We start from the raw sequence: 112,672 nt of genomic DNA, 5'->3' as shown, positions 1-112,672 counted from the left end.
CGTGATCGCACCCATGCCGCCGATGGCGTGGCCCCAGACGCCCTTCTTGCCGTTCACCTCGCCGAAGGCGTGATGCAGCATCACATAGGCCGAACCCGCCGCGTAGGGGCTGGCATAATTGCCGACGATGGCATCGAAGCCGAACAGCGCTTTTACGAGATCGTGCTCGAAACGCTCGTCCAGCATCTCGCCGGCGGAGCGGGTGAAGAGGTCGAGCAGGCTGCGGCTCTGCTCCAGCGTGAGACCGCGCAGGATGTTGGCTGTCTTTAACGCATTCATGGCCTCACGGATCGCGCGGGTGCCAAAGCCGTCAACCAGGTTCGGCGGCGCGCGCAGCACGAATTGCCTGAGCACGTCGGCGATCTCTTCCAGCTCGCGCGTGAAACCGTCGAGCGCATCGGCGTCATGCGCGCTCAGCCGCGCGACGGAATCTTTCGTCCGCCCCTCGCCGGTGAGGAGATAGCTGCCGTCGGGCGCGGGCAGAAAATTCTGCGCGCGCCGTTCGACGATGCGCAGGCCTTGTTCCGCAAGATTCAAGTCGCGGATCACCTGCGGATTGAGCAGGCTCACGGTGTAGGCTGCGACCGAATTCCGGAATCCGGGGTGAAACTCCTCTGTGACCGCCGCACCGCCGACCACCTTGCGGCGCTCGACCACGCGCACGCGCAGGCCCGCCATCGCGAGATAGGCAGCGCAGGTGAGGCCGTTATGGCCAGCGCCGATGATGACGACGTCGGTTTCGCTCATGAAGGGTTCAAATGTTCCACGGTCGTTTTGGGAAGGCCCGAAGGACCGGTCCCAGAAATGACATCTGTATATTAAGCATTCCTCGCTGCAACATCACGCGCCTCTTTATTGCCCGTTCAGGCGCCTTGTGCTCCATTGCGCCCGTCCGTCGTCCGCCGGGGGCAATGTCCGACGCGTTTTCTCGCGCGAACCGGTGCCCACTTCGCTGGAAAACGCTTTTGCCGGAGCTCCCATGGATTCGATCGTGCAACCCGCCGCCACGGAGCAATCGTCTGCCTCGCGCAACCGGCTGCTGCTGACGGTCTACACCGCCGCGATCTTCGTCAGCGCGCTCTTGCTGTTCTCGGTGCAGCCGCTGTTTACCAAGATGGTGCTGCCGCGGCTCGGCGGCTCGCCGGCGGTGTGGTCGGTGGCGATGGTCTTCTTCCAGTCGCTGCTGCTGGCGGGTTACGCCTATGCGCATCTGTTGATGCAGGTCAAAAACCGCATCGTTCCGGTCGCAGTGCATCTGGTGCTGCTGATCGCGGCCTTCGCGACGCTGCCGCTCGGAATCGCCTCCGCCTACGGCGAGCCGCCCGCTTCGGGCTATGCGGTCTGGCTGCTCGGGCTGTTCGTGGTCTCGATCGGATTGCCGTTCTTCGCGCTCGCCGCCAATAATCCGCTGCTGCAGGCCTGGTTCGTCCGCACCGGCCATCCCGCCGGGCACGATCCGTATTTCCTTTATGCCTCCTCCAACATCGGCAGCTTCCTCGCGCTGCTGTCCTATCCGTTCCTGCTGGAGCCGATGTTCACGCTGCACGCGCAGAACCGGTTCTGGACCGCCGGCTATGGCCTCTTGATCCTGCTGATCGCGGCCTGCGGCACGCTGCTGTTGCGCTCGCCGCAGCTGACGGTGGCGGATGCGCGAACGGAGGAGGTGAATGCGCCGGCGCCTAGTCTGGTGACGCGGCTGCGCTGGATCTTCCTGGCCGCGGTGCCGTCGGGCCTGCTCATCGCGGTGACCGCGCACATCTCCACCGACGTCGCGGCGGCGCCGCTTTTGTGGGTGCTGCCGCTGTCGCTGTATCTGCTCACCTGGGTCGTCGTGTTCCAGTCGCGTCCGCTGCTGCCGCACAAATGGATGCTGATGCTCCAGCCGGTTGCGATCGCAGGCGTGGTTGTCCTGCTGGCTTTCGGCGGGGAGCAGAATCTGCTGCTCACACTCGGCGGTCATCAATTGTGTTTCTTCGTCATCGCCATGGCCTGCCACGGCGAACTGGCGCGGACGCGGCCGGCGGCCAAATATCTCACCGGCTTTTATGTCGCGCTGTCGTTCGGCGGCATGGTTGGCGGCCTGTTCGCAGGGCTCGTCGCGCCGTTCACCTTTTCGTGGATCGCCGAATATCCGATCCTGATTGCGCTCGCCGCGCTGTGCCGACCGCCTGCTAACGAGCGCCTCGCCGGCCTCGTTCGATGGTATTGGCTGGCGCTCGCCGCGCTCGCGGCGGCGCTCGTTGTGCCGTCCTATGCGACAGGCGGGCTCTCGATCTGGTTCGAGGACCACCGCGTCTGGGTGGCCGGCGCCGTCGGCGTGCTCGCCGCGCTGCTGGCGTTGACGTTCAATGCCGACCGCTGGAAGATATTTGCGACCGTTGTACTCGCGCTGGCGTTGATCCGGGTTTATCCCGCGGACGAGGGGCGCGTCACCACGGTGCGCAGCTTCTTCGGGGTGCACAAGATCGTGGAGACGCCCGGCGGCTATTTCCACGTACTGATGCACGGCACCACGATCCACGGCGCGGAGCGCTTCCGCAACAATGACGGCACGCCGGTCACCAGCCGGCCCGAGCCGATCACTTACTATCACAAGGACGGCGGCATCGGTCAGGCGGTCAGCGCGATCCGCGAGCGTAAGGGCGCGCCGCTGAAGGTCGCCGCGATCGGTGTCGGCTCGGGCACGCTTGCCTGTGCTGCCGAGCGAGGGGAGAGTTGGAAATTCTTCGAGATCGACCAGTCCATGGTCGACGCGGCGCGTGACCCCAAAAATTTCCGCTACATCTCGAGCTGCCTGCCGGATCTGAAGCCGGTGATCGGTGATGCGCGGCTCACCTTTGCCAAGGAGCCCGACGGCGCCTACGACCTCATCATCGTCGATGCCTATTCGTCCGATGCGATCCCGATTCATCTTGCGACCAAGGAGGCGATGAAGATCTACAAGGACAAGCTCGCCCCGCACGGCGCCGTGGTGATGCACGTCTCCAATCGGCATCTCGATCTGGAGACCGTCGTGGTCGGCATTGCGGATGCCAACGATCTCACGAGCTGGGTCTTCAACGAGGATTCCGGGCGCGATTCCGATTACATCTTCTCGACCGACGTCGTCATCTCCGCGCGGGAGGAGGCCGACATCGGCAAGCTCGCCTCCTCGAAGTCATGGGAGCAGACCGAAGCTGACGACAGGGTGCGGGTCTGGAGCGACGACTATTCCAATATTCTGGGCGCGCTGTATCGGCGCTTAAGGGATGGGGAATAGGGACCTTTTCGTAGCCCGGATTGCGCTTCGCTCCATCCGGGCTACAAGGCGGGTCGGTTCTAAGGCTCCACTGGCGTGCCCGCCGGCAACGCAATTCCTTTCTCGCCGGCGATCTGCCGCAACAGGTCCGGCCTATCGGAGATGATGCCGTCGACGCCAAGCTCGATCATGCGCGCCATGTCGTCGGGCTTGTTGACCGTCCACACCACGACACCCAATCCAAGTCCGCGGGCCTCCGAGATGAGCGCCGCGGTCACATCGCCAAAATAAGGCGACCAGACCGCGCCGCCCGCGGCCTTGATCGTCCGCGGCAGCGAGCCGCTGTGATCGGCCGGATTGAAGCCCGCGGTCCAGTTGGTGGCTTTGTCGAGCGCCACGGTCTGGCCTGAGCCGCGCTGGAGCGTGAGGTATACCGTCGGTATCTTCGGTGCTTGCTGTTGCACGAGCTGCAACGTTCTCCAATCGAACGACTGGATCATGACACGGTCGGAAAATTTTTCGGCCTCGATCAGGCGGAGGAGCCTGGTGACGAAAGCTTGCGGGTCGAGAGATTGGTCCGGATGGTTCGGATCGATCTTGGTCTCGATGTTGAAGCCAACGCGGGTGTTGCCGGACTTGCGTACCAGTGCGAACAGTTCGCTCAAGGTGGGAATGCGTGTTCCCGGCACAGCGCGCTGATCGGGAAATTGTCTCGCGTAGGCGCTGTCCGGTCGGATCTGGCCGACGTCATAGGTCCTGACCTCGTCGAGCCGCAGTTTCACGAACGGGGTGCCGGGCGCAGTGATGTAGGCCCCGTCGGGGCCGCGCGCGAGATCCGGATTGAGCCCGCGTTCATGCGAGACGACGACTTCGCCGTCCGCGGTCACACCGACGTCGAGCTCCAGCGTGTCCACGCCCATCGACAGCGCATTGGCGAAGGCCGGCAGGGTGTTTTCCGGCAGCAGCGCCCGCCCGCCGCGATGTGCCTCGAGGTCGAATCCCATGGCCTCTCCCGCCATCAAAACCCAGAGCGCAGCTAGTGCGGTCGTGGCACGTGTTGGCATGGCGCCTCGAATAGCAATCTATTGTTCGTGCCGACCGCCGAAGGCGGTGACGAAGACGGCTGCCTCAGTTCTGGTAGTAATAGCCGCGCGGCTGATAAACCTGCCGGGGCTGTGGCTGATAGTAGGAGCCCTGCTGGCCATAGCCCTGGTCGTAATAGGGGCGCTGCTGCTGCTGATAGACCTGAGCGTCATACAGCGGGCGGCCGGCTGAGCGCGGCGCCGGATAGCGCGCGCCGGTGTCGCTGCCGTCAGCCGGATAGATGTAATTGTCGTCCTGCGGCATGTAGCGGCGGGCGGGCTGCGCCGGCGGCGCCAGGTTCACGGGATCGCCGGCAGTGCTGTACTGTTCCTCGGCCGGCTGCGGCGCGCGGGCAACCGCATTGGCGTTGCGGCCGCGGGGATTGCGCGCCAGCGCCACCTGCGCCGAGCCGGTCAGCGTCACCGTGGTGTTGAGCACGCCCTGCTGCTGCACCAGTGCATAGAGCGTCGAGGCATTCTGGCGCGACAGCCGCACGCAGCCATGCGAGGCCGGCGAGCCGAGCCGGCCGACGAAGTCGGTGCCGTGGATGGCATGCCCGATCTTGGTGAAGAAGATCGCGTGCGGCATCGGCGCGTCGTCGAATTCCTTGGAGTAGTGATCCTCTTCCATGCGGAAGGCGCGAAACGCGCCGTTCGGCGTCTCGCGGGAGGGGATGCCGGTCGACACCGGCCAGTGATAGCGCGTGACGCCATCGACCGCGACGGTCATCTGCTGATTGTCCTTGTCGATGGTGATGTCGACCTTGGCCTGCGCGGCGCCCGCGCTCAAAAACATCAGGGAGGTGAAAGCAATCAAAAACGAACGCATCGGACTTCTGGCCTCCGGCCTGTTCATGCTAGGCGCCGCGGCTCTCCGTCCCCCGTCGTGCACTATGCCTGCAATCCGGCTTTCGTTCCAGCGGCCTAGCCGTCCATCGTTAACGCGATGCAGGGCGTAAGCAAGGCCGCTTTGTGCCGCGTGGCTCGCGGCGGCGCTGACATTTTCGCGAGCCGGATTTGCGTTCACAACGCCGACAATTCGTCACAAAGGCGCAACCATTTGGCCGCTCGGTGCGTTGGTGATGGCCACCCTTCACAGGGCAGCACTCGCTGCCATTCATCCTTTGGGACCGAAGATGAACAAAGCCCGTATCGCCGCCGCGCAATTGCCGGCCGCTCGACCCGTCCGCCTGCTGTTCGCAGCCGCCGCCATCCTGCTCGCGCTGTTGTCGCTACCGCAAGCCGGCCACGCCCAAGGCATCGTGCGCGGCGCGCAGGAAGGCTCTTATGAAGGTAACCGGATTGCCGGCCCCGTAGGCGGTGCGGTCGGCGGTGTCGTTGGTGCCGGTGTTGGCGGCGCCGTTGGCGCGGTCGAGGGCGTGCTCGGCATTCCCCACCGTCACTACCGCCACCGGTGCCACGGCTACTATGACGGCTATCACCACTTCCATTGCTATCGGTGATGTCGTCGTAGCCCGGATGGAGCGCAGCGCAATCCGGGGCTGCTGTCGCATGAGGCTACGACGGTCCCGGATTATGCCGACGCTCCATCCGGGCTACGTATCTCCGTCAATTCTTCAGCCGATACCCCGTGCGGAAAATCCACCAGATCACGACCAGGCAGGCCACCAGGAACGCCAGCGTCATGCCGATGCTGACGGACACACTGACATCCGCGATCTCATAGAAGCTCCAGCGGAAGCCCGAGATCAGATAGACGACCGGGTTGAGCAGCGCCACCGTGCGCCAGCCGGCCGGCAGCATGTCGATGGAATAGAAGCTGCCGCCGAGGAAGGTCAGCGGCGTCACCACCAGCATCGGGATCATCTGCAGCTTCTCGAAGCCGTCGGCCCAGATACCGATGATGAAGCCGAACAGGCTGAAGGTCACCGCCGTCAGCACCAGGAAGGCCAGCATCCAGACCGGATGATGGATGTGCAGCGGCACGAACAGCCCGGCGGTGGCGAGGATGATCAGGCCGAGAATGATCGACTTGGTCGCGGCCGCGCCGACATAGCCGAGCACGATCTCGAAATAGGAGATCGGCGCCGACAGGATCTCGTAGATCGTGCCGGTGAATTTCGGGAAGTAGATGCCGAACGAGGCATTCGCGATGCTCTGCGTCAGCACCGAGAGCATGATCAGGCCTGGCACGATGAAGGTGCCATAGCTGACGCCCTCGACCTGGCTGATGCGCGAGCCGATCGCGGCGCCGAACACCACGAAATAGAGCGAGGTCGAGACCACAGGCGAGACGATGCTTTGCAGCAGCGTGCGCCAGGTGCGTGCCATTTCGAACAGATAGATGGCGCGGATGGCGCGGTGATTCATGACGTCCTCACGAGGTCGACGAAGATGTCCTCGAGCGACGATTGCGTCGTGTCGAGATCGTTGAAGCGGATGCCGGCGGTGCGGAGATCGCCGAGCAGGCTGGTGATGCCGGTGCGCTCGCCCTTGGTATCGTAGTCGTAGACCAGCGTCGCGCCGCTGTCGCAGAGGTCGAGCTTGTGGTGCTTCAGGCTGTCCGGCAGCGCATCGAGCTTGCCCTGCAGATGCAGCGTCAGCCGCTTCTTGCCGAGCTTCTGCATCAAGGTCGTCTTGTCCTCGACCAGCACGATCTCGCCCTTGTTGATGACGCCGATGCGATCGGCCATCTCCTCGGCTTCCTCGATGTAGTGCGTGGTCAGGATGATGGTGACGCCGGACTGCCGGAGGGTGCGCACCACCTCCCACATGCCCTTGCGCAGCTCGACATCGACGCCGGCGGTGGGCTCGTCCAGGAACAGGATCTGCGGCTCGTGCGACAGTGCTTTTGCGATCATCACGCGGCGCTTCATGCCGCCGGACAGCGTGATGATCTTGTTGTCCTTCTTGTCCCAGAGCGAGAGGTCCTTCAGGACCTTCTCGATATGATCAGGATTCTTCGGCTTGCCGAACAGGCCGCGGGAGAAGCTCACCGTCGCCCACACGCTCTCGAAGGCGTCGGTATGCAATTCCTGTGGCACGAGGCCGATCAGCGAGCGCGCCTTGCGGTAGGAGGTCTGGATGTCTTCGCCGCCGACGAGGACGCGGCCCTCGCTCGGATTGGCGATGCCGCAGATGATGGAGATCAGTGTGGTCTTGCCCGCGCCGTTCGGCCCGAGCAGCGCAAAAATCTCGCCGCGCTTGATGTCGAGATTGACGTTCTTGAGCGCCTTGAAGCCGGACCCATAGGTCTTCGACAGATTGGCGACGGAAATGATGAAGGACATGATGGCCGCAAGGCTAAGAGCAAAGGCTGGGGGAGGGAGGCTGGAACCTGCCGGGAAGGGCGGGTCAGCGGAGCCCTGAGATAGGAACGCCCTTACCGGGCCGCAATTCCCCGGAGAAAAATGATCTCAAAACCGGCCATTCGGTGGCTGGTTTCAGGCAAGTGTTGCGCGATGGTCACGGCGTGCGGCTAAGATTGTCGCTCACGCGGCTCTTTGTTGCGTCTGCGAGCAGGCCGTGGCTACGATTCCGGCCAATCGCGAAGCGTATTGTCCCCAGGGAAAACACCGATGAGACCGAACGGCCGTCACACCGCTGGCGCGAGCCAGTTGTCCGCCCTCCGTGTGTGGGCGATGGCCCTGCTCCTGCTGTCAGTTGTTGCCATCAGCCCGACCGGCGCCAAGGCCGCGCCGAGCCAGGCCGCGACAGCAACCACGCATGTCTACCTGCTCCGGGGCGTGCTCAACATCTTCTCGCTCGGGCTCGACACGATCGGCGCCCGGCTCCAGGCGCAGGGCATCCCGGTGACCGTCGCCAATTTCGTCTCCTGGTCCTCGCTCGCCGATGAAGCCGCGACCGCCTACAAGGCCGGTCGCCTCAAGACCATCATCCTGGTCGGCCATTCCTCGGGCGCGACCGCGCTACCGGACATGATCGCCAAGCTCAATCAGCTCGGCGTTCCCGTAAAGCTCGCGATCGGCCTCGACTCCGTGTTCAAGACCAAGCTGTCGACCGGCGCCGAGCGTTACATCAACATCTATATCGGCGACGGTCCCGGCGAGCCGGTGCGGGCTGCCGCTGGCCTGCGCGGCAAGCTCGACAATGTCGACGTGCGCGGTACCGGCGTCGGCCATATCTCGATCGACAAGAACGAGGCGATCCAGCGTCGCGTCATCGCCGAGATCGACGCCGCGATCATGCGCTCGCGCGCCCCGGCAGCTCCAGTCGCCCAACCCGGCACAGCCAGGCCGGCGCGCTCGGCGGCCGCAGCGGCTCCGGCGCGGAATTAGCGACTTCTGCCGCGGTGCTGGTTCACCGAGAGTCGACCGGGCGGCCGTCCTCGGCACCCGGCGCCTCCGGCCTCAGATAGACGATCAGGCAGCAGCAACACATCGCAAGCCCGGCGACGGGGAAGCGCAGGGCGACCGCGGCCGCGAGCGCGAAGACGCCGAGGGTCACGATCGAGCGGACGCGCATAATCTTGCGCTCCCGCGGCGCGACCTCGCTGTCCGGCGCTCGTCCGACAAGATCCCAGATCAGCGCGACATAGGTCGCGTTCACCAGGAAGAACACCGCGGCGTAGAACGCGACCGGCTGCGGTGCGAGCTCGCTCACCGCCATCCAGGCGGTGGAGAGCGGCAGCAGCGACACCGAGAACAGATGCGCGAAGTTGAACCACATCAGTCGCGGCGTCGCTTCGCTCGCATAGCGCATCAGATGGTGATGGTTGGCCCAGACGATCGCGATGAACACGTAGCTCACGGCATAAGAGAGCCACGTCGGCCATAACGCCAGCAATGCCGCAAAGGTCGGGATTTCCGGCGGACGAAGCTCCAGCACGAGCACCGTAATCAGGACCGCGAACACGCCGTCCGAAAATGCGCTGAGCCGTTCCGGAGATCGTCTCGCATGGGCCATGGCGACAGCTTCCGTTATTTCAAGAACGCGCGAATGCTTTCGGCGATCTCCTTCGCATGGGTTTCCAGCGCAAAGTGACCGGTGTCGAAGAATTGCACCACCGCATTGGGATTGTCGCGCATGAATGCCTCGGCGCCGGGCGGGATGAAGAAGGGATCGTTCTTGCCCCAGGCCGCGAGGAACGGCGGCTTGTGGGTACGGAAATAGCTTTGGAGTGACGGATAGAGCGCGACGTTGCTCTTGTAGTCGCCGAATAGATCGAGCTGCACGTCGTCGGCGCCGGGGCGCGCGAGATAGAAATTGTCGAGGTTCTGGCCGTCCGGCGACACCACGGCCGGATCGGGAACGCCATGTGTGTACTGCCAGCGCGTGGCCTCCGGCGTGAGCAAGGTGCGCAGCGCCTCGCGATTAGCCGGTGAAGGGTCTTGCCAATAGGCCTTGATCGGAGTCCAGCCTTCGCTGAGGCCCTCCTCATAGGCATTGCCGTTCTGCGAAATGATGGCCGTGATCCGCTCGGGATGGCTGAGTGCCAGCCGAAAGCCCGTCGGCGCGCCATAGTCGAACACATAGATTGCGAAGCGATCGAAGCCGATCACTTCGGTGAAGCGCTCGATCACGCGCGCGACGTTGTCGAAGGTGTAGCGGAAGGTGTCGCGTGCGGGCATGTCGGACTGGCCGAAACCGGGAAGGTCCGGCGCCACGATGTGAAACCGGTCTGCAAGCTGCGGGATGAGGTCGCGGAACATGTGTCCCGCGCTCGGGAAGCCGTGCAGCAGGAGGAGCTTCGGCGCGCCGGGCGTGCCGGCCTCGCGATAGAACACCTTGAAGCCGTCGACGTCTGCGGTGCGGTAGGTGGTCGGGGGCATGGCCGATCTCCATTGCTGTTCGTAACCAGTCAAAGCGATTTTTAGAGGTTATTAATCTGCGACGTAACTTGTCAATAGCCTTTTTAGAGGTTACGTAAATCACAGCTTTCGGACCGGACAGGGACCGCTCATGGACAGACCGCCCGCCATGTTCATCGCCGACTCGCTCGGCCTTGATTTCCTCAACTCGGTGGCGACACCGGTCGATACGCCGGTCGATTGGCTCGACGATGGCGAAGGTCTGGTCGACTGGCTGGCACAGGCGAAGCTGGTGCCGGCGGATGAGCTGGGTGCGCTGAAGGCGCGCGCGATGCCGGGCGAGCTAGACAAGGTCGCCGGTCAGGCCCGTGCCTTGCGCGAGTGGTTTCGCGGTTTCGTTCAGGCACATGCCGGCCGGCCGCTCACTGCGAAGGCGTTGCATGAGCTTGGCCCGCTGAACGGCGTCCTGGAGCGCGATGAGGCGTTCAGGCAGATCGTGCCGCGCAACGGTGAGCAGGGTGACGGTCTTGCGCTGCTGAGGATGCGGCGCTGGCGATCACCCGAATCCCTGCTGCTGCCGGTCGGGGAAGCCTTGGCGAAATTCGTCTGCGAGGAGGATTTTTCCGACGTGAAGGCATGCGAGGGTCATAACTGCACGATGCTGTTCGCCGACCATACCCGGAGGCGCACGCGGCGATGGTGCACAATGGCGATCTGCGGCAATCGCGCCAAGCAGGCCGCACACCGCAGCCGGCTCAAGAGCCGGCAGTGATCGACCGCGGCGCTACATGCGACGCAGTCAGGCCGCCGCGACGCGAACCGGCATACTCGCAAGGCCGCGCAGGGAATTGTTGAGCCTGCGCTTCGGCTCCGCCGTGAGCTCGATGGTCTTCACTCGCCTTGCGAACTCGCTGAAGATCAATTCGCCTTCCAGACGCGCAATCATCTGGCCGACGCAGGCGTGAATGCCGGCGCCGAAGCCGACGTGGCCGGTCGCGACCCGTTCGACGTCGAACCTATCGGGTCTGTCCCAGCGCGCGGGATCGCGGTTGGCGGAGGCCATGAACAGCAGCACCTTGCGCTGCGCCGGGATCACGCTGCCGCCGATCTCGACGTCGCGCGAGGTGGTGCGAAAGAACGTCTGCACCGGTGAATCGTAACGCAGGCCTTCCTCGAAAGCGTTGCGCGCCAGCTCCGGCCTGTGGTGGAGCTTGCGGTATTCATCCGGATGCGTGGCGAGCGCGAGCAGGGTGTTGCCGATGCCGTTAACGGTGGTGTCGATCCCCGCGGTGAGGAACGGCCGCACCAGATGCGTCGCCTCATGCTCGGTGATCTCACCCTCGTCGGCCGCCTGGTAGATCATCATGCCGAGCCCGTCGTGCCGTAGCGCATCTCGCGCACAACATTCCATGATCCAGCTCTGGGCCGCGAGACCTGCCTTGCGCGATGCGGCCAGCATCTCGTTCTCAGGGCCAAAGCTGTCGAACACGAACGTGCTCCAGGCCAGCAGCTTCTCACGGCCGTCCGGCCGGATGCCGATCGCATCCGGAAAGACCTTCATGGGATATGCTTCGGCGAGATCGGTAACGGCATCGAATGAGCCTCTGTTGATCAGCTCCGACACCTTCTTCTCCGCTTCCCGCTGAAACGTCTCGCGCAGCTTCCTTGCGACGCCCGGAGACAGGGTGCGGCCGAGAACCCGCCGGCCTTTGTCGTGGTCGGGCGGATCGATCTGGAGCGTCAGCGGCCTTGGCAGTGCCGGGTTCATGCCGTGGAGCCCGACGCCCTCGCCACTGATGAACGTCTTCCAGTCCTTCAGGGCCGGCTCGACCTCGGCATAGCCTGCCATGGCCCATACGCCGTAACGTTCCAGCGCGAACGCAGGCCCGAGCGCGCGCAGCGCCTCATAGGCAGGATAGGGGTCGATCAGGAAGTCAGGCGCAAACGGGTCAACCGGACTCGATGCAATGCCGCTCATGGTCAGCTCCCAACGGCTATTGTTTCGTCAGCGGGCACTGGCCTTCGCTCTCGGAGCGGAACGCGTCCTCACCCTTCACCGTGGCGACCACCTTCAACAGATCCCAGGCGGAGGTCGACTCGTCGGGAGCCTTGACCTGCAAGAGGTAGAGCGGATGGATCTTGCGTCCGTCCTTGCGGATGTAGCCCTTGCCGAACAGCGGATCGTCGGTCGGCATCTGCTTCATCGCCGCTACCACCGCCTTGCCGTCCTTGGCGCCGCCGGCCTTGTCGACCGCCTTGAGATAGTGAATGACCGAGGCATAGACGCCGGCCTGCATGTCATTCGGATAGGCCTTCGAGGGAATGCGTTCGGCGAAACGTTTCGCGAAAGCACGCGTGCCGTCGTTCAGATCCCAGTAGAACGGGTTCATGATCTGCGCGCCCTGCGCAAATTTCAGTCCGAGCGCGGGCAGGCCGTTCATGCCGAGGATCAGTCCGGCCAGCTTGTGGTCCTTGGTCAGCCCGAATTCGGCAGCTTGCTTCATCGACGTGATGGTGTCGTCCCCGGCATTGGCAAAGCCGATGACGTTCGCGCCCGACGCCTGGGCCTGGAGCAGGAAGGAGGCGTAGTCGGCCGTTCCGAGCGGATGCCGCACGCTGCCGAGCACCTCGCCACCGGATGCTTTCACGGCCTCCGCAGCCTGCTTCTCCAGATCATGGCCGAAGGCATAGTCGGCGGTGATGAAGAACCACTTCTTGCCGCCCTGCTGCACGATCGCCTTGCCGAGGCCGCGCCCATAGGCATAGGTGTCGTAGGTCCAGTGCACGGTGTTCGGTGTGCATTTCTCGCCGGTCAGGAGCACCGTTCCGGCCCCCGATCCGACGAAGACCTTGTTCTTTTCGGCGCTCATGCCGGCGACAGCGAGAGCGATCGACGAGTTCGGAATGTCGAAGATCGCATCGACGCCTTCGTTCTCGTACCAGCGCCTGGCGATGCCGATGCCGATGTCGGTCTTGTTCTGATGGTCGGCCGCGACGACCTCGATAGGCTTGCCGCCGGCCTTTCCGCCATAGTCCTCGACCGCCATCTTGGCGGCGATGACCGAGCCGATGCCCTGATAGCTCGCGAACGGACCCGATTGGTCGTTCAGGATGCCGATCTTCACGACGTCCTGGGCGAATGCCGGTGCGGCCGTCAGCATCGCGGCCAACATGCATAATTTATGCAGGAATTTGCTGTTCATTGTCTCCCTCCCATGTGCGGTCTTGGTGCCGCTGAATAATAGTTATATTTTATAGCTATTTTTGAGAGTGTCAATTCGGCTGGCTTATGGCCGGCCGCGGCGGATTGAGGATCATGAGCTCGAAAGCGTTACGACTAGGAGCGAAGTCCGCTCAGCAATCGGAGACATCGCTGGATCTGCGCGCGCTTCAGCTGACGCCGGGCTTCATGCTGCGCCTTGCCCAGCTGAAGTTCTTCGAAGGCTTCTACGAGGAGTTTGCCGCATTGGGCTTGACGCCCGCGACCTATGCGATTTTCGTCGTCATTCGCGACAATCCGGGGGTTCCCCCCAGCAGCCTTGCCAGCGTGCTCCGCCTGCGCCTGCCGAACCTGATCAAGATTCTGAACGAGGTCGAATCGTCCGGCTTCATCAAGCGCAACCGCTCGAAGTCCGATCGCCGTGCCGTCGAACTGATGCTCACGCCAAAGGGCGCAAAGCTCATTGCCGAGGGGGCAAGGCTGACGCAGCCCTACAATGAAAGGATGCTGGCGCCGCTCAGCGAGGCCGAGCAGCGTACGCTGCTCGACCTCTTGAATCGGATTCTGCCGCTCTAGCCCCTCGCTGGGACAACCTGAGGCCGATCGCCGCAAAGCTGTCATCTCCCGCCAAGGCGCGGCAGCTCGACGGGTTTCGGAGGGCTGCAGCCGGTTCCGTGCCCCAAAATCCACCCAATCGGTGGTCACTAAGCCCGCGGGGGAGGCCACTGCCTCCCCGTGGCGGGACTGCTGGACGGATGATTCATGTGAGGCGACTAGTCGTGCTGGCAGCGGTTGCGCTGCTCGCCTTGAGCAGCGGCATAGCCGCGGCCTCACCGGCCAAGTCCAAGACCACTGCGGCCGTCCCCGCCGCGCCGCCGCCTCCGCCGTTCGAGCCATTGCCGCCGCCGAAGGTTTATCTGTTCCGCGGCGCCATGGGGCCGATCTTCTCGACCGGCATGGATCGGCTCGGCGAGAAGCTGACGCAGGCCGGCTTCTCCGCCGACGTCTACGAATTCACCCTGTGCCGGCTGATCGGCAACCGCGTCATCGCCAGCTACAAGGAGAAGGCGGCACCGATCGTGCTGATCGGGCACTCCATGGGCGGGCTGTGCTCGATCGTCATCTCCGAGATGGCAGCCAAGGAGAACATCCCGATCAGCCTCGTCATCGCCATCGATCCCGCGCATGCGACCGGCGACGTGCCGCTCAATGTCGAGCGCTTCATCAACATCTTCCTGTCCGACAGCGTGCTCGGCGGCGGCGACGTCGTGGCCGTGCCCGGTTTTCGCGGCCATTATGCCAGCTATGATCTGAAGGAAAATGCGCGCGTCTCGCACATCAACATCGAGAAGTCCGACGACATCCATCGCCAGATCGTCGAGATGGTCACGAAGTTGCCGCGCATCCCATCGCAGACCCAGGCCGATGCCGTGCCGCTGCGCTATCTCGTGCCCGCCGATACGCTGGTCGAATTATGGGACAGCGGCGTTCGGCTGCCGGTACGTCGCGGCGACACCATGGAGAGCATCGCCGCCGCCAACCGTGTGCCGCTGTGGTCGCTCGCGCAGAGCAATTCGCTTGCAGAGGACGCTCAGCTCACCCCCGGCCAGACCATCATCGTCCCGCGCCATCTGACACCGCCGGAGCCGGCCGCAGCGATGGCGATGCCGCCGCCGGCCGGGCGGAGGTAGGGATTCTAATCGTAGTCGGTGCGCTCCCTCCGCCGCTTGCGGGGGAGGGTTGGGGAGAGGGTGTCTCCGCAAGCGAGAACCCCCGAGAGGAGAGAGCCCTCACCCGCGCCTTCGGCGCGACCTCTCCCGCAAGCGGGAGAGGTGCAGGGAGCCAGCGGCAAGACTAGTCTCAATAGCGGCAACGACCTCACACATTCGACCCGTGAATCGCGTCGATCACGGCGTCGGTCACGTCCTTCGTCGTCGCCTTGCCGCCGACATCGGGCGTCAGAACGCCGGCCGCGCAGACGCGCTCGACGGCGGCCATCAGCCGCGAGGCAGCGTCCTTCTCGCCGAGATGCTCGAGCATCTGCGCGCCGGTCCAGAACGTCGCGACCGGGTTGGCGATGCCTTTGCCGGTGATGTCGAAAGCCGAGCCGTGGATCGGCTCGAACATCGAGGGGAAGCGGCGCTGCGGATCGATGTTGCCGGTCGGCGCGACGCCGAGGCTCCCGGCGAGCGCGCCGGCGAGATCGGAGAGGATGTCGGCGTGCAGATTGGTCGCCACGATGGTGTCGAGGCTCTTCGGATGCAGCGTCATGCGCACCGTCATGGCGTCGACCAGCATCTTGTCCCAGCTGACGTCGGGAAAATCAGCAGCGATCTCGGCGGCGATCTCGTCCCACATCACCATGCCGTGGCGCTGCGCGTTCGACTTGGTCACGACCGTGAGCAGCTTGCGCGGACGCGACTGCGCGAGCTGGAACGCATAGCGCATGATGCGGCTGACGCCGACGCGGGTGAAGACCGCGACTTCCGTGCCGACTTCTTCCGGCAGGCCCCTGTGGGCGCGGCCGCCCATGCCGGCATATTCGCCTTCCGAATTCTCGCGCACGATCACCCAGTCGAGATCGCCGACGCCGACATTGCGCAGCGGCGAGGCGACGCCCGGCAGGATTTTTGTCGGCCGCACGTTGGCGTATTGGTCGAAGCCCTGGCAGATCGGCAGGCGCAGTCCCCACAGCGTGATGTGGTCGGGCACGTCGGGCGCGCCGACCGCGCCGAAATAGATCGCGTCGAATTTCTTCAGCTCGGTGAGCCCATCGGCCGGCATCATCACGCCGTGCTTCTTGTAATAGTCCGAGCCCCAGTCGAACGTTTTGACGTTGAAGGCGATATCGCCGCTGCGTTTTGCCAGCGCCTCCAGCACGCGGATTCCGGCCGAGATGACCTCGGGACCGATCCCGTCGGCGGGAATGGCTGCGATCGAATGGGTGCGCATGAGAATGCTCCGTTGAGAGATCAGTGGGATTGCGGGACGGGTTCGACGGGCGCGGGTTGCGCGCGCGACAATAGCAGGGTGAGGACCGCAGAGAGAACGAGCAGGCCGGCGACGAAGTAAAGCCCACCGACAAAACTGCCGGTCTGATCCTTGATCCAGCCGATCATGGCGGGACCGACGAAGCCGCCGAGATTGCCGATCGAGTTGATGGTGGCGATGCCGGCCGCGGCCGCGGGTCCGGACAGGAACAGCGTCGGCATGCTCCAGAGCGGCGGTTTTGCCGAGGAGATGCCGATATTGACCAGCGTCAGCGCGACCAGCACGGCGACGACGCCGGTCGCAAGGCCGGCATAGGCAAGTCCCACAGCGGCGATCAGGCAGGCCCACACGACGTGCCAGGTGCGCTCGCCGGTGCGGTCCGAATGCCGCGCCCACAGGATCATGGCGATGACGGCGGCCGTTGCCGGCAGCGCATTGAGAAAGCCGACCTGAAGCGAGGATAGGCCAAACTGCTTGATGATCTGCGGCGCCCAGACGCCGAGCGTATAGAGGCCGGCCGAAGTGCCGAAATAGATCAGCGACAACGCCAGCACACGGGGATCGGCGAGCCCGCGCCAGATGCTGTGGCTCGCAGTCGCGACCTTGCTGGTGGTCTCGACGTTCATGGTCTCGACCAGCCAGCGCCGCTCGTCCTCGGCAAGCCATTTCGCCTTCTCGGGGCGGTCGGTCAGAAAGCCCAGCACGACGAAGCCGAGCAGCACGGCCGGCAGCGCCTCCAGCACGAACAGCCATTGCCAGCCCTTGAAGCCGAGCATTCCGTCCATCTCCAGCAGTGCACCTGAGATCGGCGAGCCCAGCACGGTCGAGAGCGGCGCGGCCGCCATGAACAGAGCCGTCACCGCGGCGCGCTGGCGCGCGGGGAACCAGTAGGACAGATAAAGGATGATGCCGGGAAAGAAGCCGGCTTCGGCAACGCCAAGCAGGAAGCGCAGCACGTAGAAACTGGTCGGTCCTTGCACGAACGCCATCGCGGCCGAGACCAGGCCCCAGGTGATCATCACCCGCGCGATCCAGATCCGCGCGCCGATCTTGTGCAGGATGATGTTGGAGGGCACCTCGAACAGGAAATAGCCCCAGAAGAAGATGCCGGCACCGAAGCCATAGACCGCCGGCGACAAGCCGATGTCCTTGTTCATCGTCAGCGACGCGAAGCCGATATTGACGCGGTCGATGAAGGCCACGAAGTACAGCAACATGATGAAGGGAACGATGCGCAAGGTGATCTTGCGCAGCACGCGCGTCTGAATCTCGCTCGCCACCCTGGCCTCCTGCAATCCCGGTTTATCGTTGTGTCGGCGGGCCGGAGTGCCCATGCCGGCGACGAGCCTAGGCGGGGGCAAGCAGCAGACTCAATTGGCGCTGGTTTATACAAAAAAATGATATAATCCTCGGGAGGATCAGAGGACCGGCGAATGGAATTGCATCAGCTTCGCTGCTTCGTGGCGGCGGCCGAACAGCTGCATTTCGGCCGCGCGGCGCAGCAGCTCCAGATGCTGCCCTCCGCGCTCGGCCGCCAGATCAGGCTGCTCGAGGAGGATCTGGGCACGCGGCTGTTCGCGCGGACGACGCGCGCGGTGTCGCTCACCGAGGATGGCGCGACGCTGCTGCGCGATGCTCGCGCCATCCTGGCCCGCGTCGAGGCGGTTGAGAGCAATTTGCGCAACCGCTCACGCGCAGGCGCGCGGCGGCTCCGCGTCGGCGCCATCGACAGCGCGGCCGCTGGATTGCTGCCGCCGCTGTTGCGCGATTTCCGCGACAAGCATCCTGACATCGCGGTGCAGCTCCTTGAAGACAAGACGATCCGGCTGCTGCCGAAGATCCTGACCGGCGCGCTCGATCTCGCCTTCGTGCGTCCGCCCGACCGGGCCGACAAACGGCTCGAATTCCGCGATCTGCTCCAGGAGACGGCGATCGTGGCGTTCCCGCAGCGGCATCTGCTGGCCAAAAGGACGTCGATCAGGCTGGCTGACATCGCCGACGAGGCGATGCTGGTGCCGGACCGCCGCTCGCGGCCGCACAGCCACGACCTCACGATGAAGCTGTTCGAGCAGGCCGGCCTGACACCACGCATCGTGCAGGTCGCCGATGAGAAGCAGACCATCATCAACTTGGTCGCAACTCGGCTCGGCGTTGCGATCGTGCCGCGCTGGACCGCGCGGATGGCGGTGACGGGCGTACGCTTCGTGCCGCTCCGGCCGAAGCAGGTCGGCCCGGTCGGTCGGCTGCCGCTCGCCGCCGCATGGCTGCGCGGCTCGCGCGATCCGGCCCGCGACGCCATGCTGGCGGTGCTGGAAGCGCGCCTGCGCAGCTATGCGCGGGAGGCCTGAGACGCTATGACGGAAGCTCGGATCAAAGGTGAGTGCGATGTCTGAACAGAGAGTGTCGAGCGAGTTGCGGGTTGCCATTGCGGGGCTGGGCTCGATCGGCACCAAGATCGCAGCTGCGTTGGATCAAGGCATCGAAGGCCTGACGCTGTCTGCGGTGGCCGTGCGCGATCCGGCCAAGCATCAGGCGTTTCTCGGCGGCCTGCGCCGCCCGCCGCGGGTCTTGCCGATCGACCAACTCGGCGAAGTCGCTGACATCGTGGTGGAATGCGCGCCAAGCCGGCATCTGCGCGAGATCGTCGAGCCCGCGGTCAGGCGTGGCAAGACCGCGGTCGTGGTCAGCGTCGGCGGGCTGCTCGACAATTTCGATCTCGTCGATCTCGCCCGCGCCAATGGCGGCCGCATCATCGTGCCGACCGGCGCGCTGATCGGGCTCGACGCCGTCAACGCTGCCGCAATCGGCACCATTCATTCGGTGAAGATGGTGACGCGCAAGCCGATCGACGGCTTGAAGGGCGCGCCGTTCATCGTCGAGAATAATATCGACATCGACAAGCTGCGCGAACCGCTCAAGCTATTCGAAGGCACCGCGCGCGAGGCCGCAAAGGGGTTTCCGGCCAATCTCAACGTCGCGGTGGCGCTGTCGCTTGCGGGCGTCGGGCCCGACCGCACCCAGGTCCAGATCTGGGCCGACCCGACCGTGACGCGCAACGTTCATCGCATCGAGGTCGAGGCGGATTCCGCCCGCTTCTCGATGTCCATCGAGAACATCCCGTCCGAAAATCCCAAGACCGGATTGATTACAGCATTGTCCGTGATCGCGCTGCTGCGCAAGCAGCGCGCCACACTCTGCGTCGGAACCTAACGCTTAGGCCCCCGTCACGCGCCAGATCACGTTGCCTACGTCGTCGGCCATCAGCAGCGACTTCTTGTCGGGGCCAATCACGACGCCAACCGGACGGCCGTAGGATTCCTTCTCGTCGGGGGACAGGAAGCCCGACAGGATGTCGCGACCGGGGCCGGACGGCTTGCCGTTCTCGAACGGAATGAACACCAGCTTGTAGCCCGACAGCTTGCTGCGATTCCACGAGCCGTGCTGGCCGATCACCATGCCGTCGGGGAAGCCGGGCAGCGTGCCGGCGGGCATCCAGCACAGGCCGAGCGAGGCGGTGTGGCCGCCCAGCGCGTAGTCCGGTTGAAGCGCCTTGGCGACCATCGCCGGATCCTGCGGCACGCGGTCGTCCACCGTCTTGCCCCAGTAGCAATAGGGCCAGCCATAGAAGCCGCCATCGCGCACCGAGGTGAGATAGTCCGGCGGCGTCTCGTCGCCGAGGCCGTCGCGCTCGTTGACGACGGTCCAGAGCACGCCCGTGTTCGGCTCCCAGGCAAGGCCCACGGGATTGCGCAGGCCGGCGCCGAAAATGCGATGCGTGCCGGCGACGAGGTCGAGCTCGTAGACCGCGGCGCGGCCCTCCTCGACCTCCATGCCCATCTCGGCGATGTTGCTGAGGGAGCCGACGCCGGCATAGAGCTTCTTGCCGTCGGGGCTCGCGAGCAGGCTGCGGGTCCAGTGGCCGCCCGGCTTGAACGTCGTGAGCCGCTTGCCCGGCGCGGTGATGCGGTCGGCATTGGCGACGTAAGGAAACGCCATCACGCCGTCGGTGTTGCCGACATAGAAGGTGTCGCCGACCAGCGCCATGCCGAATGGCTGGCTGAGGTTTTCCATGAAGGCACCGCGAACCTCCGCAACGCCGTCACCGTCCTTGTCGCGCAACAGCGTGATGCGGTTGGCGGAAACGCCGAGCGCGGCGGCGCGCCGCATCGTCGCCTGCATCGCGTAGTGGAACACGGTGCGCGGGGGGCCTGCGATCTGCGTCGCTTCCGCGATCAGCACGTCGCCATTGGGCAGCACCTCGATCCAGCGCGGATGATCGAGCCCGGTCGCGAACGCATTGACCTTGAGCCCGGGCGCGACGGTCGGCTTTTGGCCCTCGCTCCAGCCACGCGCGGTTGGCATCTTCAGCGTCGGGATCGCGCCTTGCGGCTTCGCCTCGGGGATCGCAGGCGTCTCTCCCCAGGCGGGTGCGGGCTCGGTGCCCGACAGCTTCCGCCATTGCAGCGCGATGCCGCCGAGGAGCGCAACGAACTGCGCGAAGATGCTTGAAAACGTCATGAGAAGCCCCTGTGTGCGCGCGCATCCAACTGGTTGACGGGGCAGACGTCAACCTGTCCGGCATGCCGCCGGGGTCTATTCCCTTGGAATGGCGGCCGATCGAATTTGCATGGGGCGAGCACCGACGGGCTATGCGCTGAGATCAGCGGCCGATTTGCCGCTCGAGCCGCCGTGCCGCGCGAACATCATCGAGGTGACGGATGTTCGGTCTGAGCGCGGCCTCCTTGGACAGGAGGTGATAGACCCGCGCCACCGTGCGCTGCTTCCGCTTCGGCCACCCGGGCGGCAACACCCGCGCCTTGCGGACGGCGGCAGTCGCGTGCTCGCGAAAATAATCGTAGGCGTCCGCCATGGCTCGATGCTCTGCGGGTGGTTGCATGCGTCGAGAGCTAACGGGGGGCAGGGAGCGGCGGTTCCCGGCGAGGCGTACTGCCTCCACAGCGTCGTCCTGGCGAAAGCCAGGACCCATACCGCGGAATCTATCGGTTGTGGCGCGGTGGGAGTACCGGACGGCGACTCTCCGCCAAACTCCTCCCTGGGGTAATGGGTCATGGCTTTCGCCAGGACGACGTCGGAGAGTGTGGCGGCCTCTTCGTCACCGCGGCGACAGGAACGGAATGATCATCGGGACGCGACGGCAATAGGCGCCGTAGGCGTCCTCGCCGAGCTCCTTCGAGAGGAACACCTCTTCCATCCGGCCCTTCTGCCACATGCCGAGCGAGATCAGGATGGCACCGAGGATCGCGGTCACCGTGCCGACCGCGATGCCGGTCGCCAGCATGCCCGCGATCAGGCCGGTGTAGATCGGGTGTCGCACGATGCCGTACGGGCCGGTGTCGATGACGCGATGGTCTTCCTTGTGGGTGATGGTGTTGGACCAGAACTTGCCGAGATGCAGCCGTCCCCACCAGGTGAAGGAGATGCCGGCGAGCACGATCAGGGCCGTGATGTAGACGCCGGTATTGCTGAACACCCAGAGCGGCTTCTCGTTCAGCACTTCGGCCGTCCACGGCGTGAACAGGATGCCGCCGACCAGGATCGGGATCCGATAGCGGCCGGACTCCAGCGTCATCACCTGCTTCTGGGTGCGGCCCTGCCAGAACGAGGCGCCGACCCAGCTGGCGAGCCAGGCGAGCCAGATCAGGGCGAGCAGTTGCGTCGGCCAGGTCGTGGTCCAACCACCCCAGGCGACAGAGAGAAGCTTGCTGAAATCGAAGGACATGAAGGTTCTTTGCGTTGGGCGGAGCGCTCAGCTCGCGCGCGAGGAGAGCGCGTGATGCTCGATGGCGCCGGAGGCGGGCAGGCCGCCGCGGGCGAGAAGGTGGGTGATGGTTTCGCGCAGGACGGGCTCGATCGGACGCGGCGAATAGCCGAGCTCGGTGCGGGCCTTGCCGATCGAGAGATCGCTCGCGGCGAGTGCAATGCGCACGCCCTCGGCGGTGCCGTTCGGCGGCCGGCGCGTGATGTGATCAGCGATGGATTCGAGCATGATCGCGGAGAGCTCGGCGATCCTGCCGGGCACGACGACCGGAAACTGCCGCCGGCCGCTCATCGCCGACATCATGCGCAGGATGTTGCCGAGCGGGACGCAGTCGCCGCCGAGAATGTAGCGGTGGCCGAGGCGGCCACGCTCCATGGTCAGCACGAGGCCCATGGCGACGTCGCGGACATCGACGAGGTTGACGAGGAAGTTGAGATGCGGCTGCACCTTCTTCTGGAGGAAGTACCACAGCATCGCGGTCGGCGGCGTCAGATTGTGATCGGCGGCGCCGATCGGCATGGTCGGCGTGCCGATCACGAGCGGAAACCCAGCGGCGGCAGCCTTCGCGGCGCAATGCTCGGCGAGCGCCTTCGAGCGCGTATAGGCACCGGGCATCGCATTGGCCGGCTGCAGCGCCTCTTCGGCGGGAACGCCGTTGAGGTCGGAATAGGGGAACAGGATCGATTCGGTCGAGCAGTGCAGGAAGCGCGACACGCCGCGCTTCATCGCGGCCGCGAGCACGATCTCGGTGCCGCGGCAATTGACCTCGTGAAAGTCCTGCTTGTTGGCGGCCCACATGCCGGGCAGGCCGGCGAGGTGATAGACCTGATCGACGCCGGCCAGCGCGGCATCGACCGCATCGCGGTCCAGCACCGAGCCATGGGCATATTCGACATCCGCGTTCGCCGCGGCCGGGGCGCGGACATCGAGAACACGCACCCGCTGCCCACGGGCGCGGAGCGCTTCTACGAGATGATGTCCGATGAAGCCGCTGCCACCGGTAACCAGTACGAGAGCCATGAAGACGGTTTGCTGTTTCGCTTCTGGAAGTTATCGAGTCGAAAGGGAATTGGTCGGAAGAGGCCCCAGAATCGCGGCAAGGTCGCGACGGAAGCCCAGTGCAATGAATAATTTTGCCATCACGAACATCGGTCCAAGCAAAAGATGCGAGGGAAAAGTGAACAACGAGGCCTCGCGCCCCTCAAAAACCTTGTGGCCGATGGTCTGCGCGGCGAGGCCGAGCACGACCAGCGTGGCGAAAATCGCCCACATCGCCACCGTGCCGACTTGCGCCGCGATGGCGGTCGCAATCGAAAACAGCACAATGGAGACGGCCAGAATGCCGAGCCCGAGCCCCAGATCGAGCAGCAGCCAGTAAATCAGAACCGGCAGCGCCAGGATCACCGCGAGGCTGACATCGAATCCGAACAGCGGCAGCCTGACCAGTGTCAACGGCATGACGGCGCCGGTGAACAGCAGTAGGATGCCGACCACATGCATCGCCGTGTTCCGGGGATCGCGATGGTACTCGACGTAGACGGCAAGTTGGCGCTGAAAAAAGCCACCCATTTCGGTCTCATGCAGCACGGGGTCGGGGGAAGGGGCGAACAGAGGCTATAGCACCTGATAGGGCGGTGCACAAACCGGCGCTATTGTCGCGCGAGACCGTGCTGTTGCGCTGTGAGACAGATCACAAAATGGCCAGAACTTCAAAGGGTTCCGTCAGCGCGAAGCCGCGTTCGCTCAGTGTTTCTTGGCGGGCTTTTTCGCCGCAGGCGCAGGTGCCGCAGCCGGACGCGCAGGCTCCTCCGGCAGCTTGGCATAGGTCAGGATCTGCAACTGGCCGTTGACGGCCGAGGTCGGCTTGGCCCGGTCGAGAAACTGCTCCTCGCCGAGGCCGATCGGATGCAGCCGCTTGGTCGAGATCTTGAACGTGTTCACCAGCACGTCGCGGATCGCATCAGCCCGGCGCTGACTCAGGATCGCATTGGCCTCGCGCGTCTTCGAGTTGGACTCGACATGGCCGACGATCAGGAAGGTGTAGGGCAGCAGCGAGGAATGCACCAGCGCATCCGCAATGCGACCCACGGTCTGGTAGGATGCCGGCTGGATGATCGGCGTGTCGGCGTCGAACTGGATCTGTGCGTTGAAGGCGGGCAGCTTGGCGAGGTCAGGCGCGATCAGCGGCCGATTCACCGGACCGGGATCGTTCTTGATCCTGGCCTTGGCGCGCTCCATCACCTGCTGCTTCAGCGCGGGAAGGTCGACCTCGGCGGCTTCCTCGAAATGGTTGAGCTTGCCGACGATGTCGTCGCGGGTCGGCGCCGCCGTCTGCGCGCGGGCGGCGCCCGCGAGCAGGGCGAAGCCCAGCGCGATGCCTAGTCCGGCGGTGGAGAGCCCCTTCGCGCGCATCAGCGATACCCCGCGTCGTCGACGGCCTTCAGGCAGTTGTTGCTGATGCCCTTGGGCGTCGAGACCAGGCAGGGGATCGATTTGCTGGTCTCCTTGGTCGAGCCGCCGCAGACCTTGACGATTTCGCGCTGGCAGGCGTTCGCCACCGTGACGCGCGCGGCGACGCGCTTCTGGATGGCGTCGAAGACGCCGAGATAGTCGCTCTGGCATTGCGGGGACAGCACGTCGCGGTTGCGCGACAAGCACTCCTTCAGCCGGGTCGAATCCGGATTGACGCCGCGGCAATTGGCGACGATTTCCGCACCGCAGCTTGCCGCCAGCTTTCCGATCGAATCGCCAAAGCTCATCGTCTCCGCCGCCGCAAGCGACGGCATCCCCAATACAAGCACGATCAGTGTGATGGAGCCCCGGACCATGGGTTGCATCTGATACGGGGAAGTTCGCGATGGTCAAGAGCTGTTCGGACCAGAACTGTCGAGAGTCCGGCCAGTGCGGCGAACAGTCCTCACTCGGTGGCGTCGGCGCGGGGTGGCCATTCGATCTGGGCGACCATGTGGTTCCTGAGATCGTCGGCAAATTCCGGATCGGCTTCGAGCTCGGCCAGCGTCCGCGGCGGAGGAAGCTGCCGGCCGTCCGCGATCAGGTCCTGCGCATAGAGCGCGAGCGCCTCGGGCGCATTCTCAAGGGCCTCGTCGACGTCGTCGCCGCCGGAGATGCAGCCGGGCAGGTCCGGAAACCAGACGCCGACGGCATCGTCCGGGCCGGCATCCTCGATGATGGCGATGTAGTGAGGCATGGCCTCACGCCCGCTGCACAAAGCTGTCCACGACCTTCTTCTCGCCGGCCTTGTCGAAGGCGATGGTGAGCTTGTTGCCGTCGATCTTGGTGACGCGGCCGTAGCCGAATTTCTGGTGGAAGACGCGGTCTTCCAGCGAGAATTCCGAGGACGTGCCGGTCGATTTGGCGACCAGCTCGCCCTCGATGGTGAGGGGACCGCGGCGGCGCGACGAGAAGCTGCCGAAATCGGGTGAGGACGATGCGGAGGAGAACGAGGTGGCCTCTTCCTCGAAACCGCCGCGGCCGCCTTGGCCGCCGCGGTTGCGGTTGGCCTGGGCGCGCTGCCAGCCCGGCGTCGAATAGCTGGAGCCGAACGCCTCCATGTCGTCGAAGCGGGAGGCGCCGTAGCCGCCGGTGCCGCCCCAGGCCGAGCCGCCCTTGGATTCCGTGATCTCGACATTGGCCGCCGGCAATTCGTCGAGAAAGCGCGACGGGATCGTGGTCGACCAGGTGCCATGGATCCGGCGGTTGGTCGCAAAATAGATTTTCGCGCGGCGTCGGGCGCGCGTGAGACCGACATGGCCGAGCCGGCGCTCTTCTTCCAGCCCGGCGCGGCCTTGCTCATCCAGCGTGCGCTGGCTCGGGAACAGGCCTTCCTCCCAGCCCGGCAAGAACACGTTGTCGAATTCGAGTCCCTTGGCCGAATGCAGCGTCATCAGCGACACCGCGTCGTCCTCAGCGCCGCCGTCGCGGTCCATCACCAGCGAGATGTGCTCGAGGAATCCCTGCAGGTTCTCGAACTCCTCCATCGAGCGCACGAGTTCTTTCAGGTTCTCCAGCCGGCCCGCGGCGTCGGCCGAACGGTCCTTCTGCCACATCTCGGTGTAGCCGCTCTCGTCGAGCACGATCTGGGCGAGGTCGGTATGCGCGGTGACCTCGCGCTGGGCACGCCAGCGGTCGAACTGCGTGATGAGATCGCGAAGCGAGCCGCGCGCCTTCGGCTTCAGCTCGTCGGTCTCGACCACCGCGCGTGCCGCTTCGAACAGCGGGATGCGGCGCTTGCGCGCGTGGTCGTGCAGCATCTGCACGGTGGCGTCGCCAAGCCCGCGCTTGGGCGTATTGACGATGCGCTCGAAGGCGAGATCGTCGGCCGGCGAGTTGATGACGCGCAGATAGGCGAGCGCGTCGCGGATCTCGGCGCGCTCATAGAAGCGCGGGCCGCCGATGACGCGATAGGGCAGGCCAAGCGTGACGAAGCGGTCTTCGAACTCGCGCATCTGGTAGGAGGCGCGCACCAGGATCGCGATCTCATCGAGCTTCTCGCCCTGGCGCTGGAGTTGCTCGATCTCCTCGCCAATGCCGCGCGCTTCCTCTTCGGAATCCCACGAGCCCGTCACCGTGACCTTCTCGCCGTCCTGGTCCTCGGTGCGCAGCGTCTTGCCGAGCCGACCTTCGTTATGTGCGATCAAATGCGAGGCGGCGGCGAGGATGTGGCCGGTCGAGCGGTAATTGCGCTCGAGGCGGATCACCTTGGCGCCCGGAAAATCGTGCTCGAAGCGCAGGATGTTGTCGACCTCGGCGCCGCGCCAGCCATAGATCGACTGGTCGTCGTCGCCGACGCAGCAGATGTTTTTGGTCTTCTCCCTCTCCCCGTCCTTCACGGGGAGAGGGCTGGGGTGAGGGGCTGTCTCCAAGAGCGCGGTGCTCGGAGAATCCCCCTCACCCGCATCGCTTCGCGATGCGACCTCTCCCCGCACGCGGGGAGAGGTGGAAGACGGCGCCTGCGACAGCAGCCGCAGCCACAGATATTGCGCGACGTTGGTGTCTTGGTACTCGTCGACCAGGATGAATTTGAAGCGCTGCTGGTATTGCCTGAGGATGTCCGGATGCTCGCGGAAGATGCGAATGTTCTCCAGCAGCAGATCGCCGAAATCGGCGGCGTTCAATATCTTCAGCCGCTCCTGGTAGCTCGCATAGAGCTTGCCGCCTTTGCCGTTGGCGAACATCGCGGCCTCGCCCGACGGCACCTGCGACGGCATCAGGCCGCGGTTCTTCCAGCCGTCGATCAGCCCGGCCAGCATGCGTGCCGGCCAGCGCTTGTCGTCGATGTTCTCGGCCTGCAGCAGCTGCTTGAGCAGCCGGACCTGGTCGTCGACGTCGAGCACGGTGAAGTTCGACTTGAGCTGCGCCAGCTCGGCATGGACGCGCAGGATGCGGCCACCGATGGAGTGGAAGGTGCCGAGCCACGGCATGCCCTCGACGGCATGGCCGAGCATCTGGCCGAGCCGGTGCTTCATCTCGCGCGCAGCCTTGTTGGTGAAGGTCACCGACAGGATCTCGGCGGGGCGGGCGCGGCCTTGGCTCAGGATGTGGGCGATGCGCGTGGTCAGGACACGGGTCTTGCCGGTGCCGGCGCCGGCCAGCACCAGGACCGGACCGTCCAGCGTCTCCACCGCCTCGCGCTGCTCCGGATTGAGCCCGGAGAGATATTTCGGGCCCACTGAGGCGCGCGCACGCGCGGCGATGCCGCCGGCTGCGGGCTGGTGGTCGGGAACGCCTGTGATCTTGCTCGGCTCGGTCATGCGAATCATTGGCCCCACGATGGCACCGCGGGGTGACGGAAGGGAGCCTTCTTAACAGGGATTGGGCCCTATATGGGGCGCCGGGACAGGGTTTTCCACGTGCGCGGCCGCCCGATTTGTTCCTGCGAAGGCTGCGAATTTCGCTCCTGCGTGGGCCGGAACCATCATTCTCGCGTCGAGATTGTCTGGGCAGGTGGCGCGGCAGCCGCGCTGGACGCAGACAGACATCAAGACGAGGGTTTGACCATGCTTGGCTGGGTTGTGACGTTTCTGGTTATCGCACTGATCGCCGGTATCCTGGGCTTCGGCGGCATCGCCGGCGCCTCGATCGAGATCGCCAAGATCATCTTCTTCATCGCGGTCGTCCTGTTCCTGGTCTCGGCCGTGGTCGGCTTGGCGCGCGGCCGCAACAGGGTATAGCGCGGCTACCGCTTCGAGGGCATCGCCACGTTCCGGCCGATGCCCTCGGGTCGGGCTACCGCGCCGTGGGCCTTTGTGACCTCAGCGATGCGCTCGCGGATATCAGGCGGAAACGGCGCAACGCGCCGCGCATTCATGTCCATGTGCAGCGACATGTTCTCGGACGTGGCCGACAGCCAGCCCTCGGTCGCGTGACGCATCTCCTCGAAGGTGTGCAGCCGCTTGTCGTCGGCCTCCAGCAGCCAGACGAAGATCTGCACGGGATCGCCGAGATGGATCTCGCGCAAATAGCGCACATGGCATTCGGCGGTGAAGCTCGAGCCGCCTCGCTCCTTCATGTAGGCCGGCCCCATCCCGAGCTCGAGCCAGAGCTGGTCGATCGCCCGGTCGAACATCACGTTGTAATAGGCCATGTTGAGATGGCCGTTGTAGTCGATCCATTGCGGCTCGATCTGCATGATCGAGGCGCGGAATGGCTGCGCTTGGGGCGCTGAGGCGGTAGTCTCCGGCATATGTCCTTCCCTAGCCATGCGTCCGGTCCCTTGACTTGACCGGTTTTATGTCCTTTGCCACGGTTCTTCTCTCGGGAGGAATGTCCGTGGGCACGACCATCACCAATAATCCGCCGCGGCCGGAGCCGAAAGCCCTCGCAAGTGCGCTGGAACAGCTTGCCGCACGCTTCGGCAACCGCCTCATCACCTCGCAGGCCGTTCGCGAACAGCACGGCCATACCACGACATGGATCGTCAACCAGCCGCCCGACGGCGTGGTGATGGCGCAGGAGACCGCCGACATCCAGGACGTGGTGCGGATCTGCGCCAACAATCGCGTGCCCGTCATTCCCTTCGGCACCGGCACCTCGCTCGAGGGCCAGGTCAACGCGCCCGCGGGCGGCATCTCGGTCGACCTGCGCGACATGAACAAGGTGCTCGCGGTGCATGCCGAGGACCTCGACTGCGTGATCGAGCCCGGCGTCACCCGCAAGGCGCTCAACGAGCATCTGCGCGACCAGGGCCTGTTCTTCCCGATCGATCCCGGCGCGGACGCTTCGCTCGGCGGCATGGCCTCGACCCGCGCCTCCGGCACCAATGCGGTGCGCTACGGCACCATGCGCGAGAGCGTGCTGGCGCTGAAGGTGGTACGCGGCGACGGCGAGATCATCACCACAGGCACGCGCGCCAAGAAATCATCCGCCGGCTACGACCTCACCCATCTGTTCGTCGGCGCCGAAGGCACGCTCGGCATCATCTCGGAATTGACCATTCGCCTGCGCGGCATCCCCGAGACCATCGCGGCCGGCGCGGTGTCATTCGAAACCGTGCACGGCGCCTGTCAGGCGGTGATCCTGGCGATCCAGACCGGCATTCCTGTGGCGCGCATCGAGCTACTCAATGCTGCGCAGGTCAAGGCCTGCAACGCCTATTCCAAGCTGACGCTGCCGGAGACGCCGCTGCTGCTGATGGAATTCCACGGCAGCGAGATCGAGGTTGGCGAGCAGTCCAAGGCTTTCGGCGAGATCGCGAGAGAATGCGGCGGCGGCGAGTTCTCCTGGACCACCAAGCCGGAGGATCGCACCAAACTGTGGCAGGCCCGGCACGACGCCTATTGGTCGGTGAAGGCGCTACGCCCCGGCGACAGCATCGGAGTGGTCGCAACCGACGTCTGCGTGCCGATCTCGCGTCTCGCCGACTGCGTCAGCGAGACCGAGGAGGATCTCAAGCGTCTCAACCTGCTGTCGCCGATCGTCGGCCATGTCGGCGACGGCAATTTCCACTGCTCGCTGGTCTGCGACGTCAATGATCCCGGCGAGATGGCGCGCGGCGAGGAGTTCATGCATCGCCTGGTCGAGCGTGCACAGGCAATGGACGGTACCTGCACCGGCGAGCACGGCATCGGCCAGGGCAAGCAGAAATATCTCAAGGCCGAGCTCGGCCCCGAAGCGCTGGATGCGATGCGGGCGCTGAAAAAGGCGCTCGATCCGCTCAATATCTTCAACCCCGGCAAGATCGTGCCGGAGGCCTAGGGCCTGCGTGGCCAGCGACCGGGAACTTTCGGCAGCGTTGCCGGTTCCAATTCCCGCCAAGTTCCGATGCCTCAATGGCAGGGCTTTGCGCGGGAGGGTGTAATGATGCGACCGGTCGTCGGAATTGCCGCGGTGGCGTTTGCCTGCATGCTGGCAGGCGCGGCGCTGGCCAAGGGTGGACATGGCGGCGGACACGGCGGCGGCCATGGAGGCGGGCACGGCGGTGGTCATCACGGCGGCGGCCATTTCCGCGGCCACGGCGGTGCGCACGCGCACGGCGGCGGGCATCATCGCGGGATGCGGTTTGTAACCGGCGCCCGGCATGGCGGCCCGAATTTCGGTCAGATTCGCAATGCGGCGATACGGCCGGCGAACTTCCGCAATGCCCTGAACTCCAGCGCATTCCGGAGCGGCCGGGTGATCAGCAATCCGGCGGCGCGTGCGCAGCTCGCCGCCGCAGCCGCACTCGCGGGCTGGAGCGGCGCAAGCAGCGGATGGTGGCAACATGCGGGTGGCGGCTATGGCTGGGTCGGACCGCTGTTCTGGCCGTTCGCCTACAATGATCTCTACGACTACACGATCTGGGGCGACGGCCTCGGCTTCTGGGGCTACGGCTATCCGGACATCTATGCCGGCATTTTTGGTCCCTACGGTTATGATCGGTTGTCCGCCTATCTGCCGCAGCAACCGCAAGGGCGACGGCGAGCGCGCGGCGCGCCGCTCGATCAGCTCTGCGGCAGCGACCGCCGTGCAATCGTCGGTCTGCCGATCGATCAGATTGCAGCCGCGGTGCAGCCGAGCGATGCGCAAGGCGCCGAACTTGATGCGCTCGGCAATGCCTCGATTGACGCTGCGGCGCTGATCCGCACGTCCTGTCCGACGCAAGCCGCAGCGACGGCGCCCGGCCGGCTCGCGGCGATGCAGCAGCGTGTCGAGGCCATGCAGAAGGCCGTCGATCTGGTCCAGCCTGCGCTCGACAAGTTCTATGGTTCGCTGACCGACGAGCAGAAGGCACGCTTCAATGCGCTGGCTGACGACCAGCGGCGCGCGACCGCATCGAACAATGCGAGCGGATCGTCGCTGCAGAGTTGCAGCGCGTCCGCCGCGTTCGATTGGCCCGGCGCCACGATCGAGGAGAGGATTCATCCGAACGATACCCAGCGTGCGGCGCTCCAGGTGCTCCAGGATACCAGCGCCAAAGTCAGTGCATCGCTCAAGGCAGCCTGCGAGCCCAATGACGTGATGACACCGCCGACACGCATGGCCGCAATCCGCAAGCGCCTCGACGTGATGCTGGATGGCATCAAGTCGGTGCGCGCGGCGCTCGATGATTTCTACGCGACGCTGAATGACGAGCAGAAGGCGCAGTTCGAGGCGATCGGCCCGCGCCGCATGTCGTGAACGGGCCGCAAGCAATCGAAGACCAGGGGTGGGGCAATGAAGTGGTTCGCAAGGCCGGCACCGGCCGACATCTGGGACGAGCCGATCCAGGGACCGATCGGCGACATCGAAGCAGCCGACCGCATTCGCAATATCTGCCAGGCTGCGCGGGCGATCGCTGAAGCCGCCGGAACTTCAGCGCAGACCGGCACGCGCGGGCGCTATGAACGCGCGGCCCGCGTCGCGATGGAAATCGCGATGAAGATCTCCGACGATCTGATGCGCGACGACGCCGTCCGCCGCATTGTCGATCTCTGCATGAAAGCCGACGACATCAAGACTGCGCAGATACTCTCGCGCGCGATCCAGGCTGGCTGGATCCGGGAGGCCGTACAGCAGGATTATCCGGTGCTGTCGCAGTAGATCCGGCTCGCGCCATTGGCGAGCCGGATTTCTGTTTGTACCGGACCGGCTTAATATCTGCGGTCGTCGCCGCGATAGTGATCTCCGCCGCGGCCGCCCAGTCCCATGCCGATCCCGATTCCGATGCCGATGCCCTGCATCACGGCGCCGGGCGGCGGCCCCGGGGGCGGCGCGCGCTCGTAGACCACTTCCTCGGGCGGAGGGGCGGGCCGGCGCTTCGGCGGCGTCTCGACCACCTTGCGCTTCGGCGGCGTGTCGTCGACGCGCTTCTTGATGATGGGCGCGACGCTCGGATTGACCGGCGTTGCCGGTGCCGAGGGCGTCGAGCACGGGCAGGTCGGCGCCATCGCGACGGCGACCGGGGCTGGCGTCGCTGCGGCGGCAACGGGCAGGCCATAGTTGCGGTTCTGGACGCGGAGCAGCAGCCTGCGCGCGGTCGCGGCGAGATCGCTGTTGTCCCAGTTCACAAGATAAGCTTCGAACGAGGCGCGGGTGTTGATCGAGACCGCGCGCTCCCAGGCCAGCATCTGCCGTCGCCGCTCCAGCACGGTGCGCAGGCGCGGCGTGCGGGCGTCCTGTGCGTAGAGCTCGATATAGGCCTGATAGGCCGGCACCGTGTCCTCGGTGATCACGAGCTCATAGGCGACCTTGGCAGGCTTGCCCTGCAATTCCTTGCGCCAATCCTCGACGCTGCGCGTGGCACTGGCGAGCGCCATCGAATCTGCGCCTGGAAGGGGAGACGGCTGGCCGCTGCTCTCGCCGAAGAACTTGAAGTCGGTGGTGAGCGACGAGCTTTCCCAGGGGATCTGCCGCCCGTCGGTCGATTGCGCCACCGCGACGCGGATGCGCTTGAACACCTCCTCGATCGGCAGATTGGGCTGCTTGGCGATGGTCAGCGCGGCCGTGGTGTAGGGGCTGTCGATGCCATTGCCGTCCTCGGCTTCGGCACCGGGCGAGGTCGAATAGGAGATGAAGGAGCCGGGCGCGCCGGCCTTGGTATCGACGATCGCAAGCCCATGGCCGGCGCCGCTGAGCGCGGGGAATGGATTGTTGCGGCAGGCATCGAGCATGAAGATGCGCGCCCGCGTCGGCAGCGCGCCGAGCGTGTTGAGCAGATCGTTCAGCCGCACGCCCTGGAGCGGAATGTCGGCCTCGCGCTTGGGATCGAGATCGACGGGCACGAGATAGTTCTCGCCGTCGATCTGCAGGCCGTGGCCGGCATAGAACACCAAAGCGACGGTATCGGCACCGCTGGCGCCGACCTTGCCGGCGAAATCCGAGATCGCCGCGCGCATCTCGTTCTGCGCCAGATTGGCCGCCGTGGTGACGGTGAAGCCGGCATTGCCGAGCAGCTCCGTCATGCCCTTGGCGTCGTTGGCGGCGTTGGGCAGTTCCGGCACTGTGCGATAGGCGGATTGGCCGATCACGAGCGCGAGCCGCGCTTCGGCGGCGGCGTCGCTCGGCGTCATCACCTGTGCGAGCGCAAGAAAACCGGATGCAAGCAGCAAATTGGAAAAGGCTGGACGGCGCATGGTGTCACCTCCATCGGCAATGCGCACGATGATGGCACCTTTTCTAAGTCCCTGCCATGACACTGTATGTGCGCTGGCTCACGTTGGGCGTGCGACAAATCGGGCAGTGGGTCTGCCGGAGCTGGCGCGTCCGGCCGTGCGCCGTCATGGCAGTCCGCGATCCCAGGGTGTCACAGGCGCAAAGCGCGCGGCGAGAAAGTCGATGAAGGCGCGCACCTTGGCCGGCGGGCGGCGGTCGGGCAGGTAGACCGCATGCACTGCGGAAGTCTGGATCTCCGGCTGGTCGAGCGCGAGTGCGACGAGCGCGCCGCTGCGAAGATCGTCGGCGATGATGAAGGTGGGTTGTCGCGCGAGGCCAAGGCCGGCCAGCGTCGCCGCGCGCAGCGCATCGCCATTGTTGGCACGCAAGGTGCCGCTGACCTGGACGCGGATCTCGCCCTCGACGCCGAACAGCCATTCCGCCGCGCTCGCCTGCTGCGAGAGCGTGTAGCCGAGGCAATTATGTCCGGCGAGGTCGGCGACGGTGCGCGGCGTGCCGTGCTTGGCAAGATAGGAAGGTGCGGCACAGACCACGAGGCGGTTCGGCGCGAGCTTTCGGGCCACCATGCTGGAGTCGCGCAAGCTGCCGATGCGGATCGCGAGGTCCCAACCTTCCTCGGCGAGGTCGACGAGGCGGTCGTTGAGACCGAGCTCGACGGTGACCTCGGTATGGGCTGCCGAAAACTCCGCGATCAGCGGCGCAATCTGCCTTGTGCCGAACACGACGGGGACGTTGACGCGCAGCAGCCCGCGCGGCTCGACGCGTTCGCGTGCGATCGCGGCGTCGGCGGCCTCCATGTCGGCGAGAATGCGCTCGGCAGATTCAAGATAGCTCCGTCCGGCCTCGGTGATGGAGAGCCGCCGCGTGGTGCGGTGGAACAGTTTTGTGCCGAGCCGCGCCTCCAGCGAGGCGACATGCTTGGTCACCATGGTCTGCGACAGGCCCATGGCCCGGGCCGCGCCGGAGAGGCTGCCGACTGCGGCGACCTTGGCGAAGACTTCCAGGCTGGCCAGGCGGTCGAGCAAAACCTATCTCACTCTGTCGGTGTGAAGTATATTCCGAAAATAGCAGATTATCATCGACATGAGAATAGATCATGTTGCCCCGCAAAGGAGACCTAACATGATCGATTCCCGTACCGCCCCTTACGCCGCGCTGGTGCTGCGCGTGACCCTGGGCGCCCTGTTCCTCGCCCACGCCAGCCTGAAGCTCTTTGTCTTCACCCCGGCTGGCACCGCAAAGTTCTTCGGCAGCCTCGGCTTCCCGCCCGAGCTCGCCTATCTCATCATGACCGTGGAAGTCCTCAGCGGCGTCGCGTTGATCCTCGGCGTCCGGACCCGCTATGCGGCGCTGGCCGGAATCCCGATCCTGCTCGGCGCGATCTTCTCGGTGCACGGCGCGGCCGGCTTCTTCTTCACCAATCCGAAGGGCGGCTGGGAATTCCCCGCCTTCTGGGCGATCGCGCTCGCGGCGCAGGCCCTGCTCGGCGACGGCGCCTACGCGCTGCGTCCCTCGCGTGACGTCGAAGCGGCCGGCGGCCAACTCAGCGGCGCGCATTCGCGCTGATATCGGCCATCGTTGAAACGCGGGAGCTGCGGGATCACGATCCCGCGGCTCTTTTTGTTGCGCGGGTTATCTGGGCCGGTTGATGCTATGTCTGCTCGTCATTGCCTTCGTGCCGTGGCTCTCGACCGTGCTGCCGCGCGCGTTCGGCTATTGAAGGAGTCTTGCCCTTGAAAGTCCTGCTGGCCCACACGCCGGAGATGCGGCGGAACTATTATGGCGATCGCAGCCTGAACGGCCTGCGCGCCGCCGCCGAGGTGATCCTGCACGAGGGCGACGAGCCGCTGGACGCAGCCGGCCTCGTGCGTGCGGCCAAGGATGCCGACATCATCGTCGCCGACCGCATGACCGAGGGGCGCGGCGAGATCTTTGCGCAGCTGCCGCGCCTGCGTGCCTTCGTCCGCTGCGCCGTCGACATTCGTAACGTCAATGTCGAAGCGGCCTCAGAGGCCGGCGTGCTGGTGACTCGTGCCGGCCCCGGCTTCGTGCAGGCGGTGGCCGAGCTCGCGCTCGGCTTCATGGTCGATCTCTCCCGCGGCGTGTCGCGCACCACAGCCGACTATCAGGCCGGCCGCAAGCCGGAGGCGCGGATGGGCCGCCAGCTCGCCGGCAGCCGCATTGGCATCATCGGCTATGGCAGCATCGGGCGCTATCTCGCCGAGGTGGCAAAGGTGCTGCGCATGGAGGTGCTGGTCGCCGATCCCTTCGCGACCGCCAGCGACGGCGCGATCCGGCAGGTCTCTCTCGACGAGCTCCTCGCCGCATCGGACTACGTCGTCTGCCTCGCCATCGCCAACGAGCAGACCGAGAACCTGATTGGGGAAGCGGCACTGGCGCGGATGCAGAAGCACGCCGTCTTCATCAATCTCTCGCGCGGCAATCTCGTTGACGAGGCGGCACTCGCGCGGGCATTGCTCGAGCATCGTATCGCCGGCGCGGCCATGGATGTCGGTCGCGCGCCCGACCAGATGCCGACACCGGAGCTCGCAAAGCTGCCGAACGTGATAGCCACGCCGCATGTCGGCGGCTTGACCCCGCAGGCGATCGAATATCAGTCGCTGGAAACGGTGCGTCAGGTCGAGGCGGTCGTCAAAGGCGAGATCCCGCAAGGCGCCGTCAACGCCGACCGCTGGACGCGGCGGCCTTGATCCGCGCTAAAGCCGATCCACGGCCTTGAACGACCCGTCCTTCTGAATCACCGTCAAATATACCTTCGGCGGCGCGTCGATCATGCGCGTGCCGACGGTGACGATGCTGCCGCTGATGTCGAAGCGGCCGACGTCGTTGATGGCGCGCAAGAGGCTCGCGCGCGTCGGGTTCGGTCCGGCCGCTTCCAGCGCGGCGGCCGCGAGGCGGCCGGAGAGATAGCCTTCGAGCGACACGAAATCGGGCGTCAGCGCGGGGTCGAATGCTGTCTGGGCCGCCTGGTAGTCGCCGACGAGCCGCAAGGAGCGATCCCAGGGAGACGGCACGACCTGCGAGACGATGACGCCTTCGCCCTCGGGGCCGAGCTCCTTCGCGAGCGCATTGGCGCCGACGAAGGAGATGTTGACGAAGGTCGGACGAGCGCCGCTGCGGTGCGCGAGCTTGATGAACTCGGCACAGGGACCATAGGTCCCGACCATGACGATGGCTTCGGGGTCGGCACGCTTGATCATGCGCCAGGCCTGAGCAACCGCGCGGGTGTTGCGCTCGAAGGTGCCTTCGGCGGCGAGCTCGAGGCCGCGCCTGGCGAGCGCGCGCTTCACGCCGGTCAGACCGTCACGGCCGAAGGAATCATCCTGATAGAAGATGCCAATGCGGGTGAACTTGCGATCCTCGGTGAGGTGCTTGATCCAGGCTTCGGCTTCCGCGCCGTAGCTCGCGCGGATGTTGACGACGTTTGCAAGTTCGAAATCGCGCAGGAATTCGGCGCCGGTGAACGGGCCGATGAAGGGTACGTTCCTGACGCTGGTGATGGGAATCGTCGCCATTGCAGTCGGCGTGCCCACCGCGCCGATCAGCGCGAACACCTTGTCGTCCTCGATCAGCCGCAGCGTCTGCGCCACAGAGCGGTCGGGGTCGTAGCCGTCGTCGCGGCTGATCAATTGCAGCTTGCGGCCGTGCACGCCGCCTTTGGCGTTGATCTCGGTGAACGCCGCGACGATGCCTTGCCGCATGCGCTGTCCGAGCGCGGAAGAGGGACCCTCGAGCGCGGCGGCCTGGCCGAACAGGATCGCATCCGCGCTGACGCCGGCCTCGTCGGCTTTGGCCGCGAGCATGGTTGCGGCCAAAAGCGCGATGGTCAGGACGACGCATGGCGCCGATCGAAATCGATACATCGGGGAGGTCTTGCCGGATGAACGGAGAAGCTCGGCGAAGCATATCCCGGCAGCCTGAATAGCTCGCTAATTGGGCGATGTACCGGCGGACCGTACTACTCCGGGTAAAACCGGCAAGTTACTTCCACAATGCCGCGCCATTGGCGCACTTCATTAACTAAGCCACGCAATGCACAACGGCCCGGTTCCGAAATTGTGCAGTTCTTAACCGCGTCCTTGTTCCGATAGTGGTTCCGGCACCTCAACCAGAGGTTCGGTGCGTCGCGAAGAGGGGACGGGGGCGGTTTCAGGATGGGCGACCGCGATCAGAACGATCAGGATCGAAAACGCATGACCGGACGGTGGCGTGCCGCGGCGCTGCTCGGGCTGTATCGTCCTGCGCTCGTCGCGGTCGGCGTCGGTGTCTTGTTCTCGCTGGTCGGCGCGGCCGCCGTGGCGCGATGGGAGGACCGCGTCAACAAGATCGAGTTCGAGAACGCGGCCGAAACCGAAGTGATCGTCATGCAGAACGGCATGAACGAGTATATCTCCAGGCTCGTCGCGCTGCGCACGCTGTTCGAGTCCACCAACGAGGAAATCACCCGCAGCGAGTTCGAGACCTTCAGCGCCCGGCTGTTCGAGCGCCATCCCGGCATCCTGCGCATCGCCTGGCTGCCGCGCGTCAACCGCAAGGAGCGCGCCGACTACGAGGCCGCTGCGATCACCGACGGCGTGTCCGGCTATCGCATCAAGTCGCTCCAGGGCAAAGGCTTTGCGACCGCACCGCAGAGCGACGAGTATTTTCCGGTGTTCTACTCGACCCAGCCGAAGACGTCCTCGGTCTACGGCATGGATTATTCGACGGTGCCGGAGCGCCGCGCAGTCCTGGAACGCGCGCGCGACAACGATCGGTTGGCTGCCATTCGCACCCGCCTCTACGAGCCGAAGGAGGGCGGCCAGCTGCCCGACGTCCTCGTCGCCATTCCCGTCTACGCCAAGGGAACCTCGCGCGAGACGGTCGCGGACCGCCGCCGCAATCTCGCCGGCTTCGTCGTCGGCATCTTCGATCTGCCGCTGCTGATCCAGACCATTCGCGTGACGACCGGAGCAAGCCCCGCCATCAGCGTGAATGTCTATCCGCCCTTCACGGGGCAGATCGTCAGCCTGGAGCAAACGCAGCCAGATTATTCGTCGGCTGCAAAGGCGCCGCAGTCGATGCGCGATGTCGCACGCACCCTGCACTGGTCGGGCACTCTCAAGATCGGGGATACCGATTGGCAGGTGCGCGCCATGCCGTCAGCGGGCGGTTCACTGGAGACGTCCTACGATCGCGCCGCCGCAGTCCTCATCGTCGGCATGCTGCTGACGTTGTCGCTGTCGACCTATCTCATGCTCGCCAGCCGCAATTCACGCCGGCTGTCGGTTGCGAACCGGCGGGTGCTCGAGCTCGCCCAGACCGACATTCTGACCGGCCTGCCGAACCGCGCCTTCTTCCTCGCCCGGCTCGACGAGCTCAATGGCCGATTGAAGGACGATGGCCCGACCTTCTCCATTCTGATGCTCGACCTCGACCGCTTCAAGAACGTCAACGATTCCCTCGGTCACGGTGCCGGCGATGCACTGCTGCGCCAGGTGGCGCAGCGGCTGAAATCCGCGGTGCGGGCGAGCGACGTGCTGGCGCGGCTCGGCGGCGACGAATTCGCCATCATCCAGGAGCGGTGTCAGGATCAGCGCGCCTGCTCGACCGAATTGGCGGGACGGATCGCCAAGCTGGTGGCCGAACCCTTCCTGCTGCCCGGGCATCGCGTCGAGATCGGCACCAGCATCGGCATCGCGATCGCGCCCGATCACGGTAGCGATCAGGAACAGCTGTTGAAGAAAGCGGACCTCGCGCTCTATCGCTCGAAATCGGCGGGCCGCAACTGCTTTACCATCTATGACGAGGCGATGTCGGCCGAGCTCGAGGCGCGCAACACGCTGGAAGGCGACTTGCGCGACGCCATCGCGCAGTGTCAGCTCGAGGTGCACTACCAGCCGTTCGTCGATGCTCTCAGCGGCGCGCGGCGCGGCTTCGAGGCGCTGGTGCGCTGGCGGCATCCGACGCGCGGACTGATCCCGCCGGACCAGTTCATTTCGCTCGCCGAGGAGACCGGACTGATCGTGCCGCTCGGCGAATTCGTGCTGCGCCGCGCCTGCGCTGACGCCGCCAACTGGCCGCCCGATCTGATGGTTGCCGTGAACCTGTCGCCGATCCAGTTCAAGGAGGCGGAGCTGTTCGAGATGATCTCGGCGGCGCTCGCAGATTCCGGTCTGCCGCCGCAGCGGCTGGAGATCGAGATCACGGAATCCGTGCTGCTGGAGCGCGGCACCGAGAACCACGCCTTCATGGAGCGGCTGAAGCATCTCGGCATCGAGCTCGCGCTCGACGATTTCGGCACCGGCTATTCCTCGCTCAGCTATCTGACTGCGTTCCCGTTCGACAAGATCAAGATCGACAAGTCGTTCATTCGCAACCTCACGCATCAGCCGCGCAGCTCCGCCATCATCTCCTCGATCGTCACGCTGGCGCGCGGGCTGGACATGTCGGTCACCGCGGAAGGCGTCGAGACCCGCGAGGAGTTCGAGCGGCTGAAGGCGCTCGGCATCAATTTTGCGCAAGGCTATCTGTTCGGCCGTCCGCAGCCGATCGAGCGGATCCTGTTCGACGCGCCCGCCAAGCGCTCACGGCGCGACGCCGCCTGAGCGCGCGCCTCGAAGGATGGACGCAGGGCCGCTCTCAAATGCGACCGCGCTGTCGCTCAGCGGGCATGCATGAAAAGCGCTTGACCCGGATTTCCCGAGATGGTCCCAAGGACCGTCCAGGGATGAAATAAAAATAACATGCGGCTTCCATTCTTCTACGGCTGGGTCGTGGTCGCCGTGACCTTCGTCACCATGGCCATTGGCGTCAACGCACGCACCGCCTTTTCATTGTTCTTTCCGCCCATCATCTCCGAATTCGGCTGGGAGCGCGGCATCACCGCGGGCGCCTTCTCGTTCGGCTTCGTGGCGTCGGGCGTGGTCAGCCCGCTGATCGGCCGCCTGATGGACCGCGCCGGCCCGCGCGCGGTGATGGAGCTCGGTGTGGTGCTGATGGGTGGAGGCCTGCTGCTCGCACCGCTCACGAGCTCGCCCTGGCATCTCTATGTCACCATCGGCGTCATGGTCGGCGCCGGCTCGGTGTGTCTCGGCTATTCCGGCCAGTCGCTGTTTTTGCCGAACTGGTTCATCCGCAAACGCGGCTTCGCCATCGGCATCGCGTTTGCCGGCGTCGGCATCGGCTCGGTGACGTTGCTGCCATGGGTGCAGCACATGATCGAGCAGACCGGCTGGCGCACCGCCTGCACCGCGATGGGACTGCTCGTCGTGATCGTGCTGGCGCCGATCAATCTGCTGCTGCGCAAGCGCCCCGAGGACGTCGGCCTTCAGCCGGACGGCGATGCTGCTCCGGCCGCGGGAGCGGCAAAGCCCGTCTCCAACGTCGTCGATCCCGTCTGGGCCCATACCGAGTGGACGCTGAAGCGCGCCGTCGCAACTGCACGATTCTGGTGGATCGCGCTCGGCTATTTCTGCGGCCTGTACATCTGGTACGCGGTGCAGGTGCACCAGACCAAATTCCTGCTCGACATCGGTTTCAGCCCTGGCGTCGCCGTGTGGGCGCTCGGCATCGTCAGCCTGCTCGGCATTCCCGGCCAGATTCTGCTCGGCCATGTCTCCGACCGGATCGGGCGGGAATGGGTGTGGGCGATCAGCTGTGCGGGTTTTGCAATCTGCTTCGCGGCGCTGATGGCGCTGAAGTTCCAGCCGTCATTGTGGCTGGTCTACATCATGGTGTTCACGCAAGGCGCGCTCGGCTACGGCCTCACCTCGATCATGGGCGCCGTGGTGTTCGAGATTTTTCAGGGAAGGCACCAGGGCAGCATTTTTGGCACGATCATGCTGGCCGCGCTGGCGGGCGGTGCCGCCGGTCCGTGGGTGACCGGCTTTCTCTACGATCGCGCCGGCGACTACACGCTCGCCTTCGGAATCGCCATGATCGTGAGCGGATTGTCGGCGCTTTCGATCTGGCAGGCCGCGCCGCGCAAGGTGCGGGCCGTGGCCGGCCGGCTGCACGAGCTTCAGAGCGAAACAGGTGCGTGACAGGTTCCTCATGCACCGCATTGCCGTCGTCTCCTTGGCGGAACGTTAAGCACGTCGCGTCTTGGTGGGACGCGACCGGATGCAAAAAAGATATTGCACACCACCGGAGCGTTAGCGTCGGTTGATTGCCGCTCCTTCCGATACCCTCCGGTTCCAACGATGTCTGCCTCCGATTGCCTAGTGACCAAAATGCCGGACGTACTATTGGCTGCGCTCGAACGCGCCGACGATGCCATCATCATCGTCGACAGCGCGCGTCGCATCACGCATTTCAACGCCGGTGCGGAGCGGATCTGGAAGCTTGCGCGCGCTGAGGTGCTCGGCCGCGACGCCGAACTCCTCACTCTCAAATGCCTGCACGCCGACCCGATCGCGGAGTTCCGCGACGAGATCAGCCTCACGCGGCATGACGGCAGCCGGATCAGGACCGCCATCTCGCTTTCGTCCGTTGCAAACGGCGGCGTGACTCATCACGTCGTGTTCGCGCGCGACGTCACCACTGAAGCGGAACGCCGCGCGCGCATCGCGCTGCTCGACACCGTCTCGGACCAGACCAACCGCGCCGTGCTCATTACCGACACCGAGCTCGACATCCGCTACACCAATGCGGCGTTCACGTCGTTGTTCGGCTATTCAGCCGCGGAAGCTGAGGGGCGGCGCGCAACCGACCTGCTGGCCGGCCGTCACACCAACCGCAAGGCGCTGACGAGGATCGGACGGCGCCTCATCAGGGGCGGTCCGGGCGGTGAAGCCGAGGTCCTGATCTACACCAAGGACGGCGAGGAGATCTGGGTCGCCGCCCGGATTGACGCCTTTCGCGACAGGAAGGGCCGGGTCAAGCACATCTTCGCGCTGCTTGAGGACATCACCGAGACCAAGCAGCTGCGCTCGCTCCAGCAACTCATCATGGGCGCGCTCGCCGACGAGGTGCCGATCGGCGAGATCGCCGACCGGCTCTGCCGCCGCGTCGAGCAGATTGCGCCCGACGTCGTCTGTTCGCTGCTTCACGTCGATGCCGCCGGCCTGATCCATCCGCTCGGCGGCCCAAGCCTGCCCGACGATTATTCCCGCGCGCTAGACGGCGTGGCCATCGGCCCCGACGTCGGCTCCTGCGGAAGCGCCGCCTTTCACGGCGAGCCGGTGCTGGCGACCGACCTCGACACCGATCCGCGCTGGCAGCGCTACAAGGCGATGCCGCTCGCGATCGGGCTGCGTGCCTGCTGGTCGACGCCGGTCAAGGCCAAGGACGGCCGCGTCATTGCGACCTTGGCCTTCTACTATCGGGAGCCGCGCGCGCCGAGCAACTGGCACCGGCGCATCGTCGAGGCCTGCGTCAATCTCGGCGCCTTCGCGATCGAGCGCAAGGAGGCGCGCGCCGAGATCGCGCGGCTCGCCTATCACGACATCCTCACCGGGCTGCCGAACCGCGCGCAGCTGCGGCACCTGATCACCACCGCGATCGACGCCTGCCCGACCGGCAGCCATGTCGCGCTCGCCTTCCTCGACGTCGATCATTTCAAGGATGTCAACGACACGCTGGGTCATGCCGCCGGCGACGAGCTTCTGGTCCAGCTCGCGCAGCGGCTGCGCGAGCAGATCGGGCCCGAAGATATGTTGGGGCGGCTCGGCGGCGACGAATTTGTCATCCTGCTGCCGCAACGCAATGCCGAGAGCGCCGAGCGCGTCGCGGCCGGCATCACCGAAGCGCTCGCCGCGCCCTTAAAGCTTGGATCGAAGCTGATGCCGATGTCGGCCAGCATCGGCATCAGCCTCTATCCCGATCTTGCCACCGACATCGATACTTTGATGCAGCAGGCTGATGCCGCCATGTACATGGCCAAGCAGGCCGGGCGCTCGACCCATCGCCTGTTCAGCGCCGAGATGAACCTACTTGCCGAGCAGCGGCTGGCGCTGATCGCAGCGTTGCGCCGCGCCATCGCCGAGGGCGCGCTGAGCCTCAGCTACCAGCCGCAGATCCGCAGCTCTGACGGCGCCATCCACGGCGTCGAGGCGCTGGCGCGCTGGCACGATGCCGTGCTCGGCGACATCTCGCCGGCGAAGTTCATTCCGCTTGCCGAGGAGTGCGGCCTGATCGAGCGGATCGGCCTGTGGTCGGTGGGCGAGGCCTGCCGGCAGCTGGCGAGCTGGCGCCGCGCCGGACTCAGCGTTCCCAGTGTGTCGGTGAACCTGTCGCCGATCAATTTCCGCAACGTCACGCTGGCTGCGCGGCTCAAGGACATCCTCGCCGAATACGAGTTGCCGCCGAATGCCTTGATGCTCGAGATCACCGAAGGCGCGTTCATGCAGGACGGCGCTGCCGCGCTGGAGACCATGAACGCAATCCGCGAGCTCGGCGTCGGGCTCGCGGTCGATGATTTCGGCACCGGCCATTCCAGCCTCAGCCGGCTCGTGCATCTGCCGATCCGCGAATTGAAGATCGACCGCAGTTTCATGCGCGACATCGAGAACGACGCTGGCGCGCTCGCCATCGCCACCGCGGTGGTGCGCGTAGGCCAAGGCCTCGGCATGACCGTTGTCGCCGAGGGCGTCGAGACCGAGGGCCAGCGCAGGACGCTGGCCGAACTCGGCTGCGACGTCGTGCAAGGCTTCCTCTATGCCCCCGCGCTTCCCCCCGCCGCCTTCGAGCGCTGGGTTGTCGAGCACAGCGCCGAGCAGGCGAGGGCGATGCTCGGTCGATTCGACATCGCGTCAGTGGACCGCGGCGCGGCGAAGCGGTCGGCATAGAGCGTTGCTTTGGGCCGGTAATGTCCGGGCTCAGGCATTCGGTTGCAGGAACGTGCCGTATTGCCTGTTCGCGGCAACCGAGGCCGCGGCCTGTCCAATGATGCGCATCGCCGCCATCATGGGCCACGGCCCGAGGCTCACCCGCCGAACGCCGACTCGAGCAAGATCCCGGATTTCGGGAACACCTTGCGTCACCATGATGTTGACCGGCAAGGGCGTGAGTTGGACGAGCTTCTCGATGTAGGCGAGGTCGTTGAGGCCGGGTACAAAAATCCCGTCAGCGCCGGCCTCGGCATAGACCTTCGCGCGCCTGGCCGCTTCATTCAGGCATTCATCCGGCGATCCAATTTTCAGCAGGAACGGGTCGGTTCTCGCGTTGATGAAGAGATGAACTCCCAATTCTTGCGCAGTATCCCGCACCGCCTTGATCTTCGCTGCATGCTGTTCGGGACCGACGAGTTGCCGCTTTCCGCCCGATAGCCCGTCTTCGATGTTGATGCCGACGGCGCCGGCTTTCAACACCTCGCTCGCCGACTTCGCAGCGGCCTCCGGGGTGTCGCCATATCCTGCCTCCAGATCGATCGAGACCGGAACCGACACGGACGCGGTGATCCGCGACACCAGACCTGTGACCATGTCGAGCGGGACATTTTCTCCGTCCGCATACCCGAGCGCAGACGCGACCGCCCCGCTGCTGGTCGCTATCGCCGGAGAGGTCTTTGCAATCGTTTTGGCGGTGGCGGCGTCCCAGGCGTTGAACAGAACGAGCGGATCCCCCTTCCTGTGAAGCCCGCGAAACGTCTCGGCGTATTGCTGCTGTGTCTTGGCGTCCATCGTGCTCACTCCAATGAAAATGTGCATTCAGTCGGGTGCGTGCGTCCTGAACCAGTCCATGATCAGACCGGTGACTTCGGCCTCACGCTCGAGGTGCGGGAAGTGGCCGACATCGGGCAGGACAATCCGCTGGTGCGGCCCCTTGAAGAGCGGCTCCTCCTTCAAGGAGTACCTCGCTGTCGGATCGTTGCTGCCATAGATCGTCAGCGTCGGCGTATGCATCTCGTTGATGGGCAGCCGGCCGGCATGTCCTGCATCGGTCAGGCCCCCGTAGTATTTGAGCGCCGCCGCCATGGTGCCGGGAGAGCTGAGCGTCTGCTTGATCGAACGGAGATGCTCGACATCGTCGAATGTCGGTGACCACAGCTTCCAGAGGTAGTCGACGAAGGGGAGTCCTTCGATGTTCACCGCCGACTCGGCGCCGGGCATCTGGAAAAAATAGACATGGAAGATGGATCGGACGAGGTCCGGATCCCTCCTGATGCTTGAAAATGTGATCGGGTGTGCGGTGTTCATGACCACGGCGGCTTTGATCGCCGACGGCGCCGTGGCCAGTGCCTGAAAGGTCGAAGTGCCGCCCCAATCCATGCCGACGACCCGTGCTTGTCCGTCGTCGCTCAGCGCCGCGATGAGCGCTTCGAGATCCTGGCCGAGTGCGATGGGATCGAACACTCCGTCGGCAGGGATCTCGGTCGGCGCATAGCCCCGCAAGAACGGCGAGACGGCCCGATAGCCCGCATCCGCGAAGACCTGCAATTGCTTCCGATAGGACCAGGCGTTGTCGGGAAAGCCATGCATGAACATGACGAGCGGTCCGCTCCCCTGTTCGAGATAGGCGAACCGCAAGCCATTGGCGTGCACGTGTTTCAGGACGGGTTCACTGCCGGTGTTCGGCTTTGCAGCTGCGGTGGCTCGGGCATTCATCGCCATTCTCCATGTCATCGTCTGCGCTTGACCAAATATGTGCGTAGCGCACATGTTTGGTCAAGTTGTTTTTTGTGCGCAGCGCACATATTGTTCGACTCATGGAAACCGGAATCGCGAATTTACTGGGAGCGCTTTCGCTCGCCGTCATGGATCGTATCGAGCAGGGCGCGCGCGAGGTCATAGGCCGCGGCGGTGAGACGCCCGCGGCACTCGTCGTGATCGGCTACGGCCAGGGCATGACCAACGACAAGCTCCGGCGGATCCTTGGCCTGTCGCATTCCGGAACCGTCCGTCTGGTCGACCGTCTGGTTTCGGATCGGCTGGTCGAACGCAGGCCGGGAAAGGACGGCCGCGAGATCGCCTTGTACCTGACGGCCACGGGCGCGGCGGCACGGAATGATCTGATGGCGTCCCGGATTTCGGCCGTTGCGTCACTCCTGGATGTGTTGTCGCCGGCTGAAACCAAACGGCTGGGAACGCTGATCCATGACCTGCTGGCAAGGCAGGACACCTCCGAGATGGACCGCTTCACGATCTGCCGCAGGTGCGACGACAGGGTGTGCACCAATTGCCCGTTGCCAACGAACAAGAGCAAGCGCGACCGCTAGCGCAAGGCGGCGCACGCGGCGGCCGCGAGCTGAAGCCTACTTCGCGGGCACCTCGCTGGTGGCGAAGATCGTAAATAGTATGATGTATGCAAGATGCTATTTCGCGGCGAGGAATGCCGTCAGCTCTCCGCAATTATCCGCGCTTGATCTCGCCTGATGGCTCTGTTTGGATGAGTTTGTCGGGGCAATCGTATTTCGGATAATCATGGTGGATGAAATCAACGGATACCGTCGGTCAATGGATGCTCGTTCGCGGGAAAGCATCGCGACCGTCCACCGCACTGGCATCGGCAATCGGCTGCTGGCGGCGTTGCCGCCTGCGGATCTCGCTCTGCTGACGCCCTACTTCCAGAAGGTCTCATTCGAAGCCGATGCCGTCCTGGTGCGGTCGGGCGATGAACTCGACCCGGTTTATTTTCCCCATAGCGGCGCAATCGCCTTCATGCTCGACATGCCGGACGGGCAATCGGTCGCAACCACCTTGATGGGACGGGAAGGGGCTTTGGCATCGTTTTCCGTGCTCGGCCCGTCGCTTTCATCCGTGACCGCGATTGCTCGCATGGCCGGCACGGCGTCGCTGATCTCCGCCGCCAAATTCAGGGCTGCCTATGCACAAAGCGCGGCCATCAGGAATGTCGTGCAGGTCCACGCCCGCGCGCTGTTATTGCAGCTCCAGCACGTCGCCGCTTGCAACGCGCTGCACCGGGTGGATGGCCGCCTGGCACGGTGGCTGCTGCAGCTTCACGACCGCGTTCCCGACGACCCTCTTCCGGTGACGCAGGAGGCGCTCGCGCAATTGCTCGGGGTGCGGCGCACGACCGTGACTCTGACGATGAACAAGCTACGCGAGGCCGGCGCCGTCCCATACGACCGGCGCGGGCTCATCAAGATCGATCGCGCTCGGCTCGAGAAGGTCGCATGCGATTGTTATGCGCTCATGCAGCACAACATCGATCGAATGTATTGCCAGGAATTGTCGGTGCCGCAGCCTGCCCATCCGCCGTTCCGGCAAAGCGCCTTCGTCGCCTCCGACGGAGCGAGTGGTGAATCCAGAGCCGTTTCGCGGGCGGGAAAATAGAGAGCAGAGCCTGGAATCGCGCTTGGCAGTGCTCGACTGCACGCCAGCGACGAAAATGGCACTACAACTCTCCAGCCGCTTTCAGCCCGACGCCAACCCCGTCCTCCGCCGCAAATCCGTGATCGCGCGCAGAAAGCTGTCGGCCGGCGTGGTCTCGGGATCGATCAGCCGGTGCAGGCGAAAACCGTCTTCGAGCGCGAGCACGACGGAGGCCATCCAGGGCGGGTTCAGACTGTCATTGCGGCCGTTGCTCTTCAACGTCGCCTCGACGATGTCGGCGATCAGCTTGCGCCGCGCGCGCAGGCGCTTGGCAAGCTCCGGGCGGCGCTTCTCGGCGCGCGCGACGAACAGGATCATCTCCATGTGCAGCAGCGGCGAGCGGCCGAGCGGATCCTGCTTGCTGCGATCCATCGTCTTCAGTGCCGCGATGAAATCGTCGAGATTGTCGTGCTGCGCGAGGATGTCCAGGTTGCGGCGGATCGACTGCTCGACATGGTCCTCGAGCATGGCGATGATCAATTCGTCCTTGCTCTTGAAGTTGGAATAGAACGCCCCGCGGGTGAAGCCCGCCGCGGCCGCGATCGCCTCGATGCTGGCGCCGCCGATGCCGTCTTCCTCGAACACGCGCGCGGCCGCCTCGAACAGCCTGTCGCGCGTATCGTCCCTGGTCGGCCTGGTTCTCACCCTTGACATCCCGGCAGCTTAGGGCAGAATGCAACTCGATACAACAATGTATCGAGTTGATAATTCCAAGGGATGGTTACGCCGGGCTGTCGGGCAGCCTTGCGTATTCGTGTCATGCGGCAACCGATTGAGGTCACCATGAACGAGCAAGTGCAAGGCGCGAACGGCGATCCGTTGTTCAATCCTCTGTCGCCGGACTTCATCCGCGATCCCTATCCGCACTACGACCGGCTGCGCACGATGGATCCGATCCATGTGACGCCGTTCGGCCAGTTCGTCACCAGCCGCCACGCCGATGTCAGCCTCGTGCTGCGCGACAGGCGTTTCGGCAAGGATTTCGTCGAGCGCTCCAAGCGCCGCTATAGCGAAAAGATCATGGACGAGCCGGTGTTCCGCAGCATGAGCCACTGGATGCTGCAGGCCGATCCGCCCGATCACACCCGCCTGCGCGGCCTGGTCGTGAAGGCCTTCACCGCCCGCCGCGTCGAGGACATGCGCCCGCGCATCCAGGAAATCGTCGACCAGACCATCGACGCCGTGATCGATCGCGGCCGCATGGACCTGATCGAGGATTTCGCCTTCCGCCTGCCCGTCACCATCATCTGCGACATGCTCGGCATCCCCGAGGAGCACCGCGAAACCTTCTACAAGAGCTCGCGCGACGGCGGGCGGCTGCTCGACCCGGTGCCGCTCTCGCCGGAGGAGATCAGCCAAGGCAATGCCGGCAACCTGATGGCGCAGATGTATTTCCAGCAGCTGTTCGAGCTGCGCCGCCGCAATCCCGGTGACGATCTCATCACCCAGCTCGTGCAGGCCGAGGAGGACGGCAACAAGCTCACCAACGAGGAGCTGACCGCCAACATCATCCTCTTGTTCGGTGCCGGCCACGAGACCACCGTCAATTTGATTGGCAACGGCCTCTTGGCACTCCATCGCAATCCCGACCAGCTCGCGCTGCTGAAGGCGCGGCCCGAGCTGATGGTGGGTGCGATCGAGGAATTTTTGCGCTACGATTCCTCGGTGCAGATGACCGGGCGCGTCGCGCTGGAGGACATCGACGATCTCGGCGGCGTGAAGATCCCCAAGGGCGAGACCGTGCTCTGCCTGCTCGGCTCGGCCAACCGCGATCCGGCGGTCTATCCTGACCGGCCCGACCGGCTGGACGTCACCCGCCAGAATGTGAAGCCACTGTCGTTCGGCGGCGGCATCCATTTCTGCCTGGGGGCCCAATTGGCGCGCATCGAGGCCGAGATCGCCATCGCGACGCTGCTCCGCCGGCTGCCGGATTTGCGCATCGACGACGTCGTAAACCCGCAGTGGCGGCCGACCTTCGTGCTGCGCGGCCTGACGCGGCTGCCGGCGAGCTGGTGAGGGCGCTCAGCGTTAACCTCCGCGCGCAACAGTCGCTGTGACTTCGCCACACTTGCCCCTATATAAGGGGCTGTTCCGGCCCGCCTGAAGCCTTCCCAGGGCAAGGTCTGGTCCGGGCGCCGTTTTGGCCGAGGGGAGACCCGTGCAGACGACGCTGCTCGGATTGGCGATTGCCTTCATCATTGCGCTTTTGGCCGCGCTGATCGGGCCTTACTTCATCGACTGGAACCAGTTCAGGCCCCAGTTCGAGGCGGAGGCCAGCCGGATCATCGGGGTGCCGGTGCGGGTGGCGGGCGCGCTCGATGCACGGCTGTTGCCGGCGCCGACGTTGCGGCTGCGTTCGGTCACCTTCGGCGGCCACAACGATCTCGGCCGGCTGCGCGCCGACAAGCTCGACGTCGAGTTCAGCCTGGGCCCGCTCATGCGCGGTGAATGGCGTGCCACCGAGCTTTCGGTCGGCGGCATGGCGGTCGATCTCGGCCTGGACGCGCGCGGGCGGGTCGATCTGCCGTCCACTGCGAGCGGCGCCTTCAATCTCGGCTCACTCGCCATCGAGCGGCTCAATCTCACCGGCCGCATCGCCCTGCACGATGCCGCCAGCCGCTCGACGCTGGAGCTGAGCGATATCGCCTTTTCCGGCGACGTGCGCTCGCTCGCGGGCTCGGTGCGCGGCGACGGCCGCTTCACCGCCAATGGGGTGCGCTACCCGTTCCGCATCTCCTCCGGCCCGACCGCCGACGGCAACGCCACCCGTCTCCACCTCAACATCGATCCGGGCGAGCGTGCCATCCTCGCCGATCTCGAAGGCGTGCTCGCCTTCGACAACCGCTTGCCGAAATTCGACGGCGCGCTGACGCTCGCCGTGCCCGCGACAAAGAAAGCAGGCGAGGCGGGGCCGACGCCCTGGAAGCTCGCGACCAAGCTCAAGGCCGATCCGGCCGGCGCCAAATTCGACCAGATCGAGGCCAGCTACGGCGTTGAGGACGCCGCGCTGAAGCTCGGCGGCGTCGGCGACCTCAAATTCGGTGCCTCGCCGCTGCTGCGCGCGGTGCTCTCGGCGCGGCAGGTCGATGCCGACAAGCTGACGGCCAAGGATGCTGCCAAGGATGCTGCCAAGGACGATGCCGATCCGCAGCGCGTCCTGCCGGCGCTGCGCGCAGGGCTGGCCGCGATCCCGCAGGCGCCGATCCCGGCGCAGATCGAATTCAACTCCGACCAGATCATGCTCGGTGGCCGTCCGCTCCAGAACATCAGCGCCGAGCTTCAGACTGACGGACGGTCCTGGACCTTCCAGCGGCTTGAGCTGCGTGCGCCGGGCATGACGCAGCTCTCGCTCAACGGCGCAGCTCCCGGCGCCAACCGCTTTAGCGGCCGCCTCAACGTCGAGTCGTCCGATCCTGACACGCTGGTGGCCTGGCTTCAGGGCCGCAGCGAGGTCAACCGCCGCAGCACGCGGCCGCTGCGCCTTGCGGGCGACGTGACGATTGCCGCCAACCATCTCGCCATCGACAGGCTGAAGGCCGAGATCGAGGGCGGCGCGGTCGAAGGCCGTATCGCCTTCGTCCAGACCGGCGCCAGCAAGGGCTCGCGGATCGATGCCGAACTCAAGGCCGACCGTCTCGACCTCGACGCCGCCGCAAGTTTTGTGCGCGCGCTCGCCGGGCCGCAGGGCGAATGGCCGGAGGAGGCAAAGCTCTCGCTCAATATCGGCCGCGCCATCTCCGCAGGACAGGAGCTGCGGCCCTTCATGGCAAAGCTCGGCTACGGCCCGGCGTCGCTGTCGCTGGAACAGTTGCGGTTCGGCCAGGCCAGCGGCGTGACCACGGAGGCGAACGGCAGTTTTGATCGCAAGAATGCCACCGGCAAGCTCGCCTTGAAGTCGTCAGCGAATTCGCTGGGCGAGCTGACCGCGCTGATCGAGCCGTTTGCGCCCGCGGTGCATGCGCGCTTCGATGCCATGCCGGCATTGCCAGGTGCGACGCGCCTGAAGCTCGACCTCAGCCTCGACAAGAACGCCGAGCATGCCGATCGCAGCAACGCCCGCGTTGTGTTCGATCTCGACGCGCCGCAGCTCAAGGCGACCGCGACGCTGGCCGCGCAGACGCCGGTGGCCGCCGTCAGCGGCATCGACATCGACCGCCTGCGCAACAGCGACTTCACGCTCGATTCGAAAGTATCGACGCCGCAGGCCGGCGCACTGGTGGCGCTGCTCGGTCTGGATCGCATCGTGGCCGCAGGTGAGGGCGCTTCGCAGTTCGAAGGCAAGCTGACCGGCACCTGGCAGAAGCCGCTGCAATTGAGCGGAAAGCTCAGCGGCGGCGGGCTGGACGCGGATGCGCAAGGCAATTTTGACTGGTCGGCATCCAAGGGCAGTGCGAACCTGCGCGTCCGCAACGCCAATCTGGCGCCGCTGTTCGGAACCAGCTCCGCCGGCAAACCAGCGCAGAGCGTCAACCTGTCCGCGCGCGTTGGCCTGTCCGGCAATCGGCTGATCTTCGACGATCTCGACAGCACCGTTTCAGGCTCGCATCTGCGCGGTCATCTTGCGGTGACGCTGGATCAGGAACGGAGTGTCGATGGCGAGGTGGGCCTCGATTCGCTCGATGTTGCGCCGACGCTCGCGATGGCGATCGGCGCGGCCGGACATGATGCCGGCGAGCCGCTGAATGCGGGGCTCATCGGTGGCTGGCGCGGCCGCATCGCCTTCCAGGCGCTGCGCGGAACGCTGCCCGGCGGCATCGAGCTGCGCCCCTTCGCGGGCACGATCCGCGGCGACGGCCAGTCGCTCGCGCTCGATGCGCTCAAGGGCGGCATCGGCGGCGGCGAGATGTCGGCCAGTCTCGATGCGCGCAATGGTGCCAATGGCCTGGCGTTGAATGCGCGCATCGATCTCAGCAATGTCGATGCAGCGACGCTGCGCTACCGCGACCTCGCGCTGCCCAAGGGACGCGCCTCGGTGCAGATGGCGCTGACCAGCCAGGGCCGCAGCGTCGCGGCGCTGACCGGTGCGCTCGCCGGCAACGGCACGGTGACGCTCGACTCCGCCGAGATTGCCGGCCTCAATCCCCGCGCGTTCGAGATCGCCATCCGCGCCAGCGACGGCGGCCAGGTCAGCGATGACAACAGGCTGCGGCAGCTGGTCGAGCCCGCGCTGTCGGCAGGCCCGATCGCGGTGGCCTCGGCGCAGATCCCGTTCACGATCCGCGATGGGCGCCTGCGCGTCGGCGCGACGCCGCTGGAAGCGAAGAACGCCCGCGCCATCGTCTCCGGCGGCTACGACATTCCCGCCGACCAGGCCGACATCCGCGCCAGCCTGACGCCGATCATGACCGGGCTCTCCGGAGCCCCGCCGGAGATCCAGCTGTTCGCGGCAGGCCCGCCCGACAAGCTGAGCCGCACCGTCGATCTCGCGCCGCTGTCCTCGTGGCTCGCGGTGCGCACGATCGATCGCGAGACCCGCCGGCTCGATGCGATTGAGCGCGGCGAGCCGCCGCCCGCCACCGCCGCGCTGCCGACGCTGGTCTCTCCCGATGCCGCGCCCGAGCAGGCGCCGGCCAATGTGCCGCTGCCGGGGCCGGATCCGCGCCGCGCGCCGGCAAAGTCAAAGGGACCACCGATGCCGAAAGCCCCGCACGCCGCCCCCGCCACGCCGAGCCCACCGCTCGCAAGCCAGCAGCTTGCGCCGCTGCCGCCGCCGATCGACGTGAAGCCCGCTCCGGGTCCGCCGCCCGCCAAGCCCAAGCCAAAACCGCCGCTGGTGCTAACGCCGCAGAATCCGTAGCCAGATTAGTTTGCGCGGATTGGGCCGCGAGCTCGCCCACCTCTCCCGCTTGCGGGAGAGGTCGACGCGCTCAAAGAGCGCGGCGGGTGAGGGCTCTTTCCTACGGGGAATATCCCGGTGCGGAAGCACCCTCTCCCAGCCCTCTCCCGCAAGCGGGAGAGGGAGCGCACCTGCCTTGTTGCCTGCCGGTAAACCCATTCCCTCGCATTTGAATGAATTTTGGTCGGCAAAACTGATTTGCCGATTTTACTGAATTCTCGCGTTTGATCTCTAGCGTCGGTTCCTGAGGAATTCGGTGTCCTGCCACGAGCGGCGGGACAGCTCCCGAAGCGCTACCAAGAACTGGGGTTATCGAGATGAACGGGGCGAAGACGCTTCTACAGGATCTGGACGACGCGATCGCGCGCGGCACCGACGAAAGCCGGGCGAAGGCGTTGTGGCATGCGACCGACATCCTGATCACCGGCCGCTACAGCGATGACGAGATCAGCACGTTCGGCGAGGTCATCGGGCGGCTCGCCGACGAAATCGAGGTTGCTGCGCGGGTGCAGCTCTCGGAAGTGATGTCGGCGTGCGACCACGCCCCGTTCAACGTCATCGCAAAGCTCGCGCTCGACGACGAGATCGAGGTCGCCGGCCCCATTCTGCGCGACTCCACGCGTATCGACGAGAAGATGCTGGTCGAGAGTGCCATGACCAAGGGCCAGGCGCATCTGCTCGCGATCGCCCAGCGCCAGTCGATCGGCGAGGCCGTGACCGACGTGCTGGTCAAGCGCGGCAACCAGGAGGTCGTGACGTCGGTTGCGAAAAACGAGGGCGCGCGCTTCTCCGGCTCGGGCCTGTTGCACATGGTGCGCCGCGCCGAGGGCGACTCGATCCTCGCCGAGCAGCTCGGCCTGCGCAAGGACGTGCCGCGCCACATCTTCCAGCAGCTGATCGCAAAGGCGTCGGAAGACGTCCGCCGCCGCCTCGAGACCGAGCGGCCCGAGATGATGGCGCAGATCCAGAGCTCGGTGACCGAGGTCACCGGCGACCTTCAGTCCAAGTTCGGTCCGTCCTCACGCAGCTATTTCGTCGCCAAGCGCGTGGTGACGACGCAGTACCGTCAGGGCAACCTCAACCAGGATTCGATCTCGAACTATGCGCGCCAGCACCGCTTCGACGAGGTGCAGATCGGCCTGTCGCTGCTGTCGGCGCTGCCGGTGGACGTGATCGAGCGCGCGCTGATGGACCGCAACCGCGAGATGATCCTGGTGCTGTGCAAGGCGCTCGATTTCTCCTGGGACACGACCATGTCGCTGCTGTTCCTCGGCGCCAAGGATCATCTGATCACGGCGCGCGAGCTCCAGGACAATGAGCGTGAGTACGGCCGCCTCAAGATCGAGACCTCGCGCAGCATCTTGAAGTTCTACCAGTCGCGCAAGAACAGCGCGGCTGCCGATGCGGGCCGTCAGCCCGAGCTCCAAGTTCACTGACAGGTACACTGAGGATAAGGGAGTATCTGCAATGTTGCCTCAATTCGGCACCGCGGTTCGCAAGAAGATCAACAAGGCGCCGGCCGCCGATCTCGGCGGCGGTGCGCCGGACAAGGCGTCGGTCGACGTCGCCTGGCTCGTGCTGGAAGCCGCCAACGACCTCGGCGACCACGCCGCGATCGAAGCCTGCCGCCGCGTCATCGACGCTGAGCTGAACGGCACGGTGGCACGCAGCGCGGATGTCGATCTCGTGCTGGGCTATTTCAGGTAAGGCTCGACCGTCGCGTCCGTAGCGGCTGCTTCCGCGCCGTCATTGCGAGCGCAGCGAAGCAATCCAGACTGCTGCTGCGGAAAGATCCTGGATTGCTTCGCTGCGCTCGCAATGACGGTGGTTGTCCCTGCTCGCCGCCGGATGCGGTAGATCACGACGTCCTCGCCGTGACGGTTCGTGTTCCGCTCCAGCAGATAGTGCGACTTCTCCAACACGCGGCGCGATGCGCCATTCCCGACATCGACGACGCCGATGAGGGATGACAGTGCGAGCTGTGACAGCCCGATGTCCGTCAACGCGCTCGCGATCTCGCTCGCAAATCCCTGGCCCCAGAATTCCCGCTTGAACGCGTAGGCAATCTCGATCTCGTCGACGTCGTCGACGAGGATATGCCGGATTCCCGCCCGCCCGGCGAATGCCCCGTCTTTCGATCGCAGCGTCCACAGCCCGAACCCGTGCTCGTCCCAATGCGCCATGTTGGTGGCGAGATAGGTCTTCGTGACCTCGGGCGCCCGCACCCCGCCGAGATAGCGGGACACCTCGGCATCGAGATGCAGCGCGACGAGGTCGGCGAGGTGATCTTCGTTCAACCTCTCGGCGGTCAGTCTGTCGGTGCTGAAGTGATCCATTGAAGACAGATAGCTGCATTTTGCACCGGATGTCACCACGCCAGCGGGGCACGAAAACTCCCGGAGCGTGTGAAGTGCTTCACACACACGTAGGCGCGCCGGATTTACTGTGTGCTCCAATTCCGCTCGCCAGGGGGCGACGATGGCGTCCTACACTCCGTTGCCAGGCTGTTTCCGCGGAGATGGTCTTCATTGCTTCGTTGCAAGGACTCCTCGCAATGATGGGTGGAAGCGGCAGTATCCTAGACCGGGCCGTGCGAGCCGGGTGGGACCATGTAGAGCGTCATCGCGAAGATCGCGTAGATGCAGAGCAGGAGCGCTCCGACGAACCAGGCCGATTGTCCGCCGTTGGTGATGAAGCTCGTCACCACGGCGGCGATCATGACCATGGTCACGGCTCCCGGCCAGAATTGAAGGTCCATGGGCTGCGGGCCGACGAAATAGCTCAGCAACACGAGAACGGGTGCGACGAACAAGGCGATCTGGGATGCGCTTCCGAGCGCGATGCTCACGCTCATGTCGAGCCGGTTCCGGCGTGCCGCGGAAAACGCCACGGCCATTTCGGCCGCAGCGCCGACCAGGGCAACCACGATGAATCCGACGAATGCGGGGGTCATGCCGAGCGTTTCCGCAGCCTTCTGCACCGACTCGACGAAAATCTCGCTCACGAGCGCAACCAGCACCGTGACAATTCCCAGTGTCGGAACGGCGACCGCAACCGGTAGCGCCGGTCCGCCGCTCTCGCCATGGTCGCTGCTCGCAAACAGCTCCTTGTGCGTCTTCAGCGAGAACACCAGGCTGAGACCGTAGGCCGCAATCAGCAGGACCGCCAAGGCGACGCTCAAGCGCTGCACCGTCGCCTCGTGTCCGGGAAAGTTGAGGTCGGCCACGGCCGAAGGGGATAGCAGGGCGATCGTGGCCATCAGCAGCAGCGCGGAATGGAGCCTGCCGCCCGCCCGGTTGTACTCCTGCACGCGATGCCTCAGTCCGCCCAGAAACAGCGATGCGCCCAGCATGAAGAGCGAGTTGGTCACGATCGCACCCGCGATCGAGGCTTTGACCAGCATGTATTGCCCGGCCTGCAACGCCGTGACGGCGATGATGAGCTCCGTGAGATTGCCAAGCGTGGCATTCAACAATCCGCCGACTGCATCACCGGTCTTCTCGGCCACGGCCTCCGTTGCGTGGCTGAGCAGGCTCGCGAGCGGCACGATGGCGATCACGGCCAGCACGAACAGCAGCGTATGCGCGTCCGGCATGATGTGCTCGAGCGCGATCACCACCGGCACGACGACCAGCATCCACAGAAGCGGGCTGTGCCGGATTTCCTTGAGCAGCGAATGCATGGTCCGTCCTTCGCGGTCAGGCCTCGACGCTGCCGCCGCAGATGGGTCCGGTATTGATCTGGCTCAACGACCTGCGGGCCCTCGAACCGGCGCGAGGTTCGTCGATCCGACGAGCCTCGCACGCGTCTCAATAGCAGGGCGGATAGGGGTAATATCCACAAGCCCGGCGATAGCCATAGGCACCATAGGCTGCAGCTCCGGCCGCTGCTGCACCATAGTAGGCGCGCCGATGGACCCTGCGATTGACGCCAGCAACGCTTCCGGGCGTGAGCGGGCGTCCGACGCGGGCCTCGGCGGTGTCAACGGACACGGCGAGCGCATCCACCGGCGAGGTGCGGAACGACAGAGGCGCTGCCGTGAACAGCGCGGCGGTGACGAACAGTCCGATCAGCTTGGCATGTCCAGTCATGTGCTCTCTCCCTTTGCAGGACGAGGAGAAAGCGTGACAGGCCGGTGAGGTGGACCATTGACCGAAATCAATGCGGTCGTAGTTCGAGGGGATCGCAAGCATCGCGCCGAGGGCGCATCTTGCCTTTCTTTCCACGATGCTATCATGCCGGTGTTTTGCCCGACGGGTCAACTGATTTTCCGAATTTCGGCCCAGTTGCCCCATCGACGGTGGGATGACGTTCGCACACGCGTAAGCCATTGATTTCACGACCCCCGTCTACTGTGCATGGGGTTGTTTTCGCAGTTTTTGTTTTGGAACGGGCTTTAGCCCGCGCCTAGCGCGACCGCGGCATTGTAGGTGACGAGGCTCGCCGCATAGGCCAGCACCAGCATGTAGGTGAAGGTCACGGCCATCCAGGCCCAGCTTCCGGTCTCGCGCCGGATCACGGCGAGGGTGGAGGCGCATTGCGGGGCGAAGATGTACCAGGCCAGCATCGACAAGGCGGTCGCGAGCGACCATTTCGTCGCCAGCACCTGGCCGATCTGCTCGGCCGCCTCCTTGCCGCCCTCGATCGCATAGACGGTGCCGAGCGCTGCGACCGCGACCTCGCGCGCCGCCATGCCGGGGATCAGGGCGACCGCGATCTGCCAGTTGAAGCCGACGGGCGCGAGCAGTGGCGCGAGCGCCTTGCCGATCATCGCAGCCAGGCTGAAGTCGATCGCCGGCTCGGTGGCGCCCACCGGCGGCTGCGGAAACGAGGCCAGGAACCAGATCAGCACCATCATCGAGAAGATCGTGGTGCCCGCACGCTGCAAGAACATCTTGGCGCGGGTGTAGATGCCGATCGCGATCGATTTCAGCCGCGGCATCTTGTAGTCCGGCAGCTCCAGCATGAACGGCGCCGGCGCATAGTCGCGCAGCATGAAGAATTTGATCAGGAACGAGACCACAAGCGCGCTGGTGATGCCGGCCGCATAGAGGCCGAACATCACGAGGCCTTGCAGGTTGATGAAGCCCCAGACGTCCCTGGCCGGGATGAAGGCGGAAATGATCAGCGTGTAGACCGGAATACGCGCCGAGCAGGTCATCAGCGGCGCGATCAGGATCGTGGTCAGTCGGTCGCGCTTGTTGTCGATGACGCGCGTCGCCATGATGCCGGGAATGGCGCAGGCAAAGCTCGACAAGAGCGGAATGAAGGCACGGCCGTGCAGGCCGGCGCCGCCCATGATGCGGTCCATCAGGAACGCGGCGCGCGCCATGTAGCCGAAATCTTCCAGGAGCAGGATGAACAGGAAGATGATGATGATCTGCGGCAGGAACACGATGACGCTGCCGACGCCCGCGATCACGCCGTTCTGAAGGAAGCTCTGCAACAGACCGTCGGGGAGGGTGGCGTGGACGAACCCGCCGAGTACATCGAAGCCGGACTGCAGCAGCTCCATCAGCGGCTTCGCCCAGGCGAACACCGCCTGGAACATCACGAACAGGATCAGCGCGAGCATGATGAGGCCGGCGACCGGATGCAGCACGACGGCGTCGATCCGCGCGGTCCAGGTGTCGGGGCTAGCAGGCAGGCTAACGCAGTCGGCGATGATGCGGTCGGCCTCGCGCTGGGTCGCGCGCAATTCGCTGACGCTGAGCGCGCGCCAGCTGTTCTCCTGGGGCTCGGCGGCAAGCTTGGCCGAGATCTCGTCGGTCAGAGCCAGCAGATCGGCCGTGCCGCCCTTGCGCACCGCGATCGAGGTGACCACGGGCACGCCGAGCTCCTTGGCGAGCCGCTCCACGTCCACATCGATGCCGCGACGCGTCGCGATGTCGAACATGTTGAGCACGAGGATCATCGGCCGTCCCGTGCGCTTGAGCTCGAGCAGCAGGCGGATGGTCAGGCGCAGATTGGTCGAGTCGGCCACGCACAGCACGAGATCGGGCACTGTCTCGCCGGAGGCCTTGCCGAGCACGAAGTCGCGGGTGATCTCCTCGTCCGGGCTGCGGCCGCGCAGCGAATAGGTGCCGGGCAGGTCGACCACGGAGACCTGGCGGCCGAGCGGGGAGACGAAGAAGCCTTCCTTGCGCTCGACCGTGACGCCCGGATAGTTCGCGACCTTCTGCCGGCTGCCGGTCAGGGCATTGAACAGCGAGGTCTTGCCGCTGTTTGGCGTGCCCACCAAGGCGAGATGCAGCAGGGGTAATTCCATGGGAGAAAATATCCGGCCGCTACCTAAGCGACGATGATGGCCATGGCTTCGCGACGACGGACCGCGATGGTGATGTTGTCGACCCGCACGGCGATCGGGTCGCGTCCGACCAGCCCCTCATGCAGGACCTCGACCTGGGCGCCCTCGACGAAGCCGAGCTCGATCAGCCGGCTCTCGAGCTCGATGTCCGAGAGCGCCGAGCCCGCCTCGCGGGCGGACAGATGCTGGATGACGCCGGTATAGCCACGCTGGGCCAGACCCAGCGGCATGTGCGGGCGCATGTCATTGGTGTCGGTCATGCCCTGTATTTTCAATGCAGGGCATTGAGGTCAAGCGCGCTCGCCCGCCGAAGCTGCACCTTAGAGTGATTTTAAAGTGCAGATCGCGGGGCGCTCCGGGAAAGCGCTCCGGCGGCTACTGGGCCGGGACCTTTTCCGGCTGGACGGCCATGGCGCGGCTCTTGAAGTAGTCCAGGACGAACAGGCGGATCGCCGAGGACAAATTGCCCTGCTGGCGGGCGCCGTCGATCTCGCCGACGAGCTCGGACAGCGTCATGTTGCGCAGGCCCGAGATCTCCTTCATGCCGTTCCAGAACGCCTCTTCCAGGCTGACGCTGGTCTTGTGGCCGGCGACGACGATCGATCGTTTCACGACGGGCGACTTCATGGCTGCTCCTCGCGATCGATCCGGTGCTGGTCCAGATGCTCCTTCGCCTGGTCCGCCCGCTTCTCCGCCGCCGACCGCTCCGCCTTCGTGCGACCGAACTTCGCCCGGTTGGCGTCCGCCTGCTTCGCCGAGGCTTCCCGCTCGGCGCGCTTCCTGAAACGATTCAGGTTGATGACGTTCCCCATGCCGTGTCTCCATCACCCGATCCTCTCTGCGCCGGATGAAACATTCAGAAACAGGGCGCCGCATTGCGCCCCAAAAGACTTGATCGCCATTAGCTCGTCCTCGTCAATCGGCCCCTCGGGCCATCAAACGATGAATTAGCCCCGTCAAGGGCAGAGGGGCTGCGTAACACGCCGCCCCGCCGCAACATTGACGGTAATCAAATCCCGCGCTCAAAGCCCTATATTTCTGCGGGTCCGGCGTCCGTATCACTACGGATGGCTATCGGAATTCGGAATTTTATCCCGGGCTGGTCATCTTCTCGGGGCGTACCAGGCGGTCGAATTCATCCGCCGAGACGAAGCCGAGTCGCAGCGCCTCTTCCTTCAGCGTGGTTCCGTTGGCATGCGCCGTCTTGGCCACCTTGGCCGCATTGTCGTAGCCGATTTTGGGCGCGAGCGCCGTCACCAGCATCAGCGAGCGCTGCATCAGCTCCTTGATGCGCTTCTCGTCGGCGCGGATGCCGCTGACGCAATGTTCGGTGAAAGAGCGCGCAGCGTCCGCCATCAGGCGGACCGAGTGCAGCATGTTGTAGGCCAGCACGGGCTTGAAGACGTTGAGCTCGAAATGGCCCTGGCTGCCGGCGACGGTGATCGCGGTGTGATTGCCGAACACCTGGCAGCAGACCATGGTCATCGCCTCGCACTGGGTCGGATTGACCTTGCCCGGCATGATCGAGGAGCCCGGCTCGTTCTCCGGCAGGATCAGTTCGCCTAGCCCTGAGCGCGGGCCGGATCCGAGCAGGCGGATGTCGTTGGCGATCTTGAACAGGCCCGTCGCGACCGAATTGATGGCGCCGTGCGCCAGCACATAGGCATCGTTCGAGGCCAGCGCCTCGAATTTGTTGGCGGCGCTGGTGAAGGGGAGCTTCGTGATCCCGGCAACGTGCTTAGCGAACAGTTTCGCAAAGCGCGGCTTCGAGTTGAGGCCGGTGCCAACGGCGGTGCCGCCCTGCGCCAGCGGATAAAGCTCCTTCACCGCGCCCTTGAGGCGGGTGATGCCGCTCTCGACCTGCGCGGCATAGCCGGAAAACTCCTGGCCGAGCGTCAGCGGCGTCGCGTCCTGGGTGTGGGTCCGGCCGATCTTCACGATTCTGGCGAACTCCTTCTCTTTCTTGCGCAGCGCGCGGAGCAACTCACCGAGCGCAGGAACGAGATCCGCAGTGATGCGGCTTGCCGCCGCGATATGCATCGCGGTGGGAAAAGAGTCGTTCGACGACTGGCTCATGTTGACGTGGTCGTTGGGATGCACCGGCTTCTTGGCGCCGAGCTCGCCGCCGAGCAGCTCGTTGGCACGGTTGGCGATGACCTCGTTGAGGTTCATGTTGGTCTGGGTGCCCGAGCCGGTCTGCCACACCACCAGCGGGAAATGATCGTCGAGGCTGCCGTCGATCACCTCGCGCGCGGCACGGATGATGGCATTGGCGCGGCGCTGGTCGAGCAGGCCGAGCTCGCGGTTGGACTGTGCCGCGGCGAGCTTGACGATGCCGAGGGCATGCACGAGCGAGATCGGCATGCGATCCGTCCCGATGCGGAAATTCTGCCGCGAGCGCTCGGTCTGCGCCCCCCAATAGCGGTCGGCGGCGACCTCGATCGGACCAAAACTGTCGGTCTCGGTGCGGGTGGCGGGGCGAGCAGTCTTTGAGCGGGCAGTTTTGGCCATGAGCACATCCATTCCGCCGCGCGAAATGCCGCGCGGGCCTCTTGATATGCTCTTCTATATAGGGAGTCTGGCCGTGTGCGACGGGGGCGGGCCCAACCTAGATCATTTCTTGCGGAAACGATCGAGCCGCACGACTTCGGCGCCGCCCTGGTTTGGGGCCGCCGGCTCCTCCGCGCTTTCCGCCGGCTCAGCGGCAGACGCGGGGGCCGCGACGGCCGACGGTGCGGGTGCTGCCGGCAAACTCTCGGGCGCCACCTCAGCGACGTCGGACGTGTCGAATTGGAGACCGAATTTCACGGACGGATCGAGGAAGCTCTTGATAGCGCTGAACGGCACCACCAGTCGCTCCGGAATGCCGCCGAAGGACAGGCCGACCTCGAAACGGTCCTCGAGCACGGTCAGATCCCAGAATTGGTGCTGTAGGATGATCGTCATCTCTTCCGGATATTGCGCGAGCAACCGCGACGACAGCTTCACGCCCTCGGCCTTCGACACGAAGGTGATGAAGAAATGGTGCTCACCCGGCAGGCCATGGGCCGCGGCATCGGTCAGCACCTTGCGCAGCACACCGCGCAGCGCGTCGCGGGCCAGCACATCGTATCGGATATGATCGGTCGCCATGGTGGTCCTGTTGCATCCCCGAAGCCGGACCCTGCCGGTCCGACTCGCCAAGCCGCAATAGTATCGCGCCTGACGGGTCAGCAGGAGTCCCCGCCGTGGAAGAAATCAAAAAGCAAAGTGGAGGCTTCTGTTGCCAGGTGCCTCCGAACCCCGCCTAGCGGAGCTTAACCCGCTAGGACTTTAGAGTGGTCTTTCAAACTGCGTTACGCAGCCTGAGCAACCGGAGCAAAGTTGTCGTTGGCAACTATTGCAGTAGCCCGATAACGGCGGAACAATACCGGGAAAAAGTACGCCCTTTACGCCCTCGTCGATCCTATTTCGCCCCCGCCAAAACCCGCTTCTAGGCCTGCCCCGTGGGTGGGCTTTGGTGGAGGCGCCGGGTACCGCCCCCGGGTCCGAATGGTTTATTGCGACGACCGTTTATTTCCATAGCCGGCGAACCGGCATCCCCAATATAGGGCGCAAAGCTTTCGAAAAACAGGGGTTTCGAGCGAATTGGCTGCGGTTCCTTTGGATAGGTTCCGGCCCGTCTTGGCCGTGGCGCGACCCTCGTTCCTAAGCGTCTGACATGTCCCCGGATTCAGCACCGGCCGTCCAAGACCGCGACGGTGGTGCCCGAGATGCACCGTATCGCGGTCGAGGTGCATCACTGGATGAGCGACAAGCAGTTCACTGACGCCTATGCGATCGTGCACCTCTCGCCCGGTCCGAACGTCTTATCGTGACGTTAATAGGCTACGGCGGCGAGTGCCCTGCGACCGATCGCGCAATTGCTGCACTGCTCCTAACCGCGATGGTTGCGGTGATCGCATCGGTTTCGCGCATCAATCCACTCTGGTTCCTGCATGCTGGGGGTTGTTGGGTTTTGCTGGCATTGTGTGATGAAAATCGCTAGGCAGTGATCCGGGCGGGGGATCCAGTTCCAGCCGATTTAGAACAACAGTGCTCGTGACTTACGGGTCGCGGAGGAGACAGGCATGGCCGACACGATGGGCCACTCAGCGACAGCCACTCGAAACACAAAGCTGGCGCTCGGTTTTTGTCTGCTGGCGATTGCGCCGCAGATTTTCGAATTGATCTGGTCGATCGGGACGATCTTCGGCTGGGGCACCGGCCGCGGCCCGGCAACGGTCGTCACCAGCCACGCGACGGCGCTGCTCGCCGGAGCGCCCAGCGCGATCTTCGGGTCGCTCGGTGGCGGTGCCAAGAAGGTGTCGTCCGAGGTGCTGCTGGCACTGATCTATTCCTATCCGCTATTTGTGGTGGCGATCCTCACGCTGTTCATGACGATCCGGTCGGCGCAGGACTATGTCGGCGGCATCGTCCTGATGGCGGTCGCCCTGTTCGCGCTATGGGCGTCGAGTGATTTGCAGGGCATGCGCGGCTTCTCCTTCGGCGCGGGGACCGCGCCGCGCATGTTCGGCGGCCTGCTGGTCGCCTTGTCCGCCGGCATCGCCTTGACGGGCCTCCTGACGGAGGGAGCCCCGCTTTCCCATTACTCCTGGCGGGGACCGCTGTTTGTGGTGGCGGCGATCCTCTTCTTTGCGCTGGCGATCCGGCCCCTCGGCCTCGTGGTCACGGCCTTCCTAAGCTTCATGATCGCGGCGACCGGATCGAATGAGACGCGCTGGCTTGAAGCGGCGATCGTCGGCGCCTGCCTGACGGTTGGTTGCGCGATCCTGTTTCCATACGTGCTCGGGCTGCCGATGCCGATGTTTCCGCGTTTCCTGATCCAGTGAGGGCGTGATGGATATCTTTGCCAACCTCGCTCACGGCTTCGCCGTCGCGTTCTCCCCGATCAACCTTCTGATGTGCCTGATCGGCGCCCTGGTCGGGACGCTGGTCGGCGTGCTCCCGGGCATCGGCACCATCGCAACGGTCGCGATGCTGCTGCCGATCACCTTTGGATTGCCGCCAGTCGGCGCGCTGATCATGCTCGCCGGCATCTATTACGGCGCCCAGTACGGCGGCTCGACCACGTCGATCCTGGTCAACATACCCGGTGAGGCGACATCGGTCGTCACCGCCATCGACGGCCACCAGATGGCGAGGCAAGGCCGCGCCGGCCCGGCGCTGGCGATCGCCGCGATCGGCTCGTTCTTCGCCGGCTGCGTCGCGACCGTCTTGATTGCCGTCCTCGGCGCGCCGCTCACGAAACTCGCGCTGGCGTTCGGCCCGGCCGAATATTTCTCGCTGATGGTACTCGGCCTGATCTTCGCGGTGGTGCTGGCCAAGGGCTCGGTGCTGAAGGCGATCGCCATGATCGTATTCGGTCTGTTGCTCTCGATGGTCGGCTCGGACATCGAGACCGGCGCCTCGCGCATGGCCTTCAACATTCCGGAACTCGCCGACGGCCTCGGCTTTGCGACGGTGGCGATGGGCGTATTCGGTTTTGCCGAGATCATCCGCAATCTCGACGCTGGCGCCGAGATGAGCCGCGATCTCGTGCAGCAGAAGATTACAGGTCTGATGCCGACCAGAAGGGATCTGGTCGACTCGACGCCCGCCATCCTGCGCGGCACCGTGCTCGGCTCGATCCTCGGCATCTTGCCCGGCGGCGGTGCGACCATCGCATCATTCGGGGCCTATACGCTCGAGAAGAAGCTCGCCAAGAACCCGTCGCGGTTCGGCCGCGGCGCGATTGAAGGCGTGGCCGGGCCGGAGAGTGCCAACAACGCCGCGGCGCAGACCTCCTTCATCCCGTTGCTTACCCTCGGCATCCCGCCGAACGCGGTGATGGCGCTGATGGTGGGCGCGATGACCATTCACGGCATCGTGCCGGGTCCGCAGGTGATGCAGAAGCAGCCGGATCTCGTCTGGGGCATGATCGCCTCGATGTGGATCGGCAATCTGATGCTGATCATCATCAACCTGCCGCTGGTCGGAATCTGGGTGCGGCTGCTGCGCGTGCCGTACCGGCTGATGTTCCCCTCGATCGTGATCTTCTGCGCGATCGGCATCTATTCCGTGAACAACGCGCCGGTCGACGTCATCCTCGCAGGTGTATTCGGCCTCGTCGGTTACTGGCTGATCAAGCACGATTTCGAGCCGGCGCCGCTGCTGCTCGGCATGGTGCTGGGACCGCTGATGGAAGAGAACCTGCGCCGTGCGCTGCTGATCTCGCGCGGCGACTGGAGCGTGTTCCTGACGCGTCCGTTGTCGGCAGTGCTGCTCGCGGTCGCGGCGACCCTTCTTGTCCTTACGGTGCTGCCGGTCTTGCGCGCCAAGCGCGACGAGGTGTTCACCGAGTCCGAGAACTGAGGCGCCGCCCTGCGTCGGCGCCGCGCCCTGCGTCGGCGCGCCGCATTCGGAAGTCGAATCGACTTGCGTGACGGCTTCGTGAAATGAAAATGCCGGCCTTGTGGCCGGCATTTTTGTTTGTTTCCCGGAGATCGAGATGACTGTCATTCGCGCGCTTGCGGGCGCATGTGCCGCGGCGTTCGCATCGTTGTGCGCCCTTGCCGCACCGGCTGAGGCGCAGACCTATCCGACGCGCAGCATCACCATGATCGTGCCGTTCGCGGCCGGCGGACCGACCGACGTCGTCGCGCGAATCGTCACCGCACACATGGCGCAGACGCTGGGGCAGAGCATCATCATCGAGAACGTGGTCGGCGCCGGCGGCACCACCGCCACAACGCGCGCCGCGCGTGCGGCCAATGACGGCTATACGCTCATCACCGGACATATGGGCACGCATGCCGCCTCCGTGCCGCTCTATCCGAAACTCGCCTATCATCCCGAGAAGGACTTCGAGCCGGTCGCGCTGCTCGCGGGCACGCCGATCCTGATCCTGGCGCGCAAGGATTTTCCGCCGAAGGACCTCAAGGAGTTCGTCACCTATGTGAAGGCGAATGCCGAGAAGGTGAATGCCGCGCATGCCGGCGTCGGCTCGGTCTCGCACGCCTCATGCGAGCTTCTGCACTCCATCGTCGACATCAAACCGGTCGGTGTGCCCTTCAATGGCACGGGTCCCGCGATGAACGCGCTGGTGGCGGGACAGGTCGACTACATGTGCGACCAGATCGTCAACGCCGTCCCGCAGATCAATGCCGGCACCATCAAGGCCTATGCGATCGCAACGGCGGAGCGCAATCCGTCGCTGCCGAGCGTGCCGACGACGGCGGAAGCCGGCCTGCCGGCATTCCAGGCCCAGGCCTGGAATGCGATGTTCGCACCGAAGGGAACCTCGCCGGCGATCGTGGCGAGCCTGAACGCCGCCGCCATCAAGGCGCTCGACGACGAGACCGTGCGCAAGCGCCTGCTCGAGCTCGGCAGCGTCATTCCGGGGCCTAAGGACCGTACGCCGGAGGCGCTGGCGACCCTCGTCAAGAACGAGATCGCGAAGTGGAGCCCGGTTCTCAAGCCGGCAACTTAGCCAGCAGGATCAAGCTGATAGGGGAGGGGCGGAATGCCGAGTTCCGCCCCTTGTCGTTTGCGCCGGGAACACTCACTTTTCCGGGTATAATCGGTGCGGGCAGCGAATCGCCGCTGTCGCAGCGCAGAGGCGGCCGTTAAGTTTCCCGCCTCCCAAAGGCTCACGACACATGCACCAGTATCAGGACCTGCTCGAGCGGATTCTTTCAGACGGCGCCGAGAAGACGGACCGGACCGGCACCGGCACGCTGTCGGTGTTCGGCCACCAGATGCGCTTCAATCTGTCCGCCGGCTTCCCGATGCTGACCACCAAGCGGCTGCCGCTGAAGGCGATCGTGCATGAGCTGCTCTGGTTCCTAAAGGGCGACACCAACATCAAATATCTGCGCGACAACGGCGTCACCATCTGGGACGAATGGGCCGATGCCAATGGCGATCTTGGCCCGGTCTACGGCCATCAGTGGCGCTCCTGGCCCGCGCCTGATGGCCGCAGCATCGACCAGATCGCGAACGTTATCGACATGATCAAGCGCAATCCGGACTCGCGCCGCCTGATCGTCTCGGCCTGGAATCCGGCCGAGGTCGACAAGATGGCGCTGCCGCCGTGCCACTGCCTGTTCCAGTTCTACGTCGCCAATGGCAGGCTGTCGTGCCAGCTTTATCAGCGCTCGGCCGACGTGTTCCTCGGCGTGCCCTTCAACATCGCCTCCTATTCACTGCTGACGATGATGGTCGCGCAGGTCACCGGCCTCAAGCCGGGCGACTTCGTGCATTCGTTCGGCGATACGCATCTCTATTCCAACCATCTGGAGCAGGCGAAGCTCCAGCTCACCCGCGCGCCGCGCGTGTTGCCGGTGATGCGGATCAACCCCGAGGTGAAGGACATCTTCTCCTTCCGCTTCGAGGATTTCGAGCTCGTCGGCTACGATCCGCATCCGCACATCAAGGCGGAAGTCGCGGTCTAGCGTCCTATGTCGCTCAACATCCGTCGTGCACAGCCCGGAGAAGCCGGGCTCGTTCTTTCCTTCATCCGTGAACTCGCCGAATACGAGAAGCTTTCACACGAGGTCGAGGCGACCGAGGCTGACATCGCGGACGCGCTGTTCGGCGACAGGCCGCAACTCTATTGCGCGATCGCCGAATGGAACGGCGAGGCGGTCGGTTTTGCGGTGTGGTTTGCGAATTTCTCCACCTTCAGCGGCCGGCACGGCATCTATCTCGAAGATCTCTATGTGCGGCCGTCGCATCGGGGCAGGGGCCTCGGCAAGGCGCTGCTGGTCTATCTCGCGAAGGAATGCGTCGATAACGGCTGGTCGCGCCTGCAATGGGCGGTGCTCGACTGGAACGCGCCGTCGATCGCGTTCTACAAATCGCTCGGTGCCGTCATGATGGACGACTGGACGCTGTGTCGCGTCACCGGGCCGGCGCTGACACGGCTTGCCGGGAGCGCGACCTGATGGAGATCGTTTTCGTCGTCGCGATCGCCGAGAACGGAGTCATCGGCGCAGGCAACGCGATCCCGTGGCGCTTGAAATCCGACATGGCGCGCTTCAAGGCGCTCACGATTGGCAAGCCCGTGATCATGGGTCGCAAGACCTTCGAATCCCTGCGCCGTCCGCTGCCGGGCCGCACCAACATCGTGATCACGCGCGATGCGGGGTATCGCGCCATCGGGGCCATCGTCACAACATCGGCGGGGGATGCAAACGACGTTGCGCGGGGCGACGCCCTGCGGCGTTCGGTCGCCGAGATCGCGGTGATCGGCGGCGCCGAGATCTATCGGCAGTTGCTCGATCGCGCCGATCGCCTCGAAATCACTGAAGTGCATGCGCGGCCCGAAGGCGACACGCATTTCGACATCGACAAGGCGGAGTGGGATGAGGTGGCACGCATCCGGCATCCTGCCGGCCCCGACGACAGCGCCGACTTCTCCTATGTGACATATCGTCGGCGGGCAGCCCATTAACCGCATTCGCCAATGTTTACATTGACTTTTTCGTGCCCGAGCATAGCTCGGAAGACAGTCAGGGCTGCGTTGTAAGGGACCTGCCCGTCCCCTATAAAGCCGGACCGGACAAGCGGGCGGGGGGCATTTCCACCCTGCCGAGGAGAGCGTCGTATGCCGTGGAAGAATCAGGGCGGTGGCCCGTGGGGCTCGGGTCCAAAGGGACCATGGGGCTCAGGCCCGCAACCGGTCGGGCCGAGGCCGCCGGATCTGGAAGACCTTCTGCGACGCGGCCAGGACCGCCTCCAGCAGATCATGCCCGGCGGCTATTTCTCCGGCGTCGGCATCACGCTGATCATCCTGCTCATCGTCGCGTTCTGGCTGCTGTCGGGCTTCTTCCGCGTGCAGTCCGAAGAGCTCGGCGTCGTGCTGCGCTTCGGCAAGCATGTCCGTACGGTGCAGCCGGGCCTGAATTACCATCTGCCCTATCCGATCGAGACAGTACTGCTGCCCAAGGCGCTACGCGTCAACACCATCTCCATCGGCATGACGCTGATCGACGATCCGGCGCGGCGCGGCCGCTCCATACGTGACGTCCCGGAAGAGAGCCTGATGCTGACCGGCGACGAAAACATCGTCGACGTCGACTTCACCGTGCTCTGGCGCATCAAGCCGGATGGCGTCGGCGACTTCCTCTTCAACATCCAGAATCCCGAAGGCACCGTGAAGGCAGTCGCCGAGAGCGCGATGCGCGAGGTGATTGGCCGCTCGCAGATCCAGCCGATCCTGACCGGCGCGCGCAATGTCACCGAACAGGGCGTGCAGGAGCTGATCCAGAAGACCCTCGACAGCTATGGCGCGGGCATTCTCATCACCCAGGTGCAGATGCAGAAGGTCGATCCGCCGGCGCAGGTGATCGACGCCTTCCGCGACGTGCAGGCTGCGCGCGCCAATCTCGAGCAGCTGCAAAACGAGGCGCAGACCTACGCCAACCAGGTGGTCCCGCAGGCGCGCGGACGGGCGGCCAAGATCCTCCAGGACGCCGAAGGCTACAAGGAGCAGGCGGTCGCCGAGGCCAAGGGCCAGAGCGCGCGCTTCCTGAAAGTGTACGACGAATACAAGAAGGCGCCCGACGTGACGCGAGAACGGATTTATCTGGAGACGATGGAGCGCGTGCTCGGCGGCGCCGATAAGCTCGTCTATGACGGTGGCCCCTCGGGCCAAGGCGTCGTGCCCTATCTGCCGCTTCCCGAACTGGCGCCCAAGCGGGCACCTATGACCGGTCCGCAGTCGAGCGGAGGCAGCCGATGAGGTCTCCGGTTACAGGTTTCGTCTCGCTGCTCGGGCTGCTCCTGATCCTGATCGTGGCCTACATGTCGCTGTTCACGGTGCAGCAGACTGAGCAAACCATCGTGCTCCAGTTCGGCAAGCCTGTCGACGTCGTCACCGTGCCCGGCCTGCATTTCAAGGCGCCGTGGAATTCGGTGATCAACATCGACAAGCGGATCCTCGACCTGGAGAACCCGTCGCAGGAAGCGATCGCCTCCGACCAGAAGCGGCTGGTGGTCGACGCCTTCGCGCGCTACCGCATCAAGGACGCGCTGCGCTTCTATCAGAGTGTCGGCTCGATCCAGGCTGCCAACATTCAGCTGACCACGCTCTTGAACGCGGCGCTGCGCCGCGTGCTCGGCGAAGTCACCTTCATCAACGTGGTGCGCGACGACCGCGAAAAGCTGATGCTGCGCATCCGCGACCAGCTCGACCGCGAGGCCGATGGCTACGGCATTCAGGTCGTCGACGTCCGGATCCGCCGCGCCGACCTGCCGGAGCAGAACAGCCAGGCGGTCTACCAGCGCATGAAGACCGAGCGTGAGCGCGAGGCCGCCGAGTTCCGTGCACAGGGTGGCCAGAAGGCTCAGGAGATCAAGTCCAAGGCCGACCGCGAGGCGACCGTCATCGTCGCAGAAGCCAATTCGCAGGCTGAGCAGACCCGCGGTGCGGGCGATGCCGAGCGCAACCGCCTGTTTGCGGAAGCCTACAGCAAGGACGCCGACTTCTTCGCCTTCTACCGGTCGATGACGGCCTATGAGAACGGGTTGCGTTCGAACGACACTCGCTTCCTGTTGCGGCCGGACTCGGATTTCTTCCGGTACTTCGGTAGCCCGTCCGGCAAGACGGCGACCGAGACGCGGGCGAAGCCGTAAGCTAGACAAGGGCGGCCGGTCTGGCCGCCCTTTGTCCAGACAAGAACAGCATAACGGGAGGTTCCATTCCGATGAGGTCCATTGCGTTCGCCGACTTCCTCATCGGCCTAGGCATCCTGTTCGTGCTCGAAGGCTTGATGTTCGCGGCAAGTCCCAACTGGATGCGCAAGGCCATGAAGAGCGCCATCGCCACGCCGGACAACATCCTGCGGGCGGTCGGGATCGGTTCGGCCGTGGCCGGCCTGATCCTGATCTGGGTGATGCGGCGTCCGGTTTAGGCGTCATGCCAACGCCAAAGTGAAGGCGAACGACTGGTTTTCGCCGTATTATCGGGGTGTTGAGACCCGTTAAGCTCTGCGCTTGCGCCGTCCCCCCGTTCGAGCGCAGTCTGGCGCCGAACCCCCTATTCTCTGGAGATTACAATGACCGCTGCCACCATTGCCCCGTCCCGCTTGCGCCATTGGGTGCGAACTGGGCTGGCCGCGCTCGCCATCGGTGCTTTCGGCGCGTTCGGCACGCCGGCTCATGCGCGTGGACCGGACGGCATCGCCGACGTCGCCGAGAAGGTGATCGACGCGGTCGTCAACATCTCCACGTCGCAGACCGTCGATGCCAAGGGCGGCGGCAGCAACACCATGCCGCAACTGCCGCCCGGCTCGCCCTTCGAGGAGTTCTTCGACGACTTCTTCAAGAACCGCAGGGGTCCCGGCGGTGGCAGCAAAGGCGGTGACAACAACCCGCCGCGCAAGACCAATTCGCTCGGCTCCGGTTTCATCATCGACACATCAGGCGTGGTCGTCACCAACAACCACGTCATTGCTGATGCCGACGAGATCCACGTCATTCTCAACGATGGAACCAAGATCAAGGCCGAACTGGTCGGCGTCGACAAGAAGACCGACCTCGCCGTGCTCAAGATCAAGCCGCCGAAGCCGTTGGTCGCGGTGAAGTTCGGCGACTCCGACAAGCTGCGCCTCGGCGACTGGGTGGTCGCGATCGGCAACCCCTTCAGTCTCGGTGGCACGGTCACGGCCGGTATCGTCTCGGCCAAGAACCGCGACATCTCCTCAGGGCCATATGACAGCTACATCCAGACCGACGCCTCCATCAACCGCGGCAATTCCGGCGGCCCGCTGTTCAACCTCGACGGTGACGTCATCGGCGTCAACACGCTGATCATCTCGCCCTCCGGCGGCTCCATCGGCATCGGCTTCGCTGTGCCGTCGAAGACCGTCGTGGGCGTCGTCGACCAGCTCCGGCAGTTCGGCGAGCTGCGCCGCGGCTGGTTAGGGGTGCGCATCCAGAGCGTCACCGACGAGATCGCCGAGAGCCTCAGCATCAAGCCCGCGCGTGGCGCGCTGATCGCCGGCGTCGACGACAAGGGCCCGGCCAAGCCCGCCGGCATCGAGCCCGGCGACGTCGTCGTTAAGTTCGACGGCAAGGACGTCAAGGACCCGAAGGACCTGTCCCGCGTCGTCGCCGACACGGCGGTCGGCAAGGAAGTCGACGTGATCATCATCCGCAAGGGCCAGGAGCAGACCAAGAAGGTCACGCTCGGCCGCCTCCAGGATCCCGAGAAGGTTCAGGCCGCGGTGAAGACCGACGAACCCGCGCCCGAGAAGCCGGTGACGCAGAAGGCGCTTGGTCTCGATCTGGCAACGCTGAGCAAGGATCTGCGCACGCGCTACAAGATCAAGGACACCGTCAAGGGCGTGGTCGTCACCAGCGTCGACGCCAATTCCGACGCTGCCGAGAAGCGGCTGTCCGCCGGCGACGTCATCGTCGAGGTGGCGCAGGAGGCGGTGTCTAGCGGCGCCGAGATCCAGAAGCGGGTCGACCAGCTCAAGAAGGACGGCAAGAAGTCGGTGCTGCTGCTCGTCTCCAACGCCGATGGCGAGCTGCGCTTCGTGGCGCTGAGCGTGCAGTAGGAGACGCTTAGCACTCACTGTCATGCCCCGCGAAGGCGGGGCATCCAGTACGCCACGGCCTCTCCGTATCCTCCTCGCATGGTCTCTGGAATACTGGATCACCCGCTTTCGCGTGTGATGACAGCGGAGAGGAGGCTCTAAGCCTCCACGAACTCCTCGCGCCGATATCCCTGCGCATAGAGCAGCGCGGTGAGATCGCCGTGATCGATCCGCGCCGCCGCCGCCGCAGCCACCGCCGGCTTGGCATGATACGCCACGCCCAGCCCGGCCGCCTGGATCATCCCAAGGTCATTGGCGCCGTCGCCGACCACGACCGACTCGAGGTCGTCGAGATCGAACGATTCCATCAGATCCACCAACGTCGCGAGTTTCGCGGCGCGGCCCAAGATCGGTTGCTTCACCTCGCCGGTGAACTTGCCGTCGCGCACCACGAGCTCGTTGGCGCGGTTTTCCTGAAAGCCGAGCTTGGCGGCGACCGCGGTCGTGAACAGCGTGAAACCGCCCGAGACGAGGCAAGTGTAGGCGCCGTGCGCGCGCATGGTCGCGACCAGCTCACGGCCGCCGGGGGTCATCGTGATGCGCTTGGCCAGCACCTCGTCGACCGCGCTGGCGGGCAGATCCTTGAGCAGCGCAACGCGCTCGCGCAGCGCCGGCTCGAACTCGATCTCGCCGCGCATCGCGCGTTCGGTGATGGCGGCCACATGCGCCTTCACCCCGACGAAGTCGGCGAGCTCGTCGATGCATTCCTGGCCGATCATCGTGGAATCCATGTCGGCGAGAAAAAGCTTCTTGCGCCGGAAGCCGACTGGCTGCACGACGATGTCGATGGGCAGGTCGCCGCGAAGCTCGCGGAGCCGCTGCTCGATGGCGTGGCGGTCGCCTTCGAGGTTACTGTCGGCGCCGAAGGGAATGTCGACCGCAACCCCGTCGAACAGCCAATGCGCGGGAGCTGCCTTTGGCAGCACGGCGCGGGCGCCGTCGACGATGGTAGAGTCGAGCGCAGGATTGTCAGGATTGCAGATCAGCGTGGCGACGAGGGACATTTGAGGTTTTCGTGAGCGAGGGGCAAGTCAGCAGAGGGCATGTTGGCAAGGCCGTGCTTATCGCAGGCCCGACCGCCAGCGGCAAGTCGGCGCTGGCGCTCGAGCTTGCGCTCGCCACCGGCGGTGTCGTCATCAACGCCGATTCCATGCAGGTCTACCGCGACCTGCGCATCATCACGGCACGGCCGACAGGGGCGGATGAGGCGCTCGTGCCGCATCGTCTCTATGGCCACGTCGATGCGGCCGTGAATTTCTCGGCCGGTGCCTGGGTGCGCGACGCGGCGAGGGTGCTGGAAGCGGCGACGGCCGAAGGCCGCCTGCCGATCTTCATCGGCGGCACCGGGCTCTATTTCAAGGCACTGACGGCGGGCCTTTCCGTGGTGCCGCCAATTCCCCCCGAGGTGCGCGGGGACGTGCGCGCGCGGCTGGAACGGAACGGCGTCGAGGCGCTCCACGCGGAACTCGCACACCGCGATCCGCGCGCGGCCGAACGATTGAATCTGCGCGACCGCACCCGGATCGCGCGCGCGCTCGAAGTGGTCGAGGCGACCGGCCGTTCGCTGCTCGACTGGCACGGCGAGGGCCAGCCGCCGTTGCTGTCGAAGGGTAGTTTTCGCGCGGTGTTTCTCGCCCCCGAGCGCGACGAGCTCTATGCCCGCATCGATGCCCGCTTCGATGCCATGCTAGGCGCTGGCGCGCTGGGGGAGGTCGAGCGGCTCGCCGCCCGACATCTCGATCCACTGCTGCCGGCCATGAAGGCCCATGGCGTGCCGGCGCTGATCCGGCATCTGCGCGGTGAGCTCAGCCTGGACGAAGCAGCCACAATCGGCCGTGCCGACACCCGCCATTACGCCAAGCGCCAGTTCACCTGGTTCCGGCACCAATTGCCGGAGTTCGAATGGGTCAAGCCGGAGGAGGCGAGGGGATGGCTCGCGGCGGCGACTGCGGACTCGGACTGACGTGCTTTTGTGCCCGGTTCCCGAATTTACCTCTCGCCGAACCCCGGGAACACCGCTACACTGCCAAAATCGCGCGGGAACGGCCGCATTGCCTTGACATCCGGGCTTTGGCCGCTATGTTTCGCGCAACCTTTGGGAAGCCGAGCGCCTGCCATGCGTAACATTATTACCAACCTCCTTATCGCCGTCGTACCCAGGCACACCGCCGGGGGTGGCTAGCTGCCATCCACAAGACAGGCGGTGTGCGTGGGCCCTCTTCGGGGCCTTTTTTATTTCCCGAACCCGACACGAACGAAGCCGCTGACAACAGCGCATCCGGAGCAAGCCTATGAGCGACAAGAGCCACGATCCGAACCAGATGACCGGCGCCGCGATGATCGTCCGCGCGCTCATCGATCACGGCGTGACCGACATTTTCGGCTATCCCGGCGGCGCGGTGCTTCCGATCTATGACGAGATCTTCCAGCAGAGCGAGGTCCAGCACATCCTGGTCCGCCATGAGCAGGGCGCGGGCCACGCCGCCGAGGGTTATGCGCGCTCGACCGGCAAGCCGGGCGTCGCTCTGGTGACTTCCGGCCCCGGCGCCACCAACATGGTGACGCCGCTGACCGACGCATTGATGGACTCGATCCCGCTGGTCTGCATCTCCGGCCAGGTGCCGACGCATCTGATCGGCAACGACGCCTTCCAGGAATGCGACACCGTCGGCATCACGCGCCCCTGCACCAAGCACAACTGGCTGGTCCGTGACGTCAACGATCTCGCCAAGGTGCTGCACGAGGCGTTCTACGTCGCGACCTCCGGCCGGCCGGGCCCGGTGCTGGTCGACGTTCCCAAGGACGTGCAATTCGCGACTGGCACCTATCATCCGCCGCGCAAGTCCGACGTGCACCGCTCCTATGCGCCGCGCGTGAAGGGCGATGCGACGCAGATCCGCAAGGCCGTCGCGCTGCTCGCGAACGCCAAGCGCCCGGTGATCTACAGCGGCGGCGGTGTCATCAATTCCGGCCCCGAGGCGACCAAGCTGTTGCGCGAGCTGGTCGAGGTCACCGGCTTCCCGATCACCTCCACGCTGATGGGCCTCGGAGCCTATCCGGCGTCGGGCAAGAACTGGCTCGGCATGCTCGGCATGCACGGCACTTACGAAGCCAACATGACCATGCATGATTGCGACGTCATGCTGTGCGTCGGCGCGCGCTTCGACGACCGCATCACCGGCCGCGTCGATGCGTTCTCCCCTAGCTCGAAGAAGATCCACATCGATATCGACCCGTCCTCGATCAACAAGAACATCCGCGTCGACGTGCCGATCATCGGCGATTGCGGCAACATCCTCGGCGACATCCTCCAGGTGTTCAAGGCAGAGGCGAAGAAGCCCGACATCAAGTCGTGGTGGCAGCAGATCGCGCAGTGGCGTGCCCGCAACTCGCTCTACTACAAGAAGAGCAACGACGTCATCCTGCCGCAGCACGCGATCCAGAGCCTGTTCGAGCTGACGCGTGGCAAGGATACCTACATCACGACCGAGGTCGGCCAGCATCAGATGTGGGCGGCGCAGTTCTACGGCTTCGAGGAGCCGCATCGCTGGATGACGTCGGGCGGTCTCGGCACCATGGGCTACGGCCTGCCGGCGGCCATCGGTGTGCAGGTGGCCCACCCGGACAGCCTCGTCATCGACATCGCGGGTGATGCCTCGGTGCAGATGACGATGCAGGAGATGTCGACGGCAGTGCAGTACGAGCTGCCGATCAAGATCTTCATCCTGAACAACCAGTACATGGGCATGGTGCGGCAGTGGCAGCAGCTGCTGCACGGTAACCGCCTGTCGCATTCCTATTCGGAGGCGCTGCCGGATTTCGTCAAGCTCGCCGAAGCCTATGGCGGCGTCGGCCTCCAGGTGCACAAGCCCGCCGATCTCGAGGGCGCCATCAAGGAGATGATCGCGGTCAAGCGCCCGGTGCTGTTCGACTGCCGCGTCGCGGCGCTGGAAAACTGCTTCCCGATGATCCCCTCCGGCAAGGCGCATAACGAGATGCTGTTGCCTGAGCAGGCCAACGACGAGGCCACCGCGAAGGCATTCGCTGCCGGTAAGGCGCTGGTGTGAGCGCGATATACACAAACTCGCTGTCATCGCCCGGCTTGATCGGGCGATCCAGTACGCCGCGGCCTGTGTGAAGATCTCGCAGGTCATGACGAGAGACATTTGAGGGGACGACAATGAACCAGCCGGCATCTGCCTACTTCATCGAGGACCGCCACGATCCCAACGAGACGCACACGCTCGCGGTGCTCGTGCAGAACGAGCCGGGCGTGCTCGCACGCGTCATCGGCTTGTTCTCGGGCCGCGGCTACAACATCGAGAGTCTCACGGTCTCGGAGACCGAGGCCCAGAAGCATCTGTCGCGCATCACCATCGTCACCACCGGCACGCCGATGGTGATCGAGCAGATCAAGCATCAGCTCGATCGCATGATCCCGGTCTACCGCGTCGTCGACATGACCCAGACCAAGCGCTCGATCGAGCGCGAGCTCGCCATGGTGAAGGTGCGCGGGCAGGGCGAGCACCGGGTCGAGGCGCTCAGGCTGGCGGACGCGTTCCGCGCCCGCGTGATCGACGCCACCACCGAGAGCTTTGTGTTCGAGATCACAGGCAATACGGACAAAATCAACCAGTTTATCGACCTGATGCGTCCGCTCGGCCTCGTCGAGGTGTCGCGCACCGGCGTTGCCGCGATTGGTCGCGGGCCTGAAGGGATGTGAACCATGCTGGCGCGCGACTGGTACTATAACGAGCGGAACCGGATGGGGATCGAGCCTGCGGTGGCCTCGATCTACGACAGCCATGACGATGCCGATCTGCGAGCGCGCGCCGCGCTGAAAATGCTCGGAGTCCAGCGCGGCTGGCGCATCGCCGACATCGGCTGCGGCAACGGTGTGCTCGCGACCGAAGCTGCGCTGATGGGCGCCGAGGTCGATGCCATCGACATCTCGCCCGCGATGCTGGCGCTCGCCGAAATCTATGCGCGTGACCGCAAGGCGCCTGTCCGCATCCAATCGGCGGGCCTGCTGAGCTTCTCCTACCGGCCGGAATCCTACGATTTGATCGTCAGCGAGTTCACGCTGCATCATCTGCCCGACTTCTGGAAGGCAGTGGCGATATCGCGGATCTATCGCGCGCTGAAGCCGGGCGCGAGCTTCTACCTGCGCGACATCGTCTACGCCTCGATGCCGGATGCGATCGAGCGCGATGTCGAGCAATGGGCGGACTTCCAGATCAAGAACCACGACTTTTCGCGCGAAGGCGTCGTCACGCACATGCGCGACGAATATTCCACCTTCGGCTGGGTGATGGAGCGGATGCTAACCGACGTCGGCTTCACGCTGATCTCGGCCGATTATCACGCCCCCATGCACGGCACTTATCTGCTGCGGAAACCGAAAGCCGGCGAGCAAGGCTAGACAGAAAAAGTAACAGGGCTGCACGATAGTGCAGAACCGGGAACAACAATGAAGCCGGCTGACATCCTCATCGCCATCCTGGTGGCGATCATCTGGGGGCTTGCCTTCGTGGCGAGCCGGATCGCGCTCGACGAACTGTCGCCGGAGTTGATGACGGCGCTACGCTTCACCATCGCTGCGGTCCCATGCCTGTTCATTCGCAAGCCGAAGATTGCCTGGTCGCTCCTGATCGCGATCAGCTTCACGCTGTTCCTCGGCCAGTTCCTGTCCCAGGCCTATGGCATCGCCCAAGGCGTGCCGGTGGGGCTGACCAGTGTCGTCGTGCAGAGCCAGGCGCTGTTCACCATCGGCTTTGCCGCGGTCGCATTCGGCGAGCGGCCGACGCCGATGCAGGCACTCGGCACCGGCATTGCTGCGATCGGTCTTCTGATGATCTGCGGCACTGTCGGCTATGATTTCAGCGCTGCTGCGTTTGCGGTGCTGATGATCTCGCCAGTCAGCTTTGCCGTCGGCAATCTCTTGCTGCGTGGTGCCCGCGGCGTGCCCATGTTCGACCTGTTCGCGTGGTTGTGTCTCGCCTCGGCGATACCGCTGTTCGCGCTGGCGCTTATCGCCAACGGCCCGGCGTCGACCTGGACATCGCTGACCCACATCTCGCTGACGTCGGCTCTCTGCATGCTGGCGCTTGGCGGCGTCTCGACAAGCATCGCCTATTGGCTGTGGGGTCGGCTGCTGCGCGACTATCCAGCCGCCCAGGTGGTGCCGTTCGCGCTGCTGGTGCCATTCGTGGGATCGGCGGCCTCCAGCGTCGTGTTCGGCGAGCGGTTCGGACCCCTAAGGCTCGCCGGCATGCTGACCGTGATCGGCGGTATCGCGGTGATGGTGCTCGCGAAGCGACCCAAGGCGCTGCCTGAAGAGCCGCTGCCCAAAGTCGCGTGAGGTGAGCATGTCCCAATCGCTGTTCTATGCCTTTCTCATCTTCATGGTCGTGATGTACTTCACGCCTGGGCCGAACAACATCATGCTGCTGTCCTCGGGCCTGACCTACGGCTTCCGGCGCACCATTCCCCACATCATCGGGATCGTCATCGGCTTTGCCTTCATGGTGGCCGCGGTCGGCCTCGGGCTCGGCACCGTGTTCCTGGCCTATCCGATCCTCCAGACCATCTTGAAATATGCCGGTGCGGCCTACCTGATCTATCTCGCCGCCGCGATCGCCATGTCCGGCCCGACCAAGCCGGGCGAGGGGGGCGGCCGCGGTCCGATGACCTTCTGGGGCGCGGCGATGTTCCAATGGATCAACGCCAAAGGCTGGGTGATCGTGATCGGCACCATCACCGCCTACGCGGCGATCGCCCGATTCCCGCTCAACATCGCAATTCAGACCCTGATCAGCCTGCTCGTCGGCACGGTTTCGACCGTGGCCTGGGCTCTGTTCGGCTCCGCATTGCGGCCGGTCCTGACCTCAGAGCGGCTGGTCCGCGCCTTCAATGTCCTGATGGCGGTGCTGCTGCTCGCTTCCCTCTACCCCGTCTTCATGGATGCATGATGCCGCAGATTTCCATGCAGAAACGGGTTTCCCAGGGGCCCTAAAATGCTCTAGACAGCCCCCGAAATCCGTCAATTCACCTTCGAAAGACCTGACCATCGGCCGATTCCGGCCCCGAACGAGGAAACGAACTATGCGTGTTTATTACGATCGCGACGCCGACCTGAACCTGATCAAGGGCAAGAAGGTCGCCATCGTCGGCTATGGCAGCCAGGGCCACGCCCATGCGCTCAACCTGAAGGACTCCGGCGTCAAGGAAGTCGCCATTGCGCTGCGCAAGGGATCGGCCTCGGCCAAGAAGGCGGAAGCTGCCGGCTTCAAGGTCATGGAAGTCGCCGAAGCCGCCAAATGGGCCGACCTCGTCATGATGCTGACCCCGGACGAGCTCCAGGGCGACATCTACCGCGAGCACCTGCACGACAACATGAAGAAGGGCGCCGCCCTCGTGTTCGCGCATGGCCTCAACGTCCACTTCAACCTGCTCGACCCGCGCGCCGACCTCGACGTGCTGATGATCGCGCCGAAGGGCCCCGGCCACACCGTGCGCTCGGAGTATCAGCGCGGCGGCGGCGTGCCCTGCCTGATCGCGATCGCCAAGGACGTCTCGGGCAATGCCCACGACCTCGGCCTGTCCTATGCGTCCGCCATCGGCGGCGGCCGTGCCGGCATCATCGAGACCACCTTCAAGGAAGAGTGCGAGACCGACCTGTTCGGCGAGCAGGTGGTGCTCTGCGGCGGCCTGGTCGAGTTGATCAAGGGCGGCTACGAGACCCTGGTCGAAGCCGGCTACGCCCCGGAGATGGCCTATTTCGAGTGCCTGCACGAAGTGAAGCTGATCGTCGACCTGATCTATGAAGGCGGCATCGCCAACATGAACTACTCCATCTCCAACACCGCCGAGTACGGCGAGTATGTCACCGGTCCGCGCATCATCACCGACGAGACCAAGAAGGAGATGCGGAAGGTTCTCGCCGACATCCAGGGCGGCAAGTTCGCCCGCGACTGGATGCTCGAGAACAAGGTCAACCAGACCTCGTTCAAGGCGACCCGCGCCAAGCTCGCGGCACACCCGATCGAGGAAGTCGGCGCGAAGCTGCGCGACATGATGCCCTGGATCAAGAAGGGCGCGCTGGTCGATAAGAGCAAGAACTAAGCCGTTCTGCCCCGGACGCAGCGCAGCACTCTGGTGATGCGCTGCTGATCCGGGGTCCAATGCGGCCTCTGGGTCCCGGCTCTGGGCTCCGCTTCGCTGCGCTTGTCCGGGATACGAGCGAACACGAGCTTCGCTCGTCACACCAAATCTTAAACCTTCGCGAATAGGCTCGAGCAAGATCGCAGACAGCGGTCTCGCTCGTTCCTTCTCGCGCGAAGCATAGTTGCTTCATTCAAATTCTTCGCGAGTTGACGGGCTGCTTGAGCGCCAAGAACTGACGCTTAAACCACATTCTTGGTCTCGCGTCGTTTTTCAAGGGCTTCTTAGAACTTCCTGATCGTCAAAAGTGCTGCGTCGTGAAAGCCAAGGATTCGGCTCTTCATCCGCCTTTTTAACGCGCCTTTCGACGTCATGTCGCAACGCTCGCGCGCCGCTTCATCTCAAGAACCGACATCTGCTGCGCGGACTTGCGGGCTGGGCGGCATTGCGCACGGGCACCTTCCTCCTACATGATCGCGGGAACTCGAGGGGAGGGGGACCATGCGATCTGTCGTCGTTACCGGTGCGTCCACCGGCATCGGCTGGGCCGTTGCGAAATATCTGATCGGGCGTGGCTATCGCGTGTTCGGCAGTGTCCGCAAGCAGGCCGACGCCGACCGGCTCAAGAGTGAGTTCGGCACCAATTTCACGCCATTGCTGTTCGACGTCACCGACGAGGCAGCAGTCCTCGCTGCTGCGCGAAAAGTTCGCGATGCGCTGGGCGGCGAGACGCTGGCGGGGCTCGTCAACAATGCAGGCATCGCGGTCGCCGGCCCCGTGCTCGAATTGTCGGTCGAGGATTTCCGCCGCCAGATGGACGTCAACGTCATCGGTCCCGTCATCGCGACGCAGGCGTTCGGGCCGCTGCTGGGCGCAGACCCCGCGCTGAAGGGGCCGAAGGGCCGGATCGTGATGATCAGCTCGGTCGCCGGCAAGAACGGCAATCCGCTGTCGGCACCTTACAGCACCTCCAAGCACGCCATCGAGGGCCTGTCGGAGAGCCTGCGCCGCGAGCTGATGCTGTTCGGCATCGACGTCATCATCGTCGCCCCCGGCGCGGTGAAGACCCCGATCTGGAGCAAGGCCGAAGAGATCGACCTCTCCGTCTACCAGAACTCGCCCTATCTGCCGGCACTAAACAAGGCGATGGCGTTCATGATGGACATCGGCGCCAAGGGCCTGCCTGCCGAGCGTATCGCCGAAGTGGTGTTCGAGGCGCTGACGGCGGCAAGCCCAAAGGTGCGCTACCAGATCACGCCGGATCCGCTCCGCCATCTGATCGGCGCCGTGCTGCCGAAACGGACGCTGGACCGCATCATCGCCAAGCGCCTCGGGCTGCTGCCGCAGGGGTAACCGACGTTCAGCTCGCCTCGACCGTCCGTCCGATCGCCAAGCCCTGACGTTGCGAGTAGCGGCCTGCCGGGCCTGCGGCCCAGGTCTCCCGCTAACAATAAGCGAAAGTCGGATCGCCGGACGCGTTGCCTGACCGTGACTGTTCCGTTACAGTTTTATGACACGGTGCAGACTTCCGGCTGCGCCGGACGCCGCTAGCTGCCTCGAGGCCGGCCAGACGGCTTGGCATCACCGCGCCGGACCAGAAGTTGCGTGTCGTCGATGGCGTCCGCGCCCAATCCAGGTCCTTCTGCCACCACCGCCGTCCTGGCGAGCGTCGCCGCGCTCGGCATCTGGCGGCTGCTCGCGGTCACAGCGCCACATTTCGCAGCGATCGCGCTGATGTACGAGACCGAGACCGATTTCGGCTCGCGCCTCTCCTTCGCGCTGGCCTGGGGCATCCTCAACTTCTTCTGGATCACGCTGCTGCGGCGGCCGGCGCTGTCGGGTGCGCTGTCGCTGACCATGGTCGTCGTGCTGGTGCTGCTGTCCCGGCTCAAGCACGACGTCGTGCAGATGACGGTCAACTTCATCGACCTGATGATGATCGACCGCGACACCGTCGCGTTCCTGTTCACGATCTTTCCGAATCTGCGCTGGTCGGTGATCCTGGCCGGCCTCGTCACGCTGCCGCTGATGTATGCGCTCTGGTGGCTCGATCCGTTCCGCATCCGCCGTCTGCCGGCGTTCGCCTGCAAGCTCACCTGCCTTGCCGCGCTGGTGGGCTATTCGCTCTATCATCCTGATGAAGCCTGGCGCGGCTATTACGACGACGGCTATCTCTCGAAATTCTTCCGCTCCGGCGTCACCGCGGTCGCCGATTTCGTGCAGTACGGTTTCATGGAATCCGCCGCCGCGACCAACGAGCGGCTCAACGTGCCGCTGGTCGACGAGTGCCACCCTGCGGGTCGCCGGCCCAACATCATCATGATCCACGATGAATCGAGCTTCGACATCCGCGCCGCGCAGGGCATCAAGGTGCCGCCGCGCTATGGCGACCACTTCAAGTCCTGGGACGGCAAGCAGCGCGCGTTCCTGGCCGAGAGCAATGGCGGGCCGAGCTGGTTCACCGAATACAACGTGCTTGCGGGGCTCTCCTCGCGTTCGTTCGGCCGCTTCGCCTATTTCGTGACGCGCATCGCCTCGAACCGCGTCGAACGCGGCCTGCCGTTGGCGCTGCGTCGTTGCGGCTACGACACGATGTCGCTGTATCCCGCCCATGGCGGCTTCATGGGCGCGCGCAGCTTCCAGATGACGACCGGCATCGAACGCTTCCTCGACTCGAAGGATCTCGGCGCCAAGGACGTCGAACCGGACTCCTTCTTCTACGACAAGGCGCTTCAGCTGATGGGGCAACAGCCGCCGAACAAGCCGCTGTTCACCTTCATCTATCTCGGTGCCAATCATTTCCCCTGGGAGACGCGCTTCCGTCCCGACCTGCTGCCGAACTGGCGCGCGCCCGGCAACGTGTCGTCGATCGACGAATATCTGCGCCGCCAGGCGATGAGCGCCGAGCAGTACAGGACTTTCGTCGCTGGCCTGAAGAAGAATTTTCCCGGCGAGCCTTTCTTGATCGTGCGCTACGGCGATCACCAGCCGGAATTTGCGCCGAACCTGCTCGAGCCCGGGCTCGACGAGGGCGCTCTCGGCAAGAAGCTCGACGCTTACGATCCGCGTCTCTACGCAACCTATTATGCGATCGACGCCGTCAATTTCGAACCGGTAAAGAGCGACGCCGTGATGGACACGATCGACGGCCCGTATCTGCCGCTGGTGATCCAGGAGGCCGCCGGCATCCCGCTCGATCCGTCCTTCGCCGAGCAGAAGGCGATCATGCTCCGCTGCAAGGGCATCTTCTACGGCTGCAAGGACGGCGCCGAGGCGCGGCGGCTGAATCGGCTGCTGATCGAAGCGGGGATGATCCGGGGGCTGTAGCTGTCTTGCTGTACCCCCAAGCGCTACTCATTGACCGTCACCTTGAGGTGCGCTGCGGCGCAAAGGCGCCGCTGGGTGAGCCTCGAAGGGCGACGGCCCGGTTGCATCGGGGCCGCTTATCCTTCGAGGCTCCCCGCGCGCTGCTTTGCAGCGCACGGCTCGCGCCTCAGGATGACGGGTCGTCTGCGTGCCTACGGATTAATTTTTCCCCACAGCCACTTCGCCACCGCATCGGGTGATGAATTCGCATCGTTGCCGCTGGCGCGCAAATTGGCTTCGCGCATGGTCGCGATGTCGATCTTGCCGAGCAGCGGCTTGAGTGCCGCCTGTAGCCGCTCGTCACCGGCTCGCTTCGGTGCGAGCAACAGGATCGCGTCGTAGGGCGGGATCGCATGCCTGGGATCGTTGAGCGCAACGAGATCGTATTTCGCGATCAGGCCGTCGCTGGTGTAGCCGGCGATCACGTCGACCTCGCCGCTGGCGACCGCGGCATACATGAAGTCCGGCTGCATCTGGCGTTGGGCGCGGAAGGAAAGGCCGTAGGCCTTTTGCAGCGCGGCCCATTCGGGGCGCGAGAAGAACTCGTAGTCGCCGGCGATCGACATCGTCGATGTGTGCGCGGCGAGATCGGCGATGCTGCGGATGCCTAGCGCCTCGGCGCGCCTTCTCGGCATCACCAACGCATAGGCATTCTCGAATCCGAGCTCGCCGAGCAAGGTGATGTTCTCTTTCGCAAGGGCTGTCTTCAGCTCTGCGAGCAGTTCCGCGCGCAGCTTGATGTCGGTGCGATGCAACTGGTTGGCCCAGAGCGTACCTGAATAGTCGACATAGAGATCGATGTCCCCGGCCTTCAGTGCCTCGAAGATCACGCTGGAGCCGAGGCCGGATCGCGCGGTGGCGGAAAGCCCGGCCGCCTGGAGGCGGTCCCTGAGCAGCGCCGACAGCACATATTGCTCGGCGAAGGTTTTGGCGCCGACTACATAGCTCTGCGACGAGCGTCCCAGCGTCGGCACCAGCGTGGCAGCGACAAGTGCGGCGATCCCGATCGCGCCGAGTCCGGCGCGCAGGCGCCTGCGTTGGCGCAGGCCTGTCTCAATCAGGCCGAGCAACTCATCGACCGCAAGCGCGAGCAGGGCCGAGGCCAGGCAGCCGAACAGCACGAACACCCAGTTCTGGGTCTGAAGCCCGGCGAAAATGTAATTGCCGAGGCTGGTCTGCCCGATCGGCGTCGACAGCGTCGCGGTGCCGATCACCCACACTGCGGCGGTGCGGATGCCCGCCATCATCACCGGCAGCGCCAGCGGCAGTTCGACCATGAGAAGCGACTGTCGTGCGGTCATTCCGACACCCTTGGCGGCTTCGAGCAGCGCCGGATCGATGCCGTTGAGACCGGTGATGCCATTGCGCAGCACCGGCAACATCGAATAGAGCGCGAGCGCCAGCATCGCCGGGAGGAAGCCGAAAGCGGAGAAGGAGACGCCGAACCAGGCGAGCGTGACGGAAGCCGCCAGCAGCAGCAACGGATAGAACAGCGCAAGCAGCGCCAGCCCAGGCACGGTCTGCACGATGCTGGCGAACGCGAGCAGCATGCCGCGCGGCGCCGGGCGATTGCGCGTCAGGATGGCCAGCGGCAGACTGACGGCGAGACCGAGCGCGAGCGCGGCAAGGCTCACCCGCACATGGTTGCCGAGATAGTCGGGCAAATGCGACAGCGCCTCGCCCCAGCGCGGGTCGGTGAAGAAGCTCATGCCCCACCGCCCTGCGGCAACAGCGCGTTCAATCGCTCGACTTGGCGCCGGGGCGTGCGCAACAGCCCCAGCACATAGGCGTCGCCGCTCTTCGACAGCTCTGCCGGCGTGCCCTGGGCCAGCAGCGTTCCAGCGCGCATCACGGCGATGCGGTCGGCCAGCAAAATCGCCTCCGTCATGTCATGCGTGATCATCACGGTGGTCAGGCCGAGCTTGCGGTGCAGGTCGCGAAAATCCTCGCCGAGCGCATCGCGGGTGAGGGGATCGAGCGCGCCGAACGGCTCGTCCATCAGCATGATGCGGGGCTTTGCCGCGAGCGCCCGCGCCACGCCGACGCGCTGGCGTTGGCCGCCCGAGAGCGTTTCCGGCAGCCGGTCGCGATGCGCGGCACGATCGAGCTGCACGAGCTCCAGCAGTTCGTCGACACGTGCGGCGATATCCGTAGCCGACACGCCCTGCAGTCTTGGCGTGATCCCGATATTGTCGGCAACGCTCAAATGCGGAAACAGCCCGCCGGCCTGGAACACGTAGCCGATCCGCCGCCGCAGCGCGACCGGATCGACGTTTTGCACGTCCTCGCCCTCGACCGTGATCGTGCCGCCATCCGCCTCGATCAGCCGGTTGGCGAGCCGCAGCAGGGTGGTCTTGCCGGAGCCCGAGCCGCCGACGACGGCCACAAATTCGCCTTCGGCGATGTCGAGCGAGACGTCGTCCACGGCCTTGAGCGGGCCGAAGCTCTTGGTGACATGCGCATAGCTGATCGCTGGCTTGGGAGACATCCGACGCGGCTCATTCTTCCTTACCCTCCCCTGGAGGGGGAGGGTCGCTCGCGCGAAGCGCGGGCGGGGTGGGGTGATCTCTCAACACAGGTAGTGTTGGACGTGGAAAGACCGTCACCCCACCCCGCTGTGCATTTCGCTTCGCTACATGCCCAGCGACCCTCCCCCTCCAGGGGAGGGTAAGAGCGCCCTGGCAACCCATGCGTAGCACGCTTGGCGCCTTGATTGAACTTGGCTGCGCGAGCGGCTAAGGCATCGGTCCAGGTTTGGAGGAAGCACATGACGACGCCCACGGCGGTGGCGCTGGAAGATGCCAAGGTCGCGTTCCGCCTCGGGGACGGCCGGGTCTATACGGCGGTTGAGAAAGCCCATCTCGCGGTGGCGCAGGGCGAGTTCGTCGCCATTGTCGGCCCGACCGGCTGCGGGAAATCCACGCTGCTCAACGTTGCCGCCGGGCTGCTCAAGCCCGCGGCCGGCAGCGTCAGGATATTCGACCAGCCGCTCGCGGGGCTGAACCGGGATGCCGGCTACCTGTTCCAGGCCGACGCGCTGTTCCCGTGGAAGACCGCGCTCGACAACGTCGCCATCGGGCTCGAGATCAAGGGCACGCCGCGTTCCGAAGCGCTGCCGCGGGCACAGCAATGGCTGACCTCCGTCGGCCTCGGCGCCTTCGCGAACCGCTATCCGCACATGCTCTCCGGCGGCCAGCGCAAGCGCGTGGCGCTGGCGCAGGTGCTGATCCGCGATCCAAAAATCCTGCTGATGGACGAGCCGTTCGGGCCGCTCGATGCGCAGACGCGGCAGGTCATGGGCAACCTGCTGCTCGACCTCTGGAACGCCGACCGCAAGGCGGTGCTGTTCGTCACCCACGACCTCGAAGAGGCAATCGCGCTCGCCGATCGCGTCGTGATCATGTCGGCGGGACCGTCCTCGCGCATCATCGGCGACTGGCGCGTCAGCTTGCCGCGCCCGCGCGACATCTTCGAGGTGCGGCTCGATAAGGAGTTTCACTCACTGCATCGCGAGATCTGGAGCGTGCTGAAGGACGAGGTGATGAAGGGTTACGAGCAGTCCACTCACGCGAAGGAGACGGTCTGATGTCGCGCCCGACGCTGCTTGCGCTGCAAGTCCTGGTCGCGGTCGTCTGCATCGTGCTGTGGCAAGTGCTCTCGACCGTCCCCGTGTTCGGCAAGATCCTGCTGCCGCCGTTCTTCTTCTCCAACCCATTCGACGTGTTCAGCCAGATCGTGAAGTGGTTCGCATCCGGCGTGATCTGGAAGCATCTCGCCATCACGCTCGCGGAATCGATCCTGGCGTTCGTGATCGGATCGCTCGGCGGCGTGCTGGTCGGCTTCTGGTTTGCGCGCCAGCCCCTGGTCGCAGCCGTGTTCGACCCTTACGTCAAGATGGTCAACGCGCTGCCGCGCGTCGTGCTGGCGCCGATCTTCGCGCTGTGGCTCGGCCTCGGCATCTGGTCCAAGGTTGCGCTCGGCGTGACGCTGGTGTTCTTCATCGTGTTCTTCAACGTCTATCAGGGCGTGAAGGAAGTCAGCCGCACCGTGCTCGACAACGGCCGCATGCTCGGCATGAGTGAGCGGCAGCTGATGCAGCACGTCTATTGGCCCTCGGCGCTGTCCTGGATGTTCTCCTCGCTGCACACCTCGGTCGGCTTCGCCGTGGTCGGTGCGGTCGTCGGCGAATATCTGGGATCGGCGGCTGGGCTCGGTTATCTCATTCAGCAGGCCGAAGGCATCTTCGACGTTGCCGGCGTGTTCGCCGGCATGTTCGTGCTGTCGGCCTTCGTCATCCTGATCGACTTCGGCGTGACGCTGGTGGAGCGCCGGCTGTTGGTGTGGCGGCCAACTGCGTCGGATGGGCGGGGCTAGGGCGCAAATTCATTTGGATTGGTGCGCGCCGCTGCAGGAGTTCACCTCTCCCGCTTGCGGGAGAGGTCGGCGCGTAGCGTTGGGTGAGGGCTCTTCCTCTCGGGGGTTCTCGCGTGTGGAGACACCCTCTCCCCAGCCCTCTCCCGCAAGCGGGAGATGGAGCCCACCGTCATCAATCCAGCAGCTTGGTGTCGTCGGGCGCCTGCGGCGGCGTCTTGATCGCGATCGCCTTGACCTGGCCACTGATCGGCTTGGTGCCGCCATGCGGCGTCCCCTTCGGGATGATCACGAGGTCACCGGGCTTCACCGTCACCTCCTTGTCGCCGAGCCAGATCGTCCCCGTGCCGTCCAGGATGTACTGGATCTCATTGGTGTTGGGATGCAGATGCTTGGGGACGTTGCCGACCTGGATCGAGATGGTGGCACCGTCCGCGCTCGCGAACATCTTGGAACGGTAGCCGACGGCGTTGGCGGACCCGAGCGCGTCGCCTTCCATCTCGCCGGTATGGATGATCTGCGCGGTGATGTTTTCAGCGGCGAGCGCCGGCCGGAGCAGATGGGTGGCGCCGCATCCGGCGGCAAAGGCGGCGGCGATCGACAGCCCGGCAGCAAGGCGATTCATGGATGATCCTCCCCATCAGGAATTGTTCTTGTTTAGGCATGCTATTGCGCCGAAAGGCCGATGGCCAGCCCACATAGGCGGTGCTTCTCAAGCCAGCCCCGCTGCTCTATGGTGCCGCCGGCCGAACGGAGGAAACCAATGAAGAACACGATTGCCAGGCTCGCCGGCGCACTGCTCGCGCTGACGCTCACCACCTCGCTTGCCGCGGCGCAAAGCAAGGTCACCATCGCGGTCGGCGGCGGCTCTTGCCTGTGCTATCTCCCCACCGTGCTGGCCAAGCAGCTCGGCGAGTACGAGAAGGCCGGCGTCAATGTCGAGCTGGTCGACCTCAAGGGCGGCTCTGACGCGCTGAAGGCCGTGCTCGGCGGCAGTGCCGACGTCGTTTCCGGCTATTTCGATCATTGCGTCAATCTCGCTGCCAAGAAGCAGGAGCTTCAGGCCTTCGTGGTCTATGACCGCTATCCCGGCCTCGTGCTGGTGGTCGCGCCTTCTCGGACCAACGACATCAAGTCGGTGAAGGACCTTGCCGGCAAGAAGGTCGGCGTGAGTGCCCCCGGCTCCTCCACCGACTTCTTCCTCAAATATATGCTCAAGAAGAACGGGCTCGATCCCACCAGTGCCGCCGTGATCGGCGTCGGCCTCGGCGCCACCGCGGTCGCCGCCATGGAGCAGGGCCAGATCGACGCGGCCGTGATGCTCGATCCTTCTGTCACCGTGCTGCAGGGCAGCCACAAGGATCTGCGCATCCTTTCGGACACCCGCACCCAGAAGGACACGCTCGAGACGTTCGGCGGCGAATATCCGGGCGGCGCGCTGTACTCGACGGCGGCCTGGGTCAACGGTCACGCGAAGGAAACGCAGGCGCTCACCAATGCGATCCTGGCGACGCTGACCTGGATCCACTCGCACTCGCCCGAGGAGATCATGGCGAAGATGCCGGAGGAGGCGGTCGGCAAGAATAGGGACCTCTATCTCGCTGCGCTGAAGAACACGATCCCGATGTTCTCCGAAACCGGCAAGATGGACCCGAAGGGCGCCGACGCCGTGCTTGCGGTGTTCAGCGTCGGTTCGCCCGAAGTGGCGAACGCCAAGATCGACGTCAGCAAGACCTTCACCAACAAATTCGTCGATCAGGCCAAGAAGACGACGGGGAATGCCAAATAGCTGACGCGAAGGCGAAGTAGTCAGGCGTCATGACGTCACCGGTCATTCATCGCGTTGCGACGCTTGATCTTGCGGTGCGGCCGATCGTGTGGCCGTTCGCGGAGGAGCGCCGCGCCGAGATTGCGGCGCATTTCGCCGAGATGCAGCGCGAGCGGCCGAAGATCTGGAACGGTCGCGTCCTGCTCGGGCGCGATGCCGTGTTCACGGACGGCCATCTCGCCGCGACCTATTTCGAGACCGATTTCGCCAGCTTTCTCGCCTGGCGCGACTGGGGCTTTCCTGATCCGGCCGTGTTCAACGGCTTTGGCATGGGCGCGCTGCGTACCTCCGACGGCGCCTTCGTGATGGGCGAAATGGCGCAGCACACCGCCAATGCCGGCCGGGTCTATTTCCCGTCGGGAACGCCCGACCTCGACGACATCAGGGCTGGTGCCCTCGACATCCCCGGCAGCGTCGTCCGCGAGATCGCGGAGGAGACCGGCCTCACCGTGGCCGACTATGCCGCGGAGGCAGATTGGCACTGCGTGGTCTCGGGCCGTGCGATTGCGATGATTCAGGTCCTCAACCTGGATATGCCGGGCGAGGTGGCCCGCTCCCGGATCGAAGCCAATCTGGCGCGCGAGGTCGAGCCCGAACTGTCGGCCATTCATCTCGTGCGCGGGATGGATGATCTCACGCCGACCATGCCGCGATTTGTCACGGCCTTTATTGCGCAGCAGTTCGCCTCTCGCTGACGCGCGAGGCTTGACATCGCTTCGCTCACCCCATGTGATGGGCGAAAAAGCAAGATCAACAAGAATGCGATGCACAATCGTCCAGGGAGGTTTTGATGCGCCTGCGCATGGCTGCCCGTTTGGTACGTGGGCTATTGGTCGCGATATCAGCGACGGGCTTGGTGGTGTCCGCCCAGGCCCAAGATCAAGCCAAAGAGAAAAAGATCAAGATCGGCGTCGTCTTTGATCTGAGCGGACCTCTCGCGGGCGGCGGGTCCGAGCTGAACTATGTCGGCGCAAAGATCATCCTCGATCATTTCGCCAAGACCGGTGTCGAGGGTTACAAGATCGAGGCCGTCTACGCCGACGCGCAAAGCAAGCCTGACATCGCCATCAACGAATCCGTCCGCCTGCTCGAGCAGGAGAAGGTCGACATGGTGCTCGGCTTCTTCTCCTCGGCGCAATGCGTGCCGGTCGCGGCCCGTGTCGAGCAGCTCAAGAAATTCATGTGGATCACGACCTGCATCTCGTCGGCCGTGTTCAACGAGAAGGGTTACAAATACGTGTTCCGCCCGCAAGCGAGCGGCGACCAGTTCGGCATGATGACGATGGATTTCATCGCGCAGAACGCCAAGGAGAAGTTCGGCAAGGAGCCGAAGGACCTGCGCGTCGCCATCATCCACGAGGACGGCGCCTATGGCGTCGACGTCTCCAAGGGCAATGAGGCCGGTGCGAAGAAGGCCGGCTTCAATGTCGTGCTGAAGGAAGGTTATTCGGCGACCGCGCCTGATCTCTCCGCGCTGGTGACCAAGCTGAAGCGCGCCAAGCCCGACGTCATCTTCCACACCGGCTACAACCCCGACATCACGCTGTTGCTGCGCCAGGCCCGCGAGCAGGGATTGAAGTTCGGTGCGCTGATGGGACATGGCGCCGGCTACGGCGTCTACGAGAAGCTGAAGGAAGGCATGGGCGCAGACGCCGCCTACATCTTCAACGCCGACCCGATCTCGATCTGGCTCGCCAACCAGAAGACCATGGATCCGAAGCTGCCGCCCGTGATCAAGATGGTCGGCGAGGAGTTCGACAGGATCAAGCCCGGAGTCGCGATCCGCTCGGCCCATGTCGGCATCGGCGCGTCCAACACGTATGTATTCATGAGCGACGTGCTGCCGCGCGCGATCAAGAAGTATGGCGGCGTCGACCCCGACGCGCTGCGCAAGGCGGCGCTCGACACCGACATTCCCGAGGGCGGCACCATGCTCGGCTTCGGCGTGAAGTTCTACGGTGAGGGCACGCCGATGGCCGGGCAGAACGAACGCTCCTTTCCCGTCGTGATCCAGTACATCGACGACAAGTCCTCTGTGGTGTGGCCCAAGAGCCAGGCGCAGCGCGAGGCGGTGCTGCCGCTGCCGAAAGGCACCACCTACAGCAACCAGTAGCGGCGGAGTGCTTCGGTGTTGGAAGTCAGCGGGCTGGTGAAGCGGTTTGGCGGCTTCACGGCCGTCAACAACGTCTCGTTCAGGGTCGACCAGGGCGAGATCCTCGGCCTGATCGGACCCAACGGTTCCGGCAAGAGCACGATCTTCAACATGCTCTCCGGCACGCTGGTGCCGAGCTCCGGATCGATCCTGTTCGCCGGGCATGAGATCGCAGGCCTTGCACCGCACCGGATCATCAACCGCGGCATCGGTCGCACCTTCCAGATTCCGCGGCCCTTCCGCCGCCTGACCATCTTCGAGAATGTCGCGCTGGCCGGCTTCTACGGCCAGGGACGCCACAGTCGCGTCAAGGCCGAGGAAGCGGCCGAGCGGTCGCTGGCGATGGTCGGCCTGCCGACCGATCGCCATGCCAGTGTCGATGGCCTCGGCGCTGCCGGCTTGAAGAAGCTCGAGCTTGCGAAGGCGCTCGCCACCGCGCCGAAGCTGTTGCTCGCCGACGAAAGCCTCGGCGGCCTCGACGAGGCCGAGATGGATCAGGCCGCCGACATGCTGCGCAACATCCGCGACGAGCTCGGTATCACCATCATCTGGGTCGAGCACATCATGGGCGTGCTGATGCGCGTCGTCGACCGCGTGATGGTGCTCGATCACGGCGAGAAGATATCGGAGGGACTGCCCAGCGCGGTTGCCGGAGACCCGCGGGTGATCGAGGTCTATCTCGGCACCGATGCCGAGACCACGCAGGCCGCGGCCGCAGAGGCGCGCCGCCGCGCGGGAGGTTAGCCGATGCTGGAACTCCGCGGCGTCAATGCCGGCTATGGCACGTTCCAGGCGCTGTTCGATGTCAATCTCGACGTCAAGGCCGGCGAGGCCGTCGGCGTCATCGGGCCCAACGGCGCCGGCAAGACCACCTTGATGCGCATCATCTCCGGGCTGATCCGGCCGTCGCGCGGCTCGATCAAAATGGAGGGCATCGACGTCGTGGCGACGCCGGCGCACAAGATCGTCAGCCTCGGCATTGCGCATGTGCCGGAGAACCGGCGACTGTTTCCGCGGCTTTCGGTCGACGATAATCTCAAGATGGGCGCCTTCATGAAGGAGGCGCGCGCCCACTATGCCGAGCGGCTCGACGTCGTGTTCGATCTGTTTCCGCGCCTGAAGGAGCGACGCCACCAGATGGCCGGCACCATGTCGGGCGGCGAGCAGCAGATGTGCGCGATCGGCCGCGCGATGATGTCCAATCCGAAACTCCTGCTGCTCGACGAGCCGTCGGCCGGCCTCGCGCCGGTCGTGGTGCAGCAGGTGTTCGAGCTGGTGAAGCGGATCCGCGCCAGCGGCCTGACCGTGCTGATCGTCGAGCAGAACGTGCAGCAGGTGCTGAAAGTGGTCGATCGCGCCTATCTGATCGAGGCGGGCACGATCCGCGCATCCGGCACCTCGGCCGAGATGCTGGCGAGCGACACGGTCAAGGAAGCGTATCTCGGGGTGTGAGGGGGCATGCAGGCATTTCTGGACGTCTTCGACATTTATCTGCTGGAGGCCGTGATCAACGGCATCCTGCTCGGCGGTGTGCTGGCGCTGCTCGCGCTCGGTCTCAACCTGATCTTCGGCGTCATTGACGTGACCTGGATCTGCTATGCCGAGCTCGTGATGATCGGCATGTACGCCATGTACTTCATGGTGCAGTATTACGGGGTCAGCTATTTCATCGCCGCTCCCTTTACCGTCCTGCTGGTCGCGCTCCTCGGGGCGGCGCTGCACTACCTCGTGATCGCGCCGCTGCTCACGGCACCGCCGATCAATCAGTTGCTCGCGACCGGCGGCGTGCTGTTCGTGCTGCAGAGCTTTGCCACCGTCGCCTTCGGCATCGACTTCCGCAACCTCGGCATCCGCCTGCCGGTGCTTGCCTTCGGCGACATGAATTTCAGCTACGCACGGCTGCTGTCCTTCGTGGCGGCACTGGTCGGCATGGTCGCGGTCTATCTGTTCATGACGCGAACCTTCACCGGCACCGCGATCCGCGCCATCTCGCAGGACCGGCAGATCATGGCGCTGATGGGCGTCGACGCCAAGCGGATCTATCTCATCACCTCGGCGCTCGGTGGTGCGCTGGCCGGGCTCGCGGCCTGCCTCCTGGTGCTGCAATATGACGTGCATCCCTTCGTCGGCCTCTCCTTCGGACCGATCACCTTCCTGATCTGCGTGCTCGGGGGCTTAGGCAATTTCATCGGCGGCTTCATTGCCTCCTTCTTGTTCGCCGAGATCATCTCGCTCGGCGGCCTGTTCTCTGATCTCGAATGGGGCTATGTGCTCGCCTTCGCCTTCTTCATCGTCATGATGTTCATCCGGCCCGCAGGGCTCCTGGCGAGGCGCCGATGATGGGGCAGGGGCGGATTGCAGCCTGGGGGGTAGGGCTGGCGGCGCTGGTCGCGCTGCCTTTCGTCTATCGCGATCCTTATCATCTGCACATCCTGGTGCTGATCCTGATCTGGTCGTTCGCCTACACATCCTGGTCGATGATGGGGCGGTTCGGCCTGGTCTCGCTCGGACACGGCGGCTTCATGGGGATCGGCGCCTATGTCACCGCGCTCTTGTGGAATCACCTCGGCCTCTCGCCATGGATCGGCATTCCCGTCAGCATGATCGCGGCCGGGGCGCTGGCGCTGATCGTCGGCTATCCGTGCTTTCGTTTCCGCATCACCGGGCACTATTTCGTGCTGGTGACGCTGGCGCTATCAGGCATCGTGCTCCAGGTCATCACCGCGACGCGCGACTATACCGGCGGCTCGCTCGGCTACACGCCGAACCGTGCGTCCGGCAACAAGCTGCTGGCGCTGCAATTCGACGACAAGACCACCTGGTATCTGATCGCACTTGCGATTTGGCTGTTCGGCATCGTGGTCTGGCACTGGGTCGACCGCAGCATGGCTCGCCATGCGCTCGAGGCGATCTCGGAGGACGAGGACGCCGCGGCTGCGGCCGGTGTCGACGTCACCGCGGAGAAGCTGAAGATCACGCTGCTCAGCGCGCTGATGACGGCGCTCGCCGGCGCGATCTACTGCCAGTACCAGATGTTCATCACGCCCGACACCGTCAGCGGCATCGCGGTGTCGCTGCAGATGGTGTTCGCGGCCATCGTCGGCGGCCTGTTCGTCTCGCTCGGCCCGACCGTCGGCGCCATCATCACCATCCTGCTTGCGGAGAGCTTGCGCATCGGCTTCGGCACCAAGGCGGTCGGCTGGGACAATCTCGTCTATGGCGTGCTGCTCGTGCTTTTCATCATATTTCTTCCCAAGGGCATTCTTGGTAGCGTGCTCGACCGACTGAAGCCGCAACGCAAGGTGTCCCCGAACTCATGAGCAAGAAGCCGTCCAAATCGATCGCCGACCAGCTCGACCGTTACATCACGCCGTTTCGTTACGACGGATCCGGCAAGTTTCACCTCAAGGACCACAAGACCGACGAGAAGGGCGATCTCGACAAGGAGAAGGCGCAGGAGATCCTCGATGCCAACAAGAAGCGGCTGATCGCGTTTCAGGAGAAGCTCTACGCCCAGGACCGCTGGTCGCTCCTGATCGTATTCCAGGCTATGGACGCCGGCGGCAAGGACAGTGCGATCAAGGCGATCTTCGAGGGCATCAATCCGCAGGGCTGCGAGGTCCGTGCCTTCAAGGCGCCGAACAGCAAGGAGCTCGACCACGACTTCCTCTGGCGCCACGTGGTCGCGTTGCCGGAGCGCGGCCATATCGGCATCTTCAACCGCTCCCATTACGAGGAATGCCTGGTGACGCGGGTGCATCCGGAGATCCTCGCCAAGGAGAAGCTGCCGGCAAAGCTCGTCACCAAGAGCATCTGGAAAGAGCGGTTTGAGGACATCTCCGCCTTCGAGCGCTATCTCGGCCGCAACGGCACCGTGGTGCTGAAGTTCTTCCTCAACGTCTCCAGGGAGGAGCAGCGCCTGCGCTTCCTCGACCGGCTGGAAGAGCCGGCCAAGCAGTGGAAGTTCTCGATGGATGACATCAAGGAGCGCGCGCTGTGGCCGCGCTACCAGGCGGTCTATCAGGACATCGTCCGCCACACGTCGACACCTCATGCGCCGTGGTACGTCGTGCCCGCCGACCACAAATGGTTCGCGCGCGTCGTGATCGGCTCCGTGATCAATGCAGCGCTCGAAAAGCTGGACCTGCGCTTTCCGCGTGCCGACAGGGCCTCGCTGCAGGAGTTCGAGCAAGTGCGCATGGCGCTGGAGAAAGAGGGGACGGGAGGCAAGAAGCGGGCAAAGTGACAGCCAACGGGACCGCGAACCGCAAGAACGTCAACTTCGCGCTGCAGGGCGGCGGCGCGCACGGCGCCTTCGTCTGGGGCGTGCTCGACCAGGTGCTCGAGGATGGCCGGCTCGCGATCGAGGCGATCAGCGCCACCAGTGCCGGCGCGATGAATGCGGTGGCGATGGCCTCCGGCATGGCGAACGGAGGTGCGGAGGCGGCGCGGCAGAGCCTGCACGCATTCTGGTACGAGGTGTCGCGCATGGACTTGGCGTACGATTTGCTCTCGCCGCTGAACCAGTGGATCCAGGCCCTGAAGCTGCCGCCGGAATATCACCCGGTCCACGCCTTCATCCACACGCTGACGCACACGCTGCCGCCGAACCTGCTCAATCCCTTCAACTTCAATCCGCTCCGCGCGCTGCTGCAGCGCGTGATCGATTTCGACCGGCTCAACTCCTCGCCCGAGGCGCCAGAGCTGTTTCTCAACGCCACCAACGTCCGCACCGGCAAGATCAAGGTGTTCCAGAGCCCGTTTCTCAGCGCGGAAACCGTGCTCGCCTCGGCCTGCCTGCCGCCCTATTTTCAGGCTGTCGAGATCGACGGCGAGCATTATTGGGATGGCGGCTATCTCGGCAATCCCGCGATCTTTCCGCTGATCTACCGCAAGGGCAGTCACGACGTCATCATCGTGCAGGTCACGGCGATCCGGCGCGATGAGCTGCCGACCAGCGCGGCCGATGTCCTCCACCGCATCAACGAGATCAGCTTCAATTCGTCCTTGATGCGCGAGATGCGCGCGATCGCCTTCGCCACGCGGCTGATCGACGACGGCGAGCTCGACAGCGACAGGCACAGCCGCATGTACATGCACTGGATCGGCAACGATCAGCTGATGTCGCAGCTCGGTACGGCCACGCAATTCCATCCCGAATGGAGCCTGTTGTGTCGCCTGCGCGACGAGGGCCGCGAGGCGGCGCGAAGCTGGCTGGCGCGAAACTTCGACCGGGTCGGAAAGTCCTCGACGGTCGACCTGACAGACATGTTTCTCTAGGCGGCGCGAGCCGGCCATGGACAATAATTGCGAAAACAACCCCATGCACAGTAGCCGGGGATAGCGGAATCAATGGCTTGCCGGCCACGTCCTGCTTATGCGGATTTTACGAAATTGGTTTGACGCGTCGGGCAAAACAGGCGCATAATGTCACCATGCCCCGTCCAGGGAACTCGCGCGTTCAAATGTGATCCTTCAGGTCATCGATCCTGCTTGACAGTTTTGTGTCTCGGGAGGAGCATCGCAAAGGTCGCAAACAAGCGACGCGCAACGTCCACCTCATGAGCAAGGGGAGGTCTATGACACCACCTCCGCAAATCCAGCCGCTAAGTGCGATGGAGCTCGTTCGGACTATCGCATAGCGGCGAAAACCGCGAACGGCACGCCGGGTCAAGGTTTAGCGGGCTACATCAGTGAGGCAAAGCCCCTACCTTCCCGGCGCTGTAATTTGCATCACGTCGATCATTGGCTGGCGATGCCGAGGCCGTCACGACGAACGCATTAAAGTTCTGCTTTGTCCCTCCTCCCTCCTTGCCGTCATTCCGGGCCGACGCCCGGAATGACGCTGGGCTATCGCTCGTGGCACTTGAGGCGGCCTGCGCGCGCGCCTCGTCCTTCGAGACGCTTGCTCCGCAAGCTCCTCAGGATGAGGCTAAGCGGCAGCGGTGCTCGTTGAAACTGTCGCCGCGCATTCAGTCCTCATCCTGAGGTGGCCGCATAAAGCAGGCGTCTCGAAGGATGGCCACAGCAAAACCGCCCTCAAAAGCAACTGCTCTGCGGAACGGCGGGAGCGCGCTCAGCGTTCTTAAGCCGTCTCGCTGTGCTGAGCCTATGCCGTCTCCAATCCTGCATGGCCAAATGCCAAGAGAATGTCGCCTCAAAGGCCAACTTCCGACACAGGCCCGAGGCGAATAACGGTCATCCGACATGACGCATGTGCTTCGGTGGTGACGGTCCCGGCACCGCCAGCGCATTCATTTTTTTCAGGGAATCCGCGTGTCGCATAAGCTTGCCCCGGCGCTCCTCGCCGCTCTCTTCCTCGCGATCTCATCTCTCTGCGGCGCCCGCGCCGAGACGCCGGCCGCGAGCAGCGCGGCCGCGCTGTCGCCTGACGAGGCCAAGCGTGCGCTGGAGACGCTGCAGGACGACAAGAAGCGTGCGCAGATGATCGATACGCTGCGCGTGATCGCGAATGCGTCCGGTCAGCAGCAGCCTGCACCCGCTGCGCCGGAGCAGAAATCGCCGATCCCGCTCTCGGCCGACGGCCTCGGTGCGCAGCTCCTGCTCACGGTGTCGGAGGAGATCGGTGCGATCTCGAGCGAGATCGCCAGCATGGCGCGGACGCTCACGCATTTTCCGACGTTCTATTACTGGATCATGCGGACCGCGAACGATCCCGCCGCCTACAATCTTCTGATCGAGATCGCCTGGAAGCTGGCGCTGGTGCTCGGTTGCGCCCTTTCGGCCGAATGGGTCATGTTCCGCCTGATCCGGCGGCCGGTCGCCTTCTTGGAAGGGCGCGTGCCGCAGACTGCGCGCCTGCCGGCACAGGCCCTGCCGATCGCCGATCCGCCGTCATCGGTAGCCGATGTCACCTCCGCGCCCGAACTGAACAAGCGCCACCACAGTCTGGTAAGGGTCTGGCAGGTCCTGCTACGGCTGCCCTTCGTGCTGGGACGCCTCGTGCTCGAGCTGCTGCCGGTGGTCGTCTTGGTGGGCATCGCCACGGCGCTGCTCGGGACCGAGATCGGCGAGCCCACGACCGTTCGCCTCGTGATCCTCGCTGTCATCAACGCCTATGCGTTCTCCCGCGGACTCATCTGCGTGATCCGGGCGCTGGCGGGACCGTTCGGCCTGTTTCCGGTTCGGGCCGAGACCGCAGCCTATATCGAGATCTGGGCGCGCCGCATCGTCGGCGTCGGTGTATCCGGCATCGCCTTCGCCAATGTGGCGCTGCTGCTCGGCCTGCATCGCGCCGGTTACGCTGCGCTGCTGCGCATGGTGATGCTGATCGTGCACCTCTTCATCGTCGTCATCATCTTGCAATGCCGCCGCCAGGTCGCCGAAGCCATCCGCGCGCCGGCCGATCGGCAGGGCATCGCGGCTCGTCTGCGCAACCGCATCGCCGGCGGCTGGCACTATCTTGCCATCGCGCTCGATCTCGCGCTGTGGGCCGTGTGGGCGCTCAACATCCGCAACGGCTATTCGCTGCTCTTGCAGTATTTCGTCGGGACGGTCGTGGTGGTGCTGATCACGCGCGTCGCCATCATGCTGACGCTGAGCCTGATCGACCGTGGCTTCCGTATCAAGCCGGAGATCCTCCAGCGCTTTCCCGGTCTCGAGATCCGCGCCAACCGCTATCTGCCGCTGCTGCGCAAGATCGTATCTGGCGTGATCGCCTTCATCGGCTTCGTGGCGGTGCTAGAAGTCTGGGGCGTGGACGCGATCGTCTGGTTCTATGGCGGCCAGATTGGCAGCCGGCTGATCTCGGCCTTGGTGACGATCGGGCTCGCCGTGTTCATCGCGGCCGCGATCTGGGAAGCCAGCAACGCGCTGCTGGACCGCCAGATCAATGCGCTGTCCCGGGACGGCCATTATGCCCGCGCCGCTCGCTTACGCACCTTCCAACCGATGCTGCGGACGGCGCTGCTCTGCCTGATCGCCACCGTCGTCGGCCTTACCGCGCTGAGCGAGATCGGCGTCAATGTCGCCCCGCTGCTCGCGGGCGCCGGCATCGTCGGCATTGCCATCGGCTTCGGTTCGCAGAAGCTGGTGCAGGACCTCATCACGGGTCTGTTCCTGCTCCTGGAGAACACGGTGCAGGTCGGCGACAATGTCAGCGTCTCAGGGTTGTCAGGCGTGGTGGAGAACGTCTCGATCCGCACCATCCGCCTGCGCGCCGGCGATGGCGCCGTGCACATCGTGCCGTTCAGCGCGGTCACGACCATCACCAATGCCAGCCGCGGCGCCGGCAACGCCTCCGTCAGCGTCAACGTCGCCTACAAGGAAGACACCGACCGCGCCGGGCAGATCCTCAAGGACATCGTGGAGGAGATGCGCCGCGAACCGGAATTCCGTGCATTGATCCGCGGTGACCTCGAGCTCTGGGGTATCGACAAGGTCGATGGCGCAATGGTGTCGATCGTCGGCCAGATCCGCTGCACCGAGGCCGGCCGCTGGCCGGTCCAGCGCGAATTCAACCGTCGCATGAAACTGCGCTTCCAGGAGAGCGGCATCGAGGTCGCCTCCGCCACCCAGACCATCTTGATGCAGATCGCGCCACCGGCCGACGGCGCCGCCAATCTGACGCCAAGGCGGGCGGCCGGATAGCGGCTCGATATCGCGCTGGGGCAGGAGATTCCGCCAGGGGATCAGCAAACGCCGGCAGCGCTCATGGCCTTCCAGAAGGCCGAGACCGAGAAATGGTGACCGATCGTGAAGGCCGCCAACATCAAGCCTAAATAGTGCTGCCGCCTCATAACACTTCCTAATCCCAACAGCGTGTGAGGTTTTCTCGTCATTCCGGGGGGCGACGAGGTCGCGAGCTATGGTGCGAAATTGCGCACCTGAGAATCCATCGGGCCGCAGAGACGGCCGCGCCATGGATTCCGGGCTCGCGCTGACGCGCGCCCCGGAATGACGAGAGGAGAGAGCAGGCTCTCAATCCTCATCATGAGGAGCAAGAGCTTTGCGGCGTTAACCTTTGCGTCGCGCGCGACCTGCGATCTCGGGCGACAATCTCGCTGCGGTGCGAGATCACAATCGATGCCTCAGTCCCAACGTCCTTGATCTCCGGGGAGCGCTGGCCGACAATGACCGCGGTTCAATAAGAAACTCCTTGGGGGAATTCGTGAATAGACCTGCCCGTGTCGCTGCCCAAGCGACATCATCCGATCAATCGCAAGGCATGACGCTGCTGCGCGATCCTCTGCTCAATAAGGGCACCGCCTTCACGGAATCCGAGCGCGAGGCGCTGGGCCTGCGCGGCCTGCTGCCGCCCTGCGTGCTGACGATGGAGACGCAAGCCCAGCGCGTGCTCACCAATCTGCGCACGCTGCCGACGGATCTGGAAAAATACGTCGCGCTGAACGCGCTGCATGACCGCAACGAAGCGCTGTTCTTCCGCGTCGTCGTCGACAATATCGATGAGATCCAGCCGATCATCTACACCCCGACCGTCGGGCTCGCCTGCCAGAAATACGGCCTGATCTTCCAGCGGCCGCGCGGCATGTTCATCTCCTCGCGCGATCGCGGCCAGATCGCCGAGATCCTGAAGAACTGGCCTTATCCGGCCAAGCTGATCGTCGTGACCGACGGCGAGCGCATCCTCGGCCTTGGCGATCTCGGCGCCAACGGCATGGGGATTCCGGTCGGCAAGCTCTCGCTCTATTCGGCCTGCGCCGGCGTCCATCCCGAGCTGTGCCTGCCGATCGTGCTCGACGTCGGCACCAACAACGAAGAGCTCTTGAACGATCCCTATTATCTCGGCCTGCGCGAGCGACGGTTGACCGGTGAGGCCTATGACAGCTTCGTCGACGAATTCATGCAGGCCGCGCGCAAGACGTTTCCGGGCGTGCTGATCCAGTTCGAGGATTTCGCCAACCATTCGGCGTTCAAGCTGCTGCACAAATACCGGGATGAGGCCTGCGTCTTCAACGACGACATCCAGGGCACCGCGGCGGTGGCGCTCGCCGGCCTGTTCTCGGCTCTGCGCGTCTCCGGCGGCAAGCTCAGGGATCAGCGCATCCTGTTCCTCGGCGCGGGCGAGGCGGCGACCGGCATCGCCGATCTCGTGGTCTCCGCCATGATGGCGGAGGGGCTAGCGGAGGCCGAAGCGCTCCGGCGCAACTGGCTGGTGGATTCCCGTGGTCTCGTCGTCGGCGGCCGCGATGGCCTGTCCGGCCACAAGCTGCGCTATGCCCATGCCGGCCAGGCGCCGATCGCTGATTTCCTCACTGCGATCAACGCGCTTAAGCCGACGGCGATCATCGGCGTTGCCGCGGTCGGCGGCGCCTTCACACCCGAGGTGCTCAAGGCGATGGCCGAGCTCAACGAGCAGCCGATCGTATTCGCGCTCTCCAATCCGACCTCGAAGGCCGAGTGCTCGGCGGAGGATGCCTATCGCTACACCGAGGGCCGCGCGCTGTTCGCCTGCGGCAGTCCATATGATCCGGTGACGCTCAGCGGCCGCACCTTCGTGCCGCGCCAGGGCAACAATTCCTACATCTTCCCCGGCGTCGGCCTCGGCGTCATCGCGAGCCGCTCGCGCCTCGTCACGGACGAAATGTTCATGGCGGCTGCCCACACGCTCGCCGATTGCGTCGGCAAGGAGGACCTCGCGCAGGGTAGCCTCTATCCGGCGCTGCCGCGCATCCGCGAGGTCTCGGTCCGCATCGCCGCCGCCGTCGCAGACGTCGCCTTTCAGCGCGGCCTCGCCGACGGACCCGCGCCCAACGACGTGAAGACCCTGGTCCAGTCGCAGATGTACGAGCCGCATTATTGAGGCCGCTGCGCGCCTAGAGCGGCGCGGTTATTGCGCTGACGTCTCAACATCGTCATGGCCGGGCTTGTCCCGGCCATCCACGTGTTGCCCCGCAGAACGAAGAACGTGGATGCCCGGGACAAGCCCGGGCATGACGGTCTCGCGATACCATTTCAGGTGGAATCGCCGTTGCGCGGCGCGGCCGCATATGCGACGATCTGTAGCGTTACAAGAAAACTCTATCCGCAAGGTAAGTGCCATGGACGATCGTTTGCCCGAACTGGGGGACCTCGAGCGCGAGGTCATGCAATTGGTTTGGGCCCATGGTCCGCTCACGGCCGAAACCGTGCGTGAGCGTCTGCCGCGGCGTCTGAAGGAATCCACGGTCCGCACGGTGCTGCGCCGGCTGGAAGAAAAGGGCTATGCCAACCACACCGTGGACGGCCGCACTTACGTCTACCACGCCGCCGAACCACGTGCGCGTGTGGCGGCCAAGGCGGTGCAGCGCATCGTCGACTGGTTCTGCAACGGTTCAATTGAAGAAGTTCTCGTCGGCATGGTGGACAACAAGATGCTCGACCAGCAGCAGCTGCGCACGCTGGCCGACCAAGTGGCCAAGGCGAAGAAGGCGAGGGGAGTGAAGAAAGATGATCGCAACTCTGGCTGAGGCGGCGCTGCGCTCCTTCGTGCTGGGAGGCATCGTCTGGTTCGGTCTCACCCTGTTTCGCGTGCGCAATCCGCACGTCCAGATGACGGCGTGGGTCGTCGTGCTGCTGGCGTCGCTGGCGATGCCCTTCGTGATGCATTGGCCGACGCTCACGATCACCCGGCCGCCTGTGCCGATGCCGGCGCCGGACGATTTTCTGCCGGCTGACCTTTCGATGCTGGAGCTGCCGCAGCCGTCGCTGCCGGTCGCATCAGGCGGGGCGATCGTTCCGCCGGCCGGAAGCGGGCTCTCGATCAATTGGTGGCTGGTGGCCACCATCATCTATGCCGGCGTCACCGCTTGCCTGCTGTTGCGGCTGATGATCGGCCTCTGCCTGACCTGGCGCATGGCACGGGCGGCGGCGCCGATGAAGGGTACGCAGCTGATCGCTGCCGATGTCCGCATCAGCCGTGACGTCGGCGGTCCCGTCACCTTCGGCTCGATCATTCTGGTGCCGCCGCAATTCGCCGGCTGGGATGCGAAGAAGCGCCTCGCCGTGCTCGCGCATGAAGGCGCGCATGTCGCCAATCGCGATTTCTACGTCCTGCTGCTGGCCTCGCTCAATCGCGCGGTGTTCTGGTTCAGCCCGTTCTCGTGGTGGCAGCTTGCGCGCCTCGCCGAGCTCGCCGAGATCATCAGCGATGCCCGGGCGATCGAGGTGATCGAAGACCGGCTGTCCTATGCGGAGATCCTGCTCGATTTTGCCAGCACCGTAAGACCGCGCTCGGTCGAGCTCGCGATGGCGCGGGCCTCGACGGTGCGCGCTCGCGTCGAACGCATCATCGCGGCCGCCGCGATGCCGGTGGCGGTCGGCTGGCGCAAGCGATTGTGGATCGCGGCCGCGATCGTCCCCGCCGTGGTCGTGTCCGCTGGCATGATCGCCTATCGCACGCCGGACGTCGCGCCCGTCACCGCCGATCTCGGCGATGTCCCGGCCCAGCATTACCGCCCCTTCGTCAATTTCTATGCCATGGGCCCGGCCTCGGTCTTCGCCATCTTCCGCGCGGGCGACGAACTCTACGGCCAGCTCACCGGGCAGCGCAGATTGCGTCTGACGATCGGCGGTGATGGCACGGCGTCGTACCCGGCTTCATCCGGCGAGATCAGCTTCTCGATCGACGCGGAGCGTCGTTCCTCCGAGCTAATGCTGCGCATGAACGGTCGCGACGTGCGCGCGCTTCGCGTCGCCGAGATGCCGGCATCGGCAACTGGACCCGCGCCGCTCGATCAATATGTCGGCTGGTATAGGGTTGCACCGAACCGCGTTCTCACCGTGCGCCGCGACGGCGATCGGCTTCAGGTGCAGGAAACCGTGCAGGGCCGGGCGGCACTTCTCGCGGAAGGCGCCGATGTCTTCTCGATCCATGGCGACAACCTCCTGATCTTCCTGCGCGACGAACAAGCCAGGGTCTCGCGCGTGCTGGTCCAGAATGCGGTGTTTGGTGCCCGTCTCGCGCCGCGGATCGATGCGGCCGTGGCGCAGGCGATCGAGGCGGACTTCGCACGCCGTGTTGCGGAGGTGCCGGACCGTTTCCGCGAGCAGGTCCCCGTTGCGGGCGGCAAGGAGATGATCCTGCGCGGGATCGAAGATCTGCGCCGGGGCACGCCGAACTATGATCGCATGAGCGCGCCGCTGGCTGCGAAGATCCACCGTCAGCTCAACGAGACGCAGGCGACTTTCGTGGCGCTCGGCGCCCTCGAGTCGATCTTCTTCCGCGGCGTCGGCCCCGGCGGCTACGACATCTATGGCGCGAAATTCGAGAACGGCTCGGCGGAATTCCGCCTGCTGCTCGAGCCCGACGGCAAGGTCGGCGACGTGCTGTTCCGGGCCGACGGCAATGACGAGCTCGGCGGTATCGTCTCCTGCGCGGACGAGGCGAGCGTGCGCGGTCGCGCCGGCACCTCGCCGATCAGGATCATGGTCTATAACGAGATGGGCGATGACATCCAGATCTCCAATCTCGACGCCGACGGCAATCGCAAGACGCAGAGCGTGGTCAGGCCCAATATGTCCTGGGCTTCCACGACCTCCGTGAACAATCCCTGGGTGATTGCCGACAAGTCCGGACGATGCCTGGAGATCTTGGTGCCGGGCCGGCAGACGCGCTTCCACAATGTCGAAGCGATGAGCCTCGGTGCGCGTCCGGGGCGCGCCGCGCGCCGCGCCGTTCCGATTGCCAATGGCGAGGAGATGCTGCGCCGCTACATCGAGGGCGTCGGCAAGGGACAGCCAGACTACGACCGCATGACGTCGGAGGTCGCCGACATCACGCGTCAGCAGCTTCCATTCGATCAGGCGATCCTGGCGCGGCTCGGCGCGCTGCGTGCGGTCTCCTTCCGCGGCGTCACAGCGCTCGACAGCGACATCTATGTCGCCCAGTTCGCCAATGGGTCGGCGGAATGGCGCATCGGCGTCAGGAACGGCACGATCACCAAGATCGCGTTGGGGCCGAATTTCTAGGGACGGCTCCCGATTTCTTGAGTGCGGGGTCTCATTCTCCGCTTGCCCGCTCATATCTCGGAATGCTACGGTTTGTAGCATTACAATTCGTAGCTTCGAGCCGGCCTGCCTCGGCAGGCGCGAAAGAATTGGGCGTGCGCCATGAGCAATTCTGCAAAGGCCGTTTCTGTGCTGGCGCTTCAGCGCTTCGGGATGGGGCCGCGACCGGGATCGATCGCCGCCGTCGGCACCGACCCGCGCGGCGCGTTGATTGCCGAGCTCGAGCGACCGCTGGTGCTGAGCGCCGCGGCTAGCCTTCTCACAAGCGCAAAGGCCTATCGCACCGTCGCCGATGCCAATGCGCGGCGAACCGCGCGCGCCAAGCAGGCGCAGCAGCAGGCCAAGAAGCAGCAGATGGCTGCGACTCCTGTCACGTCCGAAGATCAAGCACAGGGACAGCGGCAGGAGAAGGACGCCGCCGAGATGGCGGCGAAGCAGGCGGCCGACGCCATTCCCGATCCGGGCCGTCCGATCTATTTGCAGGAAGCCAAGCTGCGCACGGAGGCTGCACTTGCCGCCGACATCGGCTTTGCCGAGCGGCTGGTGTGGTTCTGGTCCAACCATTTCTGCGTCTCTGCCAACCGGATCCAGAGCATGTCCGGTGCCTATGAGCGCGAAGCTGTTCGCGCCCATGCGCTCGGCCGTTTCGCCGACCTGCTCCAAGCCGTCGAAGGCCATCCGGCAATGTTGTTCTATCTCGACAATCTGGAATCGATGGGCGCCAACTCGACGGCCGGCATCAACCGCAGCCGCGGCCTCAACGAGAATTTTGCGCGCGAGATCATGGAGCTGCATACGCTCGGCGTGCGCACCGGTTATACCCAGGAGGACGTCATCAGCTTCGCCAACGTGCTGACCGGCTGGACGCTGGTGCCGCCGGGCGCCGACCCCCAGCATGGCGGCGAGTTCACCTTCAATCCGCGGCTGCACGAGCCCGGCGGGCAGACCGTGCTCGGCAAGCGATACGAGCAGGAGGATGTCGAGCAGGGCCGCGCCGTCCTGCGCGATCTCGCCGCGCATCCGGCCACCGCGACCCATGTCGCGACCAAGCTCGCGCGCCACTTCGTCGCCGACGAGCCGCCGCCGGCCCTCGTCGAGCAGATGGCAAAGAGCTTTCACGACACCGAGGGCGATCTCAAGCAGGTCGCTATCACGATGGTGTCGTCGGACGAGGCCTGGGGCGGGCCGTCGAAGCTCAAGCGTCCCGGCGAATGGGTCGTCGGTATGGTGCGTGCAACCGGCATCACGCAGGTCGATCCCGTCCTCTACACCGGTGGCCAGCAGTTGCTCGGCGAGGCGCTGTGGCGTCCGCCGGCGCCAAAAGGCTATCCGGACGACGAGGCGAGTTGGATCGACGGCGTCGGCCGGCGGCTCGACGTCGCCAACAATTTCGCCGAGCGCATCACCGCCATGGCCGATCCGCAAGCCATCATCGAGGACGTCTTCGCATCGCAGATCGCGCCCGAGGTGAAACAGGCGGTCGGGCGCGCCGAGAGCCGGCAGCAGGCGCTGGCGCTCCTGTTCATGTCGGCGGATTTTCAGAGGAGGTGAACATGGGCTTCGTCAATCACCTGCCCACGCGGCGCAAGCTTCTGGTCGGCTGCGGTGCGCTGTTCGCATGGAGCCAGATGCCGCGGATCGCGCGCGCCGAAGGACGCGATCCGCGTCTGCTCGTCATCGTCCTGCGCGGCGCGCTCGATGGCCTCGGTGCCGTCGCGCCGGTCGGCGATCCCGATTGGACCTCCTTGCGCGGCGATCGCGCGCTGGTGCTGGACGGCAAGCCGTCGGCGCTGCCGCTCGATTCCTTCTTCGCGCTCAATCCGGCGATGCCGAACCTGCACCGGCTCTACAGAAGCGGCAAGGCCGCGATCGTCCATGCCGCTGCGACGTCCTATCGCGAGCGTTCGCATTTCGACGGCCAGGACGTGCTGGAGAGCGGATTCACCAGGCCCGGTGCGACCGCTTCGGGATGGCTCAACCGCGCGCTGCTCGCGATGGAGTCCGGTGGCCGCGTCGATCCGCGCGGCAGCCGCGCGCTCGGCATCGGCTCGGTGACGCCGCTGGTGGTGCGCGGCTCAGCGCCTGTCATGACATGGGTGCCGCAGAAACTGCTGCCGGCGAGCGAGGATACGCAGAACCGCCTGCTCGATCTCTATCAGCACACCGATCCGAAGCTCGCGACGGTGCTCCAGGCGCGCATGAAGCTTGCTTCACTCGGCGGCGCGCCTGGCACGGGCGATGCGATGTCGGACGATCCGACGCTGGCGCCTCCAGGCATCGCGCGCGTGCGCGCCTACTTCGCCGAGGCCGCCGGCACCGCCGCGCGCTATCTCGCCAAGCCCGACGGCCCACGTGTCGGCGCCATGGGCTTCGTCGGCTGGGACACACACATTGCCGAAGGCGCGGCCTCGGGTCAGCTCTACAATCTGCTCGGCGCGCTCGACGGCGCCTTCGCGGCGATCGAGAGCAACATGGGCGAGGCGTGGCGGGAGACGGTCGTCGCCGTCGTCACCGAGTTCGGGCGCACAGCCCGGATCAACGGCACGCAGGGGACGGACCACGGCACGGGCACGGTCGCTTTCCTGATCGGTGGCGGACTTGCCGGCGGCCGCGTGATCGCGGACTGGCCGGGGCTGAAGCCGGCGCAGCTGCTCGAGGATCGCGACCTCAAGCCCACCACGGATCTGCGCGCAGTGCTGAAGGGCCTGCTGAGGGATCACCTGCGCGTCGAAGAGAAGGTTCTCGCCGAGACGGTCTTCCCCGGCAGCGCCGACGTCAAGCCGATGGGAGGCCTCGTGGCCTGAAGCGCGATGTGCACGCTGACACAACGAGAGCTCGATTTTCTTGCCAGCCTTAAAACCGGATGGCGGCGGCTCTATCGGCGTGAGCTGATGCGGCTCCTGAAGCGCGACGCCGAACATGGCGAGGTTCAACCGGAGACACGCCCGATCATCTGGCGCGCCCGGTCCGGCTGATCCTCTTGCGAGCCTGTCCCGATTCAGGACAGGCACTGTGGTGGAATCGTCACAGCTGGCGTGAAACGGCCGCGGCCCCAGGCCCGCTTTTGTTCCGACAAGGTTCTGCCCTCATTCCCCACCGAAAATCCGGCCGTTCGGAGGGGCGTACCATGTCTCGCATTGCACGTGCCGAAACTTCCCGGATTTCCCTCGCAACCTCGCGCCGGCTGCTGCTCACCATTGCCGGCGCCGCCTCACTCGCCGCCTGCGCGCAATCGCCGGTCGGCCGCCAGACGGCCGATCTCGCCGCGACCGGTCGGCAGGCCGCGGTGGAGCGCCCGCACAGGGTGGCGGCGCTGCATCCACGGCCGATCAGCCGGTCGCGCGCCTCTGGCGGTGACGCAAAACAGGAAGCTTCGCGTGGCGTTGCCAGCTTCTACTCGGACACGGAGACCGCGAGCGGCGAGAAGTTCGACAAGAACGAATTGACTGCGGCCCATCCCACCCTGCCGTTCGGCACCAAACTGCGCGTCACCGATACCTCCTCGGGCCGTTTCGTCACCGTCAGAGTCAACGATCGCGGGCCCTATGTTCGCGGGCGCGTGGTCGATATCTCCCCTTCCGCGGCCGAGGCGCTCGGCATGGTCGACAAGGGCATCACCAATGTCCGGCTCGACGTCGTGCAATGAGCCTCAAGCCCATCGCAGCGCTTAACCGGCTGTTAGCTGCTCTGTCGCACCATGGCTGTCCAACAATTCGGGGCTTTGGGGGAGGCGGCGCTTGAACACGATCCAGTATCTCGAAGATCAGGCCGCGCGCGCCGAGCGGCTGGCCAAACGGATCACGGATACGCTGACGATCGAAAAGCTTCTGACCTTCGCCGGCGAGCGCCGCCGCGAGATCGAGGTCATCGCCGGCAAGCACCGGCGCGCCTAACTCTGCGAACCACGCGCTAAGCGCATCCGCTCTTGCTTCCCTATCTGCGCAATTGAGACAACGCCCGCTCAGCGGTGGGTCTCGACGAAGTCGCTGAGATAATCGGGCAGCTCGATGCCGTAAATCTCGCAGCGCGCACGAATCTCGCCGGCGACGTCGGTCGAGATGTCCTTCATCCAATGCTCAAGCGTATTGAACGAAATCACCTTGATCGGGTCGTTGAAGCATCCGGCGACAAGCTCGCCGATGGTGGCTTCGAGATCGCTGCGCTCAATGCGGATTTCGGTCGCCTCGTCGCGGCGATCGATCACCACGAAGAGGGTCTCGTCTGCGCCGTAGGGTACGATCGGTGATGATACGTCGGCGTCAAACATCTGAGGCGCTCACGTCTTTGCTTCCGATCCCTGACAACGGGAAAAGCCGGAAGAAGGTTCCTGCTCGCGTGCTTGTGAAGGCCGTCAGAGAAATTCTCTTAAGCGTGATAGCTCGATGACGTGCTCGGGCGAGAGGATTTCGGTGACGAGCGGTGGCTGCGCCACGGTGCGGATCTCGTAGAGGTGCCGGGTTGCCGCCGGCTTCTGCATGAAGGCCGAGATACACTCGTCGAGCGTGCCTTCACTCACTTGATAGGAGTCTCTGTCCGGCCTTCGCTGGTTTGCCAGCGACGGCCATTTATGCAGCACCGCAAGCGCGCCGAAATCGACTTTTGAATCTCCGGCCACGTCCCCCATCATCCTGCCTCACACAAAAAACGACCCCAGCACACGCGTTCGCGTGCCGGGGCCTACACACCTGTCGCTGCATCTCAATGCCACGAACACTCAACGCGGCAGCCGGGAAAAGGTTCCCGGCGGCGTTGTGCCGCTTCAGCTCGCGGCGGCCGCGATTCGGTGCTCCGGGCTGTCATGGCCCTTGCTGCCCTCGTCGCCGCGGCTGACCTCCGGCAGCCCCGCGAAGCGCCGCAAGGCCCCGGCCATCTGCGCCCGGCCTGGCACGCCGGTGATCACCACGTCCACCATCGCAAAGGACGAGTGGAAATGGCCGCGCGCACGGAGCTGCTCGACCGGGACGCCGGCGGCGGCCATCGCCTCGGCGTACGCGACGCCCTCGTCGCGCAACGGATCGAACTCGCAGGTGACGACGAAGGCTGGCGGCAGGCCGGCAACCTTGCCGCGGAGTGGCGAGACGCGCGGGTCGGTGCGGTCCGCCGGCGAGCAGTACAGGTCCCAGAACCAGTACATCAGCGAGCGCGTCAGGAA

The 112,672-nt window shown here is 64.9% G+C and carries 103 protein-coding genes, 1 other RNA gene and 3 pseudogenes (2 of these 107 cut by a window edge); 63 read left to right on the top strand and 44 right to left on the bottom strand.

Annotated features, from left to right (window positions below):
- Positions 1-747 carry the beginning of a phytoene desaturase family protein gene (locus tag ACNJX8_RS34205; RefSeq protein WP_439358305.1) on the bottom strand. Its footprint begins 864 nt before the window's first position, so 747 of the gene's 1,611 nt are visible here — the first part of the coding sequence; the start codon lies at positions 745-747; its stop codon lies beyond the left edge, outside the window.
- A 232-nt stretch (positions 748-979) separates the two neighbouring features.
- On the opposite strand from ACNJX8_RS34205, the gene ACNJX8_RS34200 reads away from it, so the two are divergent.
- A complete protein-coding gene (locus ACNJX8_RS34200) occupies positions 980-3,259 on the top strand; it encodes a fused MFS/spermidine synthase (protein ID WP_439358304.1) in 2,280 nt (759 codons plus the stop codon).
- Positions 3,260-3,318: 59 nt separating this feature from the next.
- Here the strand turns inward: ACNJX8_RS34200 and ACNJX8_RS34195 are convergent, their stop codons facing one another.
- A complete protein-coding gene (locus tag ACNJX8_RS34195) occupies positions 3,319-4,302 on the bottom strand; it encodes a glycerophosphodiester phosphodiesterase (RefSeq protein WP_439358303.1) in 984 nt (327 codons plus the stop codon).
- 64 nt (positions 4,303-4,366) lie between these two features.
- Positions 4,367-5,176 (bottom strand): L,D-transpeptidase, encoded by an 810-nt coding sequence (locus ACNJX8_RS34190; protein WP_439358302.1) that lies wholly within the window; start codon positions 5,174-5,176, stop codon positions 4,367-4,369.
- 280 nt (positions 5,177-5,456) lie between these two features.
- On the opposite strand from ACNJX8_RS34190, the gene ACNJX8_RS34185 reads away from it, so the two are divergent.
- Entirely contained in the window at positions 5,457-5,783 is a 327-nt protein-coding gene (locus tag ACNJX8_RS34185; protein WP_439358301.1) for a hypothetical protein, read from the top strand.
- 106 nt (positions 5,784-5,889) lie between these two features.
- Here ACNJX8_RS34185 and ACNJX8_RS34180 read toward each other — a convergent pair whose 3' ends face one another.
- Complete coding sequence (locus ACNJX8_RS34180; protein WP_091879164.1) at positions 5,890-6,651, bottom strand: ABC transporter permease; 762 nt, start codon at positions 6,649-6,651, stop codon at positions 5,890-5,892.
- On the bottom strand, positions 6,648-7,571 hold the full coding sequence (locus ACNJX8_RS34175; protein ID WP_439358300.1) for an ABC transporter ATP-binding protein: 924 nt from the start codon (positions 7,569-7,571) through the stop codon (positions 6,648-6,650). Before ACNJX8_RS34175 ends, ACNJX8_RS34180 begins: the two co-directional genes overlap by 4 nt.
- 288 nt (positions 7,572-7,859) lie before the next feature.
- On the opposite strand from ACNJX8_RS34175, the gene ACNJX8_RS34170 reads away from it, so the two are divergent.
- Positions 7,860-8,579: a hypothetical protein gene (locus tag ACNJX8_RS34170; RefSeq protein ID WP_249757776.1), complete on the top strand. Its 720-nt coding sequence runs from the start codon at positions 7,860-7,862 to the stop codon at positions 8,577-8,579.
- A 22-nt stretch (positions 8,580-8,601) separates the two neighbouring features.
- On the opposite strand, the gene ACNJX8_RS34165 is transcribed toward ACNJX8_RS34170, so the two are convergent.
- Together ACNJX8_RS34165 and ACNJX8_RS34160 are read right to left on the bottom strand one after the other, a co-directional pair.
- The gene (locus tag ACNJX8_RS34165) at positions 8,602-9,207 is read right to left on the bottom strand and encodes a TMEM175 family protein (protein WP_128937755.1); all 606 of its coding nucleotides are present in this window, start codon (positions 9,205-9,207) and stop codon (positions 8,602-8,604) included.
- Between the two features lie 14 nt (positions 9,208-9,221).
- Positions 9,222-10,073 (bottom strand): alpha/beta fold hydrolase, encoded by an 852-nt coding sequence (locus ACNJX8_RS34160; protein ID WP_439358299.1) that lies wholly within the window; start codon positions 10,071-10,073, stop codon positions 9,222-9,224.
- Between the two features lie 130 nt (positions 10,074-10,203).
- On the opposite strand from ACNJX8_RS34160, the gene ACNJX8_RS34155 reads away from it, so the two are divergent.
- On the top strand, positions 10,204-10,824 hold the full coding sequence (locus tag ACNJX8_RS34155; protein WP_439410300.1) for a CGNR zinc finger domain-containing protein: 621 nt from the start codon (positions 10,204-10,206) through the stop codon (positions 10,822-10,824).
- 27 nt (positions 10,825-10,851) lie between these two features.
- On the opposite strand, the gene ACNJX8_RS34150 is transcribed toward ACNJX8_RS34155, so the two are convergent.
- Positions 10,852-12,030 carry a cytochrome P450 gene (locus ACNJX8_RS34150; RefSeq protein WP_439358298.1) on the bottom strand — a complete coding sequence of 393 codons (1,179 nt, stop codon included), beginning with the start codon at positions 12,028-12,030 and terminating at the stop codon, positions 10,852-10,854.
- 16 nt (positions 12,031-12,046) lie between these two features.
- Positions 12,047-13,255, bottom strand: coding sequence for an ABC transporter substrate-binding protein (locus ACNJX8_RS34145; RefSeq protein WP_128944689.1), 1,209 nt, complete (start codon positions 13,253-13,255; stop codon positions 12,047-12,049).
- A gap of 113 nt (positions 13,256-13,368) precedes the next feature.
- Here ACNJX8_RS34145 and ACNJX8_RS34140 point away from each other — a divergent pair, with 113 nt between their 5' ends.
- The gene (locus ACNJX8_RS34140; protein WP_439358297.1) at positions 13,369-13,848 is read left to right on the top strand and encodes a MarR family winged helix-turn-helix transcriptional regulator; all 480 of its coding nucleotides are present in this window, start codon (positions 13,369-13,371) and stop codon (positions 13,846-13,848) included.
- A 179-nt stretch (positions 13,849-14,027) separates the two neighbouring features.
- A complete protein-coding gene (locus ACNJX8_RS34135; RefSeq protein ID WP_439358296.1) occupies positions 14,028-14,963 on the top strand; it encodes a LysM peptidoglycan-binding domain-containing protein in 936 nt (311 codons plus the stop codon).
- Between the two features lie 187 nt (positions 14,964-15,150).
- Here ACNJX8_RS34135 and ACNJX8_RS34130 read toward each other — a convergent pair whose 3' ends face one another.
- Both ACNJX8_RS34130 and ACNJX8_RS34125 read right to left on the bottom strand, forming a co-directional pair.
- Positions 15,151-16,224 (bottom strand): tartrate dehydrogenase, encoded by a 1,074-nt coding sequence (locus ACNJX8_RS34130; RefSeq protein ID WP_439358295.1) that lies wholly within the window; start codon positions 16,222-16,224, stop codon positions 15,151-15,153.
- A gap of 20 nt (positions 16,225-16,244) precedes the next feature.
- Positions 16,245-17,543 (bottom strand): MFS transporter, encoded by a 1,299-nt coding sequence (locus ACNJX8_RS34125; protein WP_439358294.1) that lies wholly within the window; start codon positions 17,541-17,543, stop codon positions 16,245-16,247.
- 153 nt (positions 17,544-17,696) lie between these two features.
- Between ACNJX8_RS34125 and ACNJX8_RS34120 the strand changes: the two genes are divergently transcribed.
- Both ACNJX8_RS34120 and ACNJX8_RS34115 read left to right on the top strand, forming a co-directional pair.
- A complete protein-coding gene (locus ACNJX8_RS34120; RefSeq protein ID WP_128944693.1) occupies positions 17,697-18,611 on the top strand; it encodes a LysR family transcriptional regulator in 915 nt (304 codons plus the stop codon).
- 37 nt (positions 18,612-18,648) lie between these two features.
- Positions 18,649-19,473 (top strand): aspartate dehydrogenase, encoded by an 825-nt coding sequence (locus tag ACNJX8_RS34115; RefSeq protein ID WP_439358293.1) that lies wholly within the window; start codon positions 18,649-18,651, stop codon positions 19,471-19,473.
- A 3-nt stretch (positions 19,474-19,476) separates the two neighbouring features.
- Here the strand turns inward: ACNJX8_RS34115 and ACNJX8_RS34110 are convergent, their stop codons facing one another.
- The 9 genes from ACNJX8_RS34110 to ACNJX8_RS34070 all read right to left on the bottom strand — a co-directional run bounded on the left by ACNJX8_RS34110 (position 19,477) and on the right by ACNJX8_RS34070 (position 27,822).
- Positions 19,477-20,781, bottom strand: a complete 1,305-nt coding sequence (locus ACNJX8_RS34110) for a PQQ-dependent sugar dehydrogenase (RefSeq protein ID WP_439358292.1) — start codon at positions 20,779-20,781, stop codon at positions 19,477-19,479.
- A gap of 142 nt (positions 20,782-20,923) precedes the next feature.
- The gene (locus ACNJX8_RS34105) at positions 20,924-21,133 is read right to left on the bottom strand and encodes a hypothetical protein (RefSeq protein WP_439358291.1); all 210 of its coding nucleotides are present in this window, start codon (positions 21,131-21,133) and stop codon (positions 20,924-20,926) included.
- Between the two features lie 243 nt (positions 21,134-21,376).
- A complete protein-coding gene (locus ACNJX8_RS34100; protein WP_091879119.1) occupies positions 21,377-22,003 on the bottom strand; it encodes a methyltransferase family protein in 627 nt (208 codons plus the stop codon).
- Between the two features lie 27 nt (positions 22,004-22,030).
- Positions 22,031-23,062 (bottom strand): NAD-dependent epimerase/dehydratase family protein, encoded by a 1,032-nt coding sequence (locus ACNJX8_RS34095; RefSeq protein WP_439358290.1) that lies wholly within the window; start codon positions 23,060-23,062, stop codon positions 22,031-22,033.
- Positions 23,063-23,092: 30 nt separating this feature from the next.
- Positions 23,093-23,611, bottom strand: a complete 519-nt coding sequence (locus ACNJX8_RS34090) for an Mpo1 family 2-hydroxy fatty acid dioxygenase (protein WP_164940315.1) — start codon at positions 23,609-23,611, stop codon at positions 23,093-23,095.
- A 174-nt stretch (positions 23,612-23,785) separates the two neighbouring features.
- Complete coding sequence (locus ACNJX8_RS34085) at positions 23,786-24,454, bottom strand: OmpA family protein (protein WP_128935996.1); 669 nt, start codon at positions 24,452-24,454, stop codon at positions 23,786-23,788.
- Positions 24,454-24,870: a hypothetical protein gene (locus tag ACNJX8_RS34080; RefSeq protein WP_091879108.1), complete on the bottom strand. Its 417-nt coding sequence runs from the start codon at positions 24,868-24,870 to the stop codon at positions 24,454-24,456. The genes ACNJX8_RS34085 and ACNJX8_RS34080 overlap by 1 nt, the downstream gene beginning before the upstream one ends.
- Positions 24,871-24,959: 89 nt before the next feature.
- Positions 24,960-25,250: a type II toxin-antitoxin system HicB family antitoxin gene (locus ACNJX8_RS34075; RefSeq protein WP_128944699.1), complete on the bottom strand. Its 291-nt coding sequence runs from the start codon at positions 25,248-25,250 to the stop codon at positions 24,960-24,962.
- A 4-nt stretch (positions 25,251-25,254) separates the two neighbouring features.
- Complete coding sequence (locus ACNJX8_RS34070) at positions 25,255-27,822, bottom strand: ATP-dependent helicase (RefSeq protein WP_439358289.1); 2,568 nt, start codon at positions 27,820-27,822, stop codon at positions 25,255-25,257.
- A 237-nt stretch (positions 27,823-28,059) separates the two neighbouring features.
- On the opposite strand from ACNJX8_RS34070, the gene ACNJX8_RS34065 reads away from it, so the two are divergent.
- The gene (locus tag ACNJX8_RS34065; protein ID WP_018319670.1) at positions 28,060-28,233 is read left to right on the top strand and encodes a DUF1328 domain-containing protein; all 174 of its coding nucleotides are present in this window, start codon (positions 28,060-28,062) and stop codon (positions 28,231-28,233) included.
- 5 nt (positions 28,234-28,238) lie between these two features.
- Here the strand turns inward: ACNJX8_RS34065 and ACNJX8_RS34060 are convergent, their stop codons facing one another.
- Positions 28,239-28,745 carry a thioesterase family protein gene (locus ACNJX8_RS34060; protein WP_439358288.1) on the bottom strand — a complete coding sequence of 169 codons (507 nt, stop codon included), beginning with the start codon at positions 28,743-28,745 and terminating at the stop codon, positions 28,239-28,241.
- 86 nt (positions 28,746-28,831) lie between these two features.
- On the opposite strand from ACNJX8_RS34060, the gene ACNJX8_RS34055 reads away from it, so the two are divergent.
- From ACNJX8_RS34055 to ACNJX8_RS34045, 3 genes are all read left to right on the top strand, one after another.
- Positions 28,832-30,256, top strand: coding sequence for an FAD-binding oxidoreductase (locus tag ACNJX8_RS34055; protein WP_439358287.1), 1,425 nt, complete (start codon positions 28,832-28,834; stop codon positions 30,254-30,256).
- Positions 30,257-30,358: 102 nt separating this feature from the next.
- The gene (locus tag ACNJX8_RS34050; RefSeq protein WP_439358286.1) at positions 30,359-31,657 is read left to right on the top strand and encodes a Spy/CpxP family protein refolding chaperone; all 1,299 of its coding nucleotides are present in this window, start codon (positions 30,359-30,361) and stop codon (positions 31,655-31,657) included.
- A 36-nt stretch (positions 31,658-31,693) separates the two neighbouring features.
- The gene (locus tag ACNJX8_RS34045; protein ID WP_439358285.1) at positions 31,694-32,059 is read left to right on the top strand and encodes a hypothetical protein; all 366 of its coding nucleotides are present in this window, start codon (positions 31,694-31,696) and stop codon (positions 32,057-32,059) included.
- Positions 32,060-32,109: 50 nt separating this feature from the next.
- Here the strand turns inward: ACNJX8_RS34045 and ACNJX8_RS34040 are convergent, their stop codons facing one another.
- Positions 32,110-33,591: a caspase family protein gene (locus ACNJX8_RS34040; RefSeq protein ID WP_439358284.1), complete on the bottom strand. Its 1,482-nt coding sequence runs from the start codon at positions 33,589-33,591 to the stop codon at positions 32,110-32,112.
- A gap of 144 nt (positions 33,592-33,735) precedes the next feature.
- The gene (locus ACNJX8_RS34035; protein WP_439358283.1) at positions 33,736-34,656 is read right to left on the bottom strand and encodes a LysR family transcriptional regulator; all 921 of its coding nucleotides are present in this window, start codon (positions 34,654-34,656) and stop codon (positions 33,736-33,738) included.
- Between the two features lie 97 nt (positions 34,657-34,753).
- Here ACNJX8_RS34035 and ACNJX8_RS34030 point away from each other — a divergent pair, with 97 nt between their 5' ends.
- Both ACNJX8_RS34030 and ACNJX8_RS34025 read left to right on the top strand, forming a co-directional pair.
- Positions 34,754-35,197, top strand: coding sequence for a DoxX family protein (locus tag ACNJX8_RS34030; RefSeq protein ID WP_128937731.1), 444 nt, complete (start codon positions 34,754-34,756; stop codon positions 35,195-35,197).
- Between the two features lie 167 nt (positions 35,198-35,364).
- Positions 35,365-36,342, top strand: a complete 978-nt coding sequence (locus ACNJX8_RS34025) for a hydroxyacid dehydrogenase (protein ID WP_439358282.1) — start codon at positions 35,365-35,367, stop codon at positions 36,340-36,342.
- 6 nt (positions 36,343-36,348) lie between these two features.
- On the opposite strand, the gene ACNJX8_RS34020 is transcribed toward ACNJX8_RS34025, so the two are convergent.
- Positions 36,349-37,515: an ABC transporter substrate-binding protein gene (locus ACNJX8_RS34020; RefSeq protein ID WP_439358281.1), complete on the bottom strand. Its 1,167-nt coding sequence runs from the start codon at positions 37,513-37,515 to the stop codon at positions 36,349-36,351.
- Positions 37,516-37,845: 330 nt separating this feature from the next.
- Between ACNJX8_RS34020 and ACNJX8_RS34015 the strand changes: the two genes are divergently transcribed.
- The 3 genes from ACNJX8_RS34015 to ACNJX8_RS34005 all read left to right on the top strand — a co-directional run bounded on the left by ACNJX8_RS34015 (position 37,846) and on the right by ACNJX8_RS34005 (position 44,418).
- Complete coding sequence (locus tag ACNJX8_RS34015; RefSeq protein ID WP_439358280.1) at positions 37,846-40,236, top strand: bifunctional diguanylate cyclase/phosphodiesterase; 2,391 nt, start codon at positions 37,846-37,848, stop codon at positions 40,234-40,236.
- A 138-nt stretch (positions 40,237-40,374) separates the two neighbouring features.
- Positions 40,375-41,673, top strand: a complete 1,299-nt coding sequence (locus ACNJX8_RS34010) for an MFS transporter (protein WP_128937570.1) — start codon at positions 40,375-40,377, stop codon at positions 41,671-41,673.
- A 159-nt stretch (positions 41,674-41,832) separates the two neighbouring features.
- Entirely contained in the window at positions 41,833-44,418 is a 2,586-nt protein-coding gene (locus ACNJX8_RS34005) for an EAL domain-containing protein (protein WP_439358279.1), read from the top strand.
- 30 nt (positions 44,419-44,448) lie between these two features.
- On the opposite strand, the gene ACNJX8_RS34000 is transcribed toward ACNJX8_RS34005, so the two are convergent.
- Both ACNJX8_RS34000 and ACNJX8_RS33995 read right to left on the bottom strand, forming a co-directional pair.
- Positions 44,449-45,252, bottom strand: a complete 804-nt coding sequence (locus ACNJX8_RS34000) for an isocitrate lyase/PEP mutase family protein (RefSeq protein ID WP_439358278.1) — start codon at positions 45,250-45,252, stop codon at positions 44,449-44,451.
- Between the two features lie 27 nt (positions 45,253-45,279).
- Positions 45,280-46,176, bottom strand: coding sequence for an alpha/beta fold hydrolase (locus ACNJX8_RS33995; RefSeq protein ID WP_439358277.1), 897 nt, complete (start codon positions 46,174-46,176; stop codon positions 45,280-45,282).
- 56 nt (positions 46,177-46,232) lie between these two features.
- Here ACNJX8_RS33995 and ACNJX8_RS33990 point away from each other — a divergent pair, with 56 nt between their 5' ends.
- A complete protein-coding gene (locus ACNJX8_RS33990) occupies positions 46,233-46,787 on the top strand; it encodes a MarR family winged helix-turn-helix transcriptional regulator (RefSeq protein WP_439358276.1) in 555 nt (184 codons plus the stop codon).
- Positions 46,788-47,025: 238 nt separating this feature from the next.
- A complete protein-coding gene (locus tag ACNJX8_RS33985) occupies positions 47,026-47,865 on the top strand; it encodes a Crp/Fnr family transcriptional regulator (protein WP_128944718.1) in 840 nt (279 codons plus the stop codon).
- Between the two features lie 81 nt (positions 47,866-47,946).
- On the opposite strand, the gene ACNJX8_RS33980 is transcribed toward ACNJX8_RS33985, so the two are convergent.
- The gene (locus ACNJX8_RS33980; protein ID WP_128935981.1) at positions 47,947-48,558 is read right to left on the bottom strand and encodes a TetR/AcrR family transcriptional regulator; all 612 of its coding nucleotides are present in this window, start codon (positions 48,556-48,558) and stop codon (positions 47,947-47,949) included.
- 129 nt (positions 48,559-48,687) lie between these two features.
- On the opposite strand from ACNJX8_RS33980, the gene ACNJX8_RS33975 reads away from it, so the two are divergent.
- From ACNJX8_RS33975 to ACNJX8_RS33960, 4 genes are all read left to right on the top strand, one after another.
- A complete protein-coding gene (locus tag ACNJX8_RS33975) occupies positions 48,688-49,920 on the top strand; it encodes a cytochrome P450 (RefSeq protein ID WP_439358275.1) in 1,233 nt (410 codons plus the stop codon).
- Positions 49,921-50,062: 142 nt separating this feature from the next.
- The gene (locus tag ACNJX8_RS33970; RefSeq protein WP_439358274.1) at positions 50,063-53,701 is read left to right on the top strand and encodes an AsmA family protein; all 3,639 of its coding nucleotides are present in this window, start codon (positions 50,063-50,065) and stop codon (positions 53,699-53,701) included.
- Positions 53,702-54,057: 356 nt separating this feature from the next.
- Positions 54,058-55,176 carry a DUF2336 domain-containing protein gene (locus ACNJX8_RS33965; protein WP_439358273.1) on the top strand — a complete coding sequence of 373 codons (1,119 nt, stop codon included), beginning with the start codon at positions 54,058-54,060 and terminating at the stop codon, positions 55,174-55,176.
- Between the two features lie 31 nt (positions 55,177-55,207).
- Positions 55,208-55,447 carry a hypothetical protein gene (locus ACNJX8_RS33960; RefSeq protein WP_091879060.1) on the top strand — a complete coding sequence of 80 codons (240 nt, stop codon included), beginning with the start codon at positions 55,208-55,210 and terminating at the stop codon, positions 55,445-55,447.
- A gap of 134 nt (positions 55,448-55,581) precedes the next feature.
- Here ACNJX8_RS33960 and ACNJX8_RS33955 read toward each other — a convergent pair.
- The 10 genes and pseudogenes from ACNJX8_RS33955 to ssrA all read right to left on the bottom strand — a co-directional run.
- Positions 55,582-56,076: pseudogene (locus ACNJX8_RS33955) on the bottom strand (GNAT family N-acetyltransferase); the annotation flags it as partial.
- Positions 56,077-56,318: 242 nt separating this feature from the next.
- Positions 56,319-57,422: a calcium/proton exchanger gene (gene cax, locus ACNJX8_RS33950; RefSeq protein ID WP_439358272.1), complete on the bottom strand. Its 1,104-nt coding sequence runs from the start codon at positions 57,420-57,422 to the stop codon at positions 56,319-56,321.
- A gap of 127 nt (positions 57,423-57,549) precedes the next feature.
- Positions 57,550-57,831 carry a hypothetical protein gene (locus ACNJX8_RS33945; RefSeq protein ID WP_128937720.1) on the bottom strand — a complete coding sequence of 94 codons (282 nt, stop codon included), beginning with the start codon at positions 57,829-57,831 and terminating at the stop codon, positions 57,550-57,552.
- 305 nt (positions 57,832-58,136) lie between these two features.
- On the bottom strand, positions 58,137-60,008 hold the full coding sequence (feoB, locus tag ACNJX8_RS33940; protein WP_439358271.1) for a ferrous iron transporter B: 1,872 nt from the start codon (positions 60,006-60,008) through the stop codon (positions 58,137-58,139).
- Between the two features lie 23 nt (positions 60,009-60,031).
- Positions 60,032-60,307, bottom strand: a complete 276-nt coding sequence (locus ACNJX8_RS33935) for a FeoA family protein (RefSeq protein ID WP_091879050.1) — start codon at positions 60,305-60,307, stop codon at positions 60,032-60,034.
- Positions 60,308-60,422: 115 nt separating this feature from the next.
- Positions 60,423-60,674, bottom strand: a complete 252-nt coding sequence (locus ACNJX8_RS33930; RefSeq protein WP_084805126.1) for a ribbon-helix-helix domain-containing protein — start codon at positions 60,672-60,674, stop codon at positions 60,423-60,425.
- Complete coding sequence (locus ACNJX8_RS33925; RefSeq protein WP_091879047.1) at positions 60,671-60,859, bottom strand: DUF4169 family protein; 189 nt, start codon at positions 60,857-60,859, stop codon at positions 60,671-60,673. The genes ACNJX8_RS33930 and ACNJX8_RS33925 overlap by 4 nt, the downstream gene beginning before the upstream one ends.
- 277 nt (positions 60,860-61,136) lie before the next feature.
- On the bottom strand, positions 61,137-62,570 hold the full coding sequence (gene fumC, locus ACNJX8_RS33920; RefSeq protein WP_439358270.1) for a class II fumarate hydratase: 1,434 nt from the start codon (positions 62,568-62,570) through the stop codon (positions 61,137-61,139).
- 90 nt (positions 62,571-62,660) lie between these two features.
- Positions 62,661-63,179, bottom strand: coding sequence for an SspB family protein (locus tag ACNJX8_RS33915; protein WP_439358269.1), 519 nt, complete (start codon positions 63,177-63,179; stop codon positions 62,661-62,663).
- A 116-nt stretch (positions 63,180-63,295) separates the two neighbouring features.
- Positions 63,296-63,663, bottom strand: a transfer-messenger RNA (tmRNA) gene (gene ssrA / locus ACNJX8_RS33910).
- A gap of 118 nt (positions 63,664-63,781) precedes the next feature.
- Here ssrA and ACNJX8_RS33905 point away from each other — a divergent pair.
- The 11 genes and pseudogenes from ACNJX8_RS33905 to ACNJX8_RS33855 all read left to right on the top strand — a co-directional run.
- A pseudogene (locus tag ACNJX8_RS33905) lies at positions 63,782-64,061 on the top strand (chromate transporter); the annotation flags it as partial.
- 95 nt (positions 64,062-64,156) lie between these two features.
- Positions 64,157-64,918, top strand: coding sequence for a tripartite tricarboxylate transporter TctB family protein (locus tag ACNJX8_RS33900; protein WP_128937717.1), 762 nt, complete (start codon positions 64,157-64,159; stop codon positions 64,916-64,918).
- 7 nt (positions 64,919-64,925) lie between these two features.
- Positions 64,926-66,440 (top strand): tripartite tricarboxylate transporter permease, encoded by a 1,515-nt coding sequence (locus tag ACNJX8_RS33895; protein WP_439358268.1) that lies wholly within the window; start codon positions 64,926-64,928, stop codon positions 66,438-66,440.
- A 136-nt stretch (positions 66,441-66,576) separates the two neighbouring features.
- Positions 66,577-67,557: a tripartite tricarboxylate transporter substrate binding protein BugD gene (locus tag ACNJX8_RS33890; protein ID WP_439358267.1), complete on the top strand. Its 981-nt coding sequence runs from the start codon at positions 66,577-66,579 to the stop codon at positions 67,555-67,557.
- A 169-nt stretch (positions 67,558-67,726) separates the two neighbouring features.
- The gene (locus ACNJX8_RS33885; RefSeq protein WP_439358266.1) at positions 67,727-68,521 is read left to right on the top strand and encodes a thymidylate synthase; all 795 of its coding nucleotides are present in this window, start codon (positions 67,727-67,729) and stop codon (positions 68,519-68,521) included.
- Between the two features lie 6 nt (positions 68,522-68,527).
- Positions 68,528-69,013: a GNAT family N-acetyltransferase gene (locus tag ACNJX8_RS33880; RefSeq protein WP_128937713.1), complete on the top strand. Its 486-nt coding sequence runs from the start codon at positions 68,528-68,530 to the stop codon at positions 69,011-69,013.
- Complete coding sequence (locus tag ACNJX8_RS33875) at positions 69,013-69,522, top strand: dihydrofolate reductase (protein ID WP_249757737.1); 510 nt, start codon at positions 69,013-69,015, stop codon at positions 69,520-69,522. Before ACNJX8_RS33880 ends, ACNJX8_RS33875 begins: the two co-directional genes overlap by 1 nt.
- A gap of 153 nt (positions 69,523-69,675) precedes the next feature.
- Positions 69,676-70,812, top strand: a complete 1,137-nt coding sequence (gene hflK, locus ACNJX8_RS33870) for an FtsH protease activity modulator HflK (RefSeq protein ID WP_128935965.1) — start codon at positions 69,676-69,678, stop codon at positions 70,810-70,812.
- Positions 70,809-71,705, top strand: a complete 897-nt coding sequence (hflC, locus tag ACNJX8_RS33865; RefSeq protein WP_439358265.1) for a protease modulator HflC — start codon at positions 70,809-70,811, stop codon at positions 71,703-71,705. Before hflK ends, hflC begins: the two co-directional genes overlap by 4 nt.
- A gap of 71 nt (positions 71,706-71,776) precedes the next feature.
- Positions 71,777-71,983, top strand: a complete 207-nt coding sequence (locus ACNJX8_RS33860; protein ID WP_027560516.1) for a DUF2065 domain-containing protein — start codon at positions 71,777-71,779, stop codon at positions 71,981-71,983.
- 144 nt (positions 71,984-72,127) lie between these two features.
- Positions 72,128-73,633 carry a Do family serine endopeptidase gene (locus tag ACNJX8_RS33855; protein WP_128935963.1) on the top strand — a complete coding sequence of 502 codons (1,506 nt, stop codon included), beginning with the start codon at positions 72,128-72,130 and terminating at the stop codon, positions 73,631-73,633.
- Between the two features lie 137 nt (positions 73,634-73,770).
- Here ACNJX8_RS33855 and serB read toward each other — a convergent pair whose 3' ends face one another.
- The gene (gene serB, locus ACNJX8_RS33850) at positions 73,771-74,676 is read right to left on the bottom strand and encodes a phosphoserine phosphatase SerB (RefSeq protein ID WP_128945976.1); all 906 of its coding nucleotides are present in this window, start codon (positions 74,674-74,676) and stop codon (positions 73,771-73,773) included.
- Positions 74,677-74,687: 11 nt separating this feature from the next.
- Between serB and miaA the strand changes: the two genes are divergently transcribed.
- The 9 genes from miaA (at position 74,688) to ACNJX8_RS33805 (ending at position 85,162) form a co-directional block, all read left to right on the top strand.
- A complete protein-coding gene (gene miaA, locus ACNJX8_RS33845; RefSeq protein WP_439358264.1) occupies positions 74,688-75,635 on the top strand; it encodes a tRNA (adenosine(37)-N6)-dimethylallyltransferase MiaA in 948 nt (315 codons plus the stop codon).
- Positions 75,636-75,963: 328 nt separating this feature from the next.
- Positions 75,964-77,739: an acetolactate synthase 3 large subunit gene (locus tag ACNJX8_RS33840; protein WP_128935960.1), complete on the top strand. Its 1,776-nt coding sequence runs from the start codon at positions 75,964-75,966 to the stop codon at positions 77,737-77,739.
- Positions 77,740-77,852: 113 nt separating this feature from the next.
- Positions 77,853-78,395, top strand: a complete 543-nt coding sequence (gene ilvN / locus ACNJX8_RS33835; RefSeq protein ID WP_027572493.1) for an acetolactate synthase small subunit — start codon at positions 77,853-77,855, stop codon at positions 78,393-78,395.
- Positions 78,396-78,398: 3 nt separating this feature from the next.
- A complete protein-coding gene (locus tag ACNJX8_RS33830; protein ID WP_439358263.1) occupies positions 78,399-79,094 on the top strand; it encodes a class I SAM-dependent methyltransferase in 696 nt (231 codons plus the stop codon).
- 48 nt (positions 79,095-79,142) lie between these two features.
- Positions 79,143-80,033, top strand: coding sequence for an EamA family transporter (locus ACNJX8_RS33825; RefSeq protein ID WP_439358262.1), 891 nt, complete (start codon positions 79,143-79,145; stop codon positions 80,031-80,033).
- Positions 80,034-80,040: 7 nt separating this feature from the next.
- A complete protein-coding gene (locus ACNJX8_RS33820; protein WP_439358261.1) occupies positions 80,041-80,643 on the top strand; it encodes a LysE family translocator in 603 nt (200 codons plus the stop codon).
- A gap of 133 nt (positions 80,644-80,776) precedes the next feature.
- Positions 80,777-81,796, top strand: coding sequence for a ketol-acid reductoisomerase (gene ilvC / locus ACNJX8_RS33815; protein WP_128937706.1), 1,020 nt, complete (start codon positions 80,777-80,779; stop codon positions 81,794-81,796).
- Positions 81,797-82,336: 540 nt separating this feature from the next.
- Positions 82,337-83,188: an SDR family oxidoreductase gene (locus tag ACNJX8_RS33810; protein WP_439358260.1), complete on the top strand. Its 852-nt coding sequence runs from the start codon at positions 82,337-82,339 to the stop codon at positions 83,186-83,188.
- Between the two features lie 261 nt (positions 83,189-83,449).
- Entirely contained in the window at positions 83,450-85,162 is a 1,713-nt protein-coding gene (locus ACNJX8_RS33805; RefSeq protein WP_439358259.1) for a sulfatase-like hydrolase/transferase, read from the top strand.
- 191 nt (positions 85,163-85,353) lie between these two features.
- Here ACNJX8_RS33805 and ACNJX8_RS33800 read toward each other — a convergent pair whose 3' ends face one another.
- Both ACNJX8_RS33800 and ACNJX8_RS33795 read right to left on the bottom strand, forming a co-directional pair.
- Positions 85,354-86,910: a glycine betaine ABC transporter substrate-binding protein gene (locus ACNJX8_RS33800; RefSeq protein ID WP_439358258.1), complete on the bottom strand. Its 1,557-nt coding sequence runs from the start codon at positions 86,908-86,910 to the stop codon at positions 85,354-85,356.
- Positions 86,907-87,689, bottom strand: a complete 783-nt coding sequence (locus ACNJX8_RS33795; protein WP_439358257.1) for an ATP-binding cassette domain-containing protein — start codon at positions 87,687-87,689, stop codon at positions 86,907-86,909. The genes ACNJX8_RS33800 and ACNJX8_RS33795 overlap by 4 nt, the downstream gene beginning before the upstream one ends.
- A gap of 279 nt (positions 87,690-87,968) precedes the next feature.
- Between ACNJX8_RS33795 and ACNJX8_RS33790 the strand changes: the two genes are divergently transcribed.
- Both ACNJX8_RS33790 and ACNJX8_RS33785 read left to right on the top strand, forming a co-directional pair.
- Positions 87,969-88,787 (top strand): ABC transporter ATP-binding protein, encoded by an 819-nt coding sequence (locus ACNJX8_RS33790; protein WP_439358256.1) that lies wholly within the window; start codon positions 87,969-87,971, stop codon positions 88,785-88,787.
- The gene (locus ACNJX8_RS33785; protein ID WP_128935950.1) at positions 88,787-89,575 is read left to right on the top strand and encodes an ABC transporter permease; all 789 of its coding nucleotides are present in this window, start codon (positions 88,787-88,789) and stop codon (positions 89,573-89,575) included. The genes ACNJX8_RS33790 and ACNJX8_RS33785 overlap by 1 nt, the downstream gene beginning before the upstream one ends.
- A 172-nt stretch (positions 89,576-89,747) precedes the next feature.
- Here ACNJX8_RS33785 and ACNJX8_RS33780 read toward each other — a convergent pair whose 3' ends face one another.
- Positions 89,748-90,197 carry a cupin domain-containing protein gene (locus ACNJX8_RS33780; protein WP_128935949.1) on the bottom strand — a complete coding sequence of 150 codons (450 nt, stop codon included), beginning with the start codon at positions 90,195-90,197 and terminating at the stop codon, positions 89,748-89,750.
- Between the two features lie 138 nt (positions 90,198-90,335).
- Here ACNJX8_RS33780 and ACNJX8_RS33775 point away from each other — a divergent pair, with 138 nt between their 5' ends.
- The 18 genes and pseudogenes from ACNJX8_RS33775 to ACNJX8_RS33690 all read left to right on the top strand — a co-directional run bounded on the left by ACNJX8_RS33775 (position 90,336) and on the right by ACNJX8_RS33690 (position 111,413).
- On the top strand, positions 90,336-91,361 hold the full coding sequence (locus ACNJX8_RS33775; protein WP_439358255.1) for an ABC transporter substrate-binding protein: 1,026 nt from the start codon (positions 90,336-90,338) through the stop codon (positions 91,359-91,361).
- Positions 91,362-91,390: 29 nt separating this feature from the next.
- Positions 91,391-92,095 carry an NUDIX hydrolase gene (locus tag ACNJX8_RS33770; RefSeq protein ID WP_128937700.1) on the top strand — a complete coding sequence of 235 codons (705 nt, stop codon included), beginning with the start codon at positions 91,391-91,393 and terminating at the stop codon, positions 92,093-92,095.
- Between the two features lie 95 nt (positions 92,096-92,190).
- Positions 92,191-93,513: an ABC transporter substrate-binding protein gene (locus ACNJX8_RS33765; RefSeq protein ID WP_439358254.1), complete on the top strand. Its 1,323-nt coding sequence runs from the start codon at positions 92,191-92,193 to the stop codon at positions 93,511-93,513.
- A gap of 15 nt (positions 93,514-93,528) precedes the next feature.
- Positions 93,529-94,296, top strand: a complete 768-nt coding sequence (locus ACNJX8_RS33760; RefSeq protein ID WP_128935945.1) for an ABC transporter ATP-binding protein — start codon at positions 93,529-93,531, stop codon at positions 94,294-94,296.
- Between the two features lie 3 nt (positions 94,297-94,299).
- Positions 94,300-95,004: an ABC transporter ATP-binding protein gene (locus tag ACNJX8_RS33755; protein ID WP_249757726.1), complete on the top strand. Its 705-nt coding sequence runs from the start codon at positions 94,300-94,302 to the stop codon at positions 95,002-95,004.
- Between the two features lie 6 nt (positions 95,005-95,010).
- On the top strand, positions 95,011-95,892 hold the full coding sequence (locus ACNJX8_RS33750; RefSeq protein WP_091878951.1) for a branched-chain amino acid ABC transporter permease: 882 nt from the start codon (positions 95,011-95,013) through the stop codon (positions 95,890-95,892).
- A pseudogene (locus tag ACNJX8_RS33745) lies at positions 95,889-96,897 on the top strand (branched-chain amino acid ABC transporter permease); the annotation flags it as partial. The gene ACNJX8_RS33750 and the pseudogene ACNJX8_RS33745, both read left to right, overlap by 4 nt.
- Complete coding sequence (locus ACNJX8_RS33740; RefSeq protein WP_439358253.1) at positions 96,869-97,798, top strand: polyphosphate kinase 2 family protein; 930 nt, start codon at positions 96,869-96,871, stop codon at positions 97,796-97,798. The pseudogene ACNJX8_RS33745 and the gene ACNJX8_RS33740, both read left to right, overlap by 29 nt.
- Complete coding sequence (locus tag ACNJX8_RS33735) at positions 97,795-98,832, top strand: patatin-like phospholipase family protein (protein ID WP_128935941.1); 1,038 nt, start codon at positions 97,795-97,797, stop codon at positions 98,830-98,832. The genes ACNJX8_RS33740 and ACNJX8_RS33735 overlap by 4 nt, the downstream gene beginning before the upstream one ends.
- Positions 98,833-99,828: 996 nt before the next feature.
- Positions 99,829-102,162: a mechanosensitive ion channel domain-containing protein gene (locus ACNJX8_RS33730; RefSeq protein WP_439358252.1), complete on the top strand. Its 2,334-nt coding sequence runs from the start codon at positions 99,829-99,831 to the stop codon at positions 102,160-102,162.
- A 520-nt stretch (positions 102,163-102,682) separates the two neighbouring features.
- Positions 102,683-104,335 carry an NAD-dependent malic enzyme gene (locus tag ACNJX8_RS33725; RefSeq protein ID WP_439358251.1) on the top strand — a complete coding sequence of 551 codons (1,653 nt, stop codon included), beginning with the start codon at positions 102,683-102,685 and terminating at the stop codon, positions 104,333-104,335.
- Between the two features lie 238 nt (positions 104,336-104,573).
- Complete coding sequence (locus ACNJX8_RS33720) at positions 104,574-104,981, top strand: BlaI/MecI/CopY family transcriptional regulator (protein WP_439358250.1); 408 nt, start codon at positions 104,574-104,576, stop codon at positions 104,979-104,981.
- Complete coding sequence (locus tag ACNJX8_RS33715; RefSeq protein ID WP_439358249.1) at positions 104,962-107,481, top strand: M56 family metallopeptidase; 2,520 nt, start codon at positions 104,962-104,964, stop codon at positions 107,479-107,481. The genes ACNJX8_RS33720 and ACNJX8_RS33715 overlap by 20 nt, the downstream gene beginning before the upstream one ends.
- Before the next feature lie 141 nt (positions 107,482-107,622).
- The gene (locus tag ACNJX8_RS33710) at positions 107,623-109,071 is read left to right on the top strand and encodes a DUF1800 domain-containing protein (RefSeq protein ID WP_439358248.1); all 1,449 of its coding nucleotides are present in this window, start codon (positions 107,623-107,625) and stop codon (positions 109,069-109,071) included.
- Between the two features lie 2 nt (positions 109,072-109,073).
- Positions 109,074-110,324 carry a DUF1501 domain-containing protein gene (locus tag ACNJX8_RS33705; RefSeq protein WP_439358247.1) on the top strand — a complete coding sequence of 417 codons (1,251 nt, stop codon included), beginning with the start codon at positions 109,074-109,076 and terminating at the stop codon, positions 110,322-110,324.
- 6 nt (positions 110,325-110,330) lie between these two features.
- Positions 110,331-110,495 (top strand): hypothetical protein, encoded by a 165-nt coding sequence (locus ACNJX8_RS33700; RefSeq protein WP_439358246.1) that lies wholly within the window; start codon positions 110,331-110,333, stop codon positions 110,493-110,495.
- Between the two features lie 152 nt (positions 110,496-110,647).
- Positions 110,648-111,166, top strand: a complete 519-nt coding sequence (locus tag ACNJX8_RS33695; RefSeq protein ID WP_439358245.1) for a septal ring lytic transglycosylase RlpA family protein — start codon at positions 110,648-110,650, stop codon at positions 111,164-111,166.
- A gap of 91 nt (positions 111,167-111,257) precedes the next feature.
- Positions 111,258-111,413 (top strand): hypothetical protein, encoded by a 156-nt coding sequence (locus ACNJX8_RS33690; protein ID WP_164934324.1) that lies wholly within the window; start codon positions 111,258-111,260, stop codon positions 111,411-111,413.
- 68 nt (positions 111,414-111,481) lie between these two features.
- Here the strand turns inward: ACNJX8_RS33690 and ACNJX8_RS33685 are convergent, their stop codons facing one another.
- The 3 genes from ACNJX8_RS33685 to ACNJX8_RS33675 all read right to left on the bottom strand — a co-directional run.
- A complete protein-coding gene (locus ACNJX8_RS33685; RefSeq protein ID WP_128935936.1) occupies positions 111,482-111,787 on the bottom strand; it encodes a hypothetical protein in 306 nt (101 codons plus the stop codon).
- An 84-nt stretch (positions 111,788-111,871) separates the two neighbouring features.
- Positions 111,872-112,144: a hypothetical protein gene (locus ACNJX8_RS33680; RefSeq protein WP_128937565.1), complete on the bottom strand. Its 273-nt coding sequence runs from the start codon at positions 112,142-112,144 to the stop codon at positions 111,872-111,874.
- 135 nt (positions 112,145-112,279) lie between these two features.
- A protein-coding gene (locus ACNJX8_RS33675; protein WP_439358244.1) for a flavin-containing monooxygenase crosses the window boundary here: on the bottom strand, positions 112,280-112,672 show its end. The gene runs 2,295 nt beyond the window's last position; the window shows 393 of its 2,688 coding nt (coding positions 2,296-2,688); its start codon lies off the right edge, out of view; the stop codon is at positions 112,280-112,282.

This window comes from Bradyrhizobium sp. SPXBL-04 (assembly GCF_051853035.1).
GTDB lineage: Bacteria > Pseudomonadota > Alphaproteobacteria > Rhizobiales > Xanthobacteraceae > Bradyrhizobium > Bradyrhizobium zhanjiangense.
The sequence above is the reverse complement of the archived record's forward strand: the minus strand, read 5'-3'. Positions and strand labels throughout refer to the sequence as shown.

What these genes read in the sequence shown, in the direction of transcription:
- ACNJX8_RS33960 (WP_091879060.1), top strand. Translation starts at nt 55,208, where the DNA reads ATGTTGCCTCAATTCGGCACCGCGGTTCGCAAGAAGATCAACAAGGCG.
- ACNJX8_RS33755 (WP_249757726.1), top strand. Translation starts at nt 94,300, where the DNA reads ATGCTGGAACTCCGCGGCGTCAATGCCGGCTATGGCACGTTCCAGGCG.
- ACNJX8_RS33695 (WP_439358245.1), top strand. Translation starts at nt 110,648, where the DNA reads ATGTCTCGCATTGCACGTGCCGAAACTTCCCGGATTTCCCTCGCAACC.
- ACNJX8_RS33900 (WP_128937717.1), top strand. Translation starts at nt 64,157, where the DNA reads ATGGCCGACACGATGGGCCACTCAGCGACAGCCACTCGAAACACAAAG.
- ACNJX8_RS34000 (WP_439358278.1), bottom strand. Translation starts at nt 45,252, where the DNA reads ATGGACGCCAAGACACAGCAGCAATACGCCGAGACGTTTCGCGGGCTT.
- ACNJX8_RS33895 (WP_439358268.1), top strand. Translation starts at nt 64,926, where the DNA reads ATGGATATCTTTGCCAACCTCGCTCACGGCTTCGCCGTCGCGTTCTCC.
- ACNJX8_RS34040 (WP_439358284.1), bottom strand. Translation starts at nt 33,591, where the DNA reads ATGCGCCGTCCAGCCTTTTCCAATTTGCTGCTTGCATCCGGTTTTCTT.
- ACNJX8_RS33830 (WP_439358263.1), top strand. Translation starts at nt 78,399, where the DNA reads ATGCTGGCGCGCGACTGGTACTATAACGAGCGGAACCGGATGGGGATC.
- ACNJX8_RS34145 (WP_128944689.1), bottom strand. Translation starts at nt 13,255, where the DNA reads ATGAACAGCAAATTCCTGCATAAATTATGCATGTTGGCCGCGATGCTG.
- ACNJX8_RS33750 (WP_091878951.1), top strand. Translation starts at nt 95,011, where the DNA reads ATGCAGGCATTTCTGGACGTCTTCGACATTTATCTGCTGGAGGCCGTG.
- ACNJX8_RS33770 (WP_128937700.1), top strand. Translation starts at nt 91,391, where the DNA reads ATGACGTCACCGGTCATTCATCGCGTTGCGACGCTTGATCTTGCGGTG.
- ACNJX8_RS34070 (WP_439358289.1), bottom strand. Translation starts at nt 27,822, where the DNA reads ATGATTCGCATGACCGAGCCGAGCAAGATCACAGGCGTTCCCGACCAC.
- ACNJX8_RS34165 (WP_128937755.1), bottom strand. Translation starts at nt 9,207, where the DNA reads ATGGCCCATGCGAGACGATCTCCGGAACGGCTCAGCGCATTTTCGGAC.
- ACNJX8_RS34105 (WP_439358291.1), bottom strand. Translation starts at nt 21,133, where the DNA reads ATGGCGGACGCCTACGATTATTTTCGCGAGCACGCGACTGCCGCCGTC.
- ACNJX8_RS34185 (WP_439358301.1), top strand. Translation starts at nt 5,457, where the DNA reads ATGAACAAAGCCCGTATCGCCGCCGCGCAATTGCCGGCCGCTCGACCC.
- ACNJX8_RS34075 (WP_128944699.1), bottom strand. Translation starts at nt 25,250, where the DNA reads ATGCCTCACTACATCGCCATCATCGAGGATGCCGGCCCGGACGATGCC.
- ACNJX8_RS33805 (WP_439358259.1), top strand. Translation starts at nt 83,450, where the DNA reads ATGGCGTCCGCGCCCAATCCAGGTCCTTCTGCCACCACCGCCGTCCTG.
- ACNJX8_RS33785 (WP_128935950.1), top strand. Translation starts at nt 88,787, where the DNA reads ATGTCGCGCCCGACGCTGCTTGCGCTGCAAGTCCTGGTCGCGGTCGTC.
- ACNJX8_RS34080 (WP_091879108.1), bottom strand. Translation starts at nt 24,870, where the DNA reads ATGGTCCGGGGCTCCATCACACTGATCGTGCTTGTATTGGGGATGCCG.
- cax (WP_439358272.1), bottom strand. Translation starts at nt 57,422, where the DNA reads ATGCATTCGCTGCTCAAGGAAATCCGGCACAGCCCGCTTCTGTGGATG.
- ilvC (WP_128937706.1), top strand. Translation starts at nt 80,777, where the DNA reads ATGCGTGTTTATTACGATCGCGACGCCGACCTGAACCTGATCAAGGGC.
- ACNJX8_RS34115 (WP_439358293.1), top strand. Translation starts at nt 18,649, where the DNA reads ATGTCTGAACAGAGAGTGTCGAGCGAGTTGCGGGTTGCCATTGCGGGG.
- ACNJX8_RS34060 (WP_439358288.1), bottom strand. Translation starts at nt 28,745, where the DNA reads ATGCCGGAGACTACCGCCTCAGCGCCCCAAGCGCAGCCATTCCGCGCC.
- ACNJX8_RS34050 (WP_439358286.1), top strand. Translation starts at nt 30,359, where the DNA reads ATGATGCGACCGGTCGTCGGAATTGCCGCGGTGGCGTTTGCCTGCATG.
- hflC (WP_439358265.1), top strand. Translation starts at nt 70,809, where the DNA reads ATGAGGTCTCCGGTTACAGGTTTCGTCTCGCTGCTCGGGCTGCTCCTG.
- ACNJX8_RS33795 (WP_439358257.1), bottom strand. Translation starts at nt 87,689, where the DNA reads ATGTCTCCCAAGCCAGCGATCAGCTATGCGCATGTCACCAAGAGCTTC.
- fumC (WP_439358270.1), bottom strand. Translation starts at nt 62,570, where the DNA reads ATGGATGTGCTCATGGCCAAAACTGCCCGCTCAAAGACTGCTCGCCCC.
- ACNJX8_RS33720 (WP_439358250.1), top strand. Translation starts at nt 104,574, where the DNA reads ATGGACGATCGTTTGCCCGAACTGGGGGACCTCGAGCGCGAGGTCATG.
- ACNJX8_RS34100 (WP_091879119.1), bottom strand. Translation starts at nt 22,003, where the DNA reads ATGTCCTTCGATTTCAGCAAGCTTCTCTCTGTCGCCTGGGGTGGTTGG.
- ACNJX8_RS33820 (WP_439358261.1), top strand. Translation starts at nt 80,041, where the DNA reads ATGTCCCAATCGCTGTTCTATGCCTTTCTCATCTTCATGGTCGTGATG.
- ACNJX8_RS33715 (WP_439358249.1), top strand. Translation starts at nt 104,962, where the DNA reads ATGATCGCAACTCTGGCTGAGGCGGCGCTGCGCTCCTTCGTGCTGGGA.
- ACNJX8_RS33810 (WP_439358260.1), top strand. Translation starts at nt 82,337, where the DNA reads ATGCGATCTGTCGTCGTTACCGGTGCGTCCACCGGCATCGGCTGGGCC.
- ACNJX8_RS33800 (WP_439358258.1), bottom strand. Translation starts at nt 86,910, where the DNA reads ATGAGCTTCTTCACCGACCCGCGCTGGGGCGAGGCGCTGTCGCATTTG.
- ACNJX8_RS33880 (WP_128937713.1), top strand. Translation starts at nt 68,528, where the DNA reads ATGTCGCTCAACATCCGTCGTGCACAGCCCGGAGAAGCCGGGCTCGTT.
- ACNJX8_RS33765 (WP_439358254.1), top strand. Translation starts at nt 92,191, where the DNA reads ATGCGCCTGCGCATGGCTGCCCGTTTGGTACGTGGGCTATTGGTCGCG.
- ACNJX8_RS33680 (WP_128937565.1), bottom strand. Translation starts at nt 112,144, where the DNA reads ATGGGGGACGTGGCCGGAGATTCAAAAGTCGATTTCGGCGCGCTTGCG.
- ACNJX8_RS33740 (WP_439358253.1), top strand. Translation starts at nt 96,869, where the DNA reads ATGAGCAAGAAGCCGTCCAAATCGATCGCCGACCAGCTCGACCGTTAC.
- ACNJX8_RS33995 (WP_439358277.1), bottom strand. Translation starts at nt 46,176, where the DNA reads ATGAATGCCCGAGCCACCGCAGCTGCAAAGCCGAACACCGGCAGTGAA.
- feoB (WP_439358271.1), bottom strand. Translation starts at nt 60,008, where the DNA reads ATGGAATTACCCCTGCTGCATCTCGCCTTGGTGGGCACGCCAAACAGC.
- ilvN (WP_027572493.1), top strand. Translation starts at nt 77,853, where the DNA reads ATGAACCAGCCGGCATCTGCCTACTTCATCGAGGACCGCCACGATCCC.
- ACNJX8_RS34160 (WP_439358299.1), bottom strand. Translation starts at nt 10,073, where the DNA reads ATGCCCCCGACCACCTACCGCACCGCAGACGTCGACGGCTTCAAGGTG.
- ACNJX8_RS34085 (WP_128935996.1), bottom strand. Translation starts at nt 24,454, where the DNA reads ATGCGCGCGAAGGGGCTCTCCACCGCCGGACTAGGCATCGCGCTGGGC.
- ACNJX8_RS33885 (WP_439358266.1), top strand. Translation starts at nt 67,727, where the DNA reads ATGCACCAGTATCAGGACCTGCTCGAGCGGATTCTTTCAGACGGCGCC.
- ACNJX8_RS33705 (WP_439358247.1), top strand. Translation starts at nt 109,074, where the DNA reads ATGGGCTTCGTCAATCACCTGCCCACGCGGCGCAAGCTTCTGGTCGGC.
- ACNJX8_RS33975 (WP_439358275.1), top strand. Translation starts at nt 48,688, where the DNA reads ATGAACGAGCAAGTGCAAGGCGCGAACGGCGATCCGTTGTTCAATCCT.
- ACNJX8_RS33930 (WP_084805126.1), bottom strand. Translation starts at nt 60,674, where the DNA reads ATGAAGTCGCCCGTCGTGAAACGATCGATCGTCGTCGCCGGCCACAAG.
- ACNJX8_RS33775 (WP_439358255.1), top strand. Translation starts at nt 90,336, where the DNA reads ATGAAGAACACGATTGCCAGGCTCGCCGGCGCACTGCTCGCGCTGACG.
- ACNJX8_RS33890 (WP_439358267.1), top strand. Translation starts at nt 66,577, where the DNA reads ATGACTGTCATTCGCGCGCTTGCGGGCGCATGTGCCGCGGCGTTCGCA.
- ACNJX8_RS34010 (WP_128937570.1), top strand. Translation starts at nt 40,375, where the DNA reads ATGCGGCTTCCATTCTTCTACGGCTGGGTCGTGGTCGCCGTGACCTTC.
- ACNJX8_RS33790 (WP_439358256.1), top strand. Translation starts at nt 87,969, where the DNA reads ATGACGACGCCCACGGCGGTGGCGCTGGAAGATGCCAAGGTCGCGTTC.
- ACNJX8_RS33860 (WP_027560516.1), top strand. Translation starts at nt 71,777, where the DNA reads ATGAGGTCCATTGCGTTCGCCGACTTCCTCATCGGCCTAGGCATCCTG.
- ACNJX8_RS33685 (WP_128935936.1), bottom strand. Translation starts at nt 111,787, where the DNA reads ATGTTTGACGCCGACGTATCATCACCGATCGTACCCTACGGCGCAGAC.
- ACNJX8_RS34005 (WP_439358279.1), top strand. Translation starts at nt 41,833, where the DNA reads ATGTCTGCCTCCGATTGCCTAGTGACCAAAATGCCGGACGTACTATTG.
- ACNJX8_RS34030 (WP_128937731.1), top strand. Translation starts at nt 34,754, where the DNA reads ATGATCGATTCCCGTACCGCCCCTTACGCCGCGCTGGTGCTGCGCGTG.
- ACNJX8_RS34190 (WP_439358302.1), bottom strand. Translation starts at nt 5,176, where the DNA reads ATGAACAGGCCGGAGGCCAGAAGTCCGATGCGTTCGTTTTTGATTGCT.
- ACNJX8_RS33875 (WP_249757737.1), top strand. Translation starts at nt 69,013, where the DNA reads ATGGAGATCGTTTTCGTCGTCGCGATCGCCGAGAACGGAGTCATCGGC.
- ACNJX8_RS34095 (WP_439358290.1), bottom strand. Translation starts at nt 23,062, where the DNA reads ATGGCTCTCGTACTGGTTACCGGTGGCAGCGGCTTCATCGGACATCAT.
- ACNJX8_RS34155 (WP_439410300.1), top strand. Translation starts at nt 10,204, where the DNA reads ATGGACAGACCGCCCGCCATGTTCATCGCCGACTCGCTCGGCCTTGAT.
- ACNJX8_RS33945 (WP_128937720.1), bottom strand. Translation starts at nt 57,831, where the DNA reads ATGACTGGACATGCCAAGCTGATCGGACTGTTCGTCACCGCCGCGCTG.
- ACNJX8_RS33825 (WP_439358262.1), top strand. Translation starts at nt 79,143, where the DNA reads ATGAAGCCGGCTGACATCCTCATCGCCATCCTGGTGGCGATCATCTGG.
- ACNJX8_RS33925 (WP_091879047.1), bottom strand. Translation starts at nt 60,859, where the DNA reads ATGGGGAACGTCATCAACCTGAATCGTTTCAGGAAGCGCGCCGAGCGG.
- ACNJX8_RS34135 (WP_439358296.1), top strand. Translation starts at nt 14,028, where the DNA reads ATGATTCATGTGAGGCGACTAGTCGTGCTGGCAGCGGTTGCGCTGCTC.
- ACNJX8_RS34200 (WP_439358304.1), top strand. Translation starts at nt 980, where the DNA reads ATGGATTCGATCGTGCAACCCGCCGCCACGGAGCAATCGTCTGCCTCG.
- ACNJX8_RS34065 (WP_018319670.1), top strand. Translation starts at nt 28,060, where the DNA reads ATGCTTGGCTGGGTTGTGACGTTTCTGGTTATCGCACTGATCGCCGGT.
- ACNJX8_RS34150 (WP_439358298.1), bottom strand. Translation starts at nt 12,030, where the DNA reads ATGAGCGGCATTGCATCGAGTCCGGTTGACCCGTTTGCGCCTGACTTC.
- ACNJX8_RS33840 (WP_128935960.1), top strand. Translation starts at nt 75,964, where the DNA reads ATGAGCGACAAGAGCCACGATCCGAACCAGATGACCGGCGCCGCGATG.
- ACNJX8_RS34175 (WP_439358300.1), bottom strand. Translation starts at nt 7,571, where the DNA reads ATGTCCTTCATCATTTCCGTCGCCAATCTGTCGAAGACCTATGGGTCC.
- ACNJX8_RS34110 (WP_439358292.1), bottom strand. Translation starts at nt 20,781, where the DNA reads ATGACGTTTTCAAGCATCTTCGCGCAGTTCGTTGCGCTCCTCGGCGGC.
- ACNJX8_RS34170 (WP_249757776.1), top strand. Translation starts at nt 7,860, where the DNA reads ATGAGACCGAACGGCCGTCACACCGCTGGCGCGAGCCAGTTGTCCGCC.
- ACNJX8_RS33710 (WP_439358248.1), top strand. Translation starts at nt 107,623, where the DNA reads ATGAGCAATTCTGCAAAGGCCGTTTCTGTGCTGGCGCTTCAGCGCTTC.
- ACNJX8_RS33780 (WP_128935949.1), bottom strand. Translation starts at nt 90,197, where the DNA reads ATGAATCGCCTTGCTGCCGGGCTGTCGATCGCCGCCGCCTTTGCCGCC.
- ACNJX8_RS34045 (WP_439358285.1), top strand. Translation starts at nt 31,694, where the DNA reads ATGAAGTGGTTCGCAAGGCCGGCACCGGCCGACATCTGGGACGAGCCG.
- ACNJX8_RS33700 (WP_439358246.1), top strand. Translation starts at nt 110,331, where the DNA reads ATGTGCACGCTGACACAACGAGAGCTCGATTTTCTTGCCAGCCTTAAA.
- ACNJX8_RS33965 (WP_439358273.1), top strand. Translation starts at nt 54,058, where the DNA reads ATGAACGGGGCGAAGACGCTTCTACAGGATCTGGACGACGCGATCGCG.
- serB (WP_128945976.1), bottom strand. Translation starts at nt 74,676, where the DNA reads ATGTCCCTCGTCGCCACGCTGATCTGCAATCCTGACAATCCTGCGCTC.
- ACNJX8_RS33985 (WP_128944718.1), top strand. Translation starts at nt 47,026, where the DNA reads ATGGATGCTCGTTCGCGGGAAAGCATCGCGACCGTCCACCGCACTGGC.
- hflK (WP_128935965.1), top strand. Translation starts at nt 69,676, where the DNA reads ATGCCGTGGAAGAATCAGGGCGGTGGCCCGTGGGGCTCGGGTCCAAAG.
- ACNJX8_RS34180 (WP_091879164.1), bottom strand. Translation starts at nt 6,651, where the DNA reads ATGAATCACCGCGCCATCCGCGCCATCTATCTGTTCGAAATGGCACGC.
- ACNJX8_RS34140 (WP_439358297.1), top strand. Translation starts at nt 13,369, where the DNA reads ATGAGCTCGAAAGCGTTACGACTAGGAGCGAAGTCCGCTCAGCAATCG.
- ACNJX8_RS34120 (WP_128944693.1), top strand. Translation starts at nt 17,697, where the DNA reads ATGGAATTGCATCAGCTTCGCTGCTTCGTGGCGGCGGCCGAACAGCTG.
- ACNJX8_RS34020 (WP_439358281.1), bottom strand. Translation starts at nt 37,515, where the DNA reads ATGTATCGATTTCGATCGGCGCCATGCGTCGTCCTGACCATCGCGCTT.
- ACNJX8_RS33980 (WP_128935981.1), bottom strand. Translation starts at nt 48,558, where the DNA reads ATGTCAAGGGTGAGAACCAGGCCGACCAGGGACGATACGCGCGACAGG.
- ACNJX8_RS34130 (WP_439358295.1), bottom strand. Translation starts at nt 16,224, where the DNA reads ATGCGCACCCATTCGATCGCAGCCATTCCCGCCGACGGGATCGGTCCC.
- ACNJX8_RS33855 (WP_128935963.1), top strand. Translation starts at nt 72,128, where the DNA reads ATGACCGCTGCCACCATTGCCCCGTCCCGCTTGCGCCATTGGGTGCGA.
- ACNJX8_RS33915 (WP_439358269.1), bottom strand. Translation starts at nt 63,179, where the DNA reads ATGGCGACCGATCATATCCGATACGATGTGCTGGCCCGCGACGCGCTG.
- ACNJX8_RS34195 (WP_439358303.1), bottom strand. Translation starts at nt 4,302, where the DNA reads ATGCCAACACGTGCCACGACCGCACTAGCTGCGCTCTGGGTTTTGATG.
- ACNJX8_RS34015 (WP_439358280.1), top strand. Translation starts at nt 37,846, where the DNA reads ATGACCGGACGGTGGCGTGCCGCGGCGCTGCTCGGGCTGTATCGTCCT.
- ACNJX8_RS34090 (WP_164940315.1), bottom strand. Translation starts at nt 23,611, where the DNA reads ATGGGTGGCTTTTTTCAGCGCCAACTTGCCGTCTACGTCGAGTACCAT.
- ACNJX8_RS33935 (WP_091879050.1), bottom strand. Translation starts at nt 60,307, where the DNA reads ATGACCGACACCAATGACATGCGCCCGCACATGCCGCTGGGTCTGGCC.